The sequence below is a fragment of the Parabacteroides sp. AM08-6 genome, assembly GCF_003473295.1.
Lineage (GTDB): Bacteria > Bacteroidota > Bacteroidia > Bacteroidales > Tannerellaceae > Parabacteroides.
This window is the reverse complement of record NZ_QRMP01000002.1, coordinates 231889-347231: the sequence shown is the minus strand read 5'-3', so window position 1 is coordinate 347231 and position 115343 is coordinate 231889. Positions and strand designations below refer to the sequence as shown.

The following is a 115343-nucleotide window of genomic DNA, read 5'->3' as shown; positions in this document are numbered from 1 at the left end:
CACCATATATCTTGGTTGTATTTATATTTGTGATGATATTACGTTCTTTATGGCTTTTAAAAATCATCGCAATTTCTTCCAAAGAAGTATTACCCGCACGTTCGCCGATACCATTCATTGTTACTTCCACCTGACGGGCTCCGTTCAAAACCCCCTGTACCGTATTGGCGGTTGCCATTCCAAGGTCATTATGACAATGCGTAGAGATAATCGCATTTTCTATACCGTCTACATGGTCCATCAAATATTTTATCTTTGCTCCATATTCATCTGGTAGACAATATCCGGTAGTATCCGGAATGTTCACCACCGTAGCACCGGCTTTTATAACAGCTTCAACTACACGAGCCAGATATTCGTTGTCGGTACGTCCGGCATCTTCGCAGTAAAACTCAATATCTTCCACATATTTTTTCGCATATTTTGTAGCAGCGATAGCACGTTGCAAAATTTCTTCTTGATTCGAATTAAACTTATATTTAATATGGTAATCAGATGTTCCGATACCTGTATGGATACGTCCTCGTTTCGCATATTTCAAAGCTTCGGCTGCCACATCTATATCTTTTTCTACTGCACGTGTCAAGGCGCAAATCGTAGGCCAAGTTACAGCTTTAGAAATTTCAACTACACTATTGAAATCACCGGGACTCGATACCGGGAAACCTGCTTCTATCACATCAACGCCCAATTCTTCAAGGGCTTTAGCCACCTGAATCTTTTCAATACTATTCAGCTGGCAGCCCGGCACTTGCTCACCATCACGCAATGTGGTGTCGAAAATAAATAATCTGTCTGACATAGTCTTTATCATCTTAAATTTGTTAGTTTCTATTTCTTATTTATGTAATAATGAAAAAAGCCTCTCTCACAAGGAAGTGAGAAAGGCTCTTCTATTTTAATGCTCAGCAAAAGCATACACAGTCTCACTTCCTATCCCGTTCCCAGAGTAGAATAATATTTAGAGAAATAATGAGACTATTTAGCATTTCCTGTTTCATCTTGTCTTTTCCATTTGAACGCTGCAAAGATACAGCCTTTTTTTTAACCTCCAAATATAATTAGAAGTTTTTTCTATATATTTTCTTATAAAACGTAAGCCAGAGAGAGACCATAGGCTTCAATCCGTAAGTTTTTTCCTCTTTATCTCTTTACTGAGAATTGATCTAAAACTTTCCCGTCTACATCTATCACCTCAATTTTTAATTCCGTGGGATTAGCCGTAGCTTTCAATATTGCTGTATTGGAATTAACAATAATCGGGAATGGAGTCTCTTTTGTTGCCTTCTGATGAATAAAACGATGTAAATGACCACAAAGCATAAGATCCGGTTTTGCATCGCGCAACAATGGCATAAATTTATTTTCCACTTCCAAATTACCATGCCATCCCCCCATAGGTGGAATATGAGCAACTACAATTTTAAAAGGAGCCTCTTTATATTCTTTACTATCCAGAACCTGACGCAGCCATTCCGCCTGTTCCGTCCGATATTCATCATATACGGTTATACCGGCATATTCAATATCCGAATCCGGCTTATCCTCCCCTGTATCCAAAATAACAAAACAAATCGGTCCCTGACGGAAAGTATAATAGATATTTTCTTCTTTAGGAGAAAAATAACGCTGGAATTCAGTGGCAAAAGCTCCCCGGGTTTCATGATTACCCCGTGTATAGTACATAGGGACTCTGGATGCGAACAATCTGGTAGCCGTATCCATGAAACCGTCAAAAATATGTTTTTCTTCATTAAAGACAGAAACCATATCCCCATTGAAAATAATAAAATCCGTATTTTTCAAATCACATTTGGAAACCAGCTTCTCCAAAACATCATTATTGCCATGTATATCATTTACCATAGCAAAAGAGGTATTTTTATTTGCCGGATCACTCGTTTTAAAAACCAATGGTTCCCTTGAATAAACATCTGTAGATGCATAATACCCGTAAATAACTTGATGTGCAACATGACTCAGTACTTCCTGAACAAAAACACGATAACGGTAATTTGTCCCCGGTTTAAGTCCCTTAATTTTCACTGCATGAATGGTTGATGTATTTTTCACTCCATTCTTAGCATCAAAATAGCGAGGACGTTCAGTAGCATAAAAGTCAGAATTATCATCCGGAGCCAATTCGACCCATCCTACAGACGGCTTATCGGAAAGCCATACAATCGTAACTTCTTCAGATCCTAGATTTTGTAAATAAGGACCATGCAGCAATCTTATGCCCTCCTGAGCATATGCAGGCATACTCAACAACAGAATTAAGAACAACAGCAGATTTTCTCTTTTCATACTCTTATTTATTAAATAGAACAGACGCCGCTAAGTTAAGAAATTAGATCGAAGCATTATAATCTTTTCTCGTTTACTTTGCTCAAGTGTTGAATAACAACACCAAAACATACTTTTAATAACGACTGTTTCCGGAATTTTAGAGTTCCAAAAATTACAATTTAGGTATTTCCCAACAGTTTCTTCTATACCCTTGTCCTTTATTGACAAACAAGATGGTGGTCCGTGAATAGTATAATGAATTTTGTGACTCTCTTATTTATTAAGGCTTTGTACTTTTCTTCAATAATTTCTCTATCTCAACATTATAATTTTTTATTTTCCCTGTCACAAATTCCGGAATATTATACGATTTGTCTTGAATAATAGAATAAGTACTGTTTTTTTGTGGCAAGAGGAAAGGTTTAGCCATAATACCTTCAGAATTCACATGGGCCAAATAGAGGCGCGTATATAACCCATCATCCCGACGACTACTAAAAATAATCCATTTCCCATTGGAAGACCAAGTATGATAGCTTTCAGTTTCCGGAGAATTCAATATAGATACATCTATGGCTCTTTTCTCTTCCAAATCATACATTTTTAAATCAGCCTCTTTATGCCAGATGGAAAAATTACCATATTCATGTTGGGTATATAATAAATAACGTCCATTAGGTGATATTCGGGGGAAAGAGGTACTATAATTATTAGATGAAGCCCGGATAATTGTATCGACCTGCTTGCTGTACATTTTGTTATCCAAATCAAGCGATATGGAACAGATATCATATTTAACTTCTGTAATGGAGTCAGGAAGAGTAACAGAACGGGCAGTACAGAAATATAACTTTTTCCCATCAGGCGAAAAGGTTGGGAATGTTTCAAAAGACTTCTCTGACATTAGTGTGGGAATGGTTATCAATTCATTAGTCCTGACATCAACTATGACAATATCAGACCATAGATCCCATACTTCGATACGATTTGTATTCTTTGAATGTACACTTTGTACAGTCTTATTTACAGAGAAAGCTATATAATTGCCAGATGGATGCCAAGAAGGATAAACGAGACTTTGTACTTTTTCATTGTAATGAGTATTCAATTTCTTTAAAATGCCATCTTTAACCAGAATACTTCCTCCCGGTCGTTGATGAAAAATAAACTCTTCAGGATTTCCGTGGTTTGTAGTATGGCAGTTAATACAATAATGAGTCATACTTTTATTTTCACAAATAGGCGTTTCTTCATAGGATGATAAACAACGTTGATAAATACCCATAGAATTCCAAACTTCATATCCCGGAGCTATTAAACGATAAGTAATATATGGATCTATTTCATCTTCAGAGATAAAGATAGGGAATGAACGAAGTTGTGTCCAGTCCCCATTCTTTTTAGCAAAAACATCTACCCAAATTGTATCTCCGGACATCACCAACTTCTTCCATTTACGCAAAGAGATAGAAATATCCTTCTCTTTTATCGATATGGAATAATTTTCTGTATGTAAAATTGTTTTAATATCAGATTCTGTTGTATTGATTATAAATGATAAAGGAGCAATATTACGAGGTATTGTAACTTTCTCATAATCCGGATAGATAAATGTACGAGAATATTGTTCCAATACACTCACAGGAGTTTGATTGCAAGCACATAAGAAACCTACCACCAGTAGTATCCAATATTTATTCATGTTCTATTTTTGTAAAATGAAAATAATACCAATAACTATCTTTATATTGTGAATGTAACCATTTTTGTTTTTCTGCAGAATTCCTTCCACTACTGTAAACCATGGAGTACATTTCAAAATCATTTTTGATATTTTCCGGTACCGAATACCGAGTTAATACATCCGGGACACTTGGTGCACAAGCCATAAGCGCCTGATAATATAAATCCGGTATATTTTGAAAACTTGTATCTTTATTATAGAAATCAAACCAATTCAGGAAACCAGGTAAATCTTTGTCCAGTAAAAGAGAGCATAAAACAAAATCTCTCAATTTCTTATCTTTTTTGTCTAATCCGGCCAATATGTATAGTTCATTTGAATAGGTGAAATGATTTTCCTTTTCCTTGAATCTTTCTTTTCCTTTATATTCGGGATCATTTCTCATGGTCAACGTATCAGATAAATAAAGATATTGTTTGTCTGCCCATTTTTTATATGAAAATGTTTGTTGTAAATAATAAATGTATTTGGCAGCTACATTCTTTTGACCTTGTAAAAGATTTGTTTTGACTAACATTTTTAATGTTTCAGGGAAACCCATTGTAACAGAATTGACATTTCCTTCGAATGCGTATTTTTGTGCAAAAGCAATATCGCCATAATGATAACAAACTTTTTGCAAGACAAAAGCAGTCGGAACAATCCTGTCCCAAGGGGCGTATAGACCATATTTCCCTTTTTGTGTATAGCAAAGAAGAGAATCGGCCAATATTCCTTTTTCTGCAAGTGCCAGATTCTGGTAATTCAAACAGTTATAATTATTATTCAAGGGATGTTCCTTACAATAACCCAATATATCATCCCATTTTTCATGTGTAGCGTAGTAATGTAGTTGTTTAAAAGGGAGCGACCAATTGTCATCATATTTGGGTAAGAGATAGATAACGATACCTCCAAGAAGTAATATTTGTATTATTGTTTTTATGAGACTCTTCCGAATAAGTTTAAAGGTCTGTTCTAATAGAGGATTGAATAAAATAGCCACTGGCAATAATATCCAGGCTGCATATTTAGTCCAGCCGGGAATAATTCGCAATGAACATACTCCGTCAATATTAATGTATATCCGGAATGCACCTTCTCCGGCAAAGATATAAACTAAAAAGCCACATATAGTAATTATAAATAGAGGGAATAAACTTTTCCCTTTATTTAATCCATGTCGTTTTAATTCGATTGCGCATACCACAACAAAGAATAGTGTCTGAAAAGGCGCAGCTATCCAAAATAAAAAAAGGCCTGATAATAGAACAATCAGCAATCTTATTTTAAATAATTTAGTCTGTATTCTATAATAAATTAAAAGTGCAATCAAGCAAAACAAATAACCGATAATTCCTTTTAGATAAAAATTAATATCTAAAAAGTTAACAAATAAAAAGAAGACAATCATACATTCAAAGATAAAACAAGACTTATTTTTATCTTCGATTAGTTTACGAATACAAACTCCGGTTATTGTTAATAAAATAACAATGAGTATATTACCTACATAATTGATTTTAAAAAACTGAATAAGATATTCACCAATATACTCTACAAGTCCTCCAGGAGTAGAGAGTAACTGCATCGCATACTCTTTTGTAAAAATGAATAATTGTAATTGTTCCAAGAAGAATATATGATATTGGTATCGAAATTGTAACATCGCTACTGTGAACAACATTCCGACTATTATTATTATCCAATTTTGTTTTCCTTGCTGTATGTCGTTATTTTTATCCATTAAAAGATATACACTTGTCATTCAAAAATCTAAACTATACAAACACTAAAAGTTAAGTAGACAAAGGGATTGCGTCAAAATAACGCAATCCCTTACAGTTTAATCTACATTGGCTACAAATTGATTGTATATCATAATACTACCATTCAATAGCTTGATCCTCATCCGGAATTTGAGTATTAATCTTACGCTCCATAGTCATGCTACCGCTAGCTTTATAAGCAATACGGGTACCAGGTACAGATGTATAATCCTCAAATGAATATGCCAACTTTAACGTTACATAACGGTGCAATAAATAAGGCAATGTATCGTCCACTCTTTCTGTAACTTCATACGTAGGAGTTCCGTCTACTTCCAGTTTAATATTCGGGTCCTCTGCTTTAAGAGTTAATGTCCCGTCCTCATTGAAAGTAGCCATTATCTTGTAACAGTGCCGTTCCAATAAGTCTTCGTCTTGCAAACCTGCATAGAAGAAAATTGTCTTGTCATCTACGACATAACTGCTACGAGTATTTATGGTCATCGGGTCACTGGATGTTCCTTCTACATAAACATTCACGTTTCCGGAAGTATATACTCCCGAATAGTCATTGAAGGGAATGACACGAAGAATCGCCTTACTGTAGTTTTTACGGGGATTCGCCACATAATTGTATGAAGGGTCATTTTTAATAGTTAGGGGTAATACCCATTTGTCTACTAAATCAATTTCTCCCAAAGTAAAGTTTAAATCCAATAATACTACATCTTCTCCTGCGGGAATCAATGTCGTTTCTGCAAATTCATACTGGTCATCCTCCAATACCCGATAATACAGGTCTTCGCGCAGATTGTAATGTTCTTTGTTGATATTGGCCAATGTGTCCAGATCCAATCCGACATGGACATTCAGGTCATTATCGTGACTTGTTGAACCACTGACGATAATTGGTAACTTATAGGTTACTTTTCCTCCCGGATTATACCGGATGTAAATGCTGGTAGAACCAACAGCCAAATCTATAGGTGCTTTAAAAGACACATAATGTTCGAATTGTTCGTCTTCCCATTCCTCATTGCAGGAACTAAACATGAACAATACGGCAATTGCAATCAAATATTTATAAAATATGTTCTTCATAATTCAATATAATTTTAGATTAATCATAAGTATCCCACCCTGGGTTTTGTACCAAACGCTGGTTACGTTTTAATTCTTCTTTCGGAATTGGCCAGAAATAGGTCTTTTCCGTAAAATTAGTAGGTAGGAATGTTACAGCTACCGGTGTATGGAACAACTCTGCCTGATCTTGTGTCATAAGCGTATTACAACCATATATAGGGGTTGATTCTTCTACCGGAGCATCCAGCCAGCGACGTAAGTCATAATAGCGATGTCCTTCACACATGAATTCAATCTGCCTTTCGCGTTTCAGAAGTTTTCTGAGTTCTTCTTTATTGCCATAGGCTTCGTCCGGATAATCAGGAAGGCCGGCACGGATACGTATCGGATGAATTCCTTTTTCCAGTTCATGAATGTCGCGACTGACAGCATGAGTTTTTGTCCCGTCCCAAGAAGGTATTTGATAGCTGCCGTTTAATTCGTTTAAAGCTTCGGCATAACTCAAAAGGATGTCGGCATAACGCATATCAGTCGGTACTTTGGGAGAAATGGATCCACCTTCATCTTGCGAATCCGAAGGTTTTACATACTTTTTAATTCCGATACCGGTGATTTGCCAGTTGACGGTATTGTTGCGTCCGTCCTGTAATCCGCGGTAATACCAGATTGCTTGATTCCTACGTTCTTGTTTGGTTGAACTTAAGAAATTCCACATAGACCCATTGAAAGCGACTGAAGCATAAAAACGAGGTTCGCGATTGGCATATTGCAAGGAAGTCCCGGCTACTAACGGTTTATATTTCCCAGCATCCACATCTTCCTGGGTAACGAAACCTTTTAAACGTTCACTACCATTTCCGCGCCCCATTTCTTTGTCTTTACCCGGACAATCCTTGCCGTCTAACATGTAGTAGGCATCCACTTGTTTTTGAGTAGTTCCATGACAGTTCCATCCTTTTGTATAACGAGGCAATTGATGGAGAACCATATCACTAATACCTGAAAATTGATTTTGTCCACGAGTAAAAATAAGTTCCGGATTGGCATAAGCATTCAATTCGCCATTGAATACGGAACGATATGATTCAAACGGGTCGATATCGGCATATCCGTTCGGCCAGTTCTGTTTTGAGAACTCTCCGTCATCAAAAGGTTGGATGGTGGCTGGATAGTCCGGACCTCCGGATACACGGCTGTTCGCTACGTATAAATCATATTGGTTTAACTCCATTACATCCCGGGCTGCAGCTGCCGCTTTTGCCCATCTGGCTTCATCATACTCTGCCGGTAACAAGCGCTTTCCTTCATGGTCAACCAGTTGACTGGCATACGCACTGTTATTACCATTCATTAACGGACTGGCTCCATACAAATAGGCTTTTGTCCGTACGGCAAGTGCGGCTCCGCGGGTTGGACGGGCAATTGTCCGCAGGTCGCGTTTGAGAGGCAGATCTTTGGCTGCCAGTGCCATTTCTGTGGCTATAAATTCTACACATTCCTCGTAAGGACGGCGTGGAACAGCCATTTCGTCATAACTAACCGTTTGGTCCAATTCTTCATCTCCCAACAAAGGTACAGGACCGAATTTGCGTAATAAGGACCAATAGAGATAAGCACGGCAGAAACGAGCTTGTGCCTTGTAGTCCAAAATCTCTTCCGGAGTCATCTCTTTATTTTGGTCGATACGATTCATAAAAATGGTACATTTATTGATACCTTTATATGAATCCATCCAGGAAATATAAAGATAATCGTTAAATTCAGGTTCTTGATATTGCCCGTTTTTCAATTTACTATACTGCGAACCGGCACTAGTTCCCCAATCAGTATAATACATGTCATCACTGGCGAACATTGTTTTTACATGTTCCTTACTGGCCACTTCCTGATTGTATTTTGTCAGATGGAAAAAACAGTCGGCCAACCATTGTTCCGAATAATCCTTGTCTTCGAAAACTTTCTCATAAGTGATGCGATCTTGAAAAAATCGATCCGCATCCAAGTAATTATTACAGGAACTAAACCCTAAGCATACGCCTAAAGCTGCAATTATTGATAAATAGATTTTATTCATATCTTTTCATGATTATAAATTAACAGTGAAACCTACAGATATTGATTTTGCCAAAGGATATTCTGTTCCTTGTAGGGTAGATTGTTCCGGATCCCAAAGTTTGAAACTGGACCAAGTTATCAGGTTGGTTCCAATCAGGAAGAACCGGAGCGTATTCAGATGTACTTTAGCCGTAAGTATTTTAGGAAGTGTGTAGCCAAGTTCAAGGGTTTTCAAACGCAGGTAGGAACCGTTGCGGAGCCACATTGTTGACTGTTGATAGTTATTATCATTCCAACCGTAACTTAAACGCGGATATTTTGCATTAGGATTTTCAGTTGCTTCTGTACCCGAAATATCCCTGGAACTCCAATAATTTCCAACTACATCTGTCATAATATTACCCCATTGCTCTCCGCTGAATGGCATAACAGTCGGCCCACCTATGAAGAAAGAACATTTGCCGGCACCCTGGAAATGAACGTTTATGTCTAACCCTTTCCAACTGGCGGAAGCCCCCATACCATATATAAAGTTAGGCTTTTGAGTTGCACCAATGGCTACACGGTCGCCACTGTTAATGACACCATCACCATTTACATCCTTGTATTTTACGTCTCCCGGCTGTACCGTTCCGAATTCCTGTTTGGGGCTATTACGGATATCGTCATAATCTTTGAATAGACCAATAGCAATTAATCCTTTGGCTTGGTCTACTCGATACCCTCTTTCCATTTGATATTCGTATACGTTGTTTTCTTCATCCTTTTCCAACACCTCATTTTTACTTAAAGTCATGTTTCCACGCAAAGTTAAATCGACTGCTCCGATTTTCGGTTTGAAGGCGAAATTTCCATCCCAACCTGTTGTTTTGACACTTCCTACGTTTCCAAAAGGATTCGCATCAAAACTGGCGGTATAAGGCAAATATCTACGTTCCATAAAAATACCGTCACGTTGTTCATGAAAATAATCTACTGTTAGAGAAAATAAATCCCTGAATAACGACATATCCAAACCGGCATCATGTTTTTTCGCAATTTCCCAAGTTATATTGGGCGATCCCGGTTGAGTATAACGTATACTGCTATATTTATTATCGAAGTTGTAATCACCCCAATTATAATCAGTTCCTCCGGCTCCGATGGTGTAAAGGTAGGGGAAACGTCTATTCATTTGATCATTTCCTACTTTACCCCAGGAATATCGGAATTTGAACATATCCATCCACTTCAGATGATTTTTGATAAACGGTTCTTCTGCTATATTCCAAGCTGCAGAATAAGCCGGGAAGAAACCGAATTGATTTCCGGGTGCGAAATTCTCAGAACCGGTATATCCAAAATTGAAGTTGACAAAATAACGGTTGTTCCAATTATAAGCTACACGTCCGGCTAGACCCAGATGGCGACGGGCAATTGAGTTTTTAACATCTCCGCCGATATTTTGCGTCTGAACTTTCGAATCTTGTGTATATTTCAATGTTCCGCTCAAATTATGTGCATTAAACTGCCGATTGTAATGCATCTCAGCCTCAAAATATTCTTTTCGCTCTCCGTCACTTTCGGAATATTGGGTCATTTCCATTTTTTGGACAACCCGTTTATAAACGATATTTCCATCCATATCACGGAAACGTTCGGCTTTCCACATTTCAGGACGTTTTACGCGACGGATTGTATTTTCATTGTATGTGTCGAAACCAAAACGTCCGATAAAACTTAATCCTTTGGTCAGGAAATCAAGATTTTGTTCCAAGGTTACGTTCGTTTCCACATTATTCCACCAACGTTCGCGATAGCCGGTTTGTGTAGCCAGTACCCAAGGATTCATTTGATAACTGATACCTTCCGAATCTTCCGTATAGCCGTATGCCGGAATATAACCGTTCGAGTAAATAACGGGGCTAGATACAGGATTGTATCCCATGATGGATCGCCAGATATCATTTCCGACGGCTCCCGGTTCATTCTGTTTTTTCAGATACCCGGAAACACCGACTTTTAACAAAGTGGATTTTGTAATGTCGATATCCGCATTCATACGATAATTCCAACGTTTATGATTGGCATTTGTTTGATAGTCACTTTTTAACGTCTGATCCGTCTTATACATACCTTGTTCCTCCAAATAGCTGGCAGAAACAAAATAGCGTGCATTTCTTCCCCCTCCATTCATGTTCAAGGCTGCACGATAGGTCATTGCACCGTCTTTCAACAATAAATCCTGCCAATCCACATTGGGAAGTAAGTCCGGGTCCAATCCCATCCGAAGAACTTCCAGTTCGCTGTCTAAGAATATCGGTTCTTTGTTGCGAGTAATACGAGCTTCATTCATCATAGAGGCATATTGGTAACCATCTACAAAGTCCGGTGTAAAAGTTCGGGTATTGTAGTTGACTTCTACTTTCGCATCAATATTAATTTTACTGTCTTTACCTCTTTTAGTGGTAATCAAAACAACACCATTCGCTCCTCGTGAACCGTAAATGGCAGTTTCTGAAGCATCTTTCAATACTGTAAAAGATTCGATATCCTCAATGTTCAATTCGTTCATATCGCGTTCGAAGCCGTCAACCAAAACTAATGCGCTGCTACCGGCTCCAAAAGTGGAGATACCACGTATCCAGAATTCGGATACGTTTTGTCCCGGCTGTCCGGAAGTCTGCATGGCCATTACACCAGCCACATTACCGGCAAGAGCATTTACCAGATTACCACTTGGGGTCGATTTTAATTGGGCGACATCAATAGTAGTAACCGCACCTGTCACTGTCAGTTTTTTTCTGGCTCCCGTTGCGGTAATGACAACCTCATCAATCGCCTGTGTCTGAGACACTTTCATATTTACATCAACCACTGTCTGCTCCTTTACCAAAACCTCTTGTGTTTCGTATCCGATATAAGAAAAGACTAATCGATTGTATGGTTCCATTTTGATTTTATATTTGCCATCCACATCTGTGATGGTTCCAAGTCCCGGAACATCTTTCACCACAATGTTTACACCAATCAATGGCTCATTATTCTCGTCAAGAACAGTCCCTGTTACTTCTATTTGTTTTTTATCTCCTTGTGCAAATGCGCACCAGCCGATACCAAGCAACATTAAAGTTATAATAAATATTTGTTTCATGTTTCTGTGTCTTTTCATGGTTTGACTTCTGCTTCTTTATCTGATTTAACAGCATCAGTTTCTCCCTCAATGGTGATGCTCCGGATACGGCGATTTTCAGAATCAGAAATATAAAATGTTGCACTTTTTTCGTCATAAGCGATACCTCGAGGTTGATTGAAACGAGCTTCTTTACGTAAATCGCCATCTACATAGCCCCAAACATTACTGTCCAAACCTTCACTTCCACGCCCGGCAACAGTAACTAACATTCCTTCTGGGGTTATTTTTCGGATACTATGAGTTGACCTATCTGCAAAGTAGAAGTCATATACATCACTTTTCCCTTGTTTTACATATTCTTCATTTTTAACAAATACTCCTTGCCAAGGAGAATCAATTCTTGCTTGCGTTCCGACACCATCGAGCCAACCAGGAGACCCATATTCTCCTACAAAAGGTTGTGGTACTTCCAATTGTTTCTTTTCCCAATTGTAGGTACTTTTAACGATAGCATGGAAATTATGTCCTAGCATATAAGCATAATTTCCGGTTGGGTGGAAAATAATACCGATTTCATAGCTGTTTGCCCAAATTTTAAATAGCTCTTTCCGGGGTTGGCCGTCTAATTCATCTCTCCAGATTGAACCACCCTCCCACTGTGAATAGTAAATTTCTCCATTTACCGGGTGTACAGCTGCTCCATTACAGCTACGGGAACGAGTTGCAACTTCAGCTCTTAAAAAATTCTCTTCGCGCTTTAATGCCACATTACTAATACCATCTTCACTTCCCTGGTCGTTACTGACATACATGGTATTTCCATCCGGAGACCATGCAATGGTTCGAGGACGTGCGATATTCATCTGTCCACAAGTAACGACTGTACTGACTTCTCTTTTTTCTAAATCAATCAAACGAATACCCGCATAATCTTCTACCGCATATAGGTGATTGGGATTCTGGGGATCGAAAGACAACCAAGTTGTATATTTGAAACCTGCTTTTTCAAATGGACCGTCAGTTACGGTGTATTCTCCTGTTTCACTTATGGTTCCACAAAGAGTACTAACCATTGATTTTTTTTCATAAGTGAATTTTTCAGAAGCTTCTGCAGTGACGGGTGTCTCATTTTCACCTCCTATCAAAACTTCAATTGTCCCATCGAAAGCACGTTGAGGGACTACACAATAAATACATTCACCATTACTTCCAATTACTTTTGCTTCTAAACCACCGATTTTCACCTTAATCTGCGAAATGTCATCACCAAAGTTTTTTCCGTAAATAAATAAACGAGTACGAGCGGAACCACTCTTTGGCGAAAAGTCTGTAATCTCAACAGCTTTTGAAGGATCGTGACTCTTCGAATCCACTTTGTCTTCTTTGCAACTAAATACAAAGCAAGACATTACAAACAAGAGGAATATCACCATGATATTCTGCTCTGTCTTTTTTTCGTTTTTCTTCATAAAATATTAAATATTAGTTATACATATATAATAAATAGGTATTTTGTAGTTTCTGTTTTACTTTCACAAAAGGTTGCAGTTCTCCTTTTCTATGGTACTATGAATAACATGACTTAAGGAATAATAGACAAATTGTCGTTTGCTTTTTCTCTTTGACTTCATTACTACTAGTTTAAAATTAACAAATATATCAACCTCTTAAAAATGAATATGATAAGAAAGTCTGTAGTTCTATATGAACTATGGTATATAAACACATCTCATTTTGTGGATAAAATTAAATAAAAACATATATTTAAGCAAATAAGCGCCAAAAAGATAACAACATTTAACAAAACAACAATCTCTCCTCTTAATTAAGAAATCTATAATTGAATAAAAAGCTACAAACTTACTATCAAAAAATCACTGGCAATTATACAATGGCTTCAAAAACACCATAGTTCATATAGAACTTGGGCTATACATTTATATAGCAATGTTTTGATTTGTATTTTTTATATAAGAACGCCCAAAATATGTTCCACTTGTCTCATAAACCTGAATAGAACAAAATTTTTCTATAAATCATGACACATCGGTACAAAAAGGATATTGAGTGACAGAAAAAAAACAAAGAGCCGATTGGTAATGCTAATTATACCAATCGGACTATTCAAATTATAGGAGCTTTTTTAGGGACAACTAAGTAACGTCTAACTTTTAGAGCACAACTATACAAATCCCTAATATTTAGCACCACGATAGACAGACCAGCTAAAATATAGACTGGTTCCACTTATTCTCTGTTGTCATTCATATCATATTCGAAAAACTATTTTGTTAGAATGATTAATAGATATCTATATAGTCATAGAATGTCAACTCTACAGTTTCGTAATTATCTTTACTTACGTAAATAGAATGAGTAAATCTCTTATTAGTTGTTTCTGCCCTTACAAAATGGCCATTTTTGTCTGTATATGAAACAGAAACAGCGGCATCATATATAAAATCAACAGAAGTTCCAATTACAACATTTTTACTTGTTGACACATACAAACAGGGGTGATACGAAAGATAACTTATATCTTTTTTACCCAAGGCTGATATTGTAATCTGATCAACTTTTTCAATTACTTCGGTTCCTTCGTCATCATATGTTCTTCTATCATGAGCATTGACATTCAGAAAGACACCTATCCTTGCAGTAAGAGATTCCCCCGTAGTTCCTTCTTCCGGATGATTAAAATCGTAACCGTATTTAACGTTCATATAATAATTAGGGTTATAAGGTACACTCCATAATGTAGCATCTTCTAACGGTCTATTCCCATCAAAGGTCGGAAGAAGTAATAATCTTGCACGGAACTGAACTTCACCCTTTGGCAAAGCCTTTGCATCTAAACTATGCTCCCATTGACCTTTTTGTGGATAAAATGCTTCATTTATAAGTCTATTAAAGATAGTATCTGTATATAGTTCCTCACAATTCCTTTTCTTGGGATTATAATTATACCATTGTGTATCATGTTTCACTCTCCACTGAATCTGAATCTGCCCTATAGAACGGGCTAATGCAGGGCTAACACTTCCATCCTTATTTAAAAGAGGATTGTCTATTCTTAACGCAAAAAACCTTTCTGGAGCATTTGTATATCCTTCATAAACGCTTGGAGCCGGCAAATTCCCGATTTCCGGATAAAATTTGCCAAAAGGATAATCGTCACTCGATAAAAGATTGATACTCAACGTATCTAAAGGGAGAATGCTGTCGTTCATTAATTCAACTTTTGTAACAATCGGTGTCCCTGATGTTAAACTTTGGTCCGGTTCTAATTCTACATCTTGGCTACATGCTACAAATAATAAACAAATACTTGTGGTAAATAATTTTCCTTTCATGATATTCAAATTTTAGATTTAACGATTAATAAAGTCAGGAAAGCAAAAGGATTGGTCATATTGATACAACCCTTTTGCTCATATATGTTATAATAATTATCGAATCAATACCTTGCTACGCGTCCCATCGTTAAGCGTAACAATGTATAAACCTTCCGGCAAGCCGGAAACCTCGTTATAGCCAGCTGATAATTGCACATTACGAACTGCCTGTCCTGCAAAGTTGACAATACGCATACTTACAGTTTCTGATGTCGTGATACAAATACGTCCGTCAAGCACACGGATGTTGTTGGCAACATCAGCAACTTTATCAATAGCAGTCGGCGAAGAGGGAATTTGTACGGTATAGTCCTCTTGGAAAGTCGGTATCAGGAGTTGGTCATTTGCAACACTTGCCGTCCCTTGCCAATAAGTATTATCTCCACCAAAAAGGCCGCTATTTATAGTGGTTACAAAGTCTGATGCAGATAATGCCTGTGCCTGTACTCCCGAGCCTGTACCTTCCAGATAATAGCAGTTGATAAGACCAGCCTCTTCTCCGGCTTTAGTCAGAGATAGAGTTGAATTTCCACTATAATCGTTCCCGGTAATTCCACCTATCGCAGCCTCTTCGGAAACTGCGCTCAGCATACCGGCATTATAGCAGTTTTTGACCAAGGACTCGCTGCCAATATATCCGCTTATTCCTCCGACAGAAGGACTTCCGCTACCCGTTGCTGTCACCGTTCCCGCATTGTAGCTATTTTTGATAATACTTGTTTTACGAAGTCCCCCACTCAAACCGCCTACCTGAGAATCAGCGTCCGTTCCGATTACCGTAGCGGTACTGAAACAATTATCAATCGTACCATTACCCAGCATACCGCAAATACTCCCGACATAGTCAGTTCCTTTAATCGTACTGTTCACAATCCCCAGATTCTTCACCGAACCTTTCCAAATATAGCCGAACAAGCCATAACTTTCTCTCCCAGAGATTTCATTGACAGTAAGACCACTAATGGTATGTCCTTGCCCATCGAATGTACCGGCATAGGCAATGTCCGGCTCACCATGATACGCCCCTATCGGGGTCCAATTGCCGGAAAGCTCGACATCCGCCGTCAGCTTGGCACTGATTGTACTGATTTTACGATCATCGCTTTCCGCATCGACTACAGTCGTACTGTTCACTTTGTCCCGGAACCATTTCAGATGTTCCGCATTCTCAATCAAATAATACCCATCATCCAACGCGGGTTCAGTCTGAGCTTTAACAGGTGAAATACCTGTCAACATCAGAAAAATAAAATAAAAGTAAAAATCTTTTCTCATATAAATTCTCTTTTAGTAACTTTTATGCTCCCAAAAATAATAAAAAAGAACACAAGGAGAGCTTCAACAGCATAGAAAAACTATGAAATTAAAGACTTCTTGTGTTCTATCAAACCTTAGGAATGACATTCCAAAAATAAAACATGAAATACCTTTCCGGAAAGCTATTCTTTATTAATTATTCTCCGGACGCAATTTACGAACAACGGCACCGGCACGCCACATTTCGCTGTTGCGAAGTGCTTCAAGTTCTTTGTTCAGGCCTTCGCGATAGTCAGGCTTACTGTTCGTATCGATGGAACGCTGTGCTTCGTTGCCGCAAGCGACTTCCTTATACAGTTTTTCAAATACCGGTTTAGTTGCATCGTGGAACGGGCCCATCCAGTCCAGAGCACCACGCTGAGCGGTAGTTGAGCAGTTTGCATACATCCAATCCATTCCGTTTTCTGCAAACAACGGCATCAACGACTGAGTCAACTCTTCTACTGTTTCGTTGAATGCTTCAGAAGGTTCGTGTCCATTTTCACGCAATGTTTCGTATTGAGCCAGCAACAAACCCTGAATAGCCCCCATCAAAGTACCACGTTCGCCTGTCAGGTCGGAATATACTTCTTTCTTGAATGTTGTTTCGAACAAATAACCGGAACCTACACCGATACCCAGAGCAATCACACGCTCCATAGCTCTGCCTGTAGCATCCTGGAAGATAGCATAGCTGGAATTCAGGCCGCGGCCCTGCAGGAACATACGGCGCAAAGAAGTACCGGAACCTTTAGGCGCAATCAGGATAACATCAACATCTGCAGGAGGAATGATGTTTGTACGTTCCTTGTAAGTGATAGCGAAGCCGTGAGAGAAATATAATGCCTTACCCGGAGTCAGGTGTTTCTTGATACGCGGCCAGCATTCAATCTGAGCGGCGTCAGAAAGGAGCACCTGTATAATGGTTGCTTTTTCGCAAGCTTCTTCGATGTCGAAAAGTGTTTCGCCCGGAACCCAACCGTCGGCCACGGCTTTGTCGTAAGTTTTACCTTTACGCTGTCCTACGATTACATTGAAACCATTGTCGCGCAAGTTCAAGCTTTGGCCAGGGCCTTGAACACCGTAACCGATTACGGCGATTACTTCGTCTTTCAACACTTCTCTTGCTTTTTCCAACGGAAACTCTTCGCGGGTTACTACATTTTCGTCAACTCCGCCAAAATTCATTACTGCCATTTTCTTTTTAAATTAAATGTATTAAAAAATTAATTCGTTCTATTTCATTCCCCATCATTTCCACGTAACGGCGGCGCGGCAGATTGCTTTGCCTTCGTTACAGATAGCCATGCTATAGCTGTCCGGGGCCATTTCCTTATTATGGAGAGACAGTTCCATGCCGTATTTACCTTCGGCTTGATAGGCTATCTCGAAACGGCTTATCTCTTTTTCACGGAACATGGATATGTCGAACAAGTCCAACAAATGCTCCATATACTTAACACTGTTCAAGTGGCCGTTTACATCCAAATCACTGTATTTCACCCGGTAGGACTCGCCGGCGGTATCATTTTCCACCATAGCTATTTTGCCGGGCTTTTCGATTGGGCAAGGACGGTCGGTGATATATGCACCCAGACCGGCTACATCAAGCAAGGTCGGACGACGGGTTTCCATGTCGATAGCCGCCCAGATGGAGCGAGCATATCCGAAAGTTTTCCCTTCCCCGTTGACCAGTTCGAAACAACGGCTGGTAAAAAGCTTGCCGACTTCATCCACCCAAGTATAAAGGGTCACAGACTCGGACATGGCAGGATAAGAAGTCATTTCGATTGCCAGACGTGAAAGCACCCAAGCTGTGTGACGTTCGGTCATGTCATCATAGCCGAAACCACGGTCGGCGGCATGGCTGGATGCGGCATGAAGCAAATACATACCAATCATCGGAATAGTGATGCGTCCCCGGAAGTCCATCAGATAAGACTCCGTTATAAAATGAAATTCTCCTACTTTGTTCTTGTCCATATTTCTATCTGTTTATGAATGTCTTTCCTGTAATTTGCGTTCCATATCGGCCAGCATATCGCTCAAACGTTCCACCTTGCTCTTTGTTATCGCAATACGCCCGGAACGGATAAACTGCAGGACTCCGATTGATTCGCTCAATTCCTTGAACAAGGCTTGCGTTTCATCATAATGTCCGCTTTTTTCCAACACGACACAGGCTTCGTTCATTTCCAGGATACGGGCATTGTATTTGCGGATTAAATCCTCGACCGTACCCATTTTGATAAACAGTTCCGTACTCAGTTTATAGAGAGCGATTTCCTGGAAAACCAAATCCTCGTCCGTATTGTAATAAGCTTTCAGGATATCCACGCGTTTGTCTATCTGTTTGACAACCTTGTCTATCATATCTTCCTCCGCAAAGGTAGTAATCGTAAACTTATGAATGCCCGGTATTGCCGACGGCGAAACGGATAATGTCTCGATGTTTAACTGGCGGCGCGTAAAGATAACAGTTATCTGGTTCAGAAGACCTACTGTATTCTCTGAAAAGATAATAACGGTATATAATTTTCTTGTATTCATAACTCTTCCTCCTTACTTATCCCCTAAAATCATGTTCGTCACACTTGCTCCCGCCGGAACCATCGGATAAACCATACCGGTAGTTTCCACGTTTGCAACCAGCACATAAGCCCCGTCATAGTTCAACATCTCGGCAATCGCCTCGTCCAGTTCTTCCCGCTTGTCCACGGCGCGACCGGCAATTCCATAAGCCTTGGCTATTGCCACAAAGTCGGGGTTCTCCATGATGGTGTTCGAATAACGTTCGTGGAAAAACAATTCCTGCCACTGGCGTACCATACCAAGGAAGTTATTATTCAAGATGATAATCTTTACATTCAACTTTTCCTGCATGATGGTTCCCAGTTCCTGAATGGTCATCTGCATTCCACCGTCGCCGGTAAAGAAACAAACCGTACGGTCGGGAGCACCGAATTTAGCGCCCATGGCTGCCGGAAGGCCGAAGCCCATTGTCCCCAATCCTCCGGAAGTGACAACACTGCGAGTTTGCTTATATTTAAAATAACGGACACCCATCATCTGGTTCTGGCCTACATCCGTCACCAGAATGGCATCGTTGCCCGTGGCTTCGGATACTTTGCGAACCACTTCCCCCATCTTCAGCTTTCCGCAGGCAGGATATAGTTCTTTATCAATCACCTTTTCTTGTTCTTCTTTTTCATCCGGTTCGAACTCAGCATTCCATTCGGGGCGTTTCCGTTCCTCCAGCAAAGCCGTAATCATCGGAAGAGTATGTTTTGCATTCCCCAGCACCTTTACATCGACCGGGACATTCTTCCCGATTTCGGAATTATCTATGTCCAGATGGATGATTTGGGCCTGCTTAGCGTACGTATTCAAATCGCCGGTCACCCGGTCATCGAAGCGCATACCGACGGCTATCAGCACATCGCACTCGTTTGTTTTCCGGTTCGGCCCTACGTTTCCATGCATGCCGAGCATTCCTTTATTCAAAGGAAAATCGGAAGGCAAGGCAGACAACCCCAGTACGGTTGAACCTGCCGGTATATCATTTTTCAATAAAAACGCTTTCAATTCTTCTTCGGCGCCTCCCAGGATAACCCCCTGTCCCACCAGGCAAAACGGTTTCTTCGCACGGTTGATTAAAGCGGCTGCCGCCTCAATCCGGTCCGGCTTGATATCCGGTTCCGGCTGATAACTGCGGACAAAATCCACTTTCTTATACTCATATTCCACCAAACCGACCTGCGCATCCTTCGCTATATCGAGGACAACAGGCCCCGGACGTCCGGTGGAAGCGATATAAAAGGCACGCGAAACAGCCCATGCTATCTCCTCCGGCTTGCGAACCTGATAGGCCCATTTGGTAATCGGCTGCGTAATACCGATTACATCGACTTCCTGAAACGCATCCGTTCCGAGCAAAGGAGAAGGGACCTGACCGGCAATCACGACCATCGGCGTGCTGTCCATCAACGCATCCGCAATACCGGTAATGGTATTCGTCGCCCCGGGACCGGAAGTAACCAGCGTCACTCCCACTTTACCGGACACGCGGGCATAGCCCTGGGCCGCATGTGTAGCCCCCTGTTCGTGGCGAACCAAGACGTGTTTCAACTGGTCTCTATAATCATATAAACTATCGTAAATGGGAATTGCCTGCCCGCCCGGATAACCGAAGATAGTATCAACTCCTTCAGCAATCAGCGCTTTCAGCAAAGCTTCCGAACCGGTTATCTTATGTTCCATATTCATACTCATTATTAATCTTCTACAATTCGTACTCCACCTTTGTCCGCAGATGAAACCATCTTGCCATAAGCCTTCAAAGCTTTCGAGACGACTCGCTGGCGGTGAAGGGGAGTAAAGGCTTTTGTCCCGCGGGCTTCTTCGGCTTTGCGACGTTCAGCCAACTCGGCATCGCTTACTTTTACCTGTATGGTTCGTTCCGGAATATTGATTTCGATGATATCGCCGTCTTTCACCAAGCCGATAGCTCCTCCGGCTGCCGCTTCGGGAGAGATATGTCCGATAGAGAGGCCGGAAGTTCCGCCGCTGAAGCGTCCGTCGGTAATCAACGCACACTCTTTACCCAGATGGCGGCTCTTTATATAAGAGGTAGGATACAACATTTCCTGCATACCCGGACCTCCCTTCGGGCCTTCGTGGGTGATTACGACCACATCACCGGACACGACCTTGCCCCCCAGAATGCCTTCGCAAGCGGCATCCTGCGAATCGAATACTTTTGCCGGACCGGCAAACTTCCAGATACTTTCGTCTACTCCCGCCGTCTTTACCACGCAACCGTCCAAGGCTATATTTCCTTTCAGAACAGCCAAACCGCCGTCCTTGGAATAAGCATGTTCCACATCGCGGATACATCCTGCGGAACGGTCGGTATCCAATTCTTTATAATAGGTTTCCTGCGAACCCATCTGAATACTGAAACGGTGGGCCGGGGCACTCTTATACTTCTTAATCGCTTCGTCCGTCACGTTCGGGGAAGTTATTCCAAACTTGTCGACCGCTTCAGCCAATGTCATACCGTCCGCACGGCGTACGCTGCCATCCACCAAACCGGCTTTCATCAATTCGTTCATAATCGAAAGAATACCTCCGGCACGGTTCACATCCTGCACATGATAGGTGTGCGTATTAGGAGCTACCTTACAAAGGCAAGGCGTCCGGCGCGAAAGCATATCGATATCATCCATCGTAAAGTCCGCTTCTGCCTCCTGCGCAACAGCCAGCAGGTGAAGAACGGTATTGGTTGAACCACCCATGGCTATATCGAGTGACATGGCATTCAGGAAAGCCTGGCGGGTTGCAATGTTGCGAGGCAGCACGGAGTCGTCGCCATCGCGATAGTATTTGTAGGCATTTTCAACAATCTGCTTGGCGGCGTCGCGGAACAATTGCGTACGGTTGGCATGAGTTGCCACAATCGTACCGTTGCCCGGAAGTGCCAGCCCTATCGCTTCATTCAGACAGTTCATGGAGTTTGCCGTGAACATACCGGAACAACAACCGCAACCGGGACAAGCATTGCGCTCCACCTGTGCGATACGCTCGTCGCTAACCGAAGTATCGGCCGCTTCAATCATTGCATCAATCAGGTCGAGATGGCGGCCATCCAATTCGCCGGCTTCCATCGGACCTCCGGAAACAAACACTGTCGGGATATTCAACCGCATGGCGGCCATCAGCATACCCGGCGTAATCTTATCGCAATTACTGATACACACCATCGCGTCGGCTTTATGCGCATTGACCATATATTCCACACTGTCGGCGATAATGTCGCGCGAAGGCAGCGAATAAAGCATTCCGTCGTGTCCCATAGCGATGCCGTCGTCGATAGCAATCGTATTAAATTCGGCAGCGAAGCAACCAAGCTTTTCAATCTCGGCTTTTACCTGTTGTCCGACTTCATGCAAATGCACATGCCCCGGCACAAATTGGGTAAACGAGTTTACAATAGCTATAATCGGTTTGCCGAACTGCTCTTCTTTCAGGCCGTTGGCGCGCCACAAAGCACGTGCCCCGGCCATTCGGCGGCCTTCGGTGCTAAAGGAACTTCTTAACGGATTCTTCATCATATCTTTTATTCTTTGATAACGGACACCCGGCATACCGGGTAGCCGCGAGGGTCTCCCCTACGGTTTCTTGTTTTATAAATTAAAAAAGCCCTTCTCTATATGGAGAAAGGCTTAAGAAATATCATTCATGATTTCACAACTTCTTACACACCTTTCTCCTTACCTACTAATGACTAGAAGGACCACCACGAGAATAATATGCAATACGTTGTTCATCATCTTTTCTTAACATCTTTGTTGTTTGACGCTGCAAATGTAGAACAATAATTGATATTCGCAAAGGATTTAAAAGAAAAATATCACTTTTTCTTACATTTCTCAAGCAAAGACATCCGTTTCGCTTGCACTTTTACAGAACTTCAAGCTATCAGACGCGCAACTGAAAGCTATCTTCCGGATTGCCCGTTTCCTATACGTTAATATATAGGGTACTTTGCCCTGTCCGACCGGTCGTAATCCCTTAGCCGTTTTGTGCCTTTCTTTTAGCCTTTTCGTCAGCACCTTTTAATCGTTCGCCAATTGGCGAACGATTGTCCGCCATCCAGTGAACGACCGTTCGTCAATTGACGAACGGTCGTTCGCCAGCTGACGAACAACTAATAGATAGGATGAAAAAGGCTAATTGACAAGAAGGAAAAGAGTAATTGCAACTGATGTAGTCCGTAACACTTCCTTAGAGAAAGAAACATATCCCATTTCAATATAATTCGTATCTTTGACCCCCATCAGACAAACTTAAGAAACTACAGACTGAAAATTAAATACAAATGAAACAATACAACTTCGACGAAGTAATCGAGCGACGTGGTACAGACTGCGTGAAATATGATGCTTTGAAAAAAAATTTCGGCAACGAGAACTTACTTCCTCTTTGGGTAGCCGACATGGACTTCCGCACTCCGGACTTTATCGTCAATGCGATAAAAAAACGCTGCGAGCACGAAATATTCGGGTATACATACGGTTCGGACGGATATTTCAACAGTATTATCGAATGGGTACATTACAAACACAACTGGAAGATACAACGCGAATGGCTCAGTTATATTCCGGGCATTGTGAAAGGTATCGGATTCGTGTTGCAATGTTTCACGCAGCCGGGCGACAAAGTCATCATCCAGCCACCCGTTTATCACCCTTTCCGTATCGTTCCCGAAAGCATGCACCGGGAAGTCGTCTACAATCCGCTCAAATTGGTGGATGGCGAATATGATATGGATTTCGAACAATTGGAGACGATTATCGAAGGTTGTAAAGTCCTCATTCTTTGTAATCCTCACAACCCGGGCGGTATTGTCTGGAAAAAAGACAGGCTGGCCGCACTGGCGGAAATCTGCGCCAAACATAATGTATTGGTTGTTTCGGACGAGATACATGCGGAAATGGCTTATCCGCAATACACGCATCATCCGTTTGCTACGGTTTCGGAAGCAGCTGCTTCGTGCAGTATCACCTTCATGGCCCCGAGTAAAACATTCAATATCGCAGGTATCGTCACCTCCTATTCCATCGTTCCGGACGAAAAGATACGCGAAAAGTTCTATTCCTTCCTGGAGGCCGGCGAACTTGGTGACGGGACAATCTTTGCTTATACCGCAACGGAAGCGGCTTATACTTACGGCGCCGAGTGGTTGCAACAAATGCGGATGTACATCACCGAGAACGTACGTTTTGTAGACGAATACCTGAAAGCACACTTACCGAAAATAAAGGTGTATCCTCCACAGGCCTCTTTTCTTGTCTGGCTGGATTGTCGCGATTTGAAACTCAGCCAACCGGAATTGGTCAGCTTGTTCCAGGATAAAGCCGGCTTACTGTTGAACGACGGCAGTATGTTCGGTCCCGGAGGCGAAGGATATATGCGGCTGAACATCGGTTGTCCGCGGTCGCTCCTGTCTTCCGCTTTGGATGCCTTAAAGAAGGCGGTCGATAAAAAATAGAGAAATCATTTATATGGACTGCATAGCTTTTAATTAAAAAGTCATGCAGTCCATATAAACTGTGCCTGTCCACAGGCATGGAAGATGTTGTTCTTTTATGTTTATTTCTCCCCGGACGTCCTGCCAAGATAGTTATAGCGTATAATCATATCCGAGATTTTCCAGGCATCTTTTGCCTGTTGTATTTCTTCGGCTGTCACACCGGCGGTATCTCCTACGACATTCATACCCGGATCAACGGCGAAGCCCTTTTTAGACGGGTCCAGAATACTGCTTCCCAAACCTTTCCATTCATACTCGTGCAATCCCAGCAAATCCAGGATAGTCGGGTAAATGTCTATTTGCCCCATCACCTTATTATAGCGCATACCGGCAGGGGCATTCAGGATTATCAGCGGGGTAAAACATTTATCGGATACGATTTTCCGCCCCAAATCCGTATTGCAAATACTCGAACGTTCTGCGGCAAGTCCTTCATGGTCACCGGTAAAAATGATGAGTGTATTATCAAAGTTCTTATTTGAACGAAGATATGAAATGAAGGCTCCTACGGCACGGTCCGTATAATTTGCCATCGTTACATAGTCATTGATTCGCTCAGGAACCTCTCTCGAAAAGGAGACCTCTTTCAGCTTCTCCGGCAAGATAAAGGGATTGTGTCCGGAATAGGTTACACATTGTAATAAAGTATGACCGGCATCCGACCAAACTTCTCCATGCAGGATTTTGTCCGCACATTGGCGCAGAAAGGCCCGGTCGCCTACTTGTTTGCGGGAACCGACCGGTTCCTCTTGTATAAAACATTTTTTCGAAATAATGCTATCATAACCCATTGCCGGATTTATCACGCATTGATTCCAAACCATCGGCTTGTCCACCGTCAGGCTATAAGCACGCGCACCGGAATGAAACTGCTTAAAGGCTTTCGGCAAGGACGGGTAATAAGAATCCGGATATTTTATACTGTAAGCTCCGGAGTTGATTGGCAACAATCCGGAATTAATCATCAGTTGAGCATCTATCGAGCGCCCCCCTTTCACCTGTGTCAGGACATTAGGTGCATAAATTGTCGTAGCTTCCTTTATCAGCGCATTTAGGTTCGGAGTGATTTCTTGCCCTTCTATGGTTCTCTCCAACACCCAACTTTCGAATGATTCTGCCAGAATGATTATACAATTATCATAAACGCGTACCTCCGGAAGGGCAGACTGATAATCCTTTTTCTCAGCCAACCAATGTTCTATTTGTTCGCGGATACCATCCGTATATACTTCCTGTTCGCAAGAATAGTCGTAATACAAAGAACCGAACAAGGTGTACATCGGTACATTACAAGTATGCAGATAGGCATCTTTCAGACGTTCGTTAGTCACCTTAAAACCACCTTGACTCCATATCCACACAGTAGGGAACAGTGAGATTATCAATATAAGCAGGACATAACGTACAATAACTTTTGTTTGAGAAACAGCCTGTGGCTGTTTCTCAACTCTTCGATGAAGAGTTTTCCACGAAACTATACCAGCTAATAAAGTAGAGATGGGAAATATCAAATCCGAGAAGGAAAATGAATCCCACACACTGGATGTAAAGTCTTGCAAATTACCGATTAATAAATAACTATTTAGGGGAATTGCTGTAAAGTAAGTCCTAAAATACATCAAATTGGCTATCAACAGCAAATCTATCAGAACCAAAACAAGCATCATCGTCTTGATTGCCCGGAAACAAATAAGCGGCAAGAGTAATATCAAAGCAACCAATATCGTATCCCAATAAGTATCAATCTTCGAAAAGGGAGTAAAAGAAGAAAGTGCACACCATAATAAGTCAAACCAAAGAAATTTGACAATCAAACAAAGAAAAAACACAGATATCACTTTTCTATCCGTTTCGCCACAAGGAAAGAAAAAGCTCTTTAACCGAGATATATACATAAAAACGCCACTCTCCCTTATTATACATGCCCCTGTTTGCAAGAACAAACCGGACAGCATTCTTATTGAACGTGCAAAGATAGGCATATTCTACATGAAAACATTACATATCTTTATTTTTTCAAGATTAAGGAGATAAGTCAGAAATTATACGTAAATTTGTCCTCGTTTATTTATTACTAAAACAATTACAGATGAAAATTACAGCAAATAAGTTCGTTGCAGTTACTTACGACCTGAACGTAGGCGAAGGCGAAGAACGCGAATTGATGGAAAGAGCAAACGCAGAAGTACCCTTGAAGTTTATATTTGGTACAGGCGCTATGCTTCCCGCTTTTGAAGACGCTCTGAAAGGATTGGAAGTCGGCAACAAATTTAATTTCTCTATAGCTCCGGCAGATGCATACGGCGAATATGTGGAAGAACACGTTTTAGACCTTCCGAAGAACATATTCGAAGTAGACGGCAAGTTTGATGCGGAAGCAATCAGCGAAGGCAATACTGTACCAATGATGGATTCGAACGGCAACCGTCTGAACGGTTCGGTTCTGGAAGTTAAGGACGATGTTGTCGTTATGGATTTCAATCATCCTTTGGCCGGTGAAACGCTTCATTTCAACGGTGAAGTAATTGACGTACACGAACCGACAGCCGAAGAAATCGCTGCATTATCAGCTCCGGCCGGTGGTTGCGGATGTGGTTGCGGCGATTGTGATAGCGACTGTGGCAGTGATTGCGGAGATCACGAACACGGCGGTAGTTGCGGATGTGGCGGATGCCATTAATATTTGGAACTCGATAATGGGAAATGGAAAATTATCTGTGTAAGATACTTTTCCATTTTTTATATTATCGGTTTTATCTTTTTCATTGTCAATATTCAGTTCTCAATTTTCAATTACAAAGGTGAATACTTTCGGAAATATATACAGATTGACCTCCTTCGGCGAATCTCATGGTCCCGGAATCGGAGGCGTTATCGATGGCTGTCCGGCCGGCATTGAACTTGACATGGCTTTTATCCAGAGTGAACTCGACCGGCGCAAACCGGGACAATCCAGGATAACAACGCCACGAAAAGAAGAGGATGAAGTGCAGTTCCTTTCGGGTATATATGAAGGGAAAACCACCGGTACTCCAATTGGTTTCATCATCTGGAACAAAAATCAACATTCGTCGGATTATGACAATATGAAAAATGTCTATCGCCCGTCGCATGCGGATTATACTTACCAGAGCAAATATGGTATTCGTGATCCTCGTGGCGGCGGACGTTCTTCCGCACGCGAAACGATAGCCCGGTGCGTAGCCGGTGCAATAGCAAAACTGGCATTACGCCAGACGGGGATTAGTATCCAAGCTTTTACATCGCAAGTCGGTTCCATTAAACTGGACGGCTCCTATACGGATTATGATTTAAGTAAAACTGAAGAAAATGCAGTTCGTTGCCCGGACCCGGCTAAAGCAGCAGAAATGGAAACGCTTATTGCCGAAGTCAAATCGAAAGGAGATACCATTGGCGGTGTCATCACTTGTGTAGCCAAAGGTGTTCCGGTAGGGTTGGGAGAACCTGTCTTTGGGAAATTACACGCAGCTTTGGGGCATGCCATGCTAACGATTAATGCCGTCAAAGGCTTCGAATATGGAGATGGTTTTGAAGCTGCTCTTTATCGTGGTTCCGAACGAAATGACCGTTTTTATAATGATAACGGTCATATTAATACCCATACGAATCATTCGGGAGGTATTCAGGGTGGAATTTCCAACGGGCAGGATATCTATTTCCGCGTTGCATTCAAGTCGGTAGCCACTATCCTGATGGAGCAGGAAACGGTTAATATGGAAGGAGAAGATACCATACTGAAGGCCCGCGGACGCCATGACCCGTGTGTGCTTCCCCGCGCAGTCCCTATTGTTGAGTCTATGACAGCAATGACATTACTGGACTATTTATTGATACAAAAAACAAGAGAAGGCGGCCTATAAACCGTATTCTTAATAAACAAAAAGTCTCAACTGCCATCTTGCATGAATTAATGGCAATTGAGACTTTTATTATATCCGGCTCTTATTATTAGGACAAACCAACTTGATAATCCCTACGTCTAAAATAAAAACCTGCAATCACAAATGTTGTCAATATCTCCGACAGCGGCATAGAAAGCCAAATGCCAACCGGACCTAATAATTTCGGTAGAAAGATAAAACAGGGAATTAAAAAAACAAAACCACGCAATATGGCAAAAAAAGTAGCTGATTTTGCTCTTTCAAGACTTTGATAATATCCTATGACAGCTAGATTTATGACAAAAAAGATAAACCCTGTTGCAAAAAAAGGAAACCCTTCAATCGCTATACGGGCAGCAGTATCAGCCGTATTCAGGAAAAACCCAACCAGAACTTGTGGACAGAATATAAATACCAACATCACGGTTACACCACAAATTAAAGCTGTGATAATAGATATTTTACCGGTCAAAGCCACTCGTTCCAAATCTCCGATTCCGAAATTATAACTGATAATCGGTTGCGCCGACTGGGCAATGGCATTCCCCACCATAAATACAAAAGGAATATAATAGCAGCCAATGCCGAAAGCTCCTACTCCGTCATCTCCCAAATAACGCATAAAAACCAGATTACCGGTAAACATTAATACCGCCAATGTAGTCTCGCTCAATAATGCAGACGAACCGATACGGCACTGATATCCAATGTTCCGCAAAGAAAGTCGTAAACTATTACGGCTCCATTTTACAGCAACTACACGCAAGTTGCGAGCAAAAAACAGTAAATAAATCATCGCAATAAGTCCGCCGACAATAATACTGATTGATGTTGCAAAAGCGGCTCCCATTACTCCCCAACCAAATGGAAAAATAAAGAGCCAATCCAACACGACATTGATTAAGGCTGAAATAACACTGCACCACATAGCCAATTTCGGCGCACCATCCAACCGGATGATAAACAAGGATACCGCAATCCACATTTGAAATGTCAATGACGGAACAATCCACAGTAAATAGCTCGTAACCATTGGCAGCAAATGTTCCGATGCTCCAAGCAAAAGAGCTGTTTGCCGGGAAAAACACATCATTAATATTGAAAATAGCAACGTAATAATCGTTACAAACAACAATGCTTGAGTAACATTCAGACGAGCTGCTTTAATTTTGCCTCTCGACAGATGAATCGAGACGACTACGGAACTGCCAACACCAGCCATAAGTCCAATCCCCGTAAACAACATAAACATCGGAATACAGATATTCACCGCGGCAATCCCGTCACTACCAACTCCTTGCCCCACAAAGATTCCATCGGCAACGGTAACCGCCGAGATACTAAGCATTCCCAATAAAGTTGGTATAAACAACTTTTTGAATAATGTAGACACTTTCAATGTCCCCAAGTCGATAGCATCTTTTTCCATACTTTCAGTCCTTTCAATTTTAAATTCAACATAGCATAAAAAAACCGGATAAGCTGATTGGTTTTACCCAGTCATCTTATCCGGCTTTTTACTTTGCCCTCCGATGAGGATTACAAAACGTTAGTTTTATTTCAGTGCAAAAGTAAAGCTTTTATACCACATCGCCAAAATCGAATTTATTTTTATTGCTAATTGCCGGACTCAAAGTTTAAACGTTGGTTTAAAACAACCCACGAAAAACACAGAAAAAAGCAGTTACCTAAAAAGAATTTGAAAACCGAAACAAACTGAAACCAACGACCCACGCCTTAGAAGGGCGTGGGTCTCTTATCTGCAAGAAGTTAATTATAATCCCCCCTAATAAAAAGAGTCCCACTACTATTTCTATCTAAGTGATCTCTCAAGTCACTTAGATTTCCGTCAACGCTCCGGTTTCTACATTGACAGTGAAAAGAACTTGCTGCTTGCTGCCGTCCCGATTGGTAACATCAATCCGGTACTTCCAGATCGGATTGCCTTGTTCCAGGACTGTCGTGCTGATGCGGGCATCGTTTTTGAGGTCTTTTAAAGAAGGGATAGAGGTTTTCCAAACATCTTTTTCAGTCAGGTAATTATGCCTAAGGATAACCCAATAATCCGTATAGATTAGATCAATATCATAACTGTATTCATGGTTTAAGAAAATCCCTTCTATGTAAGAGACCGGGAACGCATCAGATTTGACATCAAAGATACCACTATTCCATTCTGCAACCTTTTTCCCATCAGGTGATAAAACTGTATAATCTGTTCCTTCACCACCATATTCATAAGATGATACGACAATACTCTCTTGAAACCAATGAGGTTGAACAATACCCGGATTATTAAGAGGATAGACAATCAATTTGTTTCCATTTAAAAGAAGAATATCTTTAGATATCTCACCTCCTGCTACTGAAACATATGGTTCTCTATGTGTGTATTTAGGTACTGCCACAAATCCCCATGCTGTTTTTTCGAAGAGATATAAGCCGAAACAGGAAACATCTAATGTATATGTTTCACCATACCCCAAGTCTATTTTCATTTCACGTTCGATCGTTTCCGTCCCGTTCCATTCCCGTAGCTGTTTTTTCGTCTGTTCGTCGAACATGCCGATCCAATGTTTCTCGTTTTTAATTCCGGTCAAGAATGTCGTATCTTCATTATATCCGCATTTGGTAATACTAAGCATATCGAAGCCATCTCGATTTTCCACCTTATAACCGTAGAAATTATCCCTCTGCTGCTCTTCCCATTCAACACTACCCATTAACGGATCTTTTCCACAACTGCACAGAAATAAAGAGCTAAGAATAACTGTACACACTTTAAAAAGAAGATTTCTCATAACAATTAAATTTTACCCTTCCTGTTCCCTCTGGAAAGATAAAAAAATAAAAGGTGTGGGAACTGTATTGCTTCATCCTATTATCTGGCTTCTCGCATCGCCATTAGAGTGGATAAAGCAACAGCGACCCACACCCATTTTGTATAATGTTTCCCTCACGGGTAACTCTATAACAAATGATGTGGGTGCTATTGCTATCACCTTCACTCTAATACAAACTTTGCGAGAATTTGATAATAGAAGATAATTTCAATAACACCTTTCGTTAAACGTATGTCCTCCCATATCATCCTGTCTCTTTAGGCGTATGAGATTGACACAAAAGTACGAAAAGCGTTTTGTTTTCCAATAGTTGAGGTAGAAATATTTATCATCTAAAAGGAAAGGCTATCATAAGCCTGCAATATTTCTTCCTGCCTTAATCCTAACCGCTTAGTAATCGCCACACTAGAATGATTAAACAACTCCATCAACTTAACTAAAGCCAATTCTGAATTTTGATTGTACACCTGCCTGCCAAATGTTTTCCGCAGACTGTAACAACTGAAATTCTGAACTTTTAGCCTGTATTTGGCTTTAATCTCCTTTAGAATTACGTTAATTTTCTGTATTTGCATGTTGAGGTGTTTCTCCAATTTCGTATTATCTGTATATCAAGTATCAGACCATATAAATGAAAAAAGCCAAATTGTAAGCTAACAGTCTTACAAAATAGTCAGTTAGAAATATTCTTTATCCTGATTGTTGAGGATTTATTTTCTTTTGACTTCTAAAATAGGTAACCTTGTGTATGTTTAAATGGAATATCTTCCGAATTGATTCGGCTTATTCATAATTGTGTGTAATGGGTGCTTTGAGAAATCAGATTCTCCCCTTCCAATCTATTTCTGGATATTGAGGTAACAAGGTTTTATTTGTGGCATTATCTATTCGTTTGACGCTTTCTCCGATTGCAATCAATAACATACAAATACTTTCCAACCTTTCAACTCCACTTGAGGTCATTAAAAAATCGTCAGGTGTAAGTATCGTTTCTGATCTCTTTAATATTCTATCTAAGGCAGTTTGTATCTTCGTTAAGGAAGAACGGATTAATTCTGCATCAAACATAAATTCCCTCCTTCTCAATTCTGTTTCTCAAAAAGGAATCCATGTGGTCACGCAATCGGACTATATCAACATTACAACCGAATAAAGTTTGTAAATCTTCTTTTATATGTACCAAAGCAAACATACTAGGTTTTGAAGTCTCTAAATAAACATCAACATCGCTATCTTCCGTTTGCTCTCCTCTGGCAACAGAACCGAATATTCCCATACGGGTAATGCTGTACTTAGAAGCATTCTTCCTCATATAGTCACGTAAGAGATTTATGTATTCTGCTGTTGATCTCATCTTTTCTTATTTGTTTCTACAAAGATACATATTCATGTGGCAAAACCAAATGATAGAGCTTTCTCTTTTATATTTTTGCGGATATAAACAAGCCTATTCTCCATTATGTTATCATCCGTCAATCGTGCTATATCCACAAAATTGATGCCTGCTATCAAATAAGAAAAAATAAACAAATCAATAGAGAAACATTCAAGCTCCGTTTTTCCCTCATAATTCAACACCTCGTTCATTCGCTTTGAAATCCCAATACTTAGGATTAAAGGAAATTCCAAGACTTTCATACTTCATTTTTCTGTCTTTACAGACACGCAACATCAAAGGCGACTCATTGTTTTTCAACACCTTAGACTTGTAGCATACGACACTAATTGTTGTACTCCCGGTTTAAACGTTGGTTTAAAACAACCCACGAAAAACACAGAAAAAGGCATAAAAAAAGCAGTTACCTAAAAAGATAACTGCTTGATTTGTGAGCCGAAAGCCGGACTTGAACCGGCGACCTACGCATTACGAATGCGTTGCTCTACCAACTGAGCTATTTCGGCAACTATTTTCTAATCGGGCACAAAGGTAGTAAGTCTATTCGACATCTGAAAGAAGTTTTGCTAAAAAATCATCCAAATCAGCATCTAAATCTTTCAATAAAGGATCGTCTAGGCGCAAAGTTTCATCGTCCAGAAAAAGGAGCTCCTCTATTACCACAAAGTCCTCATCAGTCAAACTAATGGAAAAGGGCTTCATGAAACATGCATTATCAAAAATCTTTTTGGCAGTAAGAAGAGCCAGCACTGATTTCAAAGTAGATATAACCTGCTTGTTAAAGACATCATCCTCACAGGGGCAACTTACCCAATCAAAGATAATGGTCTTTTCCAACAGTTTTTCTTCTTCATCATAAATCTGCAATTCCCCATTTTCCGGATCCGCCTGCACATACAAATCACTATAACAATTACCGGACTCACTAAATATCAACTTATTAAGAGCCGTCGTAAAAGTCGTTTCTATGACAGACTGTACCTTTGCATTATTTGCACTCATATTTAATAATTTATTCTTTATTCGAAACGTCTGCCAAAAGTAATAATAATTCAGAGAATAATCTGCTAATCTTCGCCAAATTGCATATTTAGTTTTTCCTCCAAACGCAAACGATTGGTCAATGCTCCCATATATAACTTTTGAAGTTGCGTATATTCATCCTTATCCCCCTTCTTTTTCTCATACAAGTCATAAGATTTGGAAGCCCAATCATACGCCTCTTTCAGCTGTGTATTCATTTCATAATATAAAGCTAGATTAGATGCGGCTCTCGCACGTTCCTTCCAATTAGATGAATTGTGATATAAATGACGCCAACGCATAGACGCCTCTTCCCAGTTATCGGATGCAGCATAGGCTGAAGCCTCTTTCCAACGTGACCCCATACCTCCATAATACCAGCGTGTTTCATTTTCCCAGTGAGGCACAAAATTCGGAGTTATATTTGTACCGATATACCGTCCGGCTGCACGTAAAGCTTCTGTAGGTTCCGGAAGATAATATTCCAATTGCACCAGATTACTTGCATTTTCTGCCCAAAACACACTATCATTTATAAGAATGGCTGCTAAAGGATTATCACGTGTCGGCAGATAAGCCCTGACAACACCGGTTATTTTCACTTCAATTTCACCTCGCACGAAACCTTCGGAAAAAGCGACAATATGCTTATCCATCTGAAATAGCAAACGATCAAAAGATATAATAGCATCCGTACCCGTCTCTTCACAAAGTTCTTTTACCTCCCCGGCACTCAGTTTCTTATCCAACAGGTATTCTCCATCCGTGCGAACTGCATCATGGTAAAGAAGCACATCCTCAAAAAAAGGAACATCTGCAATTAATTTACCCATTGACTCACAAGCATCATACAAAGCACTGTCGGCTTTTGCACGTGCCGTATCCTGCTCCGTACCGAACAATTTGTACAGATACCCGGCATTTTCCGGCTGGGCCACAGCATTATTCACAATCAATACACGCTTGACATCTTTAGGAAAAGTTATCTCAGCCGGATTATAAGTTTCTATCCCGATATAATTAATTGAGCTACAAGCCGAAAACAAGCAAACAACTAACAGGTAAAACGATATTCTCATTTCAGTAATTAATGAATTATAAATTGTGAATTATGAATTACAAGTTCTGAATCAGACAGTTCGAAAACACTCTCGTAATTCATAATTCACGAACTCATAATTCTTTTCATGCCATATCACATGCAGCCTTGAAATAGCCAATCGACTCGGCTATGCCCAAAAACGGGTCTTTCATATCCTTTTCGTATTCCAAACTGCACATCCCGGTATAATTAACCTTCCGCATCATTCTGATTAATGCCGGAAAATCAATTTTTCCACGTCCGATTTCGATGCCGCGCCCGGCTTTTGAAGCATCCGTAACATCTTTAATATGCATATCAAAGACGCGGGTATGATATTTCTTCAAATCAGCAACCGGATTACAGCCATTACGCAAATCGTGGCCAATATCCAAGCACATGCCAATACGCGGGTCCAAATCTTTTGTATGTTCCCAAACATCGGTTGCATCAGGATATGTCTTAATATCTGGTCCATGCAAATGGATAGCATAATTAAAATCATATTCCTTCACCTTTTTATCGACATAAGGGAGCAACTCATAATTAGGAACTCCTACAATAGTCTTTACACCAACACGTTTGGCATATTCAAAAGCGCGGTCTATCTCCGCTTCACTTTTCATATAAATAGGACCAACCGCATACCCTGTCACCTTATGAGCGGCACATTTGTCATGAAAAGCTTTAATTTGCTCATCCGTGCTATTCAAAGGCAAATGGAAGTCCTTGATGCAAAGATAATGAATATCCAGACGTTCCAAAGTCTTTAGAGTGGTATCCAAGTCAAAATTAACAAAAGTATAACCAGCCATCCCTAAATGAAACGGATTGGCGGGTTTCGGAGCCTTTGGTTTTACAGGGTCCGGCAACTCGGCACGGGCGATACTTGCTGTTCCTAAAAGAATAGCACCGGCCAACCCTTTCTTAAAAAATGTTCTTCTTGATTTCTCCATGATATTAAATTAATTAATTATCTCTTATATGGTAACAAATATAGTGTTTTTTCGTGTGTCCGATAACATTCAAGGCATATTTATGTGCTAATAAGAATTAAACAGCTATTTATTAATCCTTTATAGGAAGCACAACACGAAACACAGACCCTTTTCCCAATTCAGATGCAACCTCTATTGTTCCCCCCATTTTTGTTATCAAGCCTTTACAGATTGCCAGTCCTAACCCTACGCCTTTATTCCAGTCATTCAACTGAACAAAGCGGCTGAATATTGTTTCCAGCTTATCAGCAGGAATCCCTTTCCCTGTATCTTCCACAAAGAATTGAACTTCAGCATCCATCACTTCATATCCAAAACGGATAACCCCTTTCTCTGTATGCTTGATTGCATTGTTGAGTAAGTTTGTAATAATTTGTGTAAGCCGATTAGAATCCGTGAAGAAAGTTAAGCTTTCACACGTTTTCAATTCCAGACTAACCCCTTCCGGAACTCTCAAAAGGGTTGCTTTATAAATATCCCTCATCAATTCCGGCAAGTTTACATCCTGATATGTAAAAGACATCGAGTTCGATTCTATCTTCGACAAATCCAGTACATCACTGATTAAGCGCTGTAATAAATTATTATTATTCTGGATAATATTCAGATATTCCTCCCGGACACTCCGGTCGTCCTCATCTACCAATATCTGCGAGAAGCCCACGATTGCATTCAACGGCGTACGTATCTCATGGTTCATATTGGCCAGGAATGTAGATTTGAGACGGTCGGCTTCTTCCGCCTTTTCTTTAGCAAGCTTCAACTGTTGGCCGTATTTGTGACGGGAATAAGAAATAAAGCCCAGCAGAAGACAAACCAGCACCAATAAAATCAAACCGCCTCCCATCAGCAAGAGTTGGGTATGTATTTTGGAGGTTTCCAATTCCATCTGTTTGTTCTCCAACTCCAACTTATCGACATCATGCTGTGTACGCCAATTAGCCAAATCGCTGTAATACTTTCTTGACGTAATCGAATCATTTAAATCAATATATTGTTGATACATTTCGGCAGCGTCCATTCCAAGACCTGCCTTATAACACATCTCCCCTTTTAATTTAAGCATTTGAAGAGCAACAGTTTGTTTGTTTACCGACTTAAAATGCTCAATCAAACTATCCGTCAAAGCTATTGCTTCATTATATTGACCAACCAACTCATAATAATAGACCTTGATATTATCTATTGTAGATTTCTCTCTAGTCCAGTTATTTTTATTAACCAAAGCCTCCGCTTTCTCCAGATTTTTTCTTGCACTTTCCTTATCTCTCGCTTGGTTGGCATCAGATGCTAAGGTACGGTAATACACATACCAACCATAATCGAGCGAAACTTCAGCATCTAGTTCTGTCATCCCTTTCGCCTCGCACTCTTGCAAGCAAGCCTTCATCTGTTCCAAGAAGCGGTCATGGTCTTCCTCAGGAAGACTGGCATTCACCAATTGCCGAAGTATGTTGAATCGTTTGACAATAGGAGCATTCCGTCGTTCCATAGCCGAAAGCACCTCGACATACAGTGTCATTGCTTCCTGCTTCAGCTCATGCCTCATGTAAAAGTTTGCCAATGCCTGGTTTGCCATCTCTTCGCCTTCCGGATAATTCAGTTCACGCGCCAAATCAATCAATTCGCGGGCTATCGGCAACACCACTTCTTGATTTCCTTCAGCCGAAAGCGAATAAAGATTCCAAGCTTTCATCCGGAACAAATCTTCATAACGTTTTTGTGAAAGAAAAAGCGGTTCCGCCTCCGTGATATAGTAGCGCATGCTGTCCGGGTTTTTCGCATAATAATAACGAGCCAACTGATAAAGAGCAGTTGCGCGATATTCCTCATCTTGCAGGACGACAGCTTCCTTGTACAACCACCTCGCATACATTCCCTGATCCTGATTAAAATTCCGGTTAGCCAATTCGTTCAGTTTGGCTAACCTTTCCTCGGGAGGAAGATTTGACAAAACGGCATGCAAACTATCAGTCCCGGTATCTCCTTTTGCCGGGACAAACGTTTGCATTAGTAATAAGAGTAACCAGAAGAGATGCTTCATCTGATTATATTTTAAAGCCTACTTACTCAAAGCCGCAATACTTTCTTCAATAGACTTGATTTTACTTTCCGCATCAGCCTGCTTCTTCCGCTCCATTTCAATCACTTTAGCCGGTGCTTTACTTACAAAACTTTCATTACTCAGTTTTTTCATTACAGAAGCTAGGAAACCTTGTTGGTATTTCAGTTCGTCCTGAAGTTTGGCCAACTCTTCTTCCACGTTGATCATGTTGCCAAGCGGAACTGCATATTCAGTTGTACGCACCAGGAAGGAAACAGCGCCGGCTGCTTTCTCTTCGGTACGGGCAATAGATGAAAGGTTACACATCTTGGCAATAACAGCGTTGAAATGGTCGTTGTGTTCCCCAAGGAACTGCAAATCCAACGTGTCCTTATTCGGTATATTTTTCTGCAGGCGGATAGTACGTACCCCTCCCACAATCTCTTTTACTATTTCAAAATCTTCCAAGAAAGCTCCATCCACCGGAGAGATTTCCGGCAACAAAGCCACCATCAGACTTTCTCCCTCCTTGCGTGGTTCGAGCGCCTGCCATAGTTCTTCGGTGATGAAAGGCATAAACGGATGCAACAAACGGAGCAAGGAATCGAAGAAACCGAGTGTCGAAAGGTAAGTCGACTTGTCAATCGGCTGTCCATAAGCCGGTTTCACCATTTCCAGATACCAAGAAGAGAACTCGTCCCAAAACAGTTTATAGACAGCCATCATAGCTTCACTCAGGCGATATTTGCCGAACAGGTCGTCCATTTCGGTGATTGTCTTATCCAGCTGCATCTTAAACCATTTGACAGCTGTAGCCGAAGCCTCGGGCTGTGCCAGCGTTTCGTCGACCGTCCATCCCTTAACCAACCGGAAGGCATTCCATATCTTGTTGTTGAAATTACGTCCCTGTTCGCAAAGTGCTTCATCGAAAGGTATATCGTTCCCTGCCGGTGCCGCCATCATCAGGCCCATACGTACGCCATCGGCGCCATATTGTTCAATCAACTTCAGCGGGTCGGGCGAATTGCCTAACGATTTCGACATCTTGCGTCCCAGTTTATCACGTACGATACCGGTGAAATACACATTCCGGAACGGCATCGTGCCGCGGTATTCGTAGCCGGCCATAATCATACGGGCTACCCAGAAAAAGATAATATCCGGCCCTGTCACCAGGTCACTGGTCGGATAGTAATAGCTAATCTCCTCGTTGTCCGGCTGATTAATACCGTCGAACAGTGAAATCGGCCACAACCAGGAAGAGAACCAAGTATCCAGGCAATCCTCATCCTGACGCAGATCTGCCAGCGTCAACGAAGCATTTCCGGTCTTCTCTTTCGCCATCGCCAACGCCTTTTCGGCCGTTTCGGCTACCACATAGCCGCCTTCAGGCAGGAAGTAGGCCGGAATACGATGCCCCCACCACAGTTGGCGGCTGATACACCAATCTTTGATGTTTTCCATCCAGTGGCGGTATGTATTCTTAAACTTAGGCGGATAGAATTTTATATCGTCCTTCATCACCGGTTCCAACGCGATTTGCGCCAGATGTTCCATCTTCAGGAACCACTGCATAGACAGCTTCGGCTCGATAGGCACATTGGTACGTTCGGAGAAGCCGACTTTATTCTCGTAGGCTTCCACCTTCTCCAACAAATCGGCAGCTGCCAAATCTTTTTCGATTTGCATACGTACGTCGAAACGGTCCTGTCCCACATACAGCCCGGCAGCTTCGCTCAACGTTCCATTATCGTTGAAGATATCGATAGAGGGCAAATTGTATTTCTCGCCCAGCATGTAGTCGTTCACATCATGGGCCGGCGTCACCTTCAGACAACCCGTACCGAACTCGATGTCCACATACTCGTCTTCTATGACAGGAATGACACGGTTTACCAACGGAACGATAACCTGTTTGCCTTTCAGCCAAGCATTCTTCGGGTCGTTCGGATTGATACACATGGCCGTATCCCCCATAATCGTTTCCGGACGTGTTGTTGCCACTACGGCATATCGTCCTTCCGTATCTCCTTCCACTTTGTAGCGCAAATAGTACAGCTTGCTATGCTCTTCCTTATAAATAACCTCCTCGTCCGAAAGGGCGGTCAACGCCTTCGGGTCCCAGTTTACCATGCGGACACCACGATATATCAACCCTTTGTTGTACAAGTCGACAAAAACCTTCAACACGCTTTCCGAACGTTTCTCGTCCATCGTGAAAGCCGTACGGTCCCAGTCGCACGAAGCCCCCAGCTTGCGCAACTGTTTCAGGATAATTCCCCCATGTTCTTCTTTCCATGCCCAAGCATGTTTCAGGAACTCGTCGCGGGTGAGGTCGGTCTTCTTAATCCCTTCCTGAGCCAATTTGTTTACCACTTTGGCTTCTGTTGCGATAGAAGCATGGTCGGTTCCCGGAACCCAGCAGGCATTCTTTCCCTGCATACGGGCACGACGGATGAGGATATCCTGAATGGTATTGTTAAGCATGTGTCCCATGTGGAGTACGCCAGTGACGTTGGGTGGCGGAATTACGATTGTGTACGGTTCGCGACCGTCCGGTTTCGACTTAAACAAGCCGTTGTCCAACCAATACTGATACCACTTCCCTTCTACCTCCGCGGGATTGTACTTACTTGCAATTTCCATATTTTTTGTTCTAATTTTATTCTTTTCCGCTTCAAAAGCGAACTCCGAGAGTCCCCTATATACGCATTGGATAATTTAAGTTGCAAAAGTACAAAATATTATGAATATTAGAATACGGTAAAGATGAAACAAATTACTTCCTCCGGAAATGAACATTTTTCTTCCCTATCTTTTATCCTTTTCCTCCTAATCATTTAGCCGTTCGGTCGTATCATATTAGTTGTCCGCCAGCTGGCGGACGTTCGTTCGTCAATTGGCGAACGGTCGTTCACTGGATGGCGGACAATCGTTCGCCAATTGGCGAACGATTAATATCCCCTATGCAAAAGACTAAAAGTATAGGGGGAAAAGAGTAATGGATAGGGAGGAAAAAAACTTGCAGCATTCCGCAAAACCCTGTATCTTTGTAAACTATATATAAGAATGAATATGGTAAGACGCTCAGAATACAGAGGCACAGATAAGGCCAAAGCCCCGAGAGGACGCAAGGTAAATGTCAAAAAAGAAGAGACCTTGCTGCCTTTCCTATTTCAGCTGTTAAGCGAACAGAGTAAAAGTTCGGTAAAAGCATTACTTTCGCACGGACAGATTTTAGTCAACGGGAAAGTTACCTCCCAGTTCGATACGGCTTTGATGCCGGGAGACGAAGTCACGATTAGTTACGAACGCGGAAAAGTGGAATTCAACAATCCCTTGCTGAACATTGTTTGGGAAGACGAGGACCTGATTGTGGTAAACAAAAGGGAAGGATTGCTTTCCGTCTCCAGTGCGCGGGTAAAAGAACGTACGGCTTATCATTTACTGAGCGATTATGTGAAGAAATCGGACCCGAAAAACAAGATATTTATTCTTCACCGCCTGGACCGCGAAACGTCCGGCCTGATGATGTTTGCTAAGAATCAGTGGGTGCAGAAAGAATTGCAATCCAACTGGAATGCGATGATTACGCAACGCAGCTATGTGGCCGTAGTGGAAGGACGACCGGAAAAGGAGACGGACCTGATTGTCTCCAACCTCGTTGAAAATGCTCAAATGCAAGTTTACGTCACCACCGAAGGAGATGGCAAAGAGGCCATTACCCGCTACCGCCTTCTGAACAGTAACGGCAGCTATTCCCTGCTGGAACTCGATTTGGAGACGGGACGTAAAAACCAAATACGCGCCCAGATGCAATCCATCGGGCATTCCATTGCCGGCGACTATAAATACGGCGCCGAAACCGATCCTACCGGCAGACTGATGCTTCATGCCCGCCGGCTCTTTTTTATCCATCCGGCAACGGGTGAAGAGATGCGTTTCGAAACGCGTATCCCTGACAAGTTTTCATCTTTAACGAAATAAACAGAACACAAGAATAGTATGAAGAAGCTCTTTAGTACCTTAATGCTGGCGCTGGTTACGCTGGCTGTACAGGCACAAATTCACACGCCTGTGAAGTGGAAAATCAATCTGGAAGACTCCGGCAAGGCCGAGAAAGAAATCGTATTTACTGCCACATCCGAACAAGGATGGCATTTATATGACCAAGACCTTCCGGAAGGTGGTCCCGTATCCACTTCTTTTACATTCGAGACATTGACAGGTGCGGAACTAATTGGCAAGCCGGTTCCCTCGGTAAAACCGACGGTCATCTACGACGAACTGTTCGCCATGGACTTGCGCTGGTATCCGGGGACTGTCTCTTTCACGCAAAAAATAAAAGTAACCGACCCGGCTAAGTTCAAAGCAGAAGGCGAAGTAGAGTTCATGGCATGCAACGATGAGACTTGTCTGCCTCCAGACCGCATCGGCTTTTCTTTTGACAAGAGTAATATCAAAATGGATGCTGCCGCCCAAAGCCCGGCGCCTGCATCCCAGCCGAATGTCACCGAGGCTGCTCCTGCACAGCCGGATACCGAACAGGTTGTCGAGACTGCAACCAAACCGGCTACCCCGGAGCCTGCTGTAAAAAACGATGTTATCGAGACAGAACCAGCCAAAATAGTCAACGACTTGACAGACGATGCTGCCCTTTGGACGCCGGTCATCGATAAGCTGAAAGCTTTTGGGGATTCTACGGTTTCGGCAACGGACACATCCTGGCTCTTTATATTCTTTGCCGGCTTCCTCGGTGGGCTGATTGCATTGCTGACTCCTTGCGTCTGGCCGATGATACCTATGACCGTAAGCTTTTTCCTGAAGCGGACAAAAAACCGCAAAAAGGCGATACGGGATGCTGTGACGTACGGATTGTCTATCATTGTGATTTATCTGGTGATGGGATTACTGATTACCGGCATATTCGGAGCCAGTGCGCTAAATGATTTATCGACCAATGCGATATTCAATATCTTGTTCTTCCTGTTGCTGGTAGTATTCGCCATCTCTTTCTTCGGAGCATTCGAAATGGTACTGCCGTCTTCATGGACAAATAAGCTGGATACAAAAGCAGATTCGACTACAGGGATTATCAGTATCTTCTTTATGTCGTTTACGCTGGTACTGGTTTCTTTCTCTTGTACAGGCCCGATTATCGGGACATTGCTTGTACAAGCGGCTTCGATGGGTTCGGCTGTAGGACCGGCTATCGGTATGTTTGGTTTTGCTTTGGCTTTGTCCATACCGTTCAGTCTTTTCGCGATTTTCCCGAATATGCTGCAAAGTATGCCGAAATCCGGAGGCTGGTTGAATTCGGTAAAGGTGGTATTAGGCTTCCTTGAACTGGCTTTGGCACTGAAGTTCCTTTCCGTTGCCGACCTGGCTTATGGCTGGCGTCTGCTGGACCGCGAGGTCTTTATTGTTCTTTGGATTGTCATTTTTATTCTGTTGGGTTGCTATTTGCTGGGCAAAATCAAGTTCAGCCATGATAGCGAACTGCCGTATATATCGGTTCCGCGCTTATTCATGGCAATCATTTCATTCGGCTTCGCCGTTTACATGGTTCCGGGGCTTTGGGGAGCGCCGCTGAAAGCAATCAGTGCTTTTGCTCCTCCTTTGTACACACAAGACTTCAATCTATATAATAGCGAAGTACATGCAGCTTTCGACGACTACGAATCCGGCATGGCTTATGCCAAGAAAGTAAACAAACCCGTTATGATAGACTTTTCCGGTTTTGGTTGTGTTAATTGCCGCAAAATGGAAGCATCCGTTTGGACCGACCCCAAAGTGAAACAATTACTGGAAAAAGACTACGTGCTGATTACGTTGATGGTGGACGACAAGACGAAACTGCCTGAACCCATCACTATCGAAGAACATGGCAAGACGCGTAAGTTGAAAACGATTGGTGACAAATGGAGTTATTTGCAGCGCAGTAAGTTCGGGGCCAACGCTCAGCCATTCTATATCTTGCTGAACAGCAAGGGAGAACCGCTCGGCCCTTCGTATGCATTCAACGAAAGTATTCCCGAATACATCAAATTCCTGGAAAACGGACTGAAAGTATTCAAGGAACAAGAAAAATAATCCGACAATACATCAATATGCCAATATGCCGGTAGGAAGACGTTCATTACAGAAAGCTTCCGGATGGCATATTGGCTTATTAGCATATTAATACATTCATATATAATGGCAACAAGACAAGAAAAAATGGAAGCCTTCGGGCAACTCCTCGACATTCTGGATGAATTGCGCGTAAAATGCCCGTGGGATCGTAAGCAGACGAACGAAAGCCTCCGTACAAACACGATTGAAGAGACATACGAACTTTGCGATGCCATCATGAAAGATGACAACTACAACATCAAAAAAGAGCTGGGAGATTTGCTTCTGCATATCGTCTTCTATGCGAAAATAGGTGAAGAAAAATCCGCCTTTGACATAAAAGATGTTTGCGACAGCCTTTGTCAAAAGCTTATCTATCGCCATCCTCACGTATTCGGTGACGCACAAGCCGATACCGCCGGGAAAGTAGAACAAAGCTGGGAGCAACTCAAACTTAAAGAAAAAGGAGGAAATAAAACTGTATTGGAAGGTGTGCCAGCCTCTCTCCCATCCGTCGTTAAAGCACATCGTATTCAGGACAAAGCCCGTAATGTGGGTTTCGATTGGGAACAACGTGACCAGGTTTGGGATAAAGTGCACGAAGAATTTACCGAACTAAAAGCTGAAATCGATAAAATGGATGCTGATAAGATGGAAGCAGAATTCGGTGACTTGTTCTTCAGCCTCATCAATGCAGCCCGTTTATACAAAATCAATCCGGATAATGCCTTGGAACGCACGAACCAAAAGTTTATCCGCCGTTTCAACTATCTGGAAGAGCATACTATAAAAAAAGGAAAGTCTTTAAAAGAGATGTCATTGGAAGAAATGGATAAATTGTGGAATGAAGCAAAATCAAAAGGATTGTAAAAACAAAAGGGGAACCGACATCACGTCGCCACCCCTCCCTTAACTTAAACGCCAAAACTAAATCTAAACAAAAAACACAAATAATGATAATATTTTATTCTTTCTTATTCTCTTCTTCTTTTTTATCCCTGTCACCCTTCATAAACTCGCGCGCGAACTTCAACTCCGCTTGCTTGTATTTATAAAGTTTTTTTGGTGATAATATCTTTTTAAATTTCTCGTAATAATCCTTCTCCAATTGCGCTTGTTTCAAATTGACTTTCACGCATTCATCAATTACTTTCATGTAGTCTTCATCACTTGCGTCAGGATTTCGTCTCAAATCTTTAGATAATTTACGGCATTCACGCCCCGCCTCAAACAGCTTTTCCTGAAGTTCATTACAAAGAGGTATAAATTTTGATGCCTCTTCTGGCGTTAGCCCAACTTCCGCTGTAATAAACGCGTTCCGTTTTGCTAGAAATGCCTCCTTATCAAAGTTCCGATGTGGCTTCCCTCCTTGAGCATTTACGCTAAATGAGAACACAACTGAAAACGCCACAAATGTAATAAAAAATATTTTATTCATACAAGTATTATTACAAAAATATTGTGAAAAGATTGTTTTTTCTTCATTTTATTCAGATTCACTCAAATCTCCTGCCAATATATAACTTGCGTAACGTTCTTCCAGATACTCAAGATATTCTTCATCTTCTGCTGCCTGAACAGCCGAAACCTTATTTGCAGAGATTTCAGTCTTGACCAATAACGAATCATTCTTGACAGTTTTGTCTTCAGGACCGACCAGGACTCTAAAAAACAATCCCAGTCCGGCAAACACCGCCGCCATGTAAAGCCATGGGCGAACACGATCCATGAGGGAGATTTTTTTCACTTCCTCCTGTGGGGATTTCTCGGGAAGCTGGCTCATAATATTGGCAGTCAACCCTTCCATATACCCTTCGGGCACAGAAAAAGGATTTTTTCCTTTAAAACGGTCCAGGTTGTTTTGTTCTGTTTTCATATCAACTCTCTTTTATGTTCTTTTGACAAATGGCAACACGAAAGGTTTAAACGTCTTTTGTTAAAAACTCTTCGACTTTTTTGACAGCGTGATGATAAGAGGCTTTCAAAGCTCCCACCGATGTCCCAAAAATCTCCGACATATCTTCGTATTTCATATCATCAAAGTATTTCATATTAAATACAGCACGCTGCTTTTCCGGTAACCTCAGGATAGCTTCCTGCAATTTCATTTGAGCCGCATCTCCATCAAAATACTCATCTCCCTTCAGACGTTCAAGCAAAAACACGTCTGCATCATCTATCGACACATTATTGACAGCTCGCTGGCGGTTTAGAAAAGTAATACATTCGTTTATAGCTATTTTATACAACCAAGTGGATAATTTTGCATCACCTCTGAAATAATCAATATTTGTCCACGCTTTCAAGAATGTATTCTGCAACAAATCATTCGCATCATCATGGTCAAATACCATTTTTCGTATTTGCCAGTACAACTTCTCCCCATAGATATTGACAATCTGCGCAAAAGCATCCCGCTGACATGCGGGATTGCGTAATTGTTCTATTATCTCATCTTCTGTATACTGCTGCATCCCTATTCGCTATTTGGCGGTAAATATAAGAAAAATAATTTATCATCCAATATCATTTGCTGAAGTAGGATTTTTTTAAATTCATATCTTATTTGCCTTAATCATCATACAAAAAGAGAGAATCCAAAAAAAAAGGCGGATAACCTTTCGATTATCCGCCTTCAGAAGTGCCCAGAACAGGACTCGAACCTGCATGCCTCTCGACACACGCACCTGAAACGTGCGCGTCTACCAATTCCGCCACCTGGGCAATTCATTACTTAAATAAAAACAATCTCTCTCGATTGCGGTTGCAAAGGTAGTAAGTTTTTCGGAATAACCAAACATAATACAAACAATAAACCGACGAACTCCATTATTCCACACTATATATAATACAACCGAATATAATCTTAACCTTTAAACAAATAAAAACGGCTACCCCCAAAGGAAGCAGCCGTTTTTGTTTTATAATTGCGGGAAGAATTACATCATACCGCCCATGCCACCCATACCCGGGTTCATTGCTGGAGCTGCAGGAGTTTCTTCTTTCTTATCGGCAATGACACATTCTGTAGTCAGGAACATGCCAGCAATAGATGCTGCATTTTCCAAAGCTACACGTGCAACTTTAGCAGGGTCGATTACACCGGCAGCACACAGATTTTCAAATTTATCTGCACGAGCATTGTAACCATAATCGCCTTTACCTTCTTTTACTTTCTGAACGATAACGGCACCTTCTTTTCCGGCGTTTTCAACAATCTGACGAAGCGGTTCTTCAATCGCGCGTTTTACGATTTCAATACCGGTTTCTTCGTCCTCGTTTTCACCCTTCATGCCTTCCAAAGCTTCGATAGCACGGATATAAGCTACGCCACCACCCGGAACCGTACCTTCTTCGATAGCAGCACGGGTTGCATGCAAAGCATCATCCACACGGTCTTTCTTTTCTTTCATTTCAACTTCAGAAGGAGCACCTACATACAGAACAGCTACACCACCAGCCATTTTAGCCAGACGTTCCTGCAGTTTTTCCTTATCATAGTCGGAAGTTGTGTTCTCTATCTGAATCTTAATCTGACCGATACGAGCTTGGATAGCATCTTTATCACCGGCACCATTCACAATGGTTGTAGTATCTTTATCTACAGTTACCTTTTCTGCAGTACCCAGCATATCCATTGTTGCACCTTCCAGTTTCAATCCCTTTTCTTCCGAGATGACTGTTCCACCGGTCAAGACTGCGATATCTTCCAACATTGCTTTACGACGATCGCCAAAGCCCGGAGCTTTAACTGCACAAATCTTCAAAGAACCACGCAGGCGGTTTACAACCAAAGTAGCCAAAGCTTCGCTATCGATATCTTCAGCGATAATCAACAACGGACGTCCACTCTGAACTGTCGGTTCAAGGATAGGCAGTAAATCTTTCAATACGGAAATCTTTTTATCATAAATCAGGATATACGGATTTTCCATTTGGCATTCCATCTTTTCCGTATCTGTTACGAAATACGGAGAGATATAACCACGGTCAAACTGCATACCTTCAACAACATCAACCGTAGTTTCAGTACCTTTCGCTTCTTCAACTGTGATGACACCTTCTTTTTTCACTCTCTGCATTGCTTCTGCAATCAGTTTACCGATGGCTTCATCGCCATTAGCAGAAATTTTTGCAACATGTTCGATTTTTTCGAATTGGTCGCCAACAGCTTCAGCTTGTTCAGCAAGACTTTCTACCACTTTGGCAACAGCTTTATCGATACCACGTTTCAAATCCATCGGATTAGCACCAGCTGTCACATTTTTCAGACCGACACCGATAATAGATTGTGCCAACACTGTAGCAGTAGTCGTACCGTCACCGGCATTGTCATTCGTTTTGGAAGCAACTTCTTTCACTAACTGAGCACCCATATTTTCAAACGGGCAAGCTAATTCTACTTCTTTTGCTACAGTTACACCGTCCTTAGTAATATGAGGAGCACCGAATTTCTTTTCGATAATCACATTACGTCCTTTCGGGCCCAAAGTTACTTTTACTGCATTAGCCAACTCATCCACGCCTTTCTTCAGAAGGTCGCGGGCATCCATATCGTATTTAATTTCTTTTGCCATAGTAGTAATATCTTATATTTTTATTGATTTAATTGTGAATTAGATAATAGCTAAAATATCAGACTGACGCATGATAAGATACTTTTCACCGTCCAGTTCGATTTCTGTACCGGCATATTTGCCATACAGTACATTGTCACCTTTCTTTACAACCATTTCTTCATCTTTCGTTCCGTTACCTACGGCAACAACTTCACCTTTTAAAGGTTTTTCTTTTGCTGAATCCGGAATAATGATTCCGCCAAGAGTCTTTTCTTCTGCTGCAGCCGGCTTGATAAGCACTCTGTCTGCTAAAGGTTTAATGTTCATCATTGTATATTTTTTAATTGTTAATAATATTATGTTTGTCTTATGCTTTTTAAGCACACGTAATTGCCTATGCGAATACTGTGCCAAAGTATTTAATAAGTAAAAGACTGACAATTTTACATCTTCCGACAGGCAAACTATGCAAATATGACTGACAGGATGACTATCTATTAACCAACTTCCTCCAACAAAAGATTAGGGAAAAAGACACAAGATTTCCAAAATCTATATAAGGGAACAAAAAAATTGCGGTTTGCAATTTGGCTAAAAAGCTATATTCAAACATTTTAGCCAAATCCCAGACCGCAAAGTCATTCTTTTTAAAACTACCGGTTCTCAATGAACCAGCAATGTCGATACGGAATGTGCCGCCAATACCGGCTGATAAACATTTTTCCCAATCCGGACCGTCACCTTCTCCTCCTTATTCGTATCGTTTGCCAATGCCACTACAACACTTTCGTCCGGATTGACAAAAGCAAGCAAATTTCCGAAAGTCCCCTCTGTCTCTACTTTATAAGCTCCCGGCTGTACATAATGGCTAAGATGCTTCATGATATAATATTCAGGAGTGTATTGGAATGATTTTGTATCCGGGTCTACCACTACTAAAGAATTTTGAGCCCATCCCCAACGGCTAATTCCTCCTTTTTCAAGTGAGATATTCCAATACATATAAGCAGACACTCCGTTATCAAAATAGTGACGCATCAAATTCCAAGAATATTCAGCCCCTCTCCAATCGTTCCTGCCATCCCCACACTCTTGTTCTGTCTGATAAAGTTTCATATCCGGATAACGCTCATGTATTCCTTTAATAGCCCCACGTCCTGCCCACTGGAAACCGACACCACTGACATATTTACTGCTAGACGCATCTGTCAGAATTGTATCCACCAAGGCTTCATTCGCCCGCTCCATCGTACCAAACATGACCTGGACATCCAGTTCTCTCATAGCCGGTCCCAAATAGTTACCGACAAAATTTGCCAACGAAGCTGCTGTCCAACAACAACTGGGAAATATCTGAGCAGAATTAAATTCATTCTGTGGCATAACTGCAAAAATATCAACACCTTGCTCTTTATAAGCATTGATGAATTTCGAAAAATATAACGCATAAGCTTTCAAATAAGCATCCTCCTGGATAAACATATCCGTCCCTTCATGCCCTATCTTATCCGCCGGTAAACCATTCCGATATTTTTCATCCATATTCTCACCGGTATAAGCAGAAGCATAATGCTTATTATATTTCATCCAAGAAGGCGGACACCAAGGAGAAGCCCAAATACGCAAATCCGGTTTATATTTTTGTGCATTTTTGATAAAAGGGACCAAAGTCTGTTGATCATTGGCAATTGTGAAATTCTTCATTTCAAAATCACCATCCGCTTCATTATAAGAATACCAATCACGTGAAAAATCATTAGCTCCCACCGGCATACGGCAAATAGTAAAATTCGCACCGAAATCGGGGAAAAAAAGTTCTTCCATTATTTTCTCCCGCTCAGTAGGCTCTAAGCGACTTAAAGAAATCCATCCCAACTCGTTAAAACAGGCACCAAAACCATCTATCATTTGCTGTTTCTTATCCGTTCGGACAGTCACATCAATCTCTTTGACCGTATCAGCCAATGCCGATACCAAATCCGGCTGTTCTTGCCAAGGAGTCTTTTCAGTTGTTGTCATCCAAGATGCGTGTGGCTGGAAAGTACAAGATGACAAACACAAAACTACGGTGAGAATCAAAACGTGTGTTTTCATGATTAACAATTTTAAGAGATGTAAGGGCAACCGGTTCAGGCTGCCCTTAGATATTCTGATTAGAAACGTTCTATCAATTCATCTACGGTAACCGGAATCTGTTCGCCGGTTATCATATTTTTCAGATTAACCTTACCCTCATTCATTTCCGTTTCACCTACAAGGGCGACAAAGGGTATTTTCTTCGTATCGGCATATCCCATTTGTTTTTTCATTTTTGCAGACTCTGGATACAATTCCGTCCGGATACCTGCCGCACGAACTTTTGCGATTACCGGCAATAAATAATCGGCCTCTTTTTCTCCAAAGTTCACAAACAATAATTGAGTGGTCTGTAAAGAATCCGCCGGATATAAATCCAATTGGTTCAAAACATCAAAAATACGATCCGCACCAAAAGAAATACCAACCCCCGATACACCATCCATGCCGAATACACCTGTCAAATTATCATAACGTCCGCCACCTGTTATACTGCCAATCTGCACATCCAGCGCTTTTACCTCGAAGATGGCTCCGGTATAATAATTCAACCCACGAGCCAGTGTCAAATCCAGTTCCAGTTCTGCATTCAGGGATAGCGCGTCAATCTTATCCAAGATAAATTCCATTTCAGCAATACCCTTCACTGCAATTTCAGAAGCTGACAATTCTTTTTTCAAGACAGACAATTTTTCACGGTTCGAACCTTTCAGCATGATTATCGGCTGTAAACGAGCAATAGCCTCCTCCGATAATTCTTTTGAACGTAATTCTTCATTTACATTATCCAGACCAATCTTATCAAGTTTGTCGATAGCAACTGTAATATCTACAATCTTATCTGCCTCTCCAATGATTTCAGCAATACCGGAAAGTATTTTACGATTATTCATCTTGATGCAAACCCGAATACCAAAACGGCGGAACACTTCATCCATAATTTGTATCAGTTCCACCTCATTAATCAAAGAGTCCGAACCGACTACATCGCCATCACACTGGTAAAACTCGCGATAACGTCCTTTTTGCGGACGGTCTGCACGCCAAACCGGCTGTATCTGGTAACGTTTGAACGGAAACGTTATTTCATTCCGATGTTGTACGACAAAACGGGCAAAAGGAACTGTCAAATCATAACGCAAACCTTTCTCACAAGCTTTTACAGCAAATTTAACGGCATTGTGTTCCAACAGTTCTTCATCGGAAATACCGGCAAAACAATCACCGGAATTTAATATTTTAAACAACAGCTTGTCTCCCTCTTCACCATACTTTCCCATCAAAGTAGACAAATTTTCCATAGCAGGAGTTTCAATCTGCTGAAATCCATACAGATGATAAACATCTCGAATTGTGTTGAATATATAATTACGTTTCGCCATTTCTTCCGGCGAAAAATCTCTTGTTCCCTTAGGAATAGACGGTTTTTGCATATTTCTTTAATTTATTATTCTGATTGCAAAGGTAATGCTTTTACAGGAATATAGAAGTTGTTCCGTCGAAATACCGATTAATCCCTGCTCCTTCCTCCCAGAAAAATCATGATATAATACAACAATGTTGCCAGCGAACCTAAAGCTGCAACCACATATGTATAAGCGGCCGAACGCAACGCATCTTCCGCCTTATCATGTGTATAGACATTTGTTATTCCGGCATTGCTCAACCAAACTAAAGCACGCTTGCTCGCATTAATTTCAACCGGCAATGTTATAAAACTAAAGAGGGTTGTCGTTGCAAACAGAATAATGCCAAAAAGCAACAACTGCGGAAATTTATGAATCAATAACATACCACCCAACAAAACCCATGTCATAATGTTTGAGGCAAAACTAACAACCGGAACCAATGCCGAACGCATCCTTAGCGGAGCGTAAGCCGTAGCATGTTGCACGGCATGTCCACATTCGTGAGCTGCCACAGCAGCGGCGGCAATACTATTACTATAATATACGGATTCACTCAGATTCACCGTTTGGTTTGCCGGATTATAATGGTCCGTCAGATGGCCGGGAGTAGAGATTACTTTCACATCATAAATACCATTATCATGCAACATCTTCTCCGCTACATCCTTACCTGTCATACCATTCGGCATAGGAATTTTGGAATACTTCTCAAACTTATTCTGCAGCCTCGAAGAGACCAACCAGCTAAGAAGGGCAAAACCGATAAATATAATCCAATACATGCTCATAAAATTCTAATTTATATAGTTATACAAATAAGGATAAGCAAAAAGTCTGCCAAAAATAAAAATGGCAGGAGCACTCCCTTTCGGGATGTGGTCTTCTGCCATTTTGTATTATATTCTTTTTTTATTCTTCCGTATATCTGACAATTGTTTGTTCACGGTCAGGACCGACGGAAACAATTTTAACAGGTACACCCAGCTCCTCTTCAAGGAACGAAAGATAAGCATTGAATTCCTCAGGGAATTCATCTTCACTCTGCATCTTTGTCATGTCAGTCTTCCAACCCGGCAATTCCACATATACAGGTTCGATTGTATCATCTATTTCAAACGGGAATTCCGTAATTTCCTCACCATTGACCTTATAAGCCACGCAAGCTTTAATCGTGTCGAAGCTATCCAGCACATCACTCTTCATCATAATCAACTTGCTTACCCCGTTAATCATCACCGCATATTTCAATGCGACCAGGTCAATCCAACCACAACGGCGTTTACGTCCGGTCACCGCACCGAACTCATGCCCTAATTGGCCGATTCTATCTCCCGTTTCATCAAACAATTCCGTAGGAAACGGACCACTGCCCACACGCGTACAATAAGCCTTAAAAATCCCATATACTTCTCCGATATTACGAGGAGAAACCCCCAAGCCGGTACAACAACCGGCACAAATCGTATTTGAAGAAGTCACAAACGGATAAGAACCGAAGTCTATATCCAGCATAGTTCCCTGTGCGCCTTCAGCCAAAACAGACTTCCCTTCTTTCAGAAAGTTATTGATGACATGTTCACTGTCAATCAACCGGAACTGTTTCAGGTATTCCAAAGCCTTAAACCACAGTGCTTCCAGTTCTGTAATATCATATTCATAGCTCAACGAATGCAGAATAGCCTCATGTCTGGCTTTTGCAGCCGCATATTTTTCATCAAAATTGTGTAACAAATCACCGACACGAATCCCGTTACGACTGATTTTATCTGTATAAGTCGGGCCAATACCTTTACCGGTCGTACCAATTTTACCGGAACCTTTAGAAGCCTCGTAAGCAGCATCCAATATACGGTGAGTAGGCAAGATAAGATGTGCTTTCTTGGAAATGCAAAGCTGTTTGGTCAAGTCGTGTCCACTGGCAGCAAGTGCCTCAGCTTCCTGTTGGAATAACAACGGATCCAATACAACACCGTTACCGATAACGTTAACCTTACCACCTTGAAAAATTCCGGAAGGGATAGAGCGCAACACATACTTTTCGCCGTTAAATTCCAAAGTATGTCCTGCATTGGGACCTCCTTGAAAACGAGTAATCACATCGTAATTCGGAGTCAGAACATCGACAACTTTACCTTTGCCCTCGTCGCCCCATTGCAATCCTAATAATACATCTACTTTCATCTTTATATATATAGACTGTTAATACTTTTATTTCCCATTTTTCCGTTGAAGCCGATACTTACATTTACTGCATAAACCGTAAATATAAAGCGCATAATATTCCGGTGTAAATCGAGTAACCTTCAGACCAGCCACATCTCTTCTCAGCGTTGCGTCTTTCAGCTCCCGGATAGCCCCGCATTTGCTGCAAACCAGATGCATATGCGTTTCCGCCAAACTCCTTAACTCATATTGGACAGACTGGGTTGGCAATTGATGTCGCACAATCAATCCTCCATCGACTAATACTTCCAAGGTATTATAAAGAGTAGCTCGACTCACATGGAAATTCGCATCTTCCAATTTTTGATAGAGTTGGCACATATCGAAATGGCCGGGGAAATTGCATATACATTCTAATATAGCAAATCGTTCCTCAGTCTTCCGTAGTTTTTTCTCTGCAAGATACTTGGTAAACAAGTTCTGCAGCTCTATGTATTTTTTTCCATCCATCTTAACGTTGCGACTCCACGCGAACGGCAAAGTTAGCGCATTTATTTTAAACGCAAAGCCTTAGCGGTAATATTCAAATTCAAATTTTAAATCATTATAAATTTCTACTTGTTCCGGCACATCTTTATATTCTGGTATCACGTCGAACATATTCATTATATGAGCAGCTCTTTGAGACGACTGCCGGCCATAAAATTTCATTGCTTTTATAGCCGCCTGTTTTTCCATCCACGGCGCTCCAAAATCAGTCCACAACGTCGTACGCATCGACTCGACCAAAAAAGCAGCCTGTATAGGCGGGATTAAATCTTTTCCTTCTTTAAACAATTCACTCCAAATAAGATATGCTACCGTACGTGCATAAAAATCGTTCACATTGTAAATCAGGCCCATTGTCAATTTTTCAATGCCCGGTAATTTACAAAACAAATTCTTACTACAATACTCAGCAATTTCCAAATGGGGAATTTCTTTTATCCACTCCTTAGCCCGCTCGCAAGTAAAACTCTCTACCGGCTGCAACAGGGTTGCCATAATTTTAAATTCACGTATATCTTCCTTCCATAAAGCAGAGGCCAGCTCGTCATCCTGTTCGAAAGAAGCAGCAATCTGCTTGATTTCGGGATACGGAACCCCGAAGTTCAGCTTATAGACAACCCCTTTTTCTCGCATGCTGGACGAAATAACACCGTTCATGGCAAGCCGCAAACACTTTCGTATCTCTTTTATTTTATCTTCAACCATTTTTTAATTATTATAAGAAGGTAGGAACGAATAATCTTTACTGTAACGCAACATTTGCTCTGCATATCCTTCCGTGTAATCCAATACAATATCCGTCACATTCCCCCTATTATCCTTCACCTCTCTCATGACAGGATTAACAAAACCCTTATACGGAGCCAGCTTCAGTCCGGCATATCGTTTAAGAACTTCCGCATGCAAAACAGAATCCACTCTTACTCCGTAATCCTCCACCAGCATCTTCCCGGCAGAATAATCGCCTTCGCTCTTAATACGCTGCACTTCAGCCAATAAAGCCCCGAACAGGTTACGCAGTTTTTCATAATCATTCACGACAACATACGTCTTTCCATCCCGTTTCTTCAGTTCGATAACGTTGTCGTTTTTTCCTTTTTCATATACCCACCGGGCTATCAACTGTCGATTGCGCATATGCGCCTCCTCTATATTTTTACCCAGCTCGATACGAACCAACTGCGTCATCAAACCATTCATTATATATTTATAATATTCCGCTTTATAAGCTTCCGCATCCGGAACAAGTCCCAATTCCACCAATTTGGCATCTCCCAAATAGTACAAACCGAACAAATCGGCACGAGCTTCTTCCAATGTGGAGCTATAAGCCTTCAACGCATCCGGATCAGTATCAGGAAGTAACTTCCCGGAACCATGTCCCAGACATTCGTGCAAGTCCGTATGCAAATTATCGGTAATAAAGCCATACTTTTTCATTCCTTCACGCTCCACATCGCTCCAAACAAATTCTTCATTAAAGCCATTACCTTGTGAAGCCTTATCATAGGCTTCTGTAATATTTTCTATCGTAACCGACTTAGAGCCATGGTCGCGCCGTATCCAGTCGGCATTCGGCAAATTAATTCCTATCGGAGTCGCCGGATAACAATCACCTCCCAACATCGCAACCGTTATCACCTTAGCACTCACACCTTTTACCTTTTCTTTCTTGAAACGGCTATCTACCGGCGAATGATCTTCAAACCATTGTGCATTGCCGCTAATTACTTTTGTACGCTTGGTCGCTTCCTTATTTATAAAATTCACAGTAGATTCCCAACTGGCTTTCATTCCTAACGGATCACCGTATGTTTCAATAAATCCGTTTACAAAATCAACATCAGAAACCGTATCTTCCACCCAAAGAATGGAATAAGCATCAAATATTTTCAAATCTCCGGTCTGATAATATTCAATCAACCTTTCAATGATTGCTTTCTGCACCTTGTTTTCGGCAAAAGGAACAGCTTTTCGCAATTCGGAAACAATCTTTTCGATAGCAGCCGAATAAAGTCCACCGACTTTCCATACTTTCTCTACAATCTTCCCGTTTTCTTTCACCAAACGGCTATTCAAGCCATAAGATATCGGGGTTATCGTATCTTTTCCGGCTTTCATTCCGGCATAAAAATCCTCTACTTCTTCCTGTGTAATCCCGCCACTATAATAATTGTTGGCCGATGCCAGTATTAAATCAGCATCTCCACTCTGTACCGTACGTTTGGATAGTACAGCCGAATCAAATATCACAGGAATAATTTCCTCCAGGAACTGCCCGACAGTTTGTCCTTCCCGTAGCGGCAGTTGCTCGGGAGCCAATTGCGATACGCAACTCTTAAAGAACTCAATCGTAAAATCGGCAGTAAACTTATCTTCCGCATAATGATGATGAATACCATTCGCAAACCAAACACGTTTCAAGTAAGTCTCCAATGCTGTAAATTGCACATCTTTCCGATTTCCTTTATAGCTCATATATATAGCCTCCAGTGTACGGCGAATCGGCAAATTGTAACGGCAATTCTGATCATACAGAATATCCCGTCCCATTAATGCCGCTTCCGACAAATGGAATAAAAGTTGTTTCCGTTGAAGTGATAAGTTCTCAAAATCGGGAACCTGATAGCGTAATATCTGCAAATCGGCGAATTGATCTACCACATAATCGAAATTATCCTGTTGCCTGATATTTCCCGACTCCTGCCCCGTGGCAGTCATAGCCATTACTGTCATAATTGTTATCATTAAATTCTTCATTACTCAGCCTTTATTATCCTCACAAAGATAAAAAGAAAACCCGGACGGCATGATGCACTAAACAAAACATCTACTCTTTCTTAACGAATTTCCCGAAAAACTTCCATATTTCTTCAGCTGTATTAACATCCTGCTCCCCCCAACCATGCTGTCCGTTTACAATCTCATAGAGCCAGACTTCATTCCCCCCGGTTCCATTCAAATATTTATGAGACACTACATAATGACCATTCCGGCTATCCTTTACAGCAAGCGTATCAACCTGTTCCTGCGTACATCGATTTTTAGCCACCCAATAATTGATTGCCAACGGTACAGGAATATAAGCTCCCCAGCCTCCTTTATCCTCCAAATCGCCGTCCCATTCAGAAGTACGGTCCTCAGTCCCATGTATTTCAAGCAATGGGATAGCTTGAGGACAGTCATATTCCCGGTATATCCATTCCATTGTAAGACCCGCTATAGGAGCTACAGCCGAAAAGACATCCGGTTTCCGGTAAGCCAGCAAATAACACATTTCGCCACCATTCGACAACCCCGTACAAAATGTATTTTGAGGACTAAGCTGGAATTTCTTTTGCAACAATTCGGCCAATTGGCACAAAAAGGAGACATCATCGACAGTCATATCAGCTTGAAAAGGATAACCGACATTCCAACAAGGATTTCCTCTGCCGTCCTTTATACCTTTCGGGTAACAAACAGCGAACTTATTTTTTTCCGCCACCTTATCCATACCATAATCTAGGTTAACATCCCCTCCATATCCATGCAGGACAAACACTAAGGGAGCGTTTTCAGGCAATTGTTCCGGTAAATAAAGATGATAAGTTCGCTCAAATCCGTCTATCGTACAGGTATAAGTCTGCAAACCGGAGGAAACTTTTTCCGATTGCCCATAAACCGGATAAGAAAACGGTAATAATAACAAGAATAATATCCCCGCAAAATAAATGTTTTTCATTATGATTTCTTTTATGTTCTTCATTCAAAATCAGCCGGGAATGCCAACAACTGATACATCAATGCCTTTGCCATCCGATAGTGTCCATCGGCATTCGGATGCAACCGGTCGGTGTCTTCTTTATGAAAGTAGCAAGTATGCGAATCACTTACCGGAAAAAGTCCGCTAACACTATTCAGGTCTACAACCGGAAGTGCCCAGACATTTGCCGCCTCTTTTATCACATCCACATATTCGTCCACAAACAAACCAATCTGATTCGGATACGATTCATCCGGTTGTATATTATCATCACTAAACCGGGCATATCCCCGATGTATCGGAGTCAGCAACACAATTTGTTTAGTAGGAAAATTCGTTTTCAAATACGACATCACCTTATTGATACGTCCGCGAAACGTATTTTCATCCATTTGCAACGTACGTTTTTTCCGGGTTTCCTTTTTCGGTCCCGACACTTCCACCTCCTGCTCCCCCACAGAATACCATTCCCCTAACGGAACCCCTGCATTATAATCATTTGTTCCGGCAAAAATCAGAATAGCATCGACCTCATTCCCCATCTCCGCATTCAATTTTTCCGCCTGTTCCAACACCCCGGTCCACTGATGTCCATTGATACCATAAACAAAAGGCTTCAAGCCAAGCATCTCTTCCAAATACTGCCAATAATTTTTAGCAGTTCCAACATGTATTTTATCGGTTATAGAGTCCCCCAAAAAAGCAACTTTTTTCCCCTTCCATTGATTTTCCGCAGCCTGCTCTTGCTGAACGCCCGGCATACAGCTACTTGTATAAGGATAAATATCCGTCGATAACAACAAAGCCGAGAGTAAAAAAGCAGAATATCGTATATACTTTCCTTCTTTCCTTTTTTTCATGGTTCCTTATTTTTTATACGTGTTTACTCATTAATACATAGGTTTCCTCTTTGTTTCATTACAAATGACACCTAAATATTCTCCAACGACCCCCAAAGCTAACAAAAGTATTTCATACTATAAAAGAATCATTGACATTAAAAACAGTCAAACACAAACCAACTCCTCTCGAAGCGAAAATGCTACAAGAATCAAAATAGCCACTGTATTCTTTCTAATATAATTAAAAAGACACACATGGCTATTTCTTTCCCTAATTTGTTACTAATCCATCCTACTCCATCATTTCAAATTCTCCAACCCAACAGTCTCCCCATTGGTTAGTCAGTTTTAAATGACAGATTTCTTCCACACTCAGTTTCCCTACATAGATTACAACTTGAGATGAACCTGCAGGTATCACCTCTTCACATACAACTTGACCATTTTTCGACAATGTTAAATTGATATCAGAGGATAAATCCCTGTTTTCAATATACAGATACTCACCATCCCAATAAGCGGATACTGGGCAATCCACGGATATGGAACGCTTATCTTTTGATAAGTGGCCTTTCAAACAAATTGGTTTCTTTTCTTTTTTTTCCGTATTCTCAGTCTTTGTCCCACTCTCCATATTGGAACAAGCTAAAATATCCGAACCACTAAAACAAACCAGACTTCCTAATAAAAACAGGAACAATTTACATTTTGAAAAATACTTCATAATAATTTAGAATTTATATTATTGCAAAATAACGGAGAAGATTCCGAATATAGAATGGACAATTCAGAGGCATAAATTCACATATTCACGCACATACAACTAATATAAACATCAATAAATCAGTACAATAATCAAAAACGACATAAATAGACAAGCTTACATTCGGAATGGTTAAAAAGAATAAATATAACACTAAGATTGACACCGACAGCACATTCAAGGCCGATTAGTTTTGTTCAATTCCAATTCAAACAACTGCCGATGCTTCTTTACAATTATATCTAAGATTAATCCGCTAAATAAGCATTGAAGCGAACATAGAAACATGATGCCGGAAACAATCAGTGTTGGAAAACGAGGAACTAATCCGGTTTGTATATAATCAACCAATACGGGTATGAATAATATCAAGGACAATAGAAATATAAAAAATGACAGCCAACTAAAAAAAGCCAATGGCTGATATTCTTTATATAGCATGAATATCGTACGCAAAACCTTATATCCGTCTTTATACGTATTAAGCTTGGAAGTACTTCCTTTGGGCCGGTCTTTGTATTCAACGGGTATTTCTTTCAACAGAAAATTCTTATCCAATGCATGAATCGTCATTTCCGTTTCAATTTCAAACCCTTTGGAGAGCACAGGAAATGTCTTTACAAATGTGCGGCCAAATGCACGATAGCCCGTCATTATATCTTTTACATTGCTATCAAAAAGCGTATTAATCAACCAACAGACCAAACGGTTTCCGGCATTGTGAAAAAGACGTTTATTCTCTTTATAGTAAGTCGACGATAATCTCTCCCCTATGACCATATCGATATGCTTATTTATTACTAAATCCACCATCTCACGCGCGTTTTTTGCCGGATAAGTATCATCACCGTCTACAATAATATAACAATCGGCTTCAATCAACCGGAACATACTGCGGATAACATTCCCTTTGCCTTGCCTATCTTCTTTATAGACAGTCGCACCGGATAGAAAAGCAAACTCCGAAGTTTTATCCGTCGAATTGTTGTCATATACAATAATTTCAGCTTCTGGCAGAACAGACTTATAATCGGCAATTACTTTAGAAATTGTCTGCTCCTCATTATAGCAGGGAATTAATACCGCAATACGTGGTGTCATAACTGTAGATTAGATTAAATTAAACAAAAGAATACTATTTTATTTTTTTTCGAAAATTCCATGTACGGATATAAAAACAAAACATACTTCCGGTGAGCACCGCCCCTAACAGCATAAACGGCATATGCCAGATAATGTGATTCATGTGCGGATGCACATAGGAATGCCCCTTAAATATGACAAACCATGAAAGAGGGGCTAACAAGGAGAGCCACAACGTAATTGTCAATGCGATTTGTTGTCGGCGAAACCGGGGAAAATATTTAATTGATTTCGATACCAATACCAGTATGCTGACAAAAAAGAAGAAAAGAATGGAGGAGCCGAAAGTTCCCTTGCTAAGAATACGCAGAGCATCATCTTCAAACCAATGTGCCAAATCATAAGCATGCCCGTTCCAATAGGTAGCCAATACATCCCACAGATTACTTTTCAGGCTTTCCATATAGAAAGAATCCATATCAGTATTGCCGCCCACGTATGTTCGTCTATTCAAGCTATAAAATATATAGTCGAATCCCTCACTCAAAGTTCCTTTCACAAAAGACAATTGTATCGCCAACCAAAAAATTGTCAATAATACGGCAGATAATGCACCCGCAGAAACAGCCGTAAAACGTTTTAAGAAAGTCCTCAAATTCCATTTATAAATGAAGCCATAAAAAAACCAGGGAGTAACACTCATCACCAACGTGGTTGTTATATACTCGAAACCTGTAAGCAAACATTTGGTAAACACACACACAAACATTAAAACAAAAGTAAGAAGACCGGTTCTCTTTACTTTCTCCTCCCAAAATTGGAGATACCAAAGAGAAACGACAAAAGGAAGGTAAAATATACCCAAAACCCAAAATATATTATGGCCGAAATAAATAATCCATTGGGAAAATAAAATCGTCACAAACGTAAAGATTGCAGTAGCCAACTTCCATCGATAAAATACCCACAGGAGAAACAGCGTAAAGATAAGCCCATTAAATAGACTTATATTCCAATAAAAAAACTCTAACGCATCGTCTCCCGACAAACCGGTTATTTTGCAGAACAATCCATACAAGAAAGCCTGTACACCGGGCTGAGAGTAATATGCCTCATAAGTATCAAACTCGTATTGATTACGATAAGCTTCATATTGATACCAAAACGGATCCGTACTCGAAGGAACAGGGTAAACCTTTCCCAAAAAACCTGCATGAGCAGCAAGTCCATCTCTTTCCGAAAGGATAAGACGCCCCACCACCAAACTTTCGCTGTCGTACTGAAAATAATCAAAATAACGACTTGCCGTATCAAAAATATTGTTTTTAAAACTAAACGACAATATAATCCATACAGTAATGCCAAATATCAAAAACAAACTCCGCTTGTCCATTATTTAGTTTTATGTAATTCCTCCTCTCTTTGTTTCAAAAGAGTATTCATTTTCATTTTCAAACTCGTATTATCATGCCATGTAAAAGTCCTTATATGCGTCTGTATTCCAAAGAACAACAACCAGGCACAAGCTACTCCGATACAAATCTTTTTAAATCGAGGTTGTTTTTCAAGTAAGACAAAGAAATACCAGACAATAATAAAAAATAATCCGGGAGCAGCAAGATATACATAACGATCTGCAACAATGCTAAACCGGGACATCGGTATGATGTGAAGCATCAGCCCGACATGTATCAAGAACCAAGAAAGTCCCAAATAAACAGGACGTTTCAACAATAACTTTCCAAAACAGAATCCCAATATCAGAAGAACGACCGGATAAATCCAAAATCTAAAAGGCAAAGCTTCCCCGATTGTTATCGGAAAGGGATAAAGATATAAAAGATTAAATGGGAGAATTAGTTTTATCACATATTCACAAATGGAATAACAAGCAAAAACACATCGCTGCATAAACGGATAAAAAACTTCATTCCCCATCAGGCCTGAATTAGTAGAAGCATGCGATTCCAATGTGATATACACAAAGACCAAAGTCAATAAAAAGACCGGCATCTTCTCATACCACAATGTTACGCTCCGGAAGTTACGCCGGCACGCAAAATCAATCCAAAATAAACAAACCAGAAGCGTCACAGCTTGTTCCTTCCCACCAAAAGAAAGCAGAAAGCATAACAACATTAATAAATAATCATAGATTCTTTCCTTTTGTATATAGCGAAGGTAGAACCAGATGGAACATAAATAGAAAAACACAAACACCAATATCTTAGAAGCACTAATCCAAGCTACCACTTCCACTTGCAACGGATGAATCGCAAAAAGCAGCGCAACAGCAAATGAGATATAGTCTATTTTATTCACCGTTAATCCCCGGTAGATATTCATTTGCAAAAGACGTCGAACAATAAAATAGACCAATAAACTATTCAATATATGCAGCAACAAACAAAAAAGATGAAACACTGTAGAATTATACCCGAAAAAATAATAGATAAGAGTATAAAAGAACTGATTCACCGGACTATATTGTCCGAAATAATAGTCGGTTAGTATCAACTTTAGATTATACCAGGAAAAACTCTCCGTATATTTATTTATCACTTGCCACCCATCATCCCACGCCGTTATAAATTCATGCCCAGAAATAGATGCATAACACACAATGCACGCTACTACAATCGCAACAACCGATAAAACCCTATTGGAGTATAATTCTTGTACTTCTTTCATGTTCATTTTCTATAATCTCCTCAGTCGTCTCTTCTTTTTCACAATACTTATCAGCCAATGTTTGCAAATAACCACTCAACAAATCCAACTGATTCGGATTCGCTATTAAGGTATGCTTGGATATCTTACCATCATCCACAAAAGTCAGATAAGGCAAATTAGAACCATCAATAGGCAAACCCAAAGTACCCGTTTTCAATAGATATACAGGAATACTATTATCAACATCATGAAGTTTAATTCTCATTTCACGCAAAGAACTCCCTTGATAAAGAACAAGGACGTGAATCTCCCCCATCATATCTTTCAATATTTTTATCCTTTCATAAATCTTATCAATACAATCATCACAGTAAGTCCCCGGATATTTCAAAATCAAATACATCGAATCAGGAGAAATAATATCTTTCAATATTGTTTTACTTTTGTCAAAAGACATCACTTCTATATCCAAATTAATCATCACATTATCAGAATTTATTTCAGCATACAGCTGTTCATATAAGCTATTTATATTCAGCGCACTATTATGATTCACTGATGTTGATTTTATTGTTCTTCTCAAGTTCAAATAAGAACAAGTTATCAAAACACTAAAAAGGAACAATACAAACAGCAAACAAATTATAAATTTATCATTTTTCATTTTCACATTTTTTATTCAGAAAACGCGTCCAGTCCATTACTTTAATTTAACACATTAACCCACAAAACAATAAAAGCTTTAACATCATATAAAAATCAATACAAAACTCTCATAAATACACATCTATATCTCATATTTCTAATTACAACAATTAGACACAACCTACTTTTTATTTTATAAATATCAAAAATTCATTTTAAAACCATCATTTATAAACTTACAAAAAGCATCGGATAAATTATATTTTCGATACTAAAATCTTTTAATATGATAAATTACAACAATAGGATTATCATTATAAACATCATAATTCAGTATTTCATCTCTTATTTTATCAGGGATACCTCCTTCATCCATCTCTACACTTTCGCGATAATTTAAAACTTTATCTTGATCTACAATCTGAATCAAATCATCACCATTTACATATTTAGAGTTCATAAAATTCAGACAATAATACGGTTCAAGAACATGAAAAGTTTCTTTCGTATCTTTATCAAAAACATAAAAATTAGATATAGCCATAAATTTTAAAAATATATACTTTGAAGTCTCGAATATACAATCAAAACCAGGGGAATATTTCTCTGATGACAGAACTTCAGTATAAGCTATTATAGGCTCATATTCAAAACTTTTACCAACAAAAAAATCAGACGGTATATGAGGTTTACCCGTCTCTATTATTAAATAAGGAGCTGTCTTTCCATCTTTATATGTATAAATTGTATCTGAGTATAGTGAAATATAATGGGTTCCTGTCTTTGTGGGACTCAAAGGATGCCCTGAAAGAGTAATCGATATCGGAGTATTCACTGTTACTGGATATGTAGACCACTTATCTACAATAGAATAGTCTTCCACTGATATTTTTGCATAAACATCATCAGTATTTTGTAAAACATCAAAAACCCCATAAAGATATTTATCAAAATATATAAATTTAGACATAAAAGAAAAACTCCAATTTGCAGGCTTTACCCCCCGGACATATTTTCCTTCCATATCATACTCATGAATAGTTTTTCTAAGAGGGTCTAACACACATATTTTTCTTTCATCTGTATTGATAAAGAATGACTTAATAGAAAGATATTCTTCAGCTCCTTCTCCTCTACTCCCTATATTATATAAATATTTGCCTTTTTCATCAAAAACCTTTATCGCTGTCGTCTTACTATCATATATATAGATTTTATTATCAACCATTTCCAACTGATTAATCTCGCCAATAAGACTAGCATCTGTCGTTTCCAATGGAACAAAAGAACAATTTTCTACAAATTTATCATCTGAAAATTTCATTTTTTCTATCCGAATAATTTCATTTTTACTAACAAAAACAGCATCTGTTAATTTTAATTGTTTCTCTTTTTCATTACAACTAAATAATAATAAAACAAACAAAACAATAACACCTATATCTTTTACAAACTTCATACCGCATTTTCCACAATCTAAATATTACACATTATCAACCATGCAAACTAAACCTTCGTTTTACACATTTTATACAATAGACGGAATACATTCTGTTTATATACATTTAAGCAATTTAAAAACAGCATTCATCCTCAATCTATTATCAACCCATAGTATAAAAGCACTATTAAACAAAATCCTGAATTAAGTTATAAAAACCAGCGATAATTCAGCTTTTCATAACAGGATATGCAGTATAAAATATTTACAAATACAGTTCAATGCATATCAAAATACAAAAGATATATTATCCAAACAGGAATTTGTTTAACAGGCATTAAACTTTACTTTAACAATATGTCATATCCGCATTTTTCACTTCATAGAACATTAAAATACGACTAGACAATTTGCACACACAATCGCATAACGATTTCTATAGTTCCATACATTTACTATATTCACCTCAGGTTAAAGTCAAAGATTCAACCTGCATATCTCTTCAAACGTTCAAAGAATCTTACAAGATTCTTAACAATGCCAAGTAAACATTAAAGCTTATTTGTAGTTACCACTGATATTCCAACTTTACGTTGATCGCAACAAGAACCTTCCACAACATTGTCGCAATTTTTTTTGTCATATACAACACTATACTTTGTTCCCTTTTTCAGTCCTGTTTTTACAATATCAGAGCCAATTAGCAATTCACCACTACCGTTTACTTCATGCTCTTCAACTATATGCGTTGAATTTATACACCTATTAGGAGCATAATTAATATCTCCACAAAAATTACCTGTAAAAGAACCACTAGTAGAACCACTACCCGTTCCTCCACTACTTGTACCACTACTACTACTTTGCGCTAAAACATTTAAATGCAAAGTGCTTGCTGTTTTGATACCATATCCTGAAAATACATACTGCAAATTTGCAGCCAGAATAAAAGCTAAAGTTAAAACTCCCAGAAATAATTTCATGTTTTTCATGTCTCTAATTTTTTAAGTAAAACATTATAACCTTTCCTCTTGCAAATATGACAAATTTACTTGACACCATTCTCATTTGGAAATTCATGCTGCAAATATATAGGGAAAAAACCAAGAGTAAAATAGACAATTTTCATATACACAACATCGGAACAAAAACCATAACAAACTATTAAACAGAACGATAAAATAAAACAACAGAATGGACAGGCAGCACTTTTTCTGTGATTATTCACAAATATCCGCTAAACAAATCCTGTTGATTTAATATTTTCGTTTAAAATCTACCAGATATTTCATCACGACCTATCATACTTCATTTCAAAGACTTCTTAAATATGATGATGGGATTATTATCCAAGGTAGTCGGTATCCATCCTCATTTCTTCATATGATACACCACCAATATTGGATTATCATTATCCGAATCATACCTTTCCATAATATCTTTCAAACATTCAGGACATTGGAATTCACCGGACTCTATTCTTTCCTTATAAGAATCTATTTCTTCTTGGGTAAAAATCTCCACCAATCTGTTTCCACAAACATAATCTATATTTCCAAAATTAGGAAATTTACTATTCTTTACATGGAAAGCTTCATTTGTCTGTTTATCTATCAAATAATAATCCCATTTTAGGAAAAAGTAAGTTAAGATATATCGATCCGTTTCATATAAGGAAGAAAAACCGGGAGAGTAATCTTCTACAAAAAGCATGTGAAAGTAAGCATCTTGAGGCTCAAATTCAAAAGATTTTCCTTTAAAATAATCAGAAGGGATATTGGGTTTCCCTGTTTCTATTAGAAGAAAAGGAGATAATTCTCCCTCTTTATAGGAATATAGTGTATCCGAATACAAGGATATACAACTGACATTATCCCCATAACAGGATATGGGATGCTTACCGATTGAATATCCTGCCTGTATACCCGGCTCAGGTTTAACCGGATACTCGCCCCATTGGTCAATAACAGAGTAGTCCCTATCTGAAATCTTATAGTACATCATACTATTAAAATGCGATTGGTCCAAAAAACAATAAATATAGCCATCCTTCCAGATAGCATCCTCCATACAAGAAAACCTCTCATCACTATACTTTACTTTTTTCAGAAAATGTCCATCCAAACTATACTCATGCACAGATGACGGCATAGGGTCAAACATACATATCTTATTCTCCTTCTCATTTATCACAAATGAACATATTGAATGGTACTCTCCCACACCTTCTCCGGGAGTCCCTATATTTGATAAAAATTTCCCGGTAGAATCAAATACTTTTACCCGATTTGTAGCATGATCCAAGATATAATATTTATCATCATGTATTCCTATTTGATAAATCTTTCCAAAAATGGCTTCTTCCGAAGATTCTAAAGTCACAAATGTACAACTATCGATAAACCGGTTATCATCAAAACCAATCTTCTCTATCGTTGTTATCTTGTCAGAAGGAATATATGTATAATCTACGTCAAGTTTATTTTTGTCTGTTCCCTTACATCCAAACAAAAAAGTGACTAATAAAAAAAGCAGCACACTATTTCTCATTTCATTATTTTTTTATATGATAAATTAGTATTACAGGATTACCTTCATTCAAGTCATAATTAGATATCACATTTTGTATTTGTTTTGGATATTTAACTCCTTCAGTTTCCACATATTGCAAATAATTGGATATCTCTTCTTGATCAAAAACTTTGATTAAATCATTCCCATTTATACATTTAGAAGACATTATATCCAGCTGATAAGGAGGAGTGATAACATGATAAGCTTTTTCTGTTTTTTTATCTATCACATAAAAATCCTTATTCAAATCAAATTTTGTGAAAACAAACCTATCTGTTTCCAACAAAAGACTAAAACCTGGAGAATATTTCTCAAAAGAAGAAATTTCGGCCAAGGCCTCTACTGGTTCATATTCATAACTTTTTCCATCAACAAAATTGAAAGGGACATTAGGCTTTCCTGTTTCTATAACTAAATAAGGTTTTTTTTCATCTTCTCCATATTTGTAAATAGTATCCGAGAATAAAGAGGTATAATGCATTTCCGTATTTACAATACTAAATGGGTTGTCTAAAAATACCACACTCATCTGTGTGTTTAGCTTGAGGGGATATGTAGACCATTCTTCTATAACAGAATAATCTTCTGAAGACATTTTTGTATAAACTTTATCATTGTTATAAGAAAGACTAAAAGCACAATATAAAAACTTGTCAGAATATACGAGGTTCAAAGGAAAATGGAATCCCCAAACCTTTGGTTTTACATTCCTAATATAGTCTCCATTCAAACCATATTCATGAACACATTTTTTGAGAGGGTCAACTATACAGACCTTGTTTTCGTCTGTATTAATAAAAAAAGAATTAATACTGATGTACTCTTTATCCCCTTGTCCTTGTTTACCTATATCGCACAAGTACCTCCCTTCAATATTAAAAACTTTTATACTACGTGTTTTGACATCAAATATATATATTTTATTATCATATATCTTTATTTGCTTTATTTCCCCTATAACGCTCTCAGATATTGTTTCCAATGGAATGAAAGAACAGCTATCAATAAATAGAGGCTCATCAAAATCTATTTTCTCCAACGTTGTTATCTTGTCAGAAGGAATATATATATAATCTACGTCAAGTTTATTTTTGTCTGTTCCCTTACATCCAAAAAGAACAACAACAAATAAAAAAATAATTTCTGTTTTCATATTTTTAAATTTAACATCAATAGAGAGTTTCCTATTTTTTCTTATAAATAATACAAAAGTACATGACTAAAATCAGAATACAAATAGACAATTCACAGGTACATACAGTCCACAAATAAGGCACAAAAACCTATAAATCAAGACAATGCAACAGAAACACAAGATAGACAACTTTACTTCTTCGGTTATCAAATGGAGTAAATCCAAGCTTCCAGTTCTCTCTTTGCCCATTTTTTATCTTTATCCAGACGATGCCGAAGGCGTTGTTTGCGCTTAATCAAGGAATCTTCCGCTATGGACAAAAATTGAGTAATTTCTTCATCTGTATGTCTTAGTTTAATCAGACAACAGAGGCGCAAATCATCTTCCGTCAGATTGGGGTAAGTTTCTCTTAAACGTTGTACAAAATTTTCATACATTGAATCCATTACGATAAAAAGTTCTCTCCACTCCATCGCTTGCAAAGGGGATTTCTTGTTTTGCATACGGACTAAAACAGGAATCGTTTCTATCCGTCTGTTTTCTTCGGAAGAAACCACAGACGAATCATTTAGCTGAATTCCACGCATTTGACGCCGTAAAGAGCGATTGGCATCTTTCAGTTGCTTACCGGTATCTTGCAATTGCTGATGCTTTTTTTCTAAACGGTCCAAAACTTTTGTTCTCATTTTTAATTGTTCGGACAGATTTTCTTTTTGAAGCTCATTCTGCTTATTCGACCTATTCAATGCTTGTATCCGTTTCTCCAAAGAAGAACATTCCTTTTGTTGTTCCAACAATTGTACTGACAAATCGGCAATCTCTTTATCACTCTCCTTTATGCTTCTTTCATTTTCAGACAATTCCGACTTCAATTGCAAAATTTTCAAATTTCGTTTCTTTAGCCTGTTCTGATTAATAAAAATAATAAGCAAAATCATACACAGTAAAAAAACGAGTACCAGCAGCCCGATTTTCACAATCCGGTCTTTAGCTGAGGCAAGCTGAAGATTCTCCCGCAATACTTTTTCATGGTTATATTTTCGTTCTGCCTCGATAATAATCTGCATTTTTTCCATTTTCTGAATGGAGTCGAAATATGCCAAATACATATTATTATAATTGACAGCTTCCTTATACTGCTCTTGTTCTTCATATAAATAATATAAACATTGACAAGCATCACGCAAAGTATACAGATTATCTGATTGAAGCGCCTGTCTCAAATGAGATGCAGCACTCTCATACTCATCCAAATAATAATAGGCACCACCTAACAACAAAGAAAATTCTTTATGGTCTCCATTCTTTTTCTTCTGCATTTTTTGTATCTCACCTATGATTCCCGATAGCTCGTCAAGTAGACCGGCTGCTATATATACTCCCATTTTTTCCTCCAAAGCAACCCTTTTTGCCTCCCATTCATTTGACTCCTCTGCAATCTGAGCTGCTTTCTCATACCAGGAAAGAGCTTGTTCCCAATCAGTCTGAAGACTATATGCTCTCCCTAAATAAGAACAGGCATAAGAGATACAAGAACTGTCTTTTGATTGTATCGCATACCGGTATGCATCCTGATAGGAGCACAATGCCTGTTCCGGCAATGAGCGATAGACGTATAAAGAACCTAAATAAGAAGAGACTAAAAAAAGCAATCCGGCATCGGACGTATGTTTCGCGACATCCAAGGCTTTCACAAAATAGGCGATAGCTTCGTCTTCACTCTTCCAATCTTGCAAAATCCTGCCTTTATAAAACAGGGATGCAGCATAATGCTTGGCATCATTTTGTTTTTCAAAATAATCGAATGCAATGTTTATGAAGGAATCGGTAGTATGCTCCACAAAATTCTTATCGTGCGCTTGTGTAATCAACAGGCACCAAGTTGCATATTCTTTTTTCGGAAGCTCTTCCGGATTCTGAATCCCTTCCAGCAACGACTGGGCACTGTCCGGATGCAAGCTCATTACCTGTTCGGCTTTTTGCAAAACAGGCAACTCGGTTCTGACCGGATTACAGGAAACCAAAATCCCCCCCCAAAATATTAAAATAAAAGACCTAAGGTCCATATCATACACTTTTTATACAGAAGTAGAAAAAACGAGTTGCTTTTTTGACGTATTTAAAGTTAACAGCTCTACTTTTTATTATTAACTTCTATTTTTAATATTCGCAAATATAAGATTTTTTTTGATTCACACTATGATTTTCATATAGAATGTACACTAATTCCTAATTTAAAAATTTACAGTACCTTTGCGACGGATAATTATAAGCTTAAGTTCATGGAAATTGCAGCATTAGTTTCAGGAGGAGTGGATAGCTCCGTTGTTGTTCATCAGCTCAAAGAAGCGGGATACAATCCGACTATCTTTTATATTCGTATAGGTATGGAGGACAAAGATGGTTATATCGACTGCCCTGCTGAGGAAGATATTGAAATCACTTCGTATATAGCAAAAAAATATGGATGCCGTTTCGAGATTGTTTCTTTACACGATGAATATTGGGAACAAGTTGTCAGCTATACGATAGATTCCGTGAAGCGTGGCCTTACTCCTAATCCGGATATGATGTGCAATAAATACATCAAATTCGGCTGCTTTGAAGAAAAGTGGGGTAAAAATTTCGATAAAATAGCAACCGGACATTACGCCACAACGACCGAAATAGCCGGGAAAGTATGGTTGTCGACAGCCAAAGACCCGGTAAAAGACCAAACAGACTTTCTCGGACAAATCACCCGCTTACAAATACAAAAGCTGATGTTTCCCATCGGACACCTGATGAAAAGTGAAGTTCGTGCCATAGCCGAACAGCAAAAATTGCCAAGCGCAAAACGTAAAGACAGCCAGGGAATCTGTTTTCTGGGAAAAATCAATTACAATGATTTTATAGAACGTTATCTCGGAAAACGAACCGGAAAAATTATCGAGCTGGAAACAGGCAAAGTGCTCGGCAAGCATAACGGCTATTGGTTTCACACCATCGGACAGCGCAAAGGCCTGGGTCTGAGCGGGGGACCATGGTTTGTAATTAAAAAGGATATCAAACGAAATATCATATACGTATCCAACGGATACGATCCGGAAACACAGTATGGCAAAACCATCAACCTGCACGGGTTCGATTTTATTACAGAAGATCCGTGGGGTGATTTTACGGATGAAAAAGAAATTACGTTCAAAATCCGTCACACGCCGGAATTCACTCATGGCCACATCCGCCGTATCGGAGATTTGTATCGCATCGAGTCCGACAATAAGATACAAGGAATTGCTCCCGGACAATATGGAGTAGTTTACGACAAGGAGCATCATCTTTGCCTGGGTAGTGGAATGATTATTGACGAAGAGATATAAAACGGCATCCGGCATTTTTTCACATTTGTATATAAATAACGGATTGGACGTATACAAAAGGAGTACGTAGGAAATCCATAAATTCACCTTTGGTTTTTCTATTTTTCAACCGAGCGTTTTTACTTTCAATATATGTTGAAAGTAAAAATGACAATTGTGTTTTTTTATTTCAACAATTATTCTTTTTGCATTCATCAAATATGAAAAGAATAATTGCTCGGTTGCGAATCAGAAAAAGCTGCCATGTTTTTTCGGAAAGCATAGCAGCTTTTTCCGGAAAGTACGAATGCCTTTATAAACGGCTAAAGGTCGAACCAGTAATTCATTTTTATCATAAACGTATTGGTAGAGGGCAATCCGAACATGCGTTCCAGGTTGTTTCCCCAAGCCGAGACATAGCGGTTATCCTGATTAGACATACGATGTTCCCAAACAAAATAGAGCGTCGAACCCGGCAGGTACTCCCAACGTGCCACCAGATTGGAACGAAATTCATTAAAACTGAAGTCCGGACCTCCTTTGCCAAAATTCAGCTCGTCAGGAGAAATGGAACGAAAACGTTCTTCATATGTATGGGAGGTTGTATTCGTCATACATTTAAAATCACCGTATTTAGCGGTAGAAGTAAAAGGAGAGCCATAAAACTGCAACGAAACATCCGGAGTGACATTCACCTGCAACTTCATCGTCAATCCATACGTTTTTTGATCCATATGACCGGTAATATATTGCCTGTCGGCAGAAGAAACAGATTGTGAAGAGGCAGGGGTGATTGTCTGTACATATTGCATATTATCAGTGTTCCAAGCATAGTTCAACTGTCCGGACAAATAAACAAAATTGCCTAAACGGAATGAAAGAGAAGGCATGAACGTATTATAGCGATTGTAACCGTCCAGATTATGATTGCCTTCATATTGCAATGTCAACACGACACGCTTGGCTCTATCCGTATTAAATTTGACGGAAGTCATGGCATAAGGATTAAAGCGGACATCCGGTCCTCCCCGAAGCAAACGGCTGTCCAAGCTGTTCCAGCAGAAAGTTTCCGAAAGGACCAATTCGTAACGGCTCATCGTCATTGTCTGCCATTTCAGCGCAATGTCGTTATAGAAAAGAGTTTTTCCGTAATTCCAACGGTTACGTTGTGTCAAAGTAAATGCGTTATAACGGAAATTTTTCCATATATCGGTCTGACGATAAGCGATTTCCGTTTCATTCGTCAGATTATCCGTTTCTTTCAAATACCCCATATCATTAAGGTCAAAACCGGGAGACGACCAACTGAATGTTTCGGAAAAAGCCCATTTTGCATTTCCTTTCCTGCCGACTTTCAGATAACCGCCTGTACCTGTGAGCGAACGCCTATCCGGGTCCACTCCCAGATAATCGGACGAAGAAACTCGCTGATAGTAATGCACGGCACTTTCCTGTAAAGCGCGAATAGCGTCTTTGCTCCCGTTTAGCGAGCTCAACATACCTTTCGCTTCGATATAATAAAGCCTGTTCTTAAAATACCGGGTAAAATCGATTCCTGCCGTAAAAGCGTTGCGTACCATGAAATTCTCCAAATAAGGTTCTTCCAGCGCACGGTTCACAGATGTGACCATTCCTCCCAAAAGCGTATTTCCTTTCCAGTTTTTCTGTACACGTGCAACCGTATAATTAGTCAGAGGTTCCACCACTACTTTATCTTCTCTTCCGTTTGTCGTTACTTTTGAAGAGGAGCGGGCAGTGATACTCTGAACCACCCCTACTGTGACTCCTCTCCTGTTCGTTCCGGTCAACTTCAAAGCTCCGATGATAGGAACATTATCCTTTGAGCTGGCAAAGCTGTTTACATTGTCTATACCGGGAGGCGAATAGGAAGGGGCAGCTCCGATACGCCGGGTATAGAACATCATATCGCTTCCGTTTGCAAAGTCGAGAATATGTTTTCCTTCCAGAAAGAAGGGGCGTTTTTCATCGTAAAAAGTCTCGTAGGCAGTCAGATTCATCACGGACGGGTCCAGTTCAACCTGACCATAATCCGGATTGACTGTCAAATCCAGCGTAAAATCCGAAAGAGCGAATTTGGCATCCAGTCCGACATTACCACCCCAACTATGCCCCTTTTGATAAGGACTACCCGGTATTTCAGGTTCACTCCGGTATTTCCCCATCACATAAGGCAAGAATTCTATTCCCCGAGGTTTCGGCAATTGTGTCATGCCGTGCATTTCTCCGAAAGAGAAAACATGGCCGTTATTCTTCAAAGGTATCATACTCCAGTTCTGCACCTCATTGTTACGACGAATGATACGGCGAACGTGGAGTCCCCAAACCCCATCGTCTGATTTCTGATTATAACGAAGTTGACTGAATGGGATACGCAATTCGGCTGTCCAGCTCGAATCCTGAAGGTTTACAGAAGTCCGTCCCTCCCATACGGCGTTCCAGCTCAAATTTACGTTTAATTTGTCCGTGACAATCAAATCGGTCTTATTTCCTCCCAAATTGATATTAAATTCGGGAGCAGCGCGATAATCATGATAAGTATCGAAAGCCACACTAATCAAATCACCCATTTTATTATCATCCCGGTTTCCGATAAAACGGTTCATTTTCCCAGGCTCCGCATCTTTACAATAAACCCCGACATAGATATTTTTATCGTCATAGAAAAGTTTCACACGCGTAGGCGACTGGGAAATTCCCCTTTCATAAGGAATAATCTGCACAAAGCGATCCGACCATTCACCTTGTTTTGTCCAGAAATCTTCATTCAACTTTCCGTCCATTACCGGCTTTACACCTGATACTTTCGTTATATTATAAACACGTTTATAGGCTTTTTCAAATGGGACAATCGAATCTTGCTGCGCACTGCATAAAAAGCCGGCAGAAAGGAATAATAAAGATAGAAGATAACAATGTTTCATGGTCAAAAGAATATCAGGCAAAATCAGTATCGCCCCGTTACTGAAAGCAAAAATACAAAAAAAGCCGCTTATCCAACCGGATAGCGGCTTTTAATTCTATTTACAGAACAATTAAATTGCATAAAGAGAGCTGATTGACTCACCACTGCATACACGACGTATGGCTTCGGCGAACATATCGGCAACAGACAATACTTTCACTTTTTCGCATTTCTTTGCGTAAGGGATAGAGTCCGTAAAAATCATTTCAGTCAAAGCAGATTGGTCTACACGAGTAGATGCCGGATCCGACATGACAGCATGGCTGGCAATGGCACGAACCGACTTTGCCCCGTTCTCAATCATCAGATTAGCGGCCTTCGTTATCGTTCCGGCGGTATCTACCATATCGTCCACCAACAGGACATCCAGTCCTTCCACATCACCGATAATGCGCATTTCCGCCACTTCATTGGCACGCAAACGGGATTTATGGCAAATAACCATCGGCAAACCTAAATATTTGGAATAGCTGCTGGCACGTTTTGTACCTCCCACATCCGGAGTGGCAATACACAGATTATCCAGCGGTAATGAAGATTTAATATAATCCAGAAATACGGAAGACGCATATAAATGGTCTACGGGAACATTGAAGAAACCTTGTATCTGGTCTGCATGCAAATCCATCGTAATCAAACGGTTGATACCGGCTGTACCCAACATATCGGCAATCAATTTAGCACCTATGGATACACGAGGTTTGTCCTTTCTATCCTGACGGGCCCAACCAAAATAAGGTATGACTGCGATAATAGAATGTGCGGAAGCACGTTTAGCCGCGTCAATCATCAGGAGCAGCTCCATCAGATTGTCAGAGTTAGGAAATGTAGATTGTACCAGGAAAACATCGCGACCGCGGATTGATTCTTCATAGGAAACGGAGAATTCGCCGTCGGCAAAGTGTTGGATGTTCATTTGTCCCAGCGGACAATCTAAACTTTTGCAAATTTTCTCTGCAAGATACCGGGAGTTGGTTCCCGAAAACACCAAGAAAGGAGTTTGTGCACTCATTATTCCGAATATTTATCTTAATAAATAGATTTGAATTGTGGGTGCAAAGTTACAAAACTATTAACAACGAACAATTGATATGCGATAAATTTGTTGTTGGCAACTACAAGGCTAGGGATTCATAACCGGAAAGAAATGGACCTTTTGCATATCGCGCCTGAAGTATTGGCTGTCGGTTTTGAGCTTGTACAGAATAGCATTCACTCTTTCCATAAAACAACTTTTGGTCATATAACCGCGTTTTGCGACCGAAAGATGAGGGAGGATTTCATTTTTTATCGTATCTTTGTCCAATACAGCGTACATAGGATGTTTATCAATGAGTTTGGTCACCCATAATACACCGAATAATCTGACATGTTCGTTGTCTATTATCATTTTAACACATGAGAAAGAAACTGAAGGAAATCATCACCTCCCCCACCGCCACAAGACGAATGGGAGATTTTATTTGCAACTTCGTTGCAGTAGTACTGGGCATCATTATCACTTTCGTAGGGAACAACATAATCGAAGAACACAACAAGCAAAAAGAGCTGAAAGAAGCATTGCTGCTGGTCAAAGATGAAATGATGCTCAACCGGGAAAACATAAAAAAAATGATGCAACAGGAAATATTCGAACAGACAGGAGCGCGCTACTTACTTCAACACAGATATAATATGGATGCAGCCTCACCGGACTCTCTCAAAAAATACGGTTCGACCCCATTTAGTACATCCGGGTTCCTCCCTATTACCGATGCAATGGAAATGCTGAAAACATCATCACTCATATCCACCATCAAAGACAAGAAACTTGCCACACGAATTATCCAAACATACAACACGATAAAAGGCGCCCATCTTACATTTGAGTCTTTCACACAAACAAAAAAGGAGGATATTGCGAAACTCTACGACATGCAGGAAGTAAAAGAATTCATGACAAATCACGAAAACACGCCAAAAGCAGAAACATGGAAATTTTACTTCAAATTCCCAGAGGGAATACAAGCTATAAAAAGCATAGCTGTAATACATGACTCCCCTGCACGTATGTATGGAAGATATATAAAGCAAATTGACGAGACTATAGCAGCCCTTAATGAAATGTGCAAATAAAAACGTAGCGAACGCTGTTTCAGCGAATTCGCTACGCTTTGCCCAAATTTGACTTCTCGCTATGTGTTTATTTTAAAAATACGCAAACTTCAACATTTTACCGGAATAAGCCGGCAGGGAAACTAAGAATGGCCAAGCTGCGGTTAACGTACTGATACTATTCTCACCTGTCATCAAATCGGTTAGTGTTGCAGCTTTATTATCCTCAAAACCAAGAGTTTTAAACACCTCATCGGGAACTTTGATACGTACCGTTTGATCTGCACTATCAAAATTCGCAATCACAAGCAGAACTTCCTTTTCATACTTACGCATAAAGACATATTGACGATGAGAATTGAAATACGGATTATCCAGATTCGCATACATCAAATCGTAAAAATCACCTTGCGTAATAACCGGTTCCGTCCTTACCAGATTTAATATCTTAGTATATGTTTCACGCAAATGACGCTGTTCCGGGGTCAATTTTCCACCGTCGAAAGCACCTTCGTTTATCCAGTTCCGCAAAGAAGCAAGGCTCCAGTAGTCAAAAATCGTCGTTCGTCCGTCGCGTCCGCTAAATCCTTCATCGTCCATACCGGGTTCTCCCAATTCCTGTCCGCTATATATCATAACCGGATTGACATTCATGGCAGCCGAAACAATCATTCCCGGAATACCCGGACGCGGATCGCCGGCAAAAAACAGGGAAGCAATACGTTGCTCATCATGATTTTCAAGAAAGTTCAACATATTCGATTGAATACCTTCCAAGGATTTCCAACAAGCGGAAATATTACTGGCCGGCGCCTGATTGCACATAACGGCACGAACCGTATCATACAAACCAACCTTATCGTACAAATAATCAAAATGTCCGTTTCGGATATAATTCCGATATTCGGCCGGATTATAGACTTCTGCAATGAAACAAACATCATGCACTTGTTTCACTTTCGGTATCACCCAGTTCCAAAACTCAACAGGAACCATTTCGGCCATGTCGCAACGGAAACCATCGACACCTTTTCCCGCCCAGAAAAGTAAAATATCCAGCATCTTGTTCCAAGTATCGGGGATTGGGTCAAAATGAGGAGTACGCCCGTTCACATAATCGACTCCATAATTCAATTTAACCGTTTCATACCAGTCATTTTTGCCCGGACAAGCATCAAAGTGGTCGTTTCCGGTTACTTTAGCCGGGAATTCGCTATATTCGAAATCTTCCTGCTGTGCTCCAAACGACAAAGATAAAGGCTGACCGGGTATATAATAAAAATTATTATTGATATCAAAAGCCTTGGAGGTGTTGTCCCGCTGTCCCAAATCGTCGATATAAGTCATACGAGCATCGGAATAATATTGGCGGGCAACATGATTCGGAACAAAGTCGATAATTACTTTCAAACCGGCTTCATGTGTTCTTTTTACAAGCGCTTCAAATTCTTTCATCCGTTGTGGAACCGATTCCGCCAAATCCGGATCCACATCATAATAATCCTTGATAGCATACGGCGAACCCGCATTTCCTTTCACAACGGCGGCATGGTCTTTACGTATGCGATAAACCGTATAATCCGTATTCGTTGCATGTTCGATTATTCCGGTATACCAGACATGAGTAGTTCCCAGCTCTTTTATCTTAGCTAAAGCCATAGCTGTAAATGCAGAAAACTTTCCTACTCCGTTTTCCGAAAGACTCCCATTCTTCACCAGGGAAGACTTCATATTCCCGAACCAACGGGGGAAAACCTGATAAATTATCATTTTATCTGTCTGTTTCATTGCTCTATCTATTTATTTAGGTGAAGCCGGAAGATAACCTGTTACGGCATCAACATCTTGTTTTTTCTTTCCATAATTGCCTTCACCAACGTTTCATATTTATTTTCCTGTATCACAAGTTCGAAAGCCCGGACAGCAGCTTCATACCCGATATTGAAAATTTGCTCCACATTTTCGAGGTCAAAAGTCTTATACATGCCAAACTCTTCGGCTTCAATCAGCACATCACACATTTCGCGGTCCTCCAAGGTATTCGCACGAAACATATAGTGATAGGAACGTTCTGCTATATGATATATCGTTTGTTTATATTTTTGTGGGATAAGCGGGCTGACATTCACCCCGATGACCCGTTCACACTCATTCCTGATAATGGACACCGGGAAATTATGGAAAAGACCCCCATCGACATAATGTACTCCGTTTATAACGACCGGACTGAAAATAATCGGAATACTGCAAGATGCCGTTACAGCCTCTACCAAAGGCCCACTCCTGAACTCATGACTCTCACCATTATCCAAATCAGTAGCGATTACAACCAAAGGAACTTTTAATTCTTCAAACGTTTTAGCTCTCAAATGACGTCTCAGAAAATGGCGAAACCGTTTACTGTCGAACAAACCGGACTTAGGCAACTGCAACTGCGCAAACTCTGAAAACTCGCGCCCGGTAAAAAGTTCTTTTATCTCATCGGCAGAATAACCGTCTGCAAAAAGTGCGCCCATCAATGCTCCGACGCTTGTACCAGCTATTATATCCGGCATCAAAGCACATTCCTCGAGCAACTTAAATACACCAACATGCGCGAACCCTTTTGCACCGCCACCACTGAGTGCCAGTCCTAGTTTACAGGTCTTGTTTGTTTCTTCCGTCATCTATATTTATTCTTAATCTGTGACAAATATGCTGTTTTTTATCCAATGAAACATTATTATTTTCCAAAAAGTTTCTTCACCTCTTTATTTTTGTTACATTTACAGGTGAAGTATGAAAGTCTGTAGAAGACACTATTTCATTACAATTAAAACTACATTAATATTAAATCTCATTGTTATGATTACAAGTATTTTTTGGATCATACCGGTGGCCTCCATCCTGGCACTGGTATTCGCCTGGTTCTTTTTCAGGCAAATGATGAAAGAAAGTGAAGGAACGGAGTTGATGGCTAAAATAGCCTCACATGTCCGAAAAGGGGCAATGTCGTACTTGAAACAACAATACAAAGTAGTCGTTTCGGTATTTATTGCTTTGGTTATCTTATTTTCCATCATGGCTTATGGTTTCGGAGTACAGAACGAATGGGTACCCATCGCTTTTCTGACCGGCGGTTTTTTCTCCGGTCTGGCCGGTTTTTTAGGCATGAAGACAGCGACATACGCCTCTGCCCGTACGGCTAATGCAGCCCGTAATTCCTTAAACAGCGGTCTGCAAGTGGCCTTCCGCAGCGGGGCAGTTATGGGACTTGTCGTGGTCGGACTCGGACTCTTGGATATTTCCTTCTGGTATATCCTGCTAAATGTTTGTATCCCGGCGGAAGCGATAGACCCGACACACAAATTAACCATCATAACGACCACTATGCTAACATTCGGAATGGGTGCTTCCACACAAGCCTTATTCGCACGTGTCGGCGGCGGAATTTATACCAAAGCGGCAGACGTGGGAGCCGACCTGGTTGGTAAAGTGGAAGCCGGCATTCCGGAAGACGACCCCCGTAATCCGGCAACAATTGCTGATAATGTAGGAGATAATGTAGGAGATGTGGCCGGCATGGGAGCCGACCTTTACGAATCATATTGCGGTTCAATCCTGGCAACAGCCGCTTTAGGAGCCGCGGCTTTTGTTTCATCCGGGAACGTTGAGATGCAATATAAAGCAGTCATAGCCCCGATGTTGATAGCTGCAGTTGGAATTATCCTTTCCATTATCGGAATATTTGCCGTCCGGACAAACGAAAACGCCACAATCCGGCATCTGCTGAAGGCACTGTCTGTCGGGACAAACTTAAGTTCTGTTTTAATTGCCATCTCCACATTTGGCATTTTATATGTATTAGGGCTGGATAACTGGTTTTGGATTAGCTGTTCCGTCATCATCGGTCTTTTAGTCGGCATCGTAATCGGGCAGGCAACCGAATACTACACATCCCAATCCTACCAGCCAACACGAAAAGTATCCGAAGCGGGCCTAACAGGACCTGCTACCGTTATTATTTCAGGACTTGGACTGGGAATGCTTTCTACGGCCATTCCGGTATTAGCAGTCGTAGTAGGCATCATTTGTTCTTTTCTGTTTGCTTCCGGATTCGATTTTGGAAATACAGGGATGGGACTTTACGGAATAGGGATTGCCGCTGTAGGCATGCTTTCCACTCTGGGCATTACACTGGCGACCGATGCTTATGGTCCGATAGCCGATAATGCGGGAGGTAATGCCGAAATGTCCGGTTTAGGTAAAGAAGTCCGTAAACGCACGGATGCCCTCGATTCTTTAGGAAATACGACTGCTGCCACCGGCAAAGGTTTTGCTATCGGTTCGGCGGCACTTACAGGATTGGCTTTACTGGCCTCTTATGTAGAAGAGATAAAAATCGGCCTGCTCCGGTTGGGTGAAACCGTATTGTCCTTTGCAGACGGACGGACGATAGAAGTCTCGAAAGCATCTTTTTCCGATTTTATGGTCTATTATGACGTTACACTGATGAATCCCAAAGTGTTGGCCGGAATGTTCCTTGGCTCCATGATGGCCTTTATGTTCTGTGGCCTGACCATGAATGCCGTAGGACGGGCCGCCGGACACATGGTAGAAGAAGTCCGCCGCCAGTTCCGCGAAATACCAGGCATCCTGACCGGAAAAGCCGAACCGGATTATGCCCGTTGTGTGGAAATCTCCACGAAAGGAGCCCAGAAAGAAATGATTGTTCCCTCCTTATTAGCCATCATCGCACCAATCATCACCGGTCTGATATTCGGTGTCACCGGGGTAGTGGGACTTCTGATTGGCGGATTAAGTACTGGTTTCGTCCTCGCTATCTTCATGGCAAATGCCGGAGGAGCCTGGGATAACGCCAAAAAACATGTGGAAGAAGGCAACCATGGTGGAAAAGGCAGTGAAGCACATAAGGCAACAGTTGTTGGCGATACGGTCGGCGACCCGTTCAAAGACACATCCGGTCCCAGCCTGAATATTCTTATTAAGTTAATGAGTATGGTTGCAATCGTCATGGCCGGACTGACAGTCGCTTGGAGTTTGTTCTAAAAGAACTGTTTTTCGTCCGCAGAAATATTCTTTTCCGCTTGCAGGTTTGAAAATTAAGCTTTACATTTGCCGAAATTTTGAAGATAAGTTTCATGGCAAAGCAGTTACATAAGGATGATCCAACGGTTATTTCCGGTTACATGTCGGACAAAGAGGCTTATTTTTCTATTTCACAGGATAATCATTTGGTAATATAAGATGCGTTAGTTATTTTTACTAACGCATTTTTTTTATGTCCTGCAAAAAGGCGATAAATAACATTCTATAAAATCAATAAACAAACAAAACAACCCATTACTATGTCGAAAAGTGGTATCAAAAAGGTGATTGTTCTGGGCTCGGGTGCCCTGAAAATCGGACAGGCCGGTGAATTTGACTATTCCGGTTCACAAGCACTGAAGGCGCTGAAAGAGGAAGGTATCAGCACTGTATTGCTCAATCCGAACATTGCAACTATTCAAACATCGGAAGGGGTGGCAGACAAAGTTTATTTCCTGCCTATCACTCCCTATTTTGTTGAAGAAGTAATCAAAAAAGAACAACCGGACGGAATTCTGCTGGCTTTCGGAGGACAAACGGCACTGAACTGCGGAACGGAACTTTACACCAGCGGTACACTGGCCAAATACGGCGTAAAAGTATTGGGAACTTCGGTCGAAGCCATTATGTACACGGAAGACCGCGACCTGTTTGTAAAGAAACTGAACGAGATAGAAGTAAAAACACCAGTCAGCCAAGCCGTTGAGAACATGGAAGACGCTGTAGCTGCAGCCAATAAGATTGGTTTCCCAGTTATGATACGCTCCGCCTACGCTTTAGGAGGTATGGGCAGCGGCATCTGTAAAGACGAAGCAGAACTTCGGACATTGGCAGAAAGTGCTTTTGCTTACTCTCCCCAAATTCTGGTGGAAGAGTCTTTAAAAGGTTGGAAAGAAATTGAGTTCGAAGTAATTCGTGATAAGAACGACCATTGCTTCACAGTGGTAAGTATGGAAAACGTCGACCCGCTAGGTGTACATACAGGCGAAAGTATCGTAGTTGCCCCCACTTGTTCGCTGACGGAGAAAGAACTGGACTTGCTGAAAGAACTCTCAACCAAGACAATCCGCCATTTAGGTATCGTAGGCGAATGTAATATCCAGTATGCCTTCAATTCCGAAACTTGCGACTACCGCGTAATCGAAGTAAATGCCCGTCTGAGCCGTTCTTCCGCATTGGCATCCAAAGCCAGCGGTTACCCACTGGCTTTCGTCGCAGCTAAATTGGCCCTCGGATATAGCCTCGACCAGATTGGAGAAATGGGAACTCCGAATTCCGCATACAAAGCTCCCGAAGTGGATTATATGATTGTCAAAATACCACGCTGGGACTTGACTAAATTCGTAGGCGTAAGCCGTCAGATTGGCTCCAGTATGAAATCGGTCGGCGAAATCATGTCAATCGGTAAAAGCTTCGAAGAAATCATGCAGAAAGGTCTGCGTATGATTGGACAAGGCATGCACGGTTTTGTAGGGAACAATGATGTTGTATTCGATAATCTGGATGACGCACTGGCAAATCCGACCGACCTGCGTATTTTTGCCGTAGCACAAGCATTGGAAAAGGGATACACGGTAGACCGTATTCACGAACTTTCCAAAATCACACGTTGGTTCCTCGAAAAGCTGAAAAATATTGTAGATTATACGAAAGTATTATCCCAATACAACAAAATAGAAGAGTTGCCGGAAGAGGTTTTGCGCGAAGCCAAACGCTTAGGTTTCTCTGACTTCCAGATTGCCCGTTATGTGGAGAACCCGGAAGGCAACATGGAAAAAGAAAACATCCGCGTACGCGGCTTGCGAAAGAAAATGGGCATTCTGCCTAGTGTGAAGCGCATCAATACCATTGCATCCGAACATCCGGAACTGACTAACTACCTGTACATGACATATGATGGCAGTGAAAACGATATCACCTACTATCCGAACGAGAAAAGCGTGATTATCCTGGGTTCTGGTGCATACCGAATCGGGTCGTCCGTAGAATTTGACTGGTGCTCCGTAAATGCCGCACAAACAGCCAGAAAACTGGGTTACAAATCCATCATGATTAACTATAACCCGGAAACGGTTTCCACCGACTATGATATGTGCGACCGCCTGTACTTCGACGAACTTTCATTCGAACGTGTGCTGGATGTTATCGACTTGGAACTGCCGAAAGGTGTAATTGTATCCGTAGGTGGTCAGATACCGAACAATCTGGCTATGAAATTACACCGCCAGAATGTACCCATATTAGGAACTTCGCCGCTGTCTATCGACCGTGCCGAGAACCGTCATAAATTCTCTGCCATGCTGGATACGCTGGGTATCGACCAACCACGTTGGGCCGAATTGACCAGTATGGAAGAAATAGACGACTTTATTGCAAAAGTGGGCTTCCCTATTCTCATCCGTCCGTCATACGTACTGTCGGGTGCAGCCATGAATGTTTGCCATAGTAAAGAACAAATGATTGAATTTCTGGATTTGGCAGCCAAAGTATCCAAAGAATATCCGGTTGTCGTTTCCGAATTCCTGCAGGGAGCAAAAGAAATAGAATTTGATGCGGTAGCCATGAATGGCGAAGTTGTTGAATATGCTATATCCGAACATATTGAATTTGCAGGAGTTCACTCCGGCGACGCAACATTGGTATTCCCGGCTCAAAAGATTTATTTTGAAACGGCACGGCGCATCAAGAAAGTCAGCAAGATGATTGCAAAAGAACTGAATATCAGCGGTCCGTTCAATATCCAATTCCTGGCTAAGAACAACGATGTTAAAGTCATCGAATGTAACCTGCGTGCTTCACGTAGCTTCCCGTTTGTTTCGAAAGTATTGAAACGCAACTTTATTGAAACGGCAACCCGGATTATGTTGGATGCCCCTTATACCAAGCCGGATAAGAGTGCCTTCGACATCGACTGGATTGGCGTAAAAGCCTCTCAATTCTCATTTGCCCGTTTGCACAAAGCGGACCCAGTTTTAGGTGTAGACATGAGTTCCACCGGCGAAGTGGGATGTATAGGCGATGATTTCAACGAAGCTTTACTATCGGCTATGATTGCCGTAGGCAACAATATTCCGAAGAAAAATATCCTGGTATCCTCCGGAGCCGCAAAAAGCAAAGCCGAACTATTGGAGCCCTGCCGTATGTTGGCTGCCAAAGGATATGAGATATATGGTACTGCCGGCACAGCCAAGTTCCTGAACGAGAACGGCATCCGGGCTACAGCCGTATGTTGGCCGGACGAACAAGGAGCCTTGAATATTATGGATATGTTTAGCAAACATATATTCGAGTTGGTTGTAAACATACCGAAAGATCACAGCAAACGTGAATTGACCAATGGATACAAAATACGTCGCGCAGCAATCGACCACAATATTCCATTGATTACCAATGCCCGTCTGGCAAGTGCATTCATTGAGTCTTTCTGCAATCTGAAAGTCACAGACATCCAGATTAAAAACTGGCAGGAATACAAATAATCAAATATTTAACTATATTTGTATCCGATAATCAATAGAGACAGGGAACTCCCCTGTCTCTATCGTTTTTTAATTTATCTGATATCCATGTACAGACTACTGACTATTTTCTTCTCTTTTTTGCTCACAGCTTATGCTGCCGGGGCTTCAGTAGCCATTCCTTACGTTTTCGTCAAAAACTATACGGTAGACGAATACAAAGCCAGTTGCCAGAATTGGGGGTTATCACTGACTCCGGACGGTATTTTATATGTCGCCAACAATTCAGGACTGCTTACTTTCGACGGAAATACCTGGAAACTATACGAACTACCGAATCATACTGAAATAACAGCTGTTACCAACTATAACGATACTATTTATACACAGGGGAACAATACTTTGTGTCGCTGGACATGCAATAACGAAGGCATTTTGCACTGCAATCCACTCAAAAGAATCCCCCCCGAAATCACATTTCAAGCACCTTCGGTCGAATTGCCTTTTGCCATTCCGGCTGAAATAGAAAAAGCCCAGCCCAGTTGTTTTGCAACAAACGGCGAACTTTATTTTATCGGAACACTGACACATGGTTTATATATTCTGACGGCTGACGGTTTTATTCTTCAAAATCTATCTTTACAAAACCAATTACAAGATAATATTGTCCGTTATATCTGCGTACAAGATTCCCGTCAAATATGGGTTGCGCTCGACAACGGATTATCCCAAATAGCATTAAATCCACCTCTCACTTTGCTAGGAAAACGAAGTGTAATAGGCAAACTGATAAATGCAAGCCTGAAAGACGATGAATTATACATACGTACCAACCTTGGGTATTTTAAACGGACATTAAAAGTTGAAAACGCCTTTATTCCTGTTTCGGAAACCGAAGCTGAAAAATGGTTATTGCCAGAAAAAAACACTCCAAGCCTCACAGTTGACGAGCTTTTCAGAAATACAGAATCATTAGGTGTATTCGCTAAAGCCGGACATGTCTATCCGGCAGGTGAAGATTTATACTGGCTTTCCATCAACAACGAAGCGGCCCTTTTTCATCTGGCAGATGGAGCAGGCACCCTGAAATGCAGGTTATTATTCGACAACTACAAGATGAATCTTGTCACCCGGGGAGAGCGTATCATCCCGCTAAACGATTCGCTGGTACTAGTCTCTGCCATGCAAGGTACACTGATGATTAACATCCGTGAACTGATAGGCAACAGTTTACAAGGAAGTGTCCCTTTACAAGTTTCCGGATTAGAATATGTAGATGCCACCGGTGTCCATAAACTTCCCATTCTCACCCAAAAGATATCTCTGCCACATGACTTTCAAGAGTTTACAACTCATATCGGTACTACCGTATTTACATCGAACCATCAAATAAGCTATAAAATAGAAGGTTTATCCTCCGAATGGTCTCCTTGGCAGCAAGATGGAAAAATATCCTTTTTACAACTACCCGAAGGACATTATCAACTCAAAGTCCGCAAATATGTCATAAAAGGGCCGTATCCTGAACTTACTTTACCTATCGATATACTCCCCCCTTGGTATAATACGGTTTGGGCGTGGTTATTCTACATCGCTTTAATTTGGATAATTGCCCAAAGTGTTTTACGCTATAACCTAAAAAATCTGCATAAAGAAGAATTAAACAGACTAAATGCGGAGAAACAGGCAGAAGAGCAACGCATGCAGGAACAGAAAAGTCTAATGTTGGAAAAGGAATTGCAAAATAAAAATAATGAACTGACACTGCAAACAACCGTTTTAGTAAAACGTAACCAAGCAATCCAAACGTTATTAGAAGAATTGGATAAACAAAAAGAGACTTTAGGCGACCGGTACCCCAACAAACTCTACAAACGGATGAAAACATTATTGGAAGAAACGCTTAACAATCAGGCCGATTGGGTACTGTTTGAAAGTTATTTCAATAGCACACATCAAAACTTTATGGATCGGTTGCGTCAACGATATGAAGATATAACGACCGGTGATTTACGTATCTGCTGTTTACTCCGCATGAATCTCTCGACAAAGGAGATTGCCTCTCTCCTAAATGTATCCGTACGTGCTGTTGAAATCCGCAGATACCGTTTAAGGAAGCGTCTGGGGCTGGAAGGAGATACGAATCTTATTGATTTCCTAATGAATTTCTGATTTTATTTTCTTAAAAACATATATTTGGAGACTAACTGTATTTCAACAATTTACATTACATAAAAAGAGGTATGAGCAAGTATTGTTGTAGTCTTTTCTTTTACACATATTTGTTGCGCAAGTAGTGTTGTACCTCATTATTATATACATCCTTTTATTTGTATTTCCTTTGTGGCATTGGTAAATCTAATTTTTCACTCATGATGAAACACGAATTTGAAAAGCAATTAGAAGCATTAGAAAAAAATGGTTTTAATCGCCGTCAGTTTTTAAAAATAATGGCCGCAGCAGGAATTATATCTGTAGCCAGTACACAACAAGCAAAAGCATTCTCCAGCGATGCAAAAGGTAAAATAGTAATTATCGGTGGCGGAGCTGCCGGTATCAGCATGGCAGCCCGATTGAAAAGCTGGTTGAACAGTCCCGACATCACTCTGATTGACCCGAGCGACCGTCAGTTTTATCAGCCGGGATTCACCCTAATTGCTTCTGGCGTTTATCAGCCGAACGATGTATGGAAAAAGCAAGACGACTGCATGCCTGACGGTATTAAATGGATTAAAGACTCTGTAACTGCCGTCGATCCGGTATGGAATCAAGTCACAACCAACAATAATGGGAAAATCCCCTATGACTTTTTAGTGCTGACTCCCGGTTTGCAAACGAACTGGGAAAAAGTGGAAGGTATTACACACGACACATTGGGTCAGGGAAATGCCAACAGTATTTATGATTTTGAAGGGGCACAGAAAACTTGGAAAGCATTACAGGAATTTTCCAAGACAGGAGGACGTGGTATTTTCACCGATACTTATACCAAGCATAAATGCGGAGGTGCTCCCAAAAAGATTTGCTTATTAACGGAACATTATAATCGTAAACAAGGTACACGGGATAAAGTAAGTTTGAATTATTACACAGCATCAAAAGAGCTTTATGATATACCCTATTTTACTCCCCGTTTGTTAAAGATTTATGAGGAGCGCAATATTCCCATCAATTTGAATATACGCGTAAAAGGTGTAGATACATTAGCCAAGCAGGTTCACTTCGAAAAGATTGAAACAGTTGGCGATCAGAAAATCTATACTCCGTTTGTCGAAGATTACGACTTTTTGCACTTCACCCCCCCTATGTCTGCTCCCGACTTTGTTCGCGAAGCCGGTTTAGGTTGGACTGAAGGAAAATTGGCTGCTGATGCTTGGGTGATGGTAGATAAGGAAACACTGGTACACCAGAAATATCCGAATATTGTTTCCCTCGGAGATGTTGCCGGAATACCAACCAGCAAAACTTCCGCCGCCATTCGCAAACAAGTGCCGATTGCTGCCAAAAACCTAATTTCACTGATGGAAGGCAAAGAACCGACCGAGAAATATGACGGATATGCAGCTTGCCCGATTGTAACAGACTACGGACACGTCTTGTTGTGCGAGTTCAACTATAAAAAAGAACCGGAAATTTCATTCCCATTCACGATGTTGGATACATCGAAAGAACAATGGGCAGCTTGGTTACTGAAAGTCTATTTCCTGAAACCGATGTATTTCTACGGAATGTTGAAAGGATTAGCATAAAAAGACAACAACAACTCCCTATAATTAGAATGCCAAACAGCAGATCCCCCGTCTCATTTGTTAGAGTCCGGGGGATTTTTTTCAGTGATAAATGGAATATCTTTCACTACATCACAAAATCATTATTTTAAACGGGCACTATCTACTCCGTCATTTTTTTATAATAGCGCGGGGTATAATCCGGTAATAATTCAGGATGGAACACCCAAATCAAGTCTTTCAACAAATAATCCGGATGCAATGGAAATTCTTCATAGTAAGGAACAACGCCTGTATTACAGGAATATATCCGGCGGTTTTTAAAGGCATCAAAGTTCTCATAAGGGGTATATTCCGTACGCAAATCATTGTAGGTCATCTCTTTTTCCTGATTATACTTCAGTAGCCACAAATCAGCATGAATCCCTTTATCCAATACCGTTTCGAAAGCCAACGGCGTACTACCCGCTCCTGATAAATCCTTAAAAAGATAATCAGCCCCCGCATCATTGTACAGCGTTGCCATATAACTTTCTCCTGACGGCACAAACCAAGAAGAACCGAATTTCTTTTCGGAAATGACAGTCGGGCGGTGCGTTTCCTTCGCAACCAGCTCTTTTAAAGCCAGATAGCGTTCCTCTGTATCCCGGAATATTGAATCTGCCATCCGCTCTTTACCAAACAGCATGCCGTAAAAACGCCCCCATTCGGTACGTCCCAAAGGTGAAGATTCCATATAATCGGCTCCTTCAATAATTGGTATTCCGAGTTTCTCAACCGGTCCATAGCTACTATTCTGAAAAGGGGAAACAATCACAAGTTCCGCTCCTACATCAATCATTTTCTCGACATTAGGGGAAGTCGCTTCTCCCATATCGGCAATCCGTCCGGCTTTCAGTCCCTCCCGAATAGAAGGCGTATCCATATAACGGGGTTCGCATACACCGATAATTTTATCTGTTTCCTGCAATTGGTCGATGATTGCCGCATGCACGGATGTATAGACTACTATATTCCGGACCGGTATCTGTACCACTGTTCCTTTGGGTAAATTTTCCGGTACTGTTTTATTCCGGTCTACCAACAGATAACGTTGCAACAACCGGGTACTATCCCAAGGGTCCCGTACCTCAACGGATATATAATCGTCAAAATGCCGGATGGTAAAACCTTGGGCATAATGGATGGTGTCGGAAGAAATCTCTCCAACTAAAGAATGCTTTCCGGAAGGAGTACAAGCCACCATCCAGAAAGCAAACCATATAAATAGTATTTGTCTCATTATTAAAACAAAACTTACTACTTCACGATGAAATAAGCTCCCATCGGATTAATACCGGATACTCCCAGTTTGTCTATTTTCTTACCTGCAGCCGAATAAATATAAACATCACCTGTACTTGTATATTCTCCGGCAGTCATATAGACATTCTCTTCTAAAGGATCTACACTAATATAAGCTATTTTACTAATAGTAGTTCCATCCGTTATAAAATTTTCTGTCTCTACTTTTGCCATTTTAGCATCATAACGTATATATTTTGTATTAGCAGCCATCCAACCGGTAGAAGCATTTGACTCTGAACTCAGAATATATAATTTATCATTACTCATCGACATCGCAATCTTTTCATTTGAACAAATAACTGTCAGTTCCCCTGTTTTAGGATCCAGTCGCTGTACAGAAGCTTTGATATCTCCATAATTTCCTAATGACATAACATACAAATACCCTTCACTATCCGCTCTCACCATACTCGGATTGATTATAACTTTCAATGTATTTTTATCTACTGTAAACGTTGCTGCATCAATAACAGAAAGAGTCGAATCTTGGACAGGATTATATCCTCCAGAATTTGCTACATACAATTTACCGTTAGCGGCACAAACTTCTTCTGGATTAGGACCTACTTGAACCTGTTTTGTGATTTCCATCGATGTTGTATCGATTGCAGCCAAATGACCATCAAACAAAGTGACATACACCTTTCCTTCATAAGCTGCTAAATGACGTGGAGATTGCGGTTGTCCAGTTTCATCTTTGGGAGCAATTGTTTTCAAAGACTTTGCATTTAAATCTGTAACTTCAATCGTGTTCGAATTAGTAACAGCTATATACATTTTAGATCCATAGACAATCATATCATTTGCCGTATCCCCTAATCCACGTCCGTTCACAGATGAGAAAACTTTTGTTTTCAACTCTTTTGTAACCGGATTATAATAATCTAAAGTTGAATTATTGGAGTTGCTTTTACCACTATTCAACAGATAAACACCAACAATAGCAGGTTGGGGATTTTCAACTACATCTGTAACCTGTATCTTAGCGGCAGAGGCAGATTCTCCCTTTGTATTAGACGTAACCACCAATAAATAAGCACTAAAATCTGTCCCTGCAGGGATTGTAAAGGAATTTGTGCCAACAGGTACTTCACCTAATTTCACATCCTGTCCTTCACCATCATTTGACTGATAAATTACATACTTTGTAATATTTTCAATAGAAACAGGAGCTGTCCAGCTAAGAACTCCTCCTATTTTAGAAGCGTCTTTATCCGTATCAGAAAAGCTCATATTTGAAACAACTTCTGTCGGAACACCTTCATTATCTTTATTATCATCGTTATCACATGCGATGAAAGACAAAGACATCAGCGCACAAAGCACTGGAAATAACACGATTTTTTTAGTATTCATACTTCATATTTTAAGTGAATTAATAAACAATGCTGACACCCAACCTCCAAGAACATCCGGGCATTGGATAATATTGTATAACATCATATGTTTTATTTGTTAAATTCAAAATCTCACCTTGCAGTCTTAATTTACAATTCTTTACTACAAACTCCCGGTTCAGAGAAATATTTTGTTCTGTATATCTTTTGATTAGATTGTCTTCTATATTTTGAGGAAGCGCATAACGATTGCCTACACACGTCACATTATAACTCAGATTTACCCAAGAAGTTTGTAATGATAAAGAAACATTTCCAGAATGTTGGGGAGTATAAGGGAGTTGATGCCGATAATTCTTTGCCTCTTTATCAGTTATATCAATTGCTTTCTGATAGGTATAAGCCGTCTGCAACAAAAATGAAATTCGTTGACACAAAGGAATCTTGGCAGAAAGATTCACATCAAGACCTCCGATTGAAACTTCCCCCATATTCATCATTTTCCAGATAAACATAGTAGGAATAGCTACAATTTTATCTTTAACACGGTTATAATATCCATCAACCGAAAAATCCAGATAAGAAACGCAAGGAAGTTCTCCAGCCCAAGTCAGTCCCCAATTATATTGGGTAGCACGTTCCGGTTTCAAATTTGTATTCCCAATTCTCAAATAATACATATCGTTAAATGTCGGAATACGGAATATATCTTTATATGAAGCACGCATGCGCAGGTTCTCATCTTCCAGCACACGCCAAGAGAGACTTGCAGCCGGTGAAAGACGCTCACAATCAGCCGGACGTTCACCCGACTTCACCCGTTCCGTTATATACGTACCTAATAAACTGGCCGTACCTGTCAGGCGGCTCGTCTTATACTGTGCAGCCAAAACCGATAAAGAGGTATATCTTTTCGGAAAAGGACATCCGGGTAACGTATTATCCAACGTATTGATAAAATAGTCTTCCGTAAAAGAAACGGAAAACTTTTCAATCGGAGAATACAGGACTGATACAGAACTATAATATTCATTTTGAGTATAGCGGTCAATCTGCTTACCTCCTTCATATTTATTATTAACATCCTGATATCGGTTCCAGGCATAATTGTACCTAAGCTGTCCTTGCAAAGAAAGTTTCTGACTCAACTCATTTCTATAATAGACCTGCGCAAAAGCATTCTTATCCCATAATCGTTCGCCTGAATAATCATTATAAAGAATCACTGAACCTGGTAAGCCACGCTCTGAATCGAAATAATATCCTTTCACCTGAAGCGTCCCACCTTTACCCAAATCACCATATAGGTTCAATTCTGTCCGCCAAGTCTCTATGTCGCTGTTATTCCGTTTTTTCCTTTCTTCCAATTTTCCATTTATCAAAGTAAAAGGATAATCACCATCTGCACGCAGATAATCGCCATGTAAAGAGGCAGACCAATTCTTACCTAACTTCTGATCATAATGCAATGTTGGATTAACAAGGCCAAACGACCCTCCTTTCACCTGTGCTTTCAAACGAAACGGACGGGTTGCAAATTCGGGACGGCTCGTCTTTATACTCAACGCCCCTGCCGACGCATACATCCGCGCCGTTTGGAAAATATCGTCCGCCTGCCCGATTGACAGCGACACCATTTCCACATTATCGAGTGAGAATCGGCTGATATCAACCTGTCCGCTCTGTGCATCCGTCACCGTCACACCATCATAGCTTACAGCCGTATGCTTCGCTCCCAGGCTTCGGACCGAAACCGTCTTCAACCCTCCTATTCCACCATAATCCTGTACCGTCACACCGGAAAAACGCTTCACCGCCTCCGACAAATCCTGTACACCCAGACGTTCGATGCCCGCCCTATCCAATATTTGAAGCGGTGTAGCCTCGCGCGTAACGGAAAGACGCGATTTGGCCACAACCTCCACTCCAGAGAGTTGGTGGTAGTGCGTTGTATCAATCTGGCTGTATAAGAACACACTCGAAAACAGCTGGATAACCAACAGAAACAATAGTTTTTTTGTATACCTATATCGCATATAATAGATTCTTCAACTCCTTCACCCGAGGAATTGCATCAACAAATCATGGCAGGTTTTCTGGCTTGTCCACCCTTTGACGGCTACCTTCCCATCCGGCTTGCGGACAGTGGCAACGAGATTGCCAGGGTTTTACAGGACTTACAGCTACGGGTACAGCTCCGGTTTTCCACCGGATTCCCTTTTACTAACTCTCCGTGAGAACGATAGAGTTACACCATAATTAGGCCACAAAGATATGTATTTTATCCGGAACATAATTGCTTTTTCCCATTTTTTGTCCGTTCTTTCATCAGTCCTCCCCCCATCCATACCTCCGACAAACGACAGAATGTTCATTATTTGGGTGTTTTGCAATCTGTTTGACACGTTAAAAAGAGTTACATGTGCGGGTAATTCATTTTACCCGCCATACTAATCCTATTTAGTCGCTATAATAGTGACATTTTGATAATCGAGAATCAGCATAAATTCGAACAGAGTGAATCTTGTCACAATTGCGTTGAAAAATTTTCCGGACGCAATAGAAAAAAATTTATGACTTTTTCTTTAACAATGCACAACATTTCACATACAAATCGCCATAAAAATGCTCAAACCCGTTTAAACATTTATGTTTCCAATAGTTACAAAATAAGCAATCATCCCCGCTATTGGTCTATTTGTCAACACTATTCGTTCATTTCAGAACAGACTAAAATAGCTTAAAGTTTAACCAAATGCAAAAAAGCCCAAAAAGTAATATTTTCAATAATCCGGTTATCATTCTTCGTAAAATTGCATTCGGAGAAAAACAAAAGATAAGGTTAAAAAAAAGATTGTATGGGAGAAACAAAAGGATACGTTTCACAGGTTATCGGTCCGGTTGTGGACATTCATTTCGACAACGAGAACGAAGAGAAAGTCACACTGCCCCGCATTCATGACGCAATGGAGATAACCCGCCCCAATGGGAAAGTGCTGATAGTTGAAGTTCAGCAGCATATCGGGGAAAATACGGTCCGTACCGTAGCAATGGATACGACCGACGGACTCAAGAGAGGAATGGAAGCCGTGTCATACGGTTCACCTATTACCATGCCGGTTGGCGACCAGGTAAAAGGACGATTGATGAATGTAACCGGTGAGCCGATTGACGGAATGCGGCAACTCGACCGGAAAGGAGCACTTCCTATCCATCGCGAACCTCCGAAGTTTGAGGATTTGACAACCAGCCGGGAAGTACTTTACACCGGCATTAAGGTTATCGACCTATTGGAACCCTATTCCAAAGGAGGTAAAATCGGACTTTTCGGAGGTGCTGGTGTAGGGAAAACAGTTCTTATTATGGAACTGATTAACAACATTGCAAAAAAGAATAACGGTTTTTCTGTTTTTGCCGGCGTCGGCGAACGTACACGCGAAGGCAACGATTTGTTGCGCGAAATGATTCAGTCCGGCGTTATCCGCTACGGCGAAGCATTCAAGAAAAGCATGGAGGCCGGTCATTGGGATTTGTCGAAGATAGACCATGAAGAGTTGGAAAAATCGCAGGCTACCCTGGTGTTCGGACAAATGAACGAACCTCCCGGAGCACGTTCATCCGTTGCCCTGTCCGGGCTGACAATAGCCGAATCGTTCCGCGACTTGGCGGCCGAGGGCGAGACAAAAGATATTCTTTTCTTCATCGACAACATTTTCCGTTTCACACAGGCAGGTTCGGAAGTGTCTGCCTTGTTGGGACGTATGCCTTCGGCAGTGGGCTATCAACCTACACTGGCTACGGAAATGGGAGCGATGCAGGAACGTATCACTTCGACAAAAAAAGGTTCCATCACCTCTGTCCAAGCGGTTTACGTACCGGCCGACGACCTGACGGACCCGGCACCGGCCACTACATTCACACACTTGGATGCCACGACCGTACTGAGCCGTAAGATTACGGAACTGGGTATCTATCCGGCTGTCGACCCGTTGGAATCGACTTCCCGCATCCTTGACCCGTTGATTGTAGGAGAGGAACATTATGAAACCGCCCAGCGTGTCAAACAAATCTTGCAACGCAATAAGGAACTTCAGGATATTATCTCCATTCTTGGTATGGAAGAGCTTTCGGACGAGGACAGGCAGACCGTAAATCGTGCCCGACGCGTACAACGTTTCCTGTCGCAACCTTTTGCCGTAGCCGAACAGTTCACAGGCGTACCGGGCGTAATGGTATCTATCGAAGACACCATTCGCGGTTTCAAAATGATTATGGACGGTGAAACAGACGACATTCCCGAGCAGGCGTTTCTGAATGTCGGAACCATCGAAGATGTTATAGAAAAAGGAAAACAACTGACACAACAAGCAAACTGACGGATATGAAGTTGGAAATCATTTCACCGGAGGGTCTCCAGTTTGAAGGAGAAACGGAAAGTGTATCACTTCCGGGCGAAGCCGGTTTGTTCGATATCCTTCCTCATCACAGTATGCTGATTGGGGCCCTGCAAAAAGGAGTTATCCGCTACCTGACGCATGGAGAATGGAACGAACTGCCGATAAAAAGCGGATTTGTAGAAGTTAAGGACGACCATTTGTCCGTTTGTATCGAATAAAAAAAGAACGACTATGAGTAACAGGTTGGAATTACGGTTAATAGGATTGATTACATTAGTAAATGTAGCAGTAGGCGTTGTAGTAGGAGGTCTATTATACGACTTTGCCCCTGAACATTATTTCAAATGGTATCCGTCCATACCCTTGTTTTACTGGCTGATGGCCATTGCAATGGCTTTCTTCCTGAATCTGGTAAAACAGAAAAAGGGGGATGTGACTGTCACCACCTATATGATTGTCCGTTTCTGTAAATTCACATTGGCGTTGGTTTTCCTTTGGCTTTATGCTGCATTTGTAGGCGAACAACTACGAACATTCGGATTTACCATGATGCTGTTCTATTTCATCTACTTAGGGATGGAAACTTATACTCTATATTTATACGAAAAGAAAAGGATGAACAGAGAGAAAAGAGAGAAAAATGAATTGGAAAACAAATAAACGGTTGACGTGGGCAATATTGCTGATGCTGCTTTGCCTTTTCACTCCGGTCCGGGCGGCCTCCGGCGATGTGGATGTACAGGATATCGTATTTTCCCATATCCAGGATGCTTATACTTGGCACATCACCGAATGGAATGGAAAAGAGATTTCCGTCTCACTCCCCATCCTGGTAAAAAGTGAAGAGCGTGGCTGGGATATGTTTCTTTCCTCGCATCTGCATCATGGCAATACGCATCACAACTATTACATTGCCACCGAAGGCGAACATACAGGAAAAGTAGTCGAAAAAAACAGGAAAGGAGAAGAAGTACGTCCATTGGACTTTTCGCTCACCAAAAATGTTTGCGGTTTGTTATTGAGTTGCTCTATTCTGCTTTTCATTGTGCTTCGTACCGCACGCTGGTACAAAAAGCATCCGGGAGAAGCACCGGGTGGGTTTATAGGGCTGATGGAAATGGTGATTAGCTATATTCAGGACGGAGTAATAAAAGAAGGCATCGGTAAAGAATACAAGCCGTTTTCGTCTTATCTGCTTACCGTATTTTTCTTTATCCTGATTAACAATCTGATAGGGATTATTCCTGTCTTTCCGGGAGGTGCGAATATTACAGGAAACATCACAGTCACATTTGTACTGGCAGCCTGTACTTTCATAGCAGTCAATGTGTTCGGGACGGCTACATATTGGAAAGAAATCTTTTGGCCCAAAGCCCCTATCTACTTGAAGTTACCGATACCCATCATGCCGTTTGTGGAATTTTTCGGGGTATTTACCAAACCGTTCGCGTTGATGCTTCGTCTGTTCGCCAATATAATGGCCGGACACACCATCATCCTAGCGCTGACATGTCTGATATTTATCACGACATCCATGGGCTTGGCGGTGAACAGCGGAATGACAGTCGTATCCGTCCTCTTCTGTACTTTCATGAACTGTGTAGAGCTTTTAGTAGCTTGCCTGCAAGCCTACATATTTACCTTACTTTCGGCCAACTATATAGGTCTGGCGCGAATCAGAGAATAATGGTTATTAATTAAGAATACTAATTTAAAGTTTATACATTATGTTATCAACTATTTTATTACAAGCAGCCGGTATGGGCATAGCTAAATTAGGTGCAACAATCGGAGCGGGATTGGCCGCTATCGGAGCCGGTATCGGAATTGGACTTATAGGAAAAGGTGCAGTCGAATCTATTGGCCGCCAACCTTCTGCCGCAGGTGAAATCCGTACCTCGATGTTGATTATGGGAGCCTTGATAGAAGGAGTCGCACTGTTTGCTATTGTAGTATGTTTCCTGGCCTTATTCCAATAAAACAATAGGTTATGTCATTATTAACCCCGGATACAGGACTTCTTTTCTGGATGATACTTTCGTTCGGAATTGTCTTTGTAATCCTTTCCAAATACGGTTTCCCCGTCATCATAAAAGCGGTGGAACAACGGAAAGCCTACATCGATAATTCGCTGGAAACAGCGCGTCAAGCCAACGAGCAACTCGCCAATATCAAAGTTGAAGGCGACAAACTTCTGGCTCAAGCCAAAGAACAACAAAACGCCATACTGAAAGAAGCCCTGGCCGAAAAAGAACAGATTATCGGCGAAGCCCGCCAAAAAGCGGCTGCCGAAGCTCGTCTGCAACTGGAAGAGGCTACCCGGCGGATACGTGAAGAGAAGGAAAAAGCGATTCGTGAAGTCCGCTCGGAAATAACAGACCTTTCCATCGCCATTGCAGAAAAAGTGATGAAGGAGAAAATCGGCCGCGATAAAGAACAACAAAACATTATCGACCGGCTGCTCGATGAGGTATCGTTTAGTAAATCGTAAGTTATGGATATAGGAACTATCTCTTCCCGGTATGCGAAAGCGCTTTTTGCCACGGCAAAAGACGAAAAGCAGGAAAACCGGTTGTATGATGATATGAAGATGTTGGCAAACAGTTTCGAAATGGAACCGGAGCTGCTGACAGCCTTGGGCAATCCGATTGTCTCCGACAACGGAAAAGTCAAATTGCTTACAGCTGCCGCGGGAATAGAAGTATGCGACCTGTACACCCGTTTTGTCCGGTTGGTGTTGCGTCATAAACGGGAAAGCATGTTGCCGTTTATCGTATGGAGCTATATCCATTTATACCGGAAAGACAGGAAAATCACCCGCGTACAGTTCAGTTCCGCCGTCCCTGTCGACGAGAAAACGAAAGGACACCTCGAAGACAAATTACGGGAAGAGACGGGCTGCACCATCGAATTCTCGGGTCATGTAAAACCGGAATTGATAGGAGGATTCAGATTGCGTATAGGCCACTACCGGATAGACGCAAGCTATGCGACGCAACTACGCAACATCCGCAACCGGTTGCTTGAAAGAAAATAAAAAAGATAAACGTATGACAGAACAGATAAAAGTTAGCGAAGTTTCCGCCATCCTGCGTCAGGAGCTTGAAGGAATCAGTACCAGCATCCAGCTCGAAGAAGTGGGGACAGTACTCCAGGTCAGCGACGGCGTTGCACGTATTTATGGTCTCGACAATGCCGAAGCCAACGAACTGCTGCAATTCGACAATGGCATGGAAGCCATCGTGATGAACCTGGAAGAAGACAATGTCGGCGCCGTCCTGCTGGGCCCAACCGACCAAGTGAAAGAAGGCGATACCGTAAAACGTACCGGCCGTATCGCATCTATCGATGTGAGCGAAAGTATGATAGGCCGCGTCATCGACCCATTGGGAAACCCGATTGACGGAAAAGGGGAGATAACCGGCGAAAGTTTCCGGATGCCGCTTGAAAGAAAGGCTCCGGGCGTTATTTTCCGCCAGCCGGTGAACGAACCGCTGCAAACCGGCATCAAAGCTGTAGATGCCATGATTCCTATCGGGCGCGGACAGCGAGAATTGATTATCGGCGACCGCCAGACAGGTAAAACATCCATTGCCATCGACACAATTATCAACCAGCGAAGCAATTTCGAAGCAGGCAAACCCGTCTACTGCATTTATGTAGCCATCGGGCAAAAAGGTTCCACCGTTGCCTCCTTAGTCAATACCTTGCAGGAAAAAGGGGCGATGGATTATACAATTGTGGTCAGCGCGACAGCTTCCGACCCTGCGGCCATGCAATATTTCGCTCCGTTTGCCGGAGCTGCCATCGGAGAATACTTCCGCGACAGTGGTCGTCATGCGCTGGTTGTATACGACGATTTGTCGAAACAAGCGGTCGCCTATCGCGAAGTCTCCCTGATACTTCGCCGTCCATCAGGCCGGGAAGCCTATCCGGGCGATATATTCTACCTGCATTCGCGACTGCTGGAACGTGCGGCCAAAATCATCAACCAGCCGGAAGTGGCACGCGAGATGAACGATTTGCCGGAAAGCATGAAAGAGAAGGTCACTGGAGGAGGCTCACTCACTGCCTTGCCTATTATCGAAACACAGGCCGGCGATGTCTCCGCCTATATCCCGACCAACGTGATTTCCATCACCGACGGACAGATATTCTTGGAAACCGACCTTTTCAACCAAGGAAACCGTCCGGCTATCAATGTCGGTATCTCTGTTTCACGTGTAGGAGGAAATGCCCAGCTGAAAGCAATGAAGAAAGTAGCCGGCACGTTGAAAATCGACCAGGCCCAGTTCCGCGAGTTGGAATCATTTACCAAATTCGGCGGCGAGATGGATGCGGTTACAGCCTTCACTATCGACAAAGGGCAGAAAAACACACAATTGTTGATACAACCTCAATACAGCCCGATGCCGGTGGAGCGACAGATTGCCATTCTCTATTGCGGCACAAAAGGTTTGTTGAAAAACATCCCGTTGGACAAAGTCCACGAGTTTGAGAAAGAGTTTCTTCAAACACTGGAAGTATCACATCGAAAAGATGTGCTGGATGTGCTGAAATCCGGTGTTATCAATGACGATATCAGCAAAATACTGGAAGAGACAGCCAGTCAGCTGGCAGAAACGTATAAATAAGCATTATGGCATCATTAAAAGAGATAAAAGTTCGTATCGCGTCTATCCACAGCACGCAGAAGATAACCTCCGCCATGAAGATGGTATCCTCTGCCAAGCTGCACCATACCCAGACGTTGGCTGAACATGCGCTTGCTTATGCAAATAAATTATCCGCTATATTGAACGCTCTCCTCGCCACGAAGGTAGATGAGGACTCCCCTTACACGCAACAGCGTGAAGTAAGACAGGTCGTACTGGTAGCTTTCTCGTCCAATACCGGCCTTTGCGGAACTTTCAATGCCAACGTATGGAAAGAGTTGTCCGCCTTGCTGCATAAATACGAGGAGGCGGGGATTACTGTCCGCATCTATCCCGTCGGTAAAAAGATTGCCGACGAATTGCGGAAAGCGGGCTATCCGGCAGAAAACGATTTCGTCCACCTCGCCGACAAGCCCTCTTACGAAGCGGCTATGGAACTGGCTACCCGGCTGACAAAGCTTTTCACCGACAAACAAGCAGACCGGATAGAACTGCTCTATCATCACTTCAAAAACATGGCAGAGCAGGTGCTGACCGAAAAGACTTACCTGCCGATAACGTTGCCGGACAGCAATACAAGCTCCGCCATCTACGCAGACTATATCCTGGAGCCCTCCCCCGCCCGCTTGCAGGAACTATTATTCCCCAAGCTGCTCAACCTGACTATCTACACGACCCTATTGGATACGAACACGTCGGAACATGCCGCCCGTATGCTTGCCATGCAAACGGCCAACGACAATGCCAATGACTTGATACAACAATTGACGTTGCAGTACAACAAAACACGCCAGCAAGCCATCACGAACGAATTGCTGGACATCATGGGAGGACAATAGGGACATACGGATTTTTCCGTATAAAACTATATTTTAACTCCCGAATGAAAGAGGTTGGTAAACTTTTACATGTTATCTTTGCAACCGGTATAACATAAAAAAAACAAATAGTATGTCAATCTCACGCTTCAATGCAGTGGAGAAAGCATCCAACCGAAAGGCTGTGGAAGCGATTACTCCCCAACAAAAAGTATCCGAATATTATGGCGAGAACGTTTTCAACAGGAAGGCGATGCAAAAGTATCTTTCCAAGGAAACATATAAGGCTCTGACACATGCCATCGACAATGGAACTCCCATCGACCGTGAAATTGCCAATCATGTAGCTGCCGGTATGCGCATGTGGGCACTGGAAAAAGGAGTCACCCACTACACGCATTGGTTTCAACCCCTGACCGACGGAACAGCCGAAAAACATGATGCGTTCGTGGAACACGACGGCAACGGCGGCATGATAGAAGAATTCAGCGGAAAGCTGCTTGCCCAGCAGGAGCCGGATGCTTCCAGTTTCCCGAACGGCGGATTGCGCAACACCTTCGAAGCACGCGGATATTCCGCCTGGGACCCATCCTCGCCCGCTTTCATCGTAGATGACACGCTTTGTATACCAACCGTCTTTATCGCTTATACCGGCGAAGCCCTGGACTATAAAACGCCGCTTATCCGTTCCATCGAGGCATTAAACAAAGCGGCAAAAGAGGTATGCAACTACTTTAATGAAGAGGTGGAAAAAGTCATTACCTACCTGGGCTGGGAACAGGAGTATTTCCTGGTGGACGAAGAACTCTACTCGGCACGCCCCGATTTGTCGCTGACGGAACGCACACTGTTGGGACACGAAAGTGCCAAAAACCAACAGTTGGACGACCATTATTTCGGAGCAATCCCTTCGCGTGTACAGGAATTCATGAAAGATTTGGAAACGGAATGCTACAAGCTGGGCATTCCGGTGAAAACCCGTCACAACGAAGTCGCCCCGAACCAGTTCGAGCTGGCCCCCATCTATGAGGAATGCAACTTGGCAAACGACCATAACCAACTGCTGATGTCGGTGATGAAACGCGTCTCCCGCCGTCACAATTTCCGCGTATTGCTGCACGAAAAGCCCTTTATGGGAGTGAACGGTTCCGGAAAACATTGTAATTGGTCGATGGGAACGGACACGGGCATCAACCTCTTCTCCCCGGGAAAAGACAGGGAAGACAACCTGCGATTTATCACATTCGTAGTCAACTCCTTGATGGCCGTCTATAAATACAATGCCCTCCTGAAAGCCAGTATCGCATCGGCAACCAACGCGCATCGTCTTGGCGCCAACGAAGCGCCCCCGGCTATCATTTCATCCTTCTTAGGCACTCAGATTTCAGAAATATTGGATAGATTCGAGAATTGCTCCATCGAAGACGCAATCGAGGTAGACGACAAGAAACGGTTGCACCTGGGCTTCGGACAAATCCCCGAATTGCTGCTCGACAATACGGACCGCAACCGCACATCACCTTTTGCATTCACCGGAAACCGTTTCGAATTCCGTGCACTGGGTTCGTCGGCAAACTGCGGTTCGGCTATGCTGGCCCTGAACTCTGCCGTAGCCTACCAGCTGCGCGAATTCAAGAAAGACGTAGAAGCCCTGCGCGCCAAAGGGAAAAGCAAGGAAGCCGCCATCTTCGAAGTCCTGAAAGCATACATTAAAGAGTCCAAACCTATCCGTTTCGACGGCAACGGTTACGGAGAAGAATGGAAAGAAGAGGCTGCCCGCCGCGGCCTGGATTGCGAAAACAGCGTTCCGCTACAATACGATGCTTATCTGACTCCGGAAGTAATCCGGATGTTCAAGGAAACCGGTGTGTTGAGCGAGAAAGAGCTGGAAGCACGCAACGAGGTAAAATGGGAAATCTACATCAAGAAAGTACAAATCGAAGCCCGCGTACTGGGCGATTTGTCGCTCAACCATATCATCCCGGTAGCCGTCCGCTACCAATCCGTCCTGCTGGATAATCTGGCCAAGCTGAAGGATACATTCGGCAGCTATCCGGAATACGATGATATGTCGGAAGAGCCCCGCCGTCTGGTTCGTAAGATAGCCGGCCATATCTGTGCCGTCACCCGCATGGTCGACGAAATGGTGGAAGCCCGCAAAAAGGCAAACCGCATTGCCGACCTGCGTAGTAAGGCGATTGCCTACCATGACACGGTAGCTCCTTATCTGGACGAAATCCGCAACCACATCGACGACCTCGAACTGATGGTGGACAATCAGATGTGGCCACTGCCGAAATACCGCGAATTGTTGTTCATCCGTTAAGATAACGTAAAACAATCTTTTTATCTGAGTATGGATAGTTCGCACATACGAATTATTCATACTTTTGTTTTTATAATCATTCAAAATTCATCTATTATGAAACTAAAAGTTCTAATTCCCGCCTTATCGCTGATAACAGTTGCTTTGGCAAGTTGTAACAGCAATCCCAAAAGCGTATCCGACAGCAATGCCAAATTCACGGTATGCGACTTCGCATCAGTGGACAACAACACCATTGAACTTCCGCTCAGCGACTTGGTAGAGGACTGCCAGCTTATCCGGTTCGATAATAGCGATGCCGCTCTATTTAAAGCCAGAGTCATCATGGCAACAGACAATTATATCGGTATACGGCAACAAACCGGACTGCCTTATAAACTTTATGATAGGAAAGGGAAATTCCTTTGCGATGTCGGGAACGTCGGAAGCGGTCCGGGTGAGTACAATCAGCCTATTTATGATGAAATCATAGATGAGAAAGGAGGGCATATCTTCCTCAACTTCTTTACCGGAAATAAAATCATGATGTATGACTTGAACGGGAAATGGATAAAAGATATTAAGTTGCCTTTGAATATAAATAAATCGAAAATATCATTGAATGACGACGGAACATTATCCGTCGTCCAAATGTCTTTCGAAGAGAAAGACCCGTTTGCCTTCTGCGTGGACATGGATGGTAAGATTACCAAGCAAATCCTCACTCCGGCACACATGAAGGTTGGCGACTTTAACGGAGAAATCTTCTCATACCAGAACGGACCAGATTTTGAATTCTTCCATACTTCAAACGACACACTGTTTGCATACAATGCAGCTGAAAACAGGTTGGAGCCACACTTTGCCATGAATTTCCCAAAAGAGAATAAGCCCATACACCTCTATATGGAACTTCCTACCTGCTATTTTGCCAACTGCTATTACTGGGATAATGAGAAACAACGCCCAACCGGAGGAGGCACATACATGATTGACAAGAAAACAGGAAAGGCTGTCAAGTTCAATCTTGTAAACGACTTCTTTGGAAATATGCCTACTTATTATAGTTTCAACAAAGGTTATTATCTGCGGAGTTTGGAACCCGGTTCGATGCAAGAAGAAGTCGAAAAACTTCTATCCTCCGGCAAATGCCCCGATAAGGATAAAGAAAAGATGAAAGAATTGGCCGCCTCCCTACATGAAAATGACAACAATGTGTTATTCATAGGGAAATTAAAACAATAAACACTGATATTCCGATAAGCAAAGAGAGGCTTCCATCCCGGGAACCTCTCTTTCTCTTTCAAATAAAAGTGTGTCTTACTTAAAAATCTCACAATGTTATTGGCGTTCCATTATAAAAGTCCAATATCTTTGCACGGAATATAAAATCAAATTTTGCCTGTACCTGTTCGGACAGACTCTGTGCGTATTTCGTTTTTGCTTCACTGTATTCGAAAACCGTGCTTTTACCGGCAGCGTAACGTTCTTCGGCATAGGTGAAAGCTTCTTTGCTGGCAAGAACGGACTTATCGGATGCCACATATTTCTCCTGCGCAGCGGTGGCATTGTAGTAGGCTTGCTGGATTTCTTTATAAAGGACTTTCTTTGTATTTTCCATCATCAGTTCGCGGTTGCGGATATTGATACGTGCGGAACGAACGCTGTTGCGCACCTGGAAACGGTTGAATAGCGGGATACTCAGGCTGAAGCCCACTGTTTTGCGGCCATTGTTCTTCAGCTGCTCGCTAAAAGCGATGTTATCATACTCGCCATCACCGGAATAATGGTAATAGCCGTTGCTGTAGCTGGCTCCGAAATTCAGTTTGGGATAATAGCCTGCCTGGGCTACCTTCAGCATTTTCTTCTGGCTTTCCAGCAAGTACTCCTGTTCTTTTATCTGCGGCTTGAAGTCGACAGCATGGTTATAAATATCATCCGGTGGGAGGATACTGCCCATGTATTGTTCTACGGCATCGCCCGTTTCAGGGACAACGATGTCGAAATGCTCGCCGGCACGTTCCAGTTCGAGGCTTTGAGTCAGGTCAAGTATGGCCAGATTTACATTATTGCGAGCTTCAGTCTGCGAGACTTCATCTTTAGCCAATTGGGCTTTCATGTCGTAGAGCTGCGAGAGGGGAACTTTTCCGGCTTTCACCAGCGCTTCCGTCTTCGTGACCTGCTCACGGCTCAGGGCAACTTGCAATTCGGCGATTTTCAAGACCTCCTTGTTATATAGGACTTGCAGGTAGTAGGAAGCGATATTGATGGCCAAATCTTCTTTAGCCTTGTTCAGGGTTTCAACGGCAGCTTTCAGGTCCAGCTTGCGGGCTGCAATATCGTTCGGTATCTTCAGACCATCGAAAATGGGCATGCTCAGGGAGATGTTGGCAGACGTATTCGCGGAATTCTGGTCTACAATCACCCCCGACTTGGAAGGGGAGCGGCCGAAGTCGAAGTTTTGCCCCATGTTGGCATTCAAATCCGGAAGCCAGCTGTATCTGCTGGTGTTCAGTTCCACCTTACGGCTCTCCTGTTCCTGCTGTTGCTGCTTCAGGTCGATATTGTGCTCGATGGCATAGCGGATACATTCCTCCAACGACCATTGCCGCGCCGCCTCCTGCGTCCGTCCCAAAGGGCAGGAAAGAAGCAAGGCTGCTGCTATTATCAATTGATTTCTCATTGTTCTGACTTTTAGATACGTTATTTCTTATTCGGGTCGATGATGGCTCCCCGTACTTTGTCGCTTTCCTTCAAACCTTCTTTTATTTCAATCCGGATACCATCGGAAAGGCCTACTTTTACAGGTTGTTTTTCAAACTTTTGTTCCGGCAATTCCTGTGTAACGAGCTGCACGAAGGTCGAGTCGCCACTAAATTCCACACAGCTTTCCGGGACAGACAGCACGTTTTCGGCACGTTTCAGTACTATTTCCGCATTGGCACTGTAGCCGGCACGGATAAAGGCATCGGCAGGCATCTGTACGGCGGCTTTCACCTCAAAGAGGACTGCTCCGTTTTCTTCCACGCCTTTGGGGGCGACATATTCCAGGAGGGCATCGAAATTGCGGCTGTCCAAGGCCCCTACCGTCAGTTTTATCGGCATGCCTTCGTTGATGCGGCCGACTTCCGTTTCGTCTACTTTTCCTTTAAAAATCATGTTATTCATGTCGGCTACGGTCGCAATGGTCGTTCCATCGTTGAATGTGTTGGATTGGATAACGGAATTTCCGACCTTCACGGGCACATCCAGTATCATACCGGTGATAGTGGAGCGGACCTGCGTCGTACTGCTTGCGCTCGATTTGCGTGAAATACCTTCGCGGATGATTTCGAGTGCATCCTGAGCATTCTCGGCCTCTTCCTGTGCTTTCTTATAGGTAGCTTGCGAGGTTTCGAATTCTTCCTTGGCAATCACTCCCTGTTTATAAAGTTCTTCATCCCGCTTGAAGGTGGCACTCACCTGTTCAAGACTGATTTTGGCAACCCGCACGCGGGACTCGGCACTATTCAATTGGACCATTTCGGGGATGACCTTTATCTTGGCTATGATTTCGCCTTCCTTCACCATCTGCCCTGCCTCTTTCAATACTTCGGATATGATACCGGACATTTGCGGCTTGATAAGTACTTCGTCGCGAGGCTCGACTTTCCCGGTCGCGACGGTCTTCGTCTCGATGGTATCCCGCGTTGGCGTTACCAGTTCGTATACCGTGATAACCGGCCGGGATTTCTTCCAGAGGAAATAGAATGTGCCGACTACCGCGGCCACAATCAGGACCAGGAAAATGATACGCATGATTTTCTTTACAATACGATTCTTCATGATTATATTCTTTTTATTATTTATTCTTCTCTAATAGCATCTATCGCCTTAATCTGCATCGCACGCCAGGCCGGTATCAATCCCGCCAGCAAACCACTGACCAGGAGGATAACGGTGGCAACGAAAGCGGTCCCGATATGAATTTCCGGATTGGCGAAAAAGGTATCGTTCGAGGCCTCGCCGCCCGCCTCCAAAGCCTGATTGACCAAATCCAGCAGGAAAACACCCAGACTCAGCCCCATCAGCCCGGCCAACGAAGTAAGCAGCAGGCTTTCGCTCATAATCTGTGAGATAATATCGAACGGCCTGGCTCCGATGGCACGACGCACGCCTATTTCGCGGGTCCGCTCGCGAACCGTTACAATCATAATATTGCTGACTCCGATAATTCCGGCCAATAATGTACCGGCACCGACAAACCAGACAACGAGGTTAATCCCCATAAACATCAGACTGAAGGTTTCGAACTGCTTGGCGATGGTGAAGCTGCTGACAGCCTGCTCGTCGGTCGGCGATATTTCGTTTTGCGACTTGAGTACCATTTTAATATCCTCCACCATCCTGTCGCAGGGATAGCCGTCGTCCGCCGTGGCGCACAAGAACCAAAACTTATCCCCTTGGTTGGATGTCTGCTGAAGCGTCTTAAAAGGAAGCATGACACTCTCCTCCGTCCGTCCGCCAATCTGGGCACGCGGTTTCGGCTTAATCACTCCGACTACCTGATAATAAATGCCGTTCACGCGGATATACTGGCCTATAGGGTCTTCGTTCGGTGCAAAGAGGACTTCCCGGACAATGCTGCCTATCAGACAGACTTTGCGTTTCTCAACCATGTCGATTTCGTTCAGCAGGCGGCCGGCCAAGATATGCTGGGTTTCAATATTGAAATACTCGGAATATACGCCACGCACGTTATACGTTCCGGCTTTCTGTCCCCGCACCACATTATTTTGTCCGCCCCATTGCATAATCATAGGGGAAAGATAGCGAACACCTTTTACCCGTTGACGGATTGTTTCCAAGTCCCGGTTACGCATCTGCCAATAACGTCCTTTCTTATATCCTTTGTATGGCTCTCCGGTCCGTTCCGAAAAAAAGAAGGCTGAATTGGTGGCAAAACCGTTTACATTCTTCATCACGCCATTCTGCAGTCCGTTGCCGGAACCAAGCAGGAGCACCAGCATCAGGATGCCCCAAAAGACACCGAAGCCGGTCAGTAAGCTTCGCGTCTTATTACGGGTGATTGTCACCCAGATTTCAACCCAACGGTCTGTATCAAACAGGAACATCTTTTATCTTTTTTATTTATTATTCATTTCGCATAGCCTCGATAGCTGTTATCTTGACGGCTTTCCGCGCCGGGAAATAACCGGCCAGCACACCTGCCGCAATAATCAGGGCCGTCGAAGCCAAAGCAACCCCCAAGCTGACAGTCGGGTTCAGGAAAATACTCATATCATCTTCACTGGACGCCACTCCGGCATTTGTACTCTCCATGAAGGCATTAATAGCTTCGGTGACGCCAACTCCGGTTACCATTCCGATATATCCGAACACTGCCGTTATCAGGATAGACTCTATGATTATCAATTTCAGGATAGAGAAGGGTGTAGCTCCGATGGCCTTACGGATACCGAACTCCCGTGTCCGTTCGCGGACGGTAATCAGCATAATGTTGCTGACTCCCACGATACCGGCAGTCAACGTTCCGATGCCGATAATCCAGATAAACAAGGAGATGCCGTTCATCAATCCGTTCAGCATCATATAATCCTCGAGCGTGTTCCACATACCCAAAGCACGCTTATCCTCCGGGTCGAAATGATGCCGGTTTCCGAATTGTTCCCGTATGCGTTTCTCCAAAGCGTCATTCTCCTGCACATTATTGATACCTTTTACGGTGAAAACAAGGTCGTCGAGACCGTATCCTCCGTTATAAAGCGTCTGCCCGGTAGAAAAAGGGATATAGGCCGGCGCATCATTACTGTTATCTTCGTCGGTATATACGCCGACAACCTGATAGGCTATCTGACCGGCATTGACATATTGCCCCAGCGGGTCTTTGCCTTTAAACAGCACCTCTTTCATCCGCGGACTGATAACTATTACCTTACGCTTCCGTGCCACATCCACCGCATTGATGAAACGACCGTTGCCGACTGACATTTTTATCTTATCGATAACCGCTTTTTCCGGATGCACGGCACTCAAAGTATAGGAATTATACTCTTCACCGAATGAAAGCGTATCGCTCCGGCTGATAACCGCCGTTATCAAATCGACCTCCGGGTTCTCGCGCCGGATTGCATCCAAATCCTCATATTTCAGTTCTATGCGACGGTTGGTTTGCATTCCCTTATAAGGTTTCGTGGCATAACGTCCCCAAAGCTCTATACGGTTGTCCGACCACCTTTCCATGTTTTTCATCACCCCGTTCCGCAAGCCGTTGCCGGCTCCCAACAGGACTATCAGCATAAAGATGCCCCATGCCACAGAGAAACCGGTCAGGAAGGTACGGAGCTTGTTCTTTTTAATGGTACTCCATATTTCGCGGAAACTGTCAAAGTCTAACATGTCCTTCTCCCTTTTCGATTGTTTCTATCAGGCCGTCTTTCACGCGTACTATTTTATCGGTAACTTCTGCAACAGATTGTTCGTGCGTCACGATAACCATGGTCATTCCTTCCTTGTTCACATTGCGAAGCAACTCCATCACTTCGACAGTTGTCTTGCTATCCAAAGCACCGGTCGGTTCGTCAGCCAGGATTACCTGCGGTTTAGCTATCAAGGCACGGGCAATGGCGACACGCTGCTTCTGTCCGCCGGACATCTCGTTCGGCATATGTTCCGCCCAGTCCTTCAAACCTACCATATCGAGATATTCCATAGCCAAGGCATTTCTTTTCTTGCGATTTACCCCTTGGTAATAAAGAGGCAAAGCCACATTCTCCATCGCATTCTTAAAAGAAATCAGGTTGAACGACTGGAAAATAAAGCCAATCATCCGGTTACGCAGCTCGGCCGCACGCGTTTCGCTCAAATCACGTATCAACTGACCGTTCAAGGTGTAAGTTCCCGTATCGTATGTATCCAATATTCCGAGTATATTCAAAAGGGTAGATTTACCGGAACCGGAAGCCCCCATGATGGCTACCATCTCGCCTTTCTCTATATCCAAGTCTATACCTTTCAAGACATGCAGAGGAGCACCGTTGAAATACGTTTTGTTAATACCTTTAAGCTGAATCATCATATTTTGTAATTACTTTAACCTATTAGACGTAATATTTGAACATTTGTTACATAAATAGGAAACATTTTTATCATTTCGAGACAAATATATCCCTTAAGAGAATACCTTGTATCGCAAGGTACTTATTATTAACACAGATTAACTGTGGTTTGTATTCAAAGTAAAAGCATTCCCTATTTGCTCCTTATCAATTAGCTATTTCCTACAGAGCATTTAGGTCTTTCCTCCTAACCTATTAGTTGTCCGCCATCCAACGAACGAACGTTCGTCAGCCAGCGAACGACCGTTCGCCAATTGACGGACGACCGTTCACCAATTGGCGAACGATTAATTCAATAGTAGCAAACAGCTAAACCTTCCCATTGAAAACAATAATAAATAAGGAGAAAACCGATAAGGGACGGAAAGAATATGTATATTTGTAAACAAGTGCCGTCCGAACGGTGTTTTATTTGTAAACAAATAAGAGATGAGACTCACATACATCAATCACAGTGGCTTTGCCATCGAAGCGGACGGATATGCCATCCTTATCGATTATTATAAGGATACGGGGAAAGCTCCGCATGAAGGATTTGTACACGAGAAACTTCTCCAACGCGCGGGTACATTATATATATTAGCTTCCCACTTCCATCCGGACCATTTCAATCCGGAAGTATTAAAATGGAAATCCGCCAAAGAAAACATCGTTTATATCTTTTCCAAAGATATACTGAAACGGAAGCGAGCAGCCAAGGAAGATGCCATCTACCTGAAAAAAGGGGAAACCTACGAAGACCGGAATCTGACAATCGAAGCATTCGGCTCGACCGATGTGGGCATCTCCTTCCTGATGAAAGCGGAAGGGAAACTTCTTTTCCATGCCGGCGATTTGAACAACTGGCACTGGCAGGATGAATCCACGTCCCAAGAAGTAAGCGAGGCTGAGAAGTCTTATCTGAAGGAGCTGAACGACCTAACGAAAACAACAGACAGCCTTCATGTAGCCATGTTCCCGGTCGATCCGCGTATCGGTACAAACTTTATGAGAGGCGCCCAACAATTTGTGGACCGGATTAAAACCGACATTTTTATTCCCATGCACTTCTGGGAACGTCCGGCCGAGGTCGAAGCATTTGGTCCTTATGCCGAATCACACGGCTGCCGTTACGTGCTGCTAAGTATACCGGGAGAAGGTACAGATATTTAATCATTTTAGTATTTATACACTCAAACATTTATATAGATATGGAGATAAAAAGCAGATTTGACCATTTTAATATCAATGTCCTCGACTTGGACAGGAGCATTGCATTCTATAACAAAGAACTGGGTTTAAAGGAACATCATCGTAAAGAAGCTGCCGACGGTTCCTTTATCCTGGTCTACCTGACAGACAGTACAACCGGCTTTTTGTTGGAACTAACCTGGCTGCGTGACCGCAAGGAAGCCTACGATTTGGGCGACAACGAAAGCCATCTGTGTTTCCGGGTAGCCGGCGATTACGATGAAATACGCGAATATCACCGCAGAGAAGGAGTTATCTGCTTCGAAAACATAGAGATGGGACTCTATTTTATTCACGACCCGGATGACTATTGGATTGAGATATTGCCTGTCAAATAAGGGCTGCATCCATCAGATTCTATCTTATTTTGGTTTTTTTTGAATAAAACTATTGTATCTAATTATATTCCTCTTATATTTGCTTTCCAGTAAAGCATTATTAATCTAAAGATAAAATCATGGAGAAGCCTTATGTAGTAGGTATCGATATAGGTGGTACCAACACTGTTTTCGGCGTAGTAGATGCAAGAGGAACAATCTTGTATAGTGGTTCAATTAAAACCGGTAAGTATGCAGATGTAGACGATTACGTTGCAGAACTTGCCAAAGGTTTACAACTGGTTATCGACCAAGCTGGTGGAAACGAGATGATAAAAGGTATAGGCGTAGGAGCTCCTAACGGAAACTTCTTTAACGGCTGTATCGAGTTTGCCCCCAACCTGCCGTGGAAAGGGAAAATACCTTTGGCACAGCTCATCAGCGAAAAATTAGGTGGCATACCTGTTGCCTTGACAAACGATGCGAATGCCGCAGCTATCGGTGAAATGACCTATGGCGCCGCTCGCGGATTGAAAGACTTTATCGTTATCACATTGGGTACCGGTGTTGGTAGCGGTATCGTAATCGGTGGCCAGTTAGTTTACGGACACGACGGATTTGCAGGAGAGTTGGGACATGTCATCATGCGCCGTAACAACGGACGTGTATGCGGTTGTGGTCGACAAGGTTGTCTGGAAGCCTACGCTTCAGCTACCGGTGTGGCACGTACGGCACGCGAATATCTGGAAATCCGCAAAGACGAAAGTGTATTGCGCGAACTTGACCCGGATGAAATCACATCAAAAGACGTTTACGATGCAGCGATGAAGAACGATAAGATTGCACTCGAAATATTCGAAGCCACCGGTACAATGCTGGGTGAAGCATTCGCTGATTTCGTTGCATTCTCAAGCCCTGAAGCCATCATCCTGTTCGGTGGTTTGACAAAGGCCGGCGATTTGATTATGAATCCTATCAAACGTTCGATGGAAAAGAACATGTTGAAGGTATTCGAAGGCAAAACGAAATTATTGTTCTCGCAACTGAAAGAAAGCGATGCCGCCGTATTAGGTGCAAGCGCACTGGGTTGGGAAGTAAAATAAAATTCAAACTTATTTCCAGATAACAAGGGCGATATTTGAATCGCCTTTGTTTGTATTGTTTCAGATTTTTTTATAATGTTGCATCCTTTACATCAGTTTACATATTGTCCTAAATGCGGAGCTAAAGCATTTGCGGAACACAATGAAAA

89 protein-coding genes, 2 tRNA genes, 2 pseudogenes and 1 riboswitch (2 of these 94 only partly in view) are annotated in these 115343 nt (G+C 41.7%); of the genes and pseudogenes, 27 read left to right on the top strand and 66 right to left on the bottom strand.

The window, feature by feature from the left end:
- The 15 genes from DW103_RS03215 to ilvD form a co-directional block, all read right to left on the bottom strand.
- Nucleotides 1-802 carry the 5' portion of a 2-isopropylmalate synthase gene (locus DW103_RS03215; RefSeq protein WP_122274287.1) on the bottom strand. It extends 695 nt beyond the left edge of the window, so 802 of the gene's 1497 nt are visible here — the first part of the coding sequence; its start codon is at nt 800-802; its stop codon lies off the left edge, out of view.
- A 341-nt stretch (nt 803-1143) separates the two neighbouring features.
- Nucleotides 1144-2307, bottom strand: a complete 1164-nt coding sequence (locus DW103_RS03210) for a metallophosphoesterase family protein (RefSeq protein WP_122274205.1) — start codon at nt 2305-2307, stop codon at nt 1144-1146.
- Between the two features lie 262 nt (nt 2308-2569).
- A complete protein-coding gene (locus tag DW103_RS03205; RefSeq protein ID WP_122274204.1) occupies nt 2570-3991 on the bottom strand; it encodes a PD40 domain-containing protein in 1422 nt (473 codons plus the stop codon).
- Nucleotides 3984-5780 carry a DUF6057 family protein gene (locus tag DW103_RS03200; RefSeq protein ID WP_122274203.1) on the bottom strand — a complete coding sequence of 599 codons (1797 nt, stop codon included), beginning with the start codon at nt 5778-5780 and terminating at the stop codon, nt 3984-3986. The genes DW103_RS03205 and DW103_RS03200 overlap by 8 nt, the downstream gene beginning before the upstream one ends.
- 118 nt (nt 5781-5898) lie before the next feature.
- Nucleotides 5899-6882, bottom strand: coding sequence for a DUF4973 domain-containing protein (locus tag DW103_RS03195; protein ID WP_122274202.1), 984 nt, complete (start codon nt 6880-6882; stop codon nt 5899-5901).
- A gap of 19 nt (nt 6883-6901) precedes the next feature.
- The gene (locus DW103_RS03190) at nt 6902-8938 is read right to left on the bottom strand and encodes a RagB/SusD family nutrient uptake outer membrane protein (RefSeq protein ID WP_122274201.1); all 2037 of its coding nucleotides are present in this window, start codon (nt 8936-8938) and stop codon (nt 6902-6904) included.
- A gap of 12 nt (nt 8939-8950) precedes the next feature.
- A complete protein-coding gene (locus tag DW103_RS03185) occupies nt 8951-12052 on the bottom strand; it encodes a TonB-dependent receptor (protein ID WP_122274286.1) in 3102 nt (1033 codons plus the stop codon).
- 14 nt (nt 12053-12066) lie between these two features.
- On the bottom strand, nt 12067-13503 hold the full coding sequence (locus DW103_RS03180; protein ID WP_122274200.1) for an IPT/TIG domain-containing protein: 1437 nt from the start codon (nt 13501-13503) through the stop codon (nt 12067-12069).
- An 831-nt stretch (nt 13504-14334) separates the two neighbouring features.
- Nucleotides 14335-15387, bottom strand: coding sequence for a hypothetical protein (locus tag DW103_RS03175; protein WP_122274199.1), 1053 nt, complete (start codon nt 15385-15387; stop codon nt 14335-14337).
- A 96-nt stretch (nt 15388-15483) separates the two neighbouring features.
- Nucleotides 15484-16704, bottom strand: a complete 1221-nt coding sequence (locus DW103_RS03170; protein WP_122274198.1) for a hypothetical protein — start codon at nt 16702-16704, stop codon at nt 15484-15486.
- A gap of 174 nt (nt 16705-16878) precedes the next feature.
- A complete protein-coding gene (gene ilvC / locus DW103_RS03165; RefSeq protein ID WP_122274197.1) occupies nt 16879-17922 on the bottom strand; it encodes a ketol-acid reductoisomerase in 1044 nt (347 codons plus the stop codon).
- A gap of 54 nt (nt 17923-17976) precedes the next feature.
- On the bottom strand, nt 17977-18708 hold the full coding sequence (locus DW103_RS03160; protein WP_122274196.1) for an acyl-[acyl-carrier-protein] thioesterase: 732 nt from the start codon (nt 18706-18708) through the stop codon (nt 17977-17979).
- Nucleotides 18709-18720: 12 nt separating this feature from the next.
- A complete protein-coding gene (ilvN, locus tag DW103_RS03155) occupies nt 18721-19275 on the bottom strand; it encodes an acetolactate synthase small subunit (RefSeq protein WP_122274195.1) in 555 nt (184 codons plus the stop codon).
- 12 nt (nt 19276-19287) lie between these two features.
- A complete protein-coding gene (gene ilvB / locus DW103_RS03150; RefSeq protein ID WP_122274285.1) occupies nt 19288-20985 on the bottom strand; it encodes a biosynthetic-type acetolactate synthase large subunit in 1698 nt (565 codons plus the stop codon).
- 14 nt (nt 20986-20999) lie between these two features.
- Nucleotides 21000-22835, bottom strand: a complete 1836-nt coding sequence (gene ilvD, locus DW103_RS03145; protein WP_122274284.1) for a dihydroxy-acid dehydratase — start codon at nt 22833-22835, stop codon at nt 21000-21002.
- Between the two features lie 770 nt (nt 22836-23605).
- Between ilvD and DW103_RS03140 the strand changes: the two genes are divergently transcribed.
- Complete coding sequence (locus DW103_RS03140) at nt 23606-24778, top strand: MalY/PatB family protein (RefSeq protein WP_122274194.1); 1173 nt, start codon at nt 23606-23608, stop codon at nt 24776-24778.
- 101 nt (nt 24779-24879) lie between these two features.
- Here the strand turns inward: DW103_RS03140 and DW103_RS03135 are convergent, their stop codons facing one another.
- Nucleotides 24880-26649 (bottom strand): LTA synthase family protein, encoded by a 1770-nt coding sequence (locus DW103_RS03135; protein ID WP_233545590.1) that lies wholly within the window; start codon nt 26647-26649, stop codon nt 24880-24882.
- Nucleotides 26650-26909: 260 nt separating this feature from the next.
- Between DW103_RS03135 and DW103_RS03130 the strand changes: the two genes are divergently transcribed.
- Both DW103_RS03130 and aroC read left to right on the top strand, forming a co-directional pair.
- The gene (locus DW103_RS03130) at nt 26910-27500 is read left to right on the top strand and encodes a peptidylprolyl isomerase (RefSeq protein ID WP_122274193.1); all 591 of its coding nucleotides are present in this window, start codon (nt 26910-26912) and stop codon (nt 27498-27500) included.
- A gap of 121 nt (nt 27501-27621) precedes the next feature.
- Nucleotides 27622-28701 carry a chorismate synthase gene (gene aroC, locus DW103_RS03125; protein ID WP_122274282.1) on the top strand — a complete coding sequence of 360 codons (1080 nt, stop codon included), beginning with the start codon at nt 27622-27624 and terminating at the stop codon, nt 28699-28701.
- Between the two features lie 88 nt (nt 28702-28789).
- Here the strand turns inward: aroC and DW103_RS03120 are convergent, their stop codons facing one another.
- From DW103_RS03120 to DW103_RS03055, 12 genes and pseudogenes are all read right to left on the bottom strand, one after another.
- Complete coding sequence (locus tag DW103_RS03120) at nt 28790-30151, bottom strand: MATE family efflux transporter (protein ID WP_122274192.1); 1362 nt, start codon at nt 30149-30151, stop codon at nt 28790-28792.
- Nucleotides 30152-30560: 409 nt separating this feature from the next.
- Nucleotides 30561-31523 carry a hypothetical protein gene (locus tag DW103_RS03115; RefSeq protein WP_122274191.1) on the bottom strand — a complete coding sequence of 321 codons (963 nt, stop codon included), beginning with the start codon at nt 31521-31523 and terminating at the stop codon, nt 30561-30563.
- Between the two features lie 374 nt (nt 31524-31897).
- Nucleotides 31898-32134: pseudogene (locus DW103_RS03105) on the bottom strand (site-specific integrase); the annotation flags it as partial.
- 250 nt (nt 32135-32384) lie between these two features.
- Nucleotides 32385-32633, bottom strand: coding sequence for a hypothetical protein (locus DW103_RS03100; protein ID WP_199652954.1), 249 nt, complete (start codon nt 32631-32633; stop codon nt 32385-32387).
- Nucleotides 32626-32919: a nucleotidyltransferase family protein gene (locus DW103_RS03095; protein ID WP_122274190.1), complete on the bottom strand. Its 294-nt coding sequence runs from the start codon at nt 32917-32919 to the stop codon at nt 32626-32628. Before DW103_RS03095 ends, DW103_RS03100 begins: the two co-directional genes overlap by 8 nt.
- A 32-nt stretch (nt 32920-32951) precedes the next feature.
- Nucleotides 32952-33203, bottom strand: coding sequence for a hypothetical protein (locus tag DW103_RS18225; RefSeq protein WP_199652952.1), 252 nt, complete (start codon nt 33201-33203; stop codon nt 32952-32954).
- Between the two features lie 191 nt (nt 33204-33394).
- Nucleotides 33395-33467 (bottom strand) — tRNA-Thr (locus DW103_RS03080).
- Between the two features lie 34 nt (nt 33468-33501).
- The gene (locus DW103_RS03075; protein ID WP_122274189.1) at nt 33502-33963 is read right to left on the bottom strand and encodes a hypothetical protein; all 462 of its coding nucleotides are present in this window, start codon (nt 33961-33963) and stop codon (nt 33502-33504) included.
- 65 nt (nt 33964-34028) lie between these two features.
- Nucleotides 34029-35063 (bottom strand): DUF6340 family protein, encoded by a 1035-nt coding sequence (locus DW103_RS03070; RefSeq protein WP_122274188.1) that lies wholly within the window; start codon nt 35061-35063, stop codon nt 34029-34031.
- Nucleotides 35064-35169: 106 nt separating this feature from the next.
- Complete coding sequence (locus DW103_RS03065) at nt 35170-36021, bottom strand: sugar phosphate isomerase/epimerase (RefSeq protein ID WP_122274187.1); 852 nt, start codon at nt 36019-36021, stop codon at nt 35170-35172.
- A gap of 112 nt (nt 36022-36133) precedes the next feature.
- Nucleotides 36134-38107, bottom strand: coding sequence for a sensor histidine kinase KdpD (locus DW103_RS03060; RefSeq protein WP_233545589.1), 1974 nt, complete (start codon nt 38105-38107; stop codon nt 36134-36136).
- 18 nt (nt 38108-38125) lie between these two features.
- On the bottom strand, nt 38126-40753 hold the full coding sequence (locus DW103_RS03055; protein ID WP_122274185.1) for a valine--tRNA ligase: 2628 nt from the start codon (nt 40751-40753) through the stop codon (nt 38126-38128).
- A 429-nt stretch (nt 40754-41182) separates the two neighbouring features.
- On the opposite strand from DW103_RS03055, the gene DW103_RS03050 reads away from it, so the two are divergent.
- The 3 genes from DW103_RS03050 (at nt 41183) to mazG (ending at nt 45091) form a co-directional block, all read left to right on the top strand.
- Nucleotides 41183-42094, top strand: coding sequence for an RluA family pseudouridine synthase (locus DW103_RS03050; RefSeq protein WP_122274281.1), 912 nt, complete (start codon nt 41183-41185; stop codon nt 42092-42094).
- Nucleotides 42095-42112: 18 nt separating this feature from the next.
- The gene (locus DW103_RS03045; RefSeq protein ID WP_122274184.1) at nt 42113-44200 is read left to right on the top strand and encodes a protein-disulfide reductase DsbD; all 2088 of its coding nucleotides are present in this window, start codon (nt 42113-42115) and stop codon (nt 44198-44200) included.
- Between the two features lie 105 nt (nt 44201-44305).
- Complete coding sequence (gene mazG, locus DW103_RS03040; RefSeq protein WP_122274183.1) at nt 44306-45091, top strand: nucleoside triphosphate pyrophosphohydrolase; 786 nt, start codon at nt 44306-44308, stop codon at nt 45089-45091.
- A 94-nt stretch (nt 45092-45185) separates the two neighbouring features.
- Here the strand turns inward: mazG and DW103_RS03035 are convergent, their stop codons facing one another.
- The 25 genes from DW103_RS03035 to DW103_RS02915 all read right to left on the bottom strand — a co-directional run bounded on the left by DW103_RS03035 (nt 45186) and on the right by DW103_RS02915 (nt 71944).
- A complete protein-coding gene (locus DW103_RS03035; RefSeq protein ID WP_122274182.1) occupies nt 45186-45659 on the bottom strand; it encodes a hypothetical protein in 474 nt (157 codons plus the stop codon).
- Between the two features lie 48 nt (nt 45660-45707).
- Entirely contained in the window at nt 45708-46097 is a 390-nt protein-coding gene (locus DW103_RS03030; RefSeq protein ID WP_122274181.1) for a hypothetical protein, read from the bottom strand.
- 46 nt (nt 46098-46143) lie between these two features.
- Nucleotides 46144-46695 (bottom strand): RNA polymerase sigma factor, encoded by a 552-nt coding sequence (locus tag DW103_RS03025; protein ID WP_122274180.1) that lies wholly within the window; start codon nt 46693-46695, stop codon nt 46144-46146.
- Between the two features lie 168 nt (nt 46696-46863).
- A tRNA-Leu gene (locus DW103_RS03020) sits at nt 46864-46945 on the bottom strand.
- 215 nt (nt 46946-47160) lie between these two features.
- Complete coding sequence (groL, locus tag DW103_RS03015; RefSeq protein WP_122274179.1) at nt 47161-48798, bottom strand: chaperonin GroEL; 1638 nt, start codon at nt 48796-48798, stop codon at nt 47161-47163.
- 39 nt (nt 48799-48837) lie between these two features.
- Nucleotides 48838-49107 (bottom strand): co-chaperone GroES, encoded by a 270-nt coding sequence (locus DW103_RS03010; RefSeq protein WP_122274280.1) that lies wholly within the window; start codon nt 49105-49107, stop codon nt 48838-48840.
- A gap of 336 nt (nt 49108-49443) precedes the next feature.
- A complete protein-coding gene (locus DW103_RS03005) occupies nt 49444-50874 on the bottom strand; it encodes a glycoside hydrolase family 30 beta sandwich domain-containing protein (RefSeq protein ID WP_122274178.1) in 1431 nt (476 codons plus the stop codon).
- 59 nt (nt 50875-50933) lie between these two features.
- Nucleotides 50934-52289, bottom strand: coding sequence for a histidine--tRNA ligase (gene hisS, locus DW103_RS03000; RefSeq protein ID WP_122274177.1), 1356 nt, complete (start codon nt 52287-52289; stop codon nt 50934-50936).
- Between the two features lie 77 nt (nt 52290-52366).
- Nucleotides 52367-53053, bottom strand: a complete 687-nt coding sequence (locus DW103_RS02995; RefSeq protein ID WP_122274176.1) for a zinc metallopeptidase — start codon at nt 53051-53053, stop codon at nt 52367-52369.
- A gap of 121 nt (nt 53054-53174) precedes the next feature.
- A complete protein-coding gene (locus DW103_RS02990) occupies nt 53175-54446 on the bottom strand; it encodes an adenylosuccinate synthase (RefSeq protein WP_122274175.1) in 1272 nt (423 codons plus the stop codon).
- A 27-nt stretch (nt 54447-54473) separates the two neighbouring features.
- Nucleotides 54474-54938, bottom strand: a complete 465-nt coding sequence (locus DW103_RS02985; protein ID WP_122274174.1) for a Fur family transcriptional regulator — start codon at nt 54936-54938, stop codon at nt 54474-54476.
- Nucleotides 54939-54998: 60 nt separating this feature from the next.
- On the bottom strand, nt 54999-55682 hold the full coding sequence (locus DW103_RS02980) for a DNA alkylation repair protein (RefSeq protein WP_122274173.1): 684 nt from the start codon (nt 55680-55682) through the stop codon (nt 54999-55001).
- A 3-nt stretch (nt 55683-55685) separates the two neighbouring features.
- The gene (locus DW103_RS02975) at nt 55686-57713 is read right to left on the bottom strand and encodes a dihydrofolate reductase (RefSeq protein WP_122274279.1); all 2028 of its coding nucleotides are present in this window, start codon (nt 57711-57713) and stop codon (nt 55686-55688) included.
- 94 nt (nt 57714-57807) lie between these two features.
- On the bottom strand, nt 57808-58701 hold the full coding sequence (locus tag DW103_RS02970; RefSeq protein ID WP_122274278.1) for a PHB depolymerase family esterase: 894 nt from the start codon (nt 58699-58701) through the stop codon (nt 57808-57810).
- Nucleotides 58702-58721: 20 nt separating this feature from the next.
- Entirely contained in the window at nt 58722-59582 is an 861-nt protein-coding gene (locus DW103_RS02965; RefSeq protein WP_122274172.1) for an SGNH/GDSL hydrolase family protein, read from the bottom strand.
- 274 nt (nt 59583-59856) lie between these two features.
- Nucleotides 59857-60288, bottom strand: coding sequence for a DUF3244 domain-containing protein (locus DW103_RS02960; RefSeq protein WP_122274171.1), 432 nt, complete (start codon nt 60286-60288; stop codon nt 59857-59859).
- 216 nt (nt 60289-60504) lie between these two features.
- The gene (locus DW103_RS02955; protein ID WP_122274170.1) at nt 60505-61428 is read right to left on the bottom strand and encodes a glycosyltransferase family 2 protein; all 924 of its coding nucleotides are present in this window, start codon (nt 61426-61428) and stop codon (nt 60505-60507) included.
- A 34-nt stretch (nt 61429-61462) separates the two neighbouring features.
- Nucleotides 61463-62803 carry a hypothetical protein gene (locus DW103_RS02950; protein ID WP_122274169.1) on the bottom strand — a complete coding sequence of 447 codons (1341 nt, stop codon included), beginning with the start codon at nt 62801-62803 and terminating at the stop codon, nt 61463-61465.
- Nucleotides 62803-64101 (bottom strand): glycosyltransferase family 39 protein, encoded by a 1299-nt coding sequence (locus DW103_RS02945; protein WP_158576659.1) that lies wholly within the window; start codon nt 64099-64101, stop codon nt 62803-62805. Before DW103_RS02945 ends, DW103_RS02950 begins: the two co-directional genes overlap by 1 nt.
- Nucleotides 64070-64639, bottom strand: coding sequence for a hypothetical protein (locus tag DW103_RS02940; RefSeq protein ID WP_147381168.1), 570 nt, complete (start codon nt 64637-64639; stop codon nt 64070-64072). The genes DW103_RS02945 and DW103_RS02940 overlap by 32 nt, the downstream gene beginning before the upstream one ends.
- Before the next feature lie 360 nt (nt 64640-64999).
- Complete coding sequence (locus tag DW103_RS02935) at nt 65000-66187, bottom strand: 6-bladed beta-propeller (protein WP_122274166.1); 1188 nt, start codon at nt 66185-66187, stop codon at nt 65000-65002.
- 533 nt (nt 66188-66720) lie between these two features.
- Complete coding sequence (locus DW103_RS02930) at nt 66721-67161, bottom strand: hypothetical protein (RefSeq protein ID WP_122274165.1); 441 nt, start codon at nt 67159-67161, stop codon at nt 66721-66723.
- 379 nt (nt 67162-67540) lie between these two features.
- Nucleotides 67541-68719 carry a 6-bladed beta-propeller gene (locus DW103_RS02925; protein ID WP_122274164.1) on the bottom strand — a complete coding sequence of 393 codons (1179 nt, stop codon included), beginning with the start codon at nt 68717-68719 and terminating at the stop codon, nt 67541-67543.
- Nucleotides 68720-68723: 4 nt separating this feature from the next.
- On the bottom strand, nt 68724-69896 hold the full coding sequence (locus tag DW103_RS02920; protein WP_122274163.1) for a 6-bladed beta-propeller: 1173 nt from the start codon (nt 69894-69896) through the stop codon (nt 68724-68726).
- A 188-nt stretch (nt 69897-70084) separates the two neighbouring features.
- Nucleotides 70085-71944, bottom strand: a complete 1860-nt coding sequence (locus tag DW103_RS02915) for a tetratricopeptide repeat protein (RefSeq protein WP_122274162.1) — start codon at nt 71942-71944, stop codon at nt 70085-70087.
- 216 nt (nt 71945-72160) lie between these two features.
- Here DW103_RS02915 and mnmA point away from each other — a divergent pair, with 216 nt between their 5' ends.
- A complete protein-coding gene (mnmA, locus tag DW103_RS02910; protein WP_122274161.1) occupies nt 72161-73237 on the top strand; it encodes a tRNA 2-thiouridine(34) synthase MnmA in 1077 nt (358 codons plus the stop codon).
- A 302-nt stretch (nt 73238-73539) separates the two neighbouring features.
- On the opposite strand, the gene DW103_RS02905 is transcribed toward mnmA, so the two are convergent.
- The 3 genes and pseudogenes from DW103_RS02905 to DW103_RS02895 all read right to left on the bottom strand — a co-directional run.
- Nucleotides 73540-76158 (bottom strand): DUF5916 domain-containing protein, encoded by a 2619-nt coding sequence (locus DW103_RS02905; protein WP_122274160.1) that lies wholly within the window; start codon nt 76156-76158, stop codon nt 73540-73542.
- A 111-nt stretch (nt 76159-76269) separates the two neighbouring features.
- On the bottom strand, nt 76270-77211 hold the full coding sequence (locus tag DW103_RS02900) for a ribose-phosphate pyrophosphokinase (RefSeq protein ID WP_122274159.1): 942 nt from the start codon (nt 77209-77211) through the stop codon (nt 76270-76272).
- 162 nt (nt 77212-77373) lie between these two features.
- Nucleotides 77374-77589, bottom strand: a pseudogene (locus DW103_RS02895) (IS5/IS1182 family transposase); the annotation flags it as partial.
- Between the two features lie 8 nt (nt 77590-77597).
- On the opposite strand from DW103_RS02895, the gene DW103_RS02890 reads away from it, so the two are divergent.
- On the top strand, nt 77598-78314 hold the full coding sequence (locus DW103_RS02890) for a hypothetical protein (RefSeq protein ID WP_122274158.1): 717 nt from the start codon (nt 77598-77600) through the stop codon (nt 78312-78314).
- 72 nt (nt 78315-78386) lie between these two features.
- Here the strand turns inward: DW103_RS02890 and DW103_RS02885 are convergent, their stop codons facing one another.
- Together DW103_RS02885 and DW103_RS02880 are read right to left on the bottom strand one after the other, a co-directional pair.
- Nucleotides 78387-80081: an alpha-amylase family glycosyl hydrolase gene (locus DW103_RS02885; protein ID WP_122274157.1), complete on the bottom strand. Its 1695-nt coding sequence runs from the start codon at nt 80079-80081 to the stop codon at nt 78387-78389.
- Between the two features lie 41 nt (nt 80082-80122).
- Nucleotides 80123-80959, bottom strand: coding sequence for a patatin-like phospholipase family protein (locus DW103_RS02880; protein WP_122274156.1), 837 nt, complete (start codon nt 80957-80959; stop codon nt 80123-80125).
- A 178-nt stretch (nt 80960-81137) separates the two neighbouring features.
- Between DW103_RS02880 and DW103_RS02875 the strand changes: the two genes are divergently transcribed.
- The 4 genes from DW103_RS02875 to DW103_RS02860 all read left to right on the top strand — a co-directional run bounded on the left by DW103_RS02875 (nt 81138) and on the right by DW103_RS02860 (nt 90588).
- Entirely contained in the window at nt 81138-83342 is a 2205-nt protein-coding gene (locus DW103_RS02875; RefSeq protein WP_122274155.1) for a sodium-translocating pyrophosphatase, read from the top strand.
- Nucleotides 83343-83641: 299 nt separating this feature from the next.
- Nucleotides 83642-86860: a carbamoyl-phosphate synthase (glutamine-hydrolyzing) large subunit gene (carB, locus tag DW103_RS02870; RefSeq protein WP_122274154.1), complete on the top strand. Its 3219-nt coding sequence runs from the start codon at nt 83642-83644 to the stop codon at nt 86858-86860.
- Nucleotides 86861-86947: 87 nt separating this feature from the next.
- Nucleotides 86948-89011: a transcriptional regulator gene (locus DW103_RS02865; RefSeq protein ID WP_122274153.1), complete on the top strand. Its 2064-nt coding sequence runs from the start codon at nt 86948-86950 to the stop codon at nt 89009-89011.
- A 200-nt stretch (nt 89012-89211) separates the two neighbouring features.
- Nucleotides 89212-90588, top strand: a complete 1377-nt coding sequence (locus DW103_RS02860) for an NAD(P)/FAD-dependent oxidoreductase (protein ID WP_122274152.1) — start codon at nt 89212-89214, stop codon at nt 90586-90588.
- Between the two features lie 142 nt (nt 90589-90730).
- Here the strand turns inward: DW103_RS02860 and DW103_RS02855 are convergent, their stop codons facing one another.
- Genes DW103_RS02855 through DW103_RS02845 form a run of 3 tightly spaced genes read right to left on the bottom strand, consistent with a single transcriptional unit; the run spans nt 90731 to nt 95287 of the window.
- Complete coding sequence (locus DW103_RS02855; protein WP_370453451.1) at nt 90731-91813, bottom strand: ABC transporter substrate-binding protein; 1083 nt, start codon at nt 91811-91813, stop codon at nt 90731-90733.
- 53 nt (nt 91814-91866) lie between these two features.
- On the bottom strand, nt 91867-93270 hold the full coding sequence (locus DW103_RS02850; RefSeq protein ID WP_147381167.1) for a DUF5074 domain-containing protein: 1404 nt from the start codon (nt 93268-93270) through the stop codon (nt 91867-91869).
- Nucleotides 93271-93289: 19 nt separating this feature from the next.
- Nucleotides 93290-95287, bottom strand: a complete 1998-nt coding sequence (locus DW103_RS02845; RefSeq protein WP_122274149.1) for a TonB-dependent siderophore receptor — start codon at nt 95285-95287, stop codon at nt 93290-93292.
- A 32-nt stretch (nt 95288-95319) separates the two neighbouring features.
- A riboswitch (cobalamin riboswitch) is annotated at nt 95320-95524 on the bottom strand.
- A 585-nt stretch (nt 95525-96109) separates the two neighbouring features.
- Here DW103_RS02845 and atpD point away from each other — a divergent pair.
- The 11 genes from atpD to DW103_RS02790 all read left to right on the top strand — a co-directional run bounded on the left by atpD (nt 96110) and on the right by DW103_RS02790 (nt 106671).
- The gene (gene atpD / locus DW103_RS02840) at nt 96110-97627 is read left to right on the top strand and encodes a F0F1 ATP synthase subunit beta (protein ID WP_122274148.1); all 1518 of its coding nucleotides are present in this window, start codon (nt 96110-96112) and stop codon (nt 97625-97627) included.
- 5 nt (nt 97628-97632) lie between these two features.
- Nucleotides 97633-97866: a F0F1 ATP synthase subunit epsilon gene (locus DW103_RS02835; protein ID WP_122274147.1), complete on the top strand. Its 234-nt coding sequence runs from the start codon at nt 97633-97635 to the stop codon at nt 97864-97866.
- 13 nt (nt 97867-97879) lie between these two features.
- Nucleotides 97880-98308 (top strand): hypothetical protein, encoded by a 429-nt coding sequence (locus DW103_RS02830; protein WP_122274146.1) that lies wholly within the window; start codon nt 97880-97882, stop codon nt 98306-98308.
- Nucleotides 98309-98333: 25 nt separating this feature from the next.
- Nucleotides 98334-99335 carry a F0F1 ATP synthase subunit A gene (gene atpB, locus DW103_RS02825; RefSeq protein ID WP_233545593.1) on the top strand — a complete coding sequence of 334 codons (1002 nt, stop codon included), beginning with the start codon at nt 98334-98336 and terminating at the stop codon, nt 99333-99335.
- Nucleotides 99336-99375: 40 nt separating this feature from the next.
- Entirely contained in the window at nt 99376-99627 is a 252-nt protein-coding gene (atpE, locus tag DW103_RS02820) for an ATP synthase F0 subunit C (RefSeq protein ID WP_122274144.1), read from the top strand.
- A gap of 11 nt (nt 99628-99638) precedes the next feature.
- Entirely contained in the window at nt 99639-100139 is a 501-nt protein-coding gene (atpF, locus tag DW103_RS02815; RefSeq protein ID WP_122274143.1) for a F0F1 ATP synthase subunit B, read from the top strand.
- 3 nt (nt 100140-100142) lie between these two features.
- Entirely contained in the window at nt 100143-100685 is a 543-nt protein-coding gene (locus DW103_RS02810; RefSeq protein WP_122274142.1) for a F0F1 ATP synthase subunit delta, read from the top strand.
- Nucleotides 100686-100698: 13 nt separating this feature from the next.
- Complete coding sequence (gene atpA, locus DW103_RS02805) at nt 100699-102282, top strand: F0F1 ATP synthase subunit alpha (protein WP_122274277.1); 1584 nt, start codon at nt 100699-100701, stop codon at nt 102280-102282.
- 5 nt (nt 102283-102287) lie between these two features.
- Complete coding sequence (locus DW103_RS02800) at nt 102288-103142, top strand: F0F1 ATP synthase subunit gamma (RefSeq protein ID WP_122274141.1); 855 nt, start codon at nt 102288-102290, stop codon at nt 103140-103142.
- Nucleotides 103143-103254: 112 nt separating this feature from the next.
- Nucleotides 103255-105447 (top strand): glutamine synthetase III, encoded by a 2193-nt coding sequence (locus DW103_RS02795; protein ID WP_122274140.1) that lies wholly within the window; start codon nt 103255-103257, stop codon nt 105445-105447.
- Between the two features lie 96 nt (nt 105448-105543).
- Nucleotides 105544-106671 carry a 6-bladed beta-propeller gene (locus DW103_RS02790; RefSeq protein WP_122274139.1) on the top strand — a complete coding sequence of 376 codons (1128 nt, stop codon included), beginning with the start codon at nt 105544-105546 and terminating at the stop codon, nt 106669-106671.
- A gap of 88 nt (nt 106672-106759) precedes the next feature.
- Here DW103_RS02790 and DW103_RS02785 read toward each other — a convergent pair whose 3' ends face one another.
- Genes DW103_RS02785 through DW103_RS02765 form a run of 5 tightly spaced genes read right to left on the bottom strand, consistent with a single transcriptional unit; the run spans nt 106760 to nt 112501 of the window.
- Nucleotides 106760-108109 carry a TolC family protein gene (locus tag DW103_RS02785; RefSeq protein WP_122274138.1) on the bottom strand — a complete coding sequence of 450 codons (1350 nt, stop codon included), beginning with the start codon at nt 108107-108109 and terminating at the stop codon, nt 106760-106762.
- 20 nt (nt 108110-108129) lie between these two features.
- The gene (locus tag DW103_RS02780) at nt 108130-109251 is read right to left on the bottom strand and encodes an efflux RND transporter periplasmic adaptor subunit (protein ID WP_122274137.1); all 1122 of its coding nucleotides are present in this window, start codon (nt 109249-109251) and stop codon (nt 108130-108132) included.
- A 20-nt stretch (nt 109252-109271) separates the two neighbouring features.
- Nucleotides 109272-110534 carry an ABC transporter permease gene (locus tag DW103_RS02775; RefSeq protein ID WP_122274276.1) on the bottom strand — a complete coding sequence of 421 codons (1263 nt, stop codon included), beginning with the start codon at nt 110532-110534 and terminating at the stop codon, nt 109272-109274.
- A gap of 25 nt (nt 110535-110559) precedes the next feature.
- Nucleotides 110560-111825, bottom strand: a complete 1266-nt coding sequence (locus DW103_RS02770; RefSeq protein WP_122274136.1) for an ABC transporter permease — start codon at nt 111823-111825, stop codon at nt 110560-110562.
- Complete coding sequence (locus tag DW103_RS02765; protein ID WP_122274275.1) at nt 111812-112501, bottom strand: ABC transporter ATP-binding protein; 690 nt, start codon at nt 112499-112501, stop codon at nt 111812-111814. Before DW103_RS02765 ends, DW103_RS02770 begins: the two co-directional genes overlap by 14 nt.
- Nucleotides 112502-112973: 472 nt before the next feature.
- Here DW103_RS02765 and DW103_RS02760 point away from each other — a divergent pair, with 472 nt between their 5' ends.
- The 4 genes from DW103_RS02760 to DW103_RS02745 form a co-directional block, all read left to right on the top strand.
- The gene (locus tag DW103_RS02760; RefSeq protein ID WP_122274135.1) at nt 112974-113696 is read left to right on the top strand and encodes an MBL fold metallo-hydrolase; all 723 of its coding nucleotides are present in this window, start codon (nt 112974-112976) and stop codon (nt 113694-113696) included.
- A gap of 38 nt (nt 113697-113734) precedes the next feature.
- Complete coding sequence (locus DW103_RS02755) at nt 113735-114112, top strand: VOC family protein (protein WP_122274134.1); 378 nt, start codon at nt 113735-113737, stop codon at nt 114110-114112.
- 119 nt (nt 114113-114231) lie between these two features.
- The gene (locus DW103_RS02750; protein ID WP_122274133.1) at nt 114232-115194 is read left to right on the top strand and encodes an ROK family protein; all 963 of its coding nucleotides are present in this window, start codon (nt 114232-114234) and stop codon (nt 115192-115194) included.
- A 75-nt stretch (nt 115195-115269) separates the two neighbouring features.
- A protein-coding gene (locus DW103_RS02745) for an NUDIX domain-containing protein (protein WP_122274132.1) crosses the window boundary here: on the top strand, nt 115270-115343 show its beginning. Its footprint extends 451 nt past the window's final position; 74 of the gene's 525 nt are visible here — the first part of the coding sequence; the start codon lies at nt 115270-115272; its stop codon lies beyond the right edge, outside the window.

What these genes read in the sequence shown, in the direction of transcription:
- DW103_RS03210 (WP_122274205.1), bottom strand. Translation starts at nt 2,307, where the DNA reads ATGAAAAGAGAAAATCTGCTGTTGTTCTTAATTCTGTTGTTGAGTATG.
- DW103_RS03205 (WP_122274204.1), bottom strand. Translation starts at nt 3,991, where the DNA reads ATGAATAAATATTGGATACTACTGGTGGTAGGTTTCTTATGTGCTTGC.
- DW103_RS03200 (WP_122274203.1), bottom strand. Translation starts at nt 5,780, where the DNA reads ATGACAAGTGTATATCTTTTAATGGATAAAAATAACGACATACAGCAA.
- DW103_RS03195 (WP_122274202.1), bottom strand. Translation starts at nt 6,882, where the DNA reads ATGAAGAACATATTTTATAAATATTTGATTGCAATTGCCGTATTGTTC.
- DW103_RS03190 (WP_122274201.1), bottom strand. Translation starts at nt 8,938, where the DNA reads ATGAATAAAATCTATTTATCAATAATTGCAGCTTTAGGCGTATGCTTA.
- DW103_RS03185 (WP_122274286.1), bottom strand. Translation starts at nt 12,052, where the DNA reads ATGAAACAAATATTTATTATAACTTTAATGTTGCTTGGTATCGGCTGG.
- DW103_RS03180 (WP_122274200.1), bottom strand. Translation starts at nt 13,503, where the DNA reads ATGAAGAAAAACGAAAAAAAGACAGAGCAGAATATCATGGTGATATTC.
- DW103_RS03175 (WP_122274199.1), bottom strand. Translation starts at nt 15,387, where the DNA reads ATGAAAGGAAAATTATTTACCACAAGTATTTGTTTATTATTTGTAGCA.
- DW103_RS03170 (WP_122274198.1), bottom strand. Translation starts at nt 16,704, where the DNA reads ATGAGAAAAGATTTTTACTTTTATTTTATTTTTCTGATGTTGACAGGT.
- ilvC (WP_122274197.1), bottom strand. Translation starts at nt 17,922, where the DNA reads ATGGCAGTAATGAATTTTGGCGGAGTTGACGAAAATGTAGTAACCCGC.
- DW103_RS03160 (WP_122274196.1), bottom strand. Translation starts at nt 18,708, where the DNA reads ATGGACAAGAACAAAGTAGGAGAATTTCATTTTATAACGGAGTCTTAT.
- ilvN (WP_122274195.1), bottom strand. Translation starts at nt 19,275, where the DNA reads ATGAATACAAGAAAATTATATACCGTTATTATCTTTTCAGAGAATACA.
- ilvB (WP_122274285.1), bottom strand. Translation starts at nt 20,985, where the DNA reads ATGGAACATAAGATAACCGGTTCGGAAGCTTTGCTGAAAGCGCTGATT.
- ilvD (WP_122274284.1), bottom strand. Translation starts at nt 22,835, where the DNA reads ATGAAGAATCCGTTAAGAAGTTCCTTTAGCACCGAAGGCCGCCGAATG.
- DW103_RS03140 (WP_122274194.1), top strand. Translation starts at nt 23,606, where the DNA reads ATGAAACAATACAACTTCGACGAAGTAATCGAGCGACGTGGTACAGAC.
- DW103_RS03130 (WP_122274193.1), top strand. Translation starts at nt 26,910, where the DNA reads ATGAAAATTACAGCAAATAAGTTCGTTGCAGTTACTTACGACCTGAAC.
- DW103_RS03120 (WP_122274192.1), bottom strand. Translation starts at nt 30,151, where the DNA reads ATGGAAAAAGATGCTATCGACTTGGGGACATTGAAAGTGTCTACATTA.
- DW103_RS03115 (WP_122274191.1), bottom strand. Translation starts at nt 31,523, where the DNA reads ATGAGAAATCTTCTTTTTAAAGTGTGTACAGTTATTCTTAGCTCTTTA.
- DW103_RS03100 (WP_199652954.1), bottom strand. Translation starts at nt 32,633, where the DNA reads ATGTTTGATGCAGAATTAATCCGTTCTTCCTTAACGAAGATACAAACT.
- DW103_RS03095 (WP_122274190.1), bottom strand. Translation starts at nt 32,919, where the DNA reads ATGAGATCAACAGCAGAATACATAAATCTCTTACGTGACTATATGAGG.
- DW103_RS18225 (WP_199652952.1), bottom strand. Translation starts at nt 33,203, where the DNA reads ATGAAAGTCTTGGAATTTCCTTTAATCCTAAGTATTGGGATTTCAAAG.
- DW103_RS03075 (WP_122274189.1), bottom strand. Translation starts at nt 33,963, where the DNA reads ATGAGTGCAAATAATGCAAAGGTACAGTCTGTCATAGAAACGACTTTT.
- DW103_RS03070 (WP_122274188.1), bottom strand. Translation starts at nt 35,063, where the DNA reads ATGAGAATATCGTTTTACCTGTTAGTTGTTTGCTTGTTTTCGGCTTGT.
- DW103_RS03065 (WP_122274187.1), bottom strand. Translation starts at nt 36,021, where the DNA reads ATGGAGAAATCAAGAAGAACATTTTTTAAGAAAGGGTTGGCCGGTGCT.
- DW103_RS03060 (WP_233545589.1), bottom strand. Translation starts at nt 38,107, where the DNA reads ATGAAGCATCTCTTCTGGTTACTCTTATTACTAATGCAAACGTTTGTC.
- DW103_RS03055 (WP_122274185.1), bottom strand. Translation starts at nt 40,753, where the DNA reads ATGGAAATTGCAAGTAAGTACAATCCCGCGGAGGTAGAAGGGAAGTGG.
- DW103_RS03050 (WP_122274281.1), top strand. Translation starts at nt 41,183, where the DNA reads ATGGTAAGACGCTCAGAATACAGAGGCACAGATAAGGCCAAAGCCCCG.
- DW103_RS03045 (WP_122274184.1), top strand. Translation starts at nt 42,113, where the DNA reads ATGAAGAAGCTCTTTAGTACCTTAATGCTGGCGCTGGTTACGCTGGCT.
- mazG (WP_122274183.1), top strand. Translation starts at nt 44,306, where the DNA reads ATGGCAACAAGACAAGAAAAAATGGAAGCCTTCGGGCAACTCCTCGAC.
- DW103_RS03035 (WP_122274182.1), bottom strand. Translation starts at nt 45,659, where the DNA reads ATGAATAAAATATTTTTTATTACATTTGTGGCGTTTTCAGTTGTGTTC.
- DW103_RS03030 (WP_122274181.1), bottom strand. Translation starts at nt 46,097, where the DNA reads ATGAAAACAGAACAAAACAACCTGGACCGTTTTAAAGGAAAAAATCCT.
- DW103_RS03025 (WP_122274180.1), bottom strand. Translation starts at nt 46,695, where the DNA reads ATGCAGCAGTATACAGAAGATGAGATAATAGAACAATTACGCAATCCC.
- groL (WP_122274179.1), bottom strand. Translation starts at nt 48,798, where the DNA reads ATGGCAAAAGAAATTAAATACGATATGGATGCCCGCGACCTTCTGAAG.
- DW103_RS03010 (WP_122274280.1), bottom strand. Translation starts at nt 49,107, where the DNA reads ATGAACATTAAACCTTTAGCAGACAGAGTGCTTATCAAGCCGGCTGCA.
- DW103_RS03005 (WP_122274178.1), bottom strand. Translation starts at nt 50,874, where the DNA reads ATGAAAACACACGTTTTGATTCTCACCGTAGTTTTGTGTTTGTCATCT.
- hisS (WP_122274177.1), bottom strand. Translation starts at nt 52,289, where the DNA reads ATGCAAAAACCGTCTATTCCTAAGGGAACAAGAGATTTTTCGCCGGAA.
- DW103_RS02995 (WP_122274176.1), bottom strand. Translation starts at nt 53,053, where the DNA reads ATGAGCATGTATTGGATTATATTTATCGGTTTTGCCCTTCTTAGCTGG.
- DW103_RS02990 (WP_122274175.1), bottom strand. Translation starts at nt 54,446, where the DNA reads ATGAAAGTAGATGTATTATTAGGATTGCAATGGGGCGACGAGGGCAAA.
- DW103_RS02985 (WP_122274174.1), bottom strand. Translation starts at nt 54,938, where the DNA reads ATGGATGGAAAAAAATACATAGAGCTGCAGAACTTGTTTACCAAGTAT.
- DW103_RS02980 (WP_122274173.1), bottom strand. Translation starts at nt 55,682, where the DNA reads ATGGTTGAAGATAAAATAAAAGAGATACGAAAGTGTTTGCGGCTTGCC.
- DW103_RS02975 (WP_122274279.1), bottom strand. Translation starts at nt 57,713, where the DNA reads ATGACAGTAATGGCTATGACTGCCACGGGGCAGGAGTCGGGAAATATC.
- DW103_RS02970 (WP_122274278.1), bottom strand. Translation starts at nt 58,701, where the DNA reads ATGAAAAACATTTATTTTGCGGGGATATTATTCTTGTTATTATTACCG.
- DW103_RS02965 (WP_122274172.1), bottom strand. Translation starts at nt 59,582, where the DNA reads ATGAAAAAAAGGAAAGAAGGAAAGTATATACGATATTCTGCTTTTTTA.
- DW103_RS02960 (WP_122274171.1), bottom strand. Translation starts at nt 60,288, where the DNA reads ATGAAGTATTTTTCAAAATGTAAATTGTTCCTGTTTTTATTAGGAAGT.
- DW103_RS02955 (WP_122274170.1), bottom strand. Translation starts at nt 61,428, where the DNA reads ATGACACCACGTATTGCGGTATTAATTCCCTGCTATAATGAGGAGCAG.
- DW103_RS02950 (WP_122274169.1), bottom strand. Translation starts at nt 62,803, where the DNA reads ATGGACAAGCGGAGTTTGTTTTTGATATTTGGCATTACTGTATGGATT.
- DW103_RS02945 (WP_158576659.1), bottom strand. Translation starts at nt 64,101, where the DNA reads ATGAAAGAAGTACAAGAATTATACTCCAATAGGGTTTTATCGGTTGTT.
- DW103_RS02935 (WP_122274166.1), bottom strand. Translation starts at nt 66,187, where the DNA reads ATGAAGTTTGTAAAAGATATAGGTGTTATTGTTTTGTTTGTTTTATTA.
- DW103_RS02930 (WP_122274165.1), bottom strand. Translation starts at nt 67,161, where the DNA reads ATGAAAAACATGAAATTATTTCTGGGAGTTTTAACTTTAGCTTTTATT.
- DW103_RS02925 (WP_122274164.1), bottom strand. Translation starts at nt 68,719, where the DNA reads ATGAGAAATAGTGTGCTGCTTTTTTTATTAGTCACTTTTTTGTTTGGA.
- DW103_RS02920 (WP_122274163.1), bottom strand. Translation starts at nt 69,896, where the DNA reads ATGAAAACAGAAATTATTTTTTTATTTGTTGTTGTTCTTTTTGGATGT.
- DW103_RS02915 (WP_122274162.1), bottom strand. Translation starts at nt 71,944, where the DNA reads ATGGACCTTAGGTCTTTTATTTTAATATTTTGGGGGGGGATTTTGGTT.
- mnmA (WP_122274161.1), top strand. Translation starts at nt 72,161, where the DNA reads ATGGAAATTGCAGCATTAGTTTCAGGAGGAGTGGATAGCTCCGTTGTT.
- DW103_RS02905 (WP_122274160.1), bottom strand. Translation starts at nt 76,158, where the DNA reads ATGAAACATTGTTATCTTCTATCTTTATTATTCCTTTCTGCCGGCTTT.
- DW103_RS02900 (WP_122274159.1), bottom strand. Translation starts at nt 77,211, where the DNA reads ATGAGTGCACAAACTCCTTTCTTGGTGTTTTCGGGAACCAACTCCCGG.
- DW103_RS02890 (WP_122274158.1), top strand. Translation starts at nt 77,598, where the DNA reads ATGAGAAAGAAACTGAAGGAAATCATCACCTCCCCCACCGCCACAAGA.
- DW103_RS02885 (WP_122274157.1), bottom strand. Translation starts at nt 80,081, where the DNA reads ATGAAACAGACAGATAAAATGATAATTTATCAGGTTTTCCCCCGTTGG.
- DW103_RS02880 (WP_122274156.1), bottom strand. Translation starts at nt 80,959, where the DNA reads ATGACGGAAGAAACAAACAAGACCTGTAAACTAGGACTGGCACTCAGT.
- DW103_RS02875 (WP_122274155.1), top strand. Translation starts at nt 81,138, where the DNA reads ATGATTACAAGTATTTTTTGGATCATACCGGTGGCCTCCATCCTGGCA.
- carB (WP_122274154.1), top strand. Translation starts at nt 83,642, where the DNA reads ATGTCGAAAAGTGGTATCAAAAAGGTGATTGTTCTGGGCTCGGGTGCC.
- DW103_RS02865 (WP_122274153.1), top strand. Translation starts at nt 86,948, where the DNA reads ATGTACAGACTACTGACTATTTTCTTCTCTTTTTTGCTCACAGCTTAT.
- DW103_RS02860 (WP_122274152.1), top strand. Translation starts at nt 89,212, where the DNA reads ATGATGAAACACGAATTTGAAAAGCAATTAGAAGCATTAGAAAAAAAT.
- DW103_RS02855 (WP_370453451.1), bottom strand. Translation starts at nt 91,813, where the DNA reads ATGGTGGCTTGTACTCCTTCCGGAAAGCATTCTTTAGTTGGAGAGATT.
- DW103_RS02850 (WP_147381167.1), bottom strand. Translation starts at nt 93,270, where the DNA reads ATGAATACTAAAAAAATCGTGTTATTTCCAGTGCTTTGTGCGCTGATG.
- DW103_RS02845 (WP_122274149.1), bottom strand. Translation starts at nt 95,287, where the DNA reads ATGCGATATAGGTATACAAAAAAACTATTGTTTCTGTTGGTTATCCAG.
- atpD (WP_122274148.1), top strand. Translation starts at nt 96,110, where the DNA reads ATGGGAGAAACAAAAGGATACGTTTCACAGGTTATCGGTCCGGTTGTG.
- DW103_RS02835 (WP_122274147.1), top strand. Translation starts at nt 97,633, where the DNA reads ATGAAGTTGGAAATCATTTCACCGGAGGGTCTCCAGTTTGAAGGAGAA.
- DW103_RS02830 (WP_122274146.1), top strand. Translation starts at nt 97,880, where the DNA reads ATGAGTAACAGGTTGGAATTACGGTTAATAGGATTGATTACATTAGTA.
- atpB (WP_233545593.1), top strand. Translation starts at nt 98,334, where the DNA reads ATGCTGCTTTGCCTTTTCACTCCGGTCCGGGCGGCCTCCGGCGATGTG.
- atpE (WP_122274144.1), top strand. Translation starts at nt 99,376, where the DNA reads ATGTTATCAACTATTTTATTACAAGCAGCCGGTATGGGCATAGCTAAA.
- atpF (WP_122274143.1), top strand. Translation starts at nt 99,639, where the DNA reads ATGTCATTATTAACCCCGGATACAGGACTTCTTTTCTGGATGATACTT.
- DW103_RS02810 (WP_122274142.1), top strand. Translation starts at nt 100,143, where the DNA reads ATGGATATAGGAACTATCTCTTCCCGGTATGCGAAAGCGCTTTTTGCC.
- atpA (WP_122274277.1), top strand. Translation starts at nt 100,699, where the DNA reads ATGACAGAACAGATAAAAGTTAGCGAAGTTTCCGCCATCCTGCGTCAG.
- DW103_RS02800 (WP_122274141.1), top strand. Translation starts at nt 102,288, where the DNA reads ATGGCATCATTAAAAGAGATAAAAGTTCGTATCGCGTCTATCCACAGC.
- DW103_RS02795 (WP_122274140.1), top strand. Translation starts at nt 103,255, where the DNA reads ATGTCAATCTCACGCTTCAATGCAGTGGAGAAAGCATCCAACCGAAAG.
- DW103_RS02790 (WP_122274139.1), top strand. Translation starts at nt 105,544, where the DNA reads ATGAAACTAAAAGTTCTAATTCCCGCCTTATCGCTGATAACAGTTGCT.
- DW103_RS02785 (WP_122274138.1), bottom strand. Translation starts at nt 108,109, where the DNA reads ATGAGAAATCAATTGATAATAGCAGCAGCCTTGCTTCTTTCCTGCCCT.
- DW103_RS02780 (WP_122274137.1), bottom strand. Translation starts at nt 109,251, where the DNA reads ATGAAGAATCGTATTGTAAAGAAAATCATGCGTATCATTTTCCTGGTC.
- DW103_RS02770 (WP_122274136.1), bottom strand. Translation starts at nt 111,825, where the DNA reads ATGTTAGACTTTGACAGTTTCCGCGAAATATGGAGTACCATTAAAAAG.
- DW103_RS02765 (WP_122274275.1), bottom strand. Translation starts at nt 112,501, where the DNA reads ATGATTCAGCTTAAAGGTATTAACAAAACGTATTTCAACGGTGCTCCT.
- DW103_RS02760 (WP_122274135.1), top strand. Translation starts at nt 112,974, where the DNA reads ATGAGACTCACATACATCAATCACAGTGGCTTTGCCATCGAAGCGGAC.
- DW103_RS02755 (WP_122274134.1), top strand. Translation starts at nt 113,735, where the DNA reads ATGGAGATAAAAAGCAGATTTGACCATTTTAATATCAATGTCCTCGAC.
- DW103_RS02750 (WP_122274133.1), top strand. Translation starts at nt 114,232, where the DNA reads ATGGAGAAGCCTTATGTAGTAGGTATCGATATAGGTGGTACCAACACT.